This is a genomic window from Mesorhizobium sp. M1409, assembly GCF_040317535.1.
Classification (GTDB): Bacteria; Pseudomonadota; Alphaproteobacteria; order Rhizobiales; family Rhizobiaceae; genus Mesorhizobium.
In genome coordinates this window covers 1-110,015 of record NZ_JAMYKV010000014.1, presented here as the reverse complement: position 1 = coordinate 110,015, position 110,015 = coordinate 1, and the positions used below count along the sequence as shown (strand labels likewise).

Genomic DNA, 110,015 nt, shown 5'->3' with positions numbered 1-110,015 from the left:
CATTTGCCGACCAGGGGTGCCGCGGCGTTGATGGCGAGATAGCCGATGTCCTGATGCAGGAGATAGAGCGGGTAGGTCAGGCCGCCCAGCGCCAGGGTGAGTGCCGACGGCCTGACACGATTGCGCAACAGCAGCGCGCCGATCAAGCCCGCGTGCATGACGACATTGGCGACGACGAGATTTGCCGAAGAAACCGCGATGCCGTAGTGGCCCTGCATCCAGAGCTGCGTCACGGATAGCGTGCCGCAGGAGATCAGGAACGATGCGGCAAGCAGCAGCAAAGCCGGTAGTGAACGGCCGTGTGCATGGATGTGGTGGAGCGCCACGCCGGCGGCGAAGAATGGTCCGAACTCGGTTATGAACAGCAGCCTTGCCGCGCCGCTGCCGAAGAAGAACTCGTTCAAGGCCGAGATGGCCAGCCATATGAAGATCAGCTCCAGCTTGCGTTTCTGGAACAGCCCGGTGAGGAGGGCCAGCGTCACCCAACCGTAGAAAACCAGCTCAAGCACGATCGACCAATAGACGCCGTCCATGAAGGGTTGGCCGAAGGCCGGTGCGAACATCGACAGATTGGCGGCATACTGGCTGAAAGAGGCTGGAAGCAGCGGTGAGCCAGCCAGAAAGACGATCGCGAAGGTGATCGTCATACAGAACAGGAAGCCGGGATAGAGGCGAACGAAACGTGCGATCGCGAACTGGTCCCAGCTGCGATTTTCCGCCGACCAGGCAATGACGAACCCGCTGATCAGAAAGAACAGATTGACGCCGAGATAGCCGTAGAGGGCGAGCGGCGCGGCGAGCGGATAACCCTCGGCGAGAAAGCCTTCGGCGGCCGCGCCGCGGAAGAAATAGTGAAAGAACACAACGGCAAGTGCTGCCGCCAGCCTGAGCAGATCCAGCGTCGCGATGTAGTCTTGCCTGGGAGGTCTGATGTCCATCCGGATTCCCGCATCCACGATCCGGAAACCATAGAGCGGATCGCGGCTGAGCGGGTTAAGCGGCCTGAATTATCGCCAGATGTAGTAAATAGACGGCGTACCGATCCCGTCAGACCGCCGAACCGTAGAGGTCATAGGCATCGGCGCGGTCGATCTTGACGGTGACAATGTCACCTTGACGCAGCGGGCGCCGCGACTGGATGTGGACCGCGCCATCGATCTCGGGCGCGTCGTATTTGGTGCGGCCCTTTGCCGATGTGCCGTGCGCCTCGTCGATCAGCACCGGCAAGCGCTTGCCGACTTTCTTGGCCAGCTGCGTCGCCGAAATCTTCTGCTGGCGCTGCATGAAGCGGTGCCAGCGCGCCTCCTTGATCTCCTGCGGAACCTGGTCGAGACCGAGATCGTTGGAGCGGGCGCCCCGGACCGGCTCGTATTTGAAGCAGCCGGCGCGGTCGATCCTGGCCTCATCGAGCCAGTCGAGCAGCATCTCGAAATCGTCGTCCGTCTCGCCGGGGAAACCGACGATGAAGGTGGAGCGGATGGCGAGATCCGGGCAAATCTCGCGCCAGCCGCGAATGCGCTCGAGGGTCTTTTCGCCATGTGCCGGGCGCCGCATGTTCTTCAGCACTTGGGGGGAGGCGTGCTGGAACGGGATATCGAGATAGGGAAGGATCTTGCCCTCGGCCATCAGCGGGATGACGTCGGCGACATGCGGGTAGGGGTAGACATAGTGCATGCGCACCCAGATGCCGAGCTTGCCCAGTTCCTCGGAAAGGTCGAGGAACTTCGCCCGCACTTCGCGGTCGCCGAACATGCTGGTCTGGTACTTGATGTCGATGCCGTAGGCGCTGGTGTCCTGCGAGATGACCAGGAGTTCCTTGACGCCGGCCTTGGCCAATTTCTCGGCTTCGCGCAGCACATCGGCCGCCGGCCGCGAGACGAGGTCGCCACGCAGCGCGGGAATGATGCAGAAGGTGCAGCGGTTATTGCAGCCTTCGGAAATCTTGAGATAGGCGTAGTGGCGCGGCGTCAGCTTGACGCCTTGCGGCGGCAAGAGATCGATATAGGGGTCGTGCGAAGGCGGTGCGGCCTCATGCACGGCTGCCATCACGCTCTCATAGGCCTGCGGTCCGGTGATCGCCAGAACATTGGGATGCCTCTCGCGAATGACATCCGGCTCGGCGCCGAGGCAGCCGGTAACAATGACCCGGCCATTCTCCGAAAGCGCGGAGCCGATGGCATTGAGCGACTCGTCGCGGGCGGAATCGAGGAAGCCGCAGGTGTTGACGACGACAAGGTCGGCACCGTCATGCTTGCGTGCGATCTCGTAGCCTTCGGCGCGCAGGCGCGTGATGATGCGCTCCGAATCCACAAGGGCCTTCGGGCATCCAAGACTGACAAAACTCACGCGGGGAGCGGACATATAAGGTTTTCCGGGCTTTTCAGGATTGCCGGGCCAGTACCACACTTATTACGGCATTGGTATGGGCACGCCTGCGATGCGGCAAAACGCATGACGATTGCACTGCGAGCTTTCGGTCGAAGACGCGGCGGACAGCCGCCTCAGCTGACCGCGCCGTTTACATGCGGCCAGACTTCCACCGCACCGCGATAGACCATGTCCACCGCGACATAGAGAATGATCAACAGACCGACATAGGCGATCCAGCGGTGGCGCTGCAGCAGTTTTGCGATGAAAGTCGCGGCGAGGCCCATCAGCGCGATCGACAGCACGAGGCCGATGACCAGCACCGGAAAATGATCGCGCGCGGCACCCGCGACCGCCAGCACGTTGTCGAGCGACATCGACACGTCGGCGACGACGATCTGCAAGGCCGCCTGGCCGAGCGTCTTGCGCTTCGCCTTGCCGGCCACCTTTTTGTCGCCGTTGAGATCGGAGTTCGACAGCGCCTCGGTCGCTTCCAGCTCATCGGCATGCGACGTGCGCAGCTCGCGGTACATCTTCCAGCAGACCCACAGCAGCAAGATGCCGCCGGCCAGCAGCAGGCCGACGATCGCCAGCAGCTTGACGGTGACCGCGGCAAAACCGATGCGCAGCACCGTTGCCGCCAGCACGCCGATGAGGATCGCCTTCTTGCGTTGTTCGGCCGGCAGGCCGGCAGCGGCAAGACCGATGACGATCGCATTGTCGCCGGCCAGCACGAGGTCGATGGCGATGACCTGGAGCAGGGCGGTCAGACTGGCAGCGCTGAAAATGTCCATCGACCGGAAGCCCTTGCTGATTTGCCGAGTGGTCCTCGATTATCCAGAGGGCCTAACTTGGTGGTCCCTTGGCGTCAAGGGACCGCTCGTGGCGACATCACCGCAGCACCGTTACGTCAAATCTGGATCAGAGGCCCTGCGGCGCTCATCGACAGCAGGGCAAAACCATGGCCGATCGAAGATCAATCGTAGAGATTATACTTTGCCCAATCGGCTTCCGGAATCTCGTCGCCGATCCGGTAGCGGAACTGCAAAACTTCCATATGGTCGGGCGCCGTCTGGCACTTGAATTTCAGCCGGTACCATTGCCCCTTGCTGCGAAACGCAGCGCCCGGGCTTTTGATTGCATCAGCGCCCATCTCTGGCGTCGCGAAGGCGTAGGCGACGACGCGATCGGCCTTGAACTTGCGATCGTCGTGAGTGATCCGGTCGAGCACTTCGGCGTCACAACGCTGTTCAAGGCGGGTTTGGGGATCGAGTTTCATCAGGCCGGCGCGCAATGCACTGTCCATTGCGCTGGCTGGAAAACTCAGTGTCACAGACGCCAAGGCGGTCATGCAGAGCTTCTTCATGGGCGGGACAAGCACCATATTTTGTCGGAGAAATCAACCAAGGGGACCGCCTCGGACCCCGCAGGCATCATCAATCAAATGGTCGATACGTTCAAAATTGCGTGTCGGGATTCATCGTGCGATGCCTGCGGCCAACGGACCAGCGAAGCACGGCCGGCATCCGTGAGATCGTAGAGGCCTCGGTCGACACGCGCGAACCATCCATAGACATTGTGCTGCAGGATTTTCGGCGCGATCGGCGTCACCGCCTTCAGATCGCGCGGCCGCCTGGGTCCGTCCACCATCGCGGCGGCGCAGGCGAGGGCGCTTTGCCGATAGGCCGTCATGATCGGATTGCGCGATCCTCCTCCCGCAACAGGATCGCCGCGCCGGCGCTGGTGCTCGTCGACCAGGCGGGAGCGCCGGCGCGCATTCTTGCGCGGCGCCAGTGCGATCGGGCTGAGAAGCACCTCGACCCGGTCGGTCGCGGTCACGCCAAGCAGGCCGAAGCCAAGGCGGCGGCAGAGATTGCGAAACCGTGCATCGCTTTCGCGGCCCTTGCCCCGGGCCGACATGCGCGCGGCCAGCCAAACCTCGTCGCAGGCCGCGGCGCGATCGACACCTTGCAGCACCAGTTCGAGATTGAACTGCAGCTTCAGTTCGCAGATGACGACGACGGGCGGCTCACCTTCGCGCAGCGCGACGATGTCGCAGCCGCCGATCTCGCCTTTGACGACGAAGTCGAGGCTTTCGAGGAACCGCTTCACCGGCGCATAGAGTGAGGTCTCGTTCATGCTTCGAAGGTTTAGCCGATTCGACGCGAAAAGCCTCCCGCGGGCGCGGCCTCTTACGGCACGCCCGAAACCCGTCGATGTCAGGCTTCGGTGCTCGGCGCGGCTCGATTCAATGGCTTCCCGCGGGGCAGGAGCGGATAGGCGATCTGACCGAAGTAGGTGGAGGGGATCGGATCGTCGACGCCGTACTTCTCCGGCACCTTGTCAGCGGTGATATTGTAGGTACCGAACATGACATCGAGGAAAGGCAACTGCCCGGCGAAGTTCTTGTCGTAGGCTTCGCGCTGGTTGGCATGGTGCCAGCGATGGAACTGCGGGCTGGCGATCAGCCATTTCAAAGGGCCGAACGGAATCCGCACGTTTGAATGAACAAGCAGCGTGTGCCCGAGGTAAATGATCGAAAAGACAGCGATCGAGGCTTCGGAGAAGCCAAGGAAAAAGATCGGCGTCAGCGATATTGCCTTCGTGACGATGGCGTCGACAGGATGATTGTGGAAAGCCCCGAGCCAGTCCAGTTCCTCGATACCGTGGTGGATCGCATGAAACTTCCAAAGCGCGGGGATTTTATGGAAGGCCCGATGCGCCCAATAGACGCCGATGTCGGAGATCAGGATGATTTCCGCAACCTGCAGCCAGACGGGCTGACCGCTGACGGCTTGCGTTATCGATTGCGGGACCAAAATTGCAGCGGCGCCGAGGGCACCGGCCGCCATGATGGCGATGGCCACCTTTATGATGAAGCCGTTGAACAGCAGATAGATCAGATCGACAGCCAGACCCTTGCGGAAAATCTTCTGCGGCCGCTCGGCAAACAGATGTTCGAACGGAATGAAGATCAGCCCGCAGATCAACAGTGCCTTGATACCAAGGATATCCATTCATTCGCCCCGGCGCGCAGTCTGCGCCTCCGAAAAGAACCACATTTCCCCTTTCCAAAGGCTAAAGGTTCTGCTTTCGCACAGACGCCGCCAGCATGAATCGTGAATAGGGCGCCAGGACAGAAACTATCAAACTATTGATTTTATTAAATTTTCTTCGGGTTTGGCGGAGGAAGTGGGATTCGAACCCACGGTGAGCTTGCACCCACGCCGGTTTTCAAGACCGGTGCCTTAAACCGCTCGGCCATTCCTCCAAGGCTTGATTTCGTTAGCTTTTCTGGCTTTCCAGTGGCCTCCAATCTGACCGCTGCTACCATTTTGCTACCGAATGGCCTTTTGCGCCTTCGCCTTTACCGCGCGCTGGATCACGGCGTCAACCTGCTCCGCGGCATCGGCCTGCATTCCTGGCACGAAGGTGCGTTCACGCGGGAAGACCGGCCTTTCTGAAACCTGACGTGAAAAGCTCGAGGGCGACTTGATCGGCGAACGGGAGACCTGAAATCAACCGGACAGTCAGGTCGTGTTTCCTCGTCAGTGCTTCCTCGACTTCAGCGCGCGCCTTCTGCGTCTCGCCCAAATGTGCGTACGCCGCCGCGAGGAAGGCATGAATGAAGAATTGGTCACCGGCTTTCTTATACGAACCGACGGCTTCCGAGTACCTTCCAAGCAGGAAGAGGGAGCTGCCCTTCACCTCCCAGAACCATATCGGAGGTAACGGGTCGCGCAGGAGCGCAGTTTCGAGCACGTTCAGCGCCGTCTCTGCCCGACCGCCATAGTTGAGCCAGCTTGCGTAGTCCCCCGCTATGTTCACGTCTAGCGGGTTCAATGAGCTCGCTAGCTCGAAATGCACTCCCGCGTCGCTGTGCTGCCGCATGTGCGTAAGCACCAGCCCCATGCTCTGGTGACAGACGCCATCGCTCCTATCGAGAGCAAGCGCCGTTCGTGCCGAGTCCCAGGCCTTCTGTAGCGTCCGCGGATCGTTGTCGTACCAAAATCTGCCGACGAGGGCCTGCGCGAGGAAGGCGTGGCCTTGAGCGAACGTTGAATCGAGTTCGACACACCGGACGAATAGGGGCTCGGACTTGTCCAATTCATATCGGTAGAAGTGCGCGCGCCCCTGCAGGTAGTAGTCATATGCATCCCAATCGGCCGGAGGTTTGCGGCTGGTCCGGCTCGCCGAATCGGCCTCCGCCTGGCCTTCGACTATCGAGGCGATAAGAGCCGCAACCTCGTCTTGCAATGCGAAGATATCGTCGAGGGCCCGGTCGTACCGTTGGGCCCACAGGTGGGTGCCGGTGGCGGCGTCAATCAACTGTGTGGTGATCCGAATGCGATCACCGAGCTTTCGTATGCTGCCTTCGACGAGGTAGCGAACTCCGAGTTTGCGATGGACTTCGGCCATGTCCAATGCCGGATGGCGAAACTGAAAAGATGAATTGCGCGCGATGACGAGGAGGGAGCGGAACCTGGCCAGCTCCGTAATTATGTCCTCGGTTATGCCGTCGCTGAGATACTGCTGGTCCTGATCGCCGCTCAAGTTGGCAAAAGGCAGCACCGCAATCGACGGCTTGCCGGACAGTGGTATAGGTCTGGGGGATGCGCTCGCCACCGGCTCGACAGTCCCGGTGAAGCGGTAGCCAACGCGAGGCACCGTGGCGATCCACTCGCCGCCGTTGTCAGCTGGACCGAGTGCCTTTCTTAGCGTCGCTATTTGGACGGTAAGGTTGCCTTCCTCAACGGCGGTACCCGGCCAGGCAGCGTCCATCAGCTCGGCCTTGGTCAGGATTTCACCGGGCCGTGCCGTAAGCGCAGCAAGCAGCGTCAGCCCACGATGTCCAATAGCGATCGGGATCTGCTCTTTAAGGAGCGTCCCGATGTCGGCATCGAGTACGAACGGACCAAAAGCGATGCGAGTCCCCTGCATGTCGGCATATTAGACGTTTCGGAAGTTTTCGGCACCGCTTAAATCCCGGCCGAGCACAATCGCGACTGGAAGCTGACATTCGATCGGACCAAATCGCCTTGACGGAACATTAGCGATCTCTAACTGTTGTGGTTGCGGCAGGCGATGCTCACCCCATCGCCGCTGATCGGGATACGCACCGCCCCGATCGGCCCGCGCCTCCGCAAGTGGCGCGGGCCTCGGGCCCTGGGGAGGGATAGGATGACGGATATCCCGGCGACAACCTACGTCGTGAGCGTATTCGAGAAGCCGCATTGGCGGACCATACTGACCACCAAGGACAAGACCAAAGCCCTGGCGATGGCCAAAGAGATCGGCGACAAGGTGCGGGTTGAAGAAATTACGCCGAAGCCGAAGAAGCGTTAGGGCCGGCCCGTTAGGCGATGCAAGAGGAAGCCCGAAACCCCAGCCGATGAAAAACCCGCCACGAGAGCGACCCGCGGCGGGCTTTTGGAGTGGCTACATCCCTAAGGAATCGACCGCTTGTAGTTGTATTGTGAACCGCGTGATCGCGTTAGCCTATGGTGTGATCGCGGAAGCGGAGCCCGAGCACCGGTGCGGTTAGTGACCCGTAATGGGTCAATCAATTTGGCACTGGAATTGCGTTGAGACGATTGTGGGTAGGGGAAGGGCCTGTCGCTTCGCAAATGAGGCGGCGGGCCTTCACTTAAGCGGTCTCGTCGATATGGCGCATACGTGCCGACCATATCGCGTGCATGAAACGCCAGACCGCGCCGGCCACGGATAAACGCAAGCCGGCTCCCCGAAGGGAGCGGCTTGACGACTTCAGCAAGAGGAGAATGGCCGGCAACCTACTCGGGTTGCAGAGTTTCCCGAAGGCGCCGGCCCAGCGAATCGACCCGAGTCGTGATCGCGGAAGGCTAGCGCGCCGATTGTTTCTTGGCGTGTGCGGCGACCGCACAGAGGAAAGCCAATGCGGCGGCATCGCAGGCCGTCCGAGATGGGCCTTTGGCGAAAAGAACGGCGTCCGCGGCTCGTATAGTTAAGCCATGTTTTTTGGCGAAAGAGGTGACTTCGTAAGGCTGATTGTCTTCAGATAGATGGCCGAGGCCGAAATCGTAATTCATGCGACTACATCCTCCCAGTTCGGTACCTTTTCCCTCCTCGCCCTGAGGCAAAATTAACAGCCGGCGTGTCGCGCGAGTCTAGCAACTAGGGATTGTGTAAAACGATATAACTCCGAACCGACTGCATTTTGTTGTCGTCGATAATGCCGGCCTCGCCGTCGGGCCAGGAGGTGGTCACTTTGGGCGACTTCCGCAACCTGGCGCCGGTGCCTTCGCCATTCGTTATGTCGACATTGTGGGCTGCGTAGGCAGCGAGGCAAAGGCCGTGACCTTTCACGGTGCTCGGCACGGTGATGGCGTCACAATCTTGCCCGGTTCCGGCCACAATCGGTTAATATCGTGATAAACAATTCCTGCGCACAAAGGACCGGGGTTCAAGGCGTCGTCGGTATTTGTCGAGTGAGTGTTTTGGCTCCTCTGATGCTTGAACGCGGCGTCTTAGGTCGAGACTGAAGGGGACATCAGGAAAATGCAGGCTGTGACGCACCCGCGTCTTCGTCGCGCTGCCACGGTCGCGTTGTTTGCCATGTCGGCCGCCTTGCTGGCGGCTTGCGCGTCGCAGCCTGAGTCCAAAGCGATGGTCTACAAGAAGACCCGCTCCAAGGAATATTTCTCCGAATCCGAATATGGCGTGAAGGCAAGCCCGCGTGTGTTCTCCCAGAACGGGCGCATGCAACGCGGCGGCGGCAGGGATCAGCTCGGCAAGCCCTACCAGGTCCGCGGCAAATGGTATTACCCGAAGGAAGACAAGCGCTACGCCAAGGTCGGCCTGGCCTCCTGGTATGGCGATGCCTTCCATGGCCGGCTTACCGCCAATGGCGAAGTCTACGACATGACCCACCTGACGGCGGCGCATCCGACCATGCCGCTACCAAGCTACGCCCGCGTCACCAATCTCAAGACCGGCAGTTCGGTCATCGTTCGCGTCAACGATCGCGGCCCGTATCACGAAGGGCGCATCATCGATGTGTCGGAGCGCGCCGCCCAGATGCTTGATTATGCCAATATTGGCACCGCTCAAGTGAAGGTCGAGTATGTCGGCCGTGCACCGCTCGACGGCGATGACGACCAGTATCTGATGGCCTCCTATCACCCCGGCAACAGGGCGCCGGATCCGTCGGACGGACTGCCGAGCGGCGTCATGGTGGCCATGAACGGGCCGTCGCCAAGCCTGTCTGCCGGCACTGCCGCCGTGCCGTTTCCGGGTCAGTTGACCGATTCCGGCCAGCCGGTCATGTCGGCGCGGTCACCGGCCTTTGGCGATCTGGCGCTGCCCGATTTCGGACCGATCGTGCCGGAGCGCCCGGAGATCAGCCTGCCGCGGCAATCACCGTTTGCGGTGGCCTCGCTGTCCTACGCGGACGAGCGGGTGGAACGCGCCTCCAATGCCTTCGCCGCGCTGGGTGGCGAGGGCATGTCGCCGGCCGACGTCCTTCAATCATGGAAGCGACAGCCGCCAGGTTCGGCTACCGACTACGTCGCTGCCGGCTCGTTCGAGGATGCAGCGCAGGCCAGGCGCATTGCCGCTCAGCTTGCCGCATTCGGCAAGATCGAGATCCAGCGCTCGGAACTCGATGGCGAGGACTGGTATTCGGTCAATCTCTATCCCGATGGCCAACGCAATCTGGACGATTTGCTGCAGGCAGCATGGTCGCATGGCGCGCCGGATGCGCTGGCTGTGCGCAACTGAGCGCAAGCCAGGCCGGATTTCCGCTGCGCGGTTGATCCGCCGCGCAAAAAGCCTGATAGTTTTCGCGGGCTTGCCGGCCGTGCCGGCCAATGGGTCGAACATCATGCAATTGCGCTTGCTCCAGCCTCTCGCCGGGCTTCTGGTTTTTGGCCTGCTGCTGTTTTCCCAGGCTCCAGCCCGTGCGCAGCTGTTCGAGACCAAGGCTACGCAGGTCTTCATGATCGATGCCGAGACCGGGACGGTGCTGTTTTCGAAGGATGCCGACAAGCCGATACCGCCGGCTTCGTTGGCCAAGCTGATGACCATGGAAGTGGTGTTCAACGCCATCAAGTCCGGCCGCCTGAAGCTCGACGATACGTTCGTGGTCAGCGAAAACGCCTGGCGCAAGGGTGGCGCGCCTTCGGGGACATCGACGATGTTTGCCAAGCTCAAGTCGGCGATCCGGCTCGAGGACCTGATTCAGGGCGTGATCGTGCAGGCGGCCAATGATGGCTGCATCGTCATCGCCGAAGGCATGTCCGGGTCCGAGGACAATTTTGCCGCGCAGATGACCGAACGCGCCCGCCAGATCGGCCTCAAGACATCGACTTTCGTCAATTCGACCGGCCTGCCGGCGGATGGCCAGCAGACGACTGTGCGTGAACTGGCGCAGCTGGCCGTGCACCTGTGGCGCGACTATCCGGATTTCTATCGCTACTACGGCCAGAAGGATTTCACCTGGAACAAGATCTCACAGAGGAACCGCAATCCGCTGCTGGCGATGGATATCGGCGCCGATGGCCTGGCGGTTGGTGCGAGCGAGGCGTCTGGCTTCGGCATCGTCGGTTCAGTCAGCCATAATGGCACGCGGGTGATCGCGGCGATGAGCGGCCTGGCCTCCGACAAGGAGCGCGCCGAGGAGGCGCGAAAGCTGCTCGACTGGTCCGTTCGCTCCTTCGAGAAGACCGAAATCTTCGCCAAGGACGAAGTGGTTGGAGAAGCCCAGGTTTTCGGCGGCGCGAAATCCGGGGTGGCGCTGAAGGCCAAGGGCCCGATCGACATCTTCCTGCCGATCACCAACCGCGACAAGCTGACGGCCAGGATCGTCTACAACGGCCCGGTCGCGGCGCCGGTGGAGGAGGGGCAGCCGGTGGGCGCGCTGCGTGTCTGGATCGGCGATACGCTGAGCCAGGAGACACCACTTTTCGCCGCCGAGTCGATCGGCGTCGGCACACTGCCGCAGCGCGCGCTCGACGCTGTCAAGGAACTGGCGGTCGGCTGGCTGCGCTAATACATGTCGCTCAAAAGTAGTCCCGGTTTTTGGGGAAACGACATGCATAAAAGCAAAGATTGACGGCATGGACGTTTCGTCGAACGCGGACTATCTAGAGCGCTACAATCCCATTCAGGCATGGACAAGAAGGCCTCTCGGTTGGCACGCGGATTTTTCATCACCTTCGAAGGCGGCGAAGGAGCAGGCAAGTCGACGCAGATCGAGCGGCTGGCCAGGAAGATGCGCGCCAAGAAATACGATGTCCTCCTTACCCGTGAACCGGGCGGCTCGCCGGGCGCCGAAGCGGTCAGGCATGTGCTGCTTTCGGGCGCCGCCGAACCGTTCGGGCCGAAGATGGAAGCGCTGCTTTTCGCCGCCGCGCGTTCCGACCATGTCGAGCAGGTCATCCGGCCGGCGGTCGAGCGTGGCTCCATCGTGCTTTGCGACCGCTTCCTGGATTCCTCGCGCGTCTACCAGGGGGTCACCGGTGGCATCGATCCGGCGTTCATGGATGCGCTGGAGCAGGTCGCCGTCAACGGCATGATGCCCGACATGACCCTGATCTTCGACATCGATCCGGCGGAAGGCCTCAGGCGCGCAACGCTGCGGCGCGGTACCGACGCAGACGCCGACCGCTTCGAAAAGGAGACGCTGGCGATCCATCAGGCTCGCCGCGAGGCATTTCTGGCGATCGCCGCGGCCGAGCCGGAGCGCTGTATCGTGGTCGACGCGGCCGCCGAGCCGGATGCGGTCGAGAATGTCGTCACCGCCGCCGTGTTCGCGGCGCTCGAAGCGAGAACGCCGGCGCGCAGCAGGCAGGCGACACCGGCATGATCTTCGAACGCATCGCACCCGAGCAGCACGACACGCTGGACGGCGTGCCCGAGCCATCCGAAACGCCGCGCCTAGTCGGACACCGGCAGGCCGCTGATATGCTCACCGCCGCTTACCGTGCGGGAAAGCTGCCGCATGCGCTGATCTTCTCCGGACCGGTCGGCATCGGCAAGGCGACGCTCGCCTTCCACCTTGCGCATCATCTCTTGAAGCACCCGGATTTCGCGCAGGCGCCGGAAAGCCTTGCCATTCCCGATCCGGCCTCGTCGCTGTTTCGCCAGATCGCCACCGGGGCGCATCCTGGCGTGCTGCATCTGACCCGGCCGCTGAACGACAAGACCAAGAGCTTCAAGACCGTCGTCACCGTCGATGAAATCCGCAAGGTCAACCGCTTCCTGTCGCTGACCTCGCATGACGGTAGCTACCGGGTCGTCATCGTCGACCCGGCCGATGACATGAACACCAATGCCGCCAATGCCTTACTGAAGAATCTTGAGGAGCCGCCGGCACGAACGCTGTTCATCCTGGTTGTCCATGCTCCGGGCAGCCTGTTGCCGACGATCCGGTCGCGCTGCCAGATGGTGCGATTGACGCCGCTCGACGCCGACGAGCTGATGGCGGTGCTGGAAACGGCGGAACCGCCGCCGCCGGATGATCCGGCGGCGCGGGCGGCCCTGGTCGGCCGGGCAGGCGGCAGCGCGCGCAACGCGATCCTGTTGACGCAGTATGGTGGGCTGGAGATCGCCTCGACGCTCGATGCCCTGGTCACGGGCAGAAAGAGCGATGTCGGCGGCGCGTTTCGCCTTGCCGAGGCTGTGGCCGGCCGCGACCAGGCGATCCAGTTCGATATTTTCAACCGCCGGGCGCTCGACCTTTTGTCGGACGCGGCAAGCCAGGCGGCGCTGGCGGGCGATCTCGCACGGGCCAAAACCCTGTCGGACACTTGGCATGAGGCGCTGGACGCTATATCTGAGACCGACACCTACAATCTCGACAAGAAGCAGCACGCCTTGACCATGATCGACCGGCTGAATTCTGCAATGCGAATGTGACGGCCTTTTCGATGCATTGCCGCTGCCCCTAGAACCGGGGCCACTTTTGGGCGGCATGCATTGGCCTCGGGATGGCAATCGCCGTCTCGATGCGATATCCACCGCCACGCCTTTCCATTCAGACATTCATGACGGTTCATTCATGTCACGCGACAAATTCTACATCACCACACCGATCTTTTACCCAAACGGCAAGCCGCATATCGGTCATGCCTATACGGTCATTGCAACCGACGCGCTGGCTCGCTTCCAGCGGCTGGACGGCAAGGACGTCTTTTTCCTGACCGGCACCGACGAACACGGCCTCAAGATGCAGCAGACGGCCGAGAAGGAAGGCATAACGCCCTTGGTGCTCGCCGACCGCAATTCGGCGATTTTCCGCGAGATGACCGAGGCGATGGGCGGCTCGAATGACGAGTACATTCGCACGACAGAGCCGCGCCACTATGAATCCTGTCAGGCGATCTGGAAGGCGATGGCCGCCAATGGCGACATCTATCTCGACCGCTATAGCGGCTGGTATTCGGTCCGCCAGGAAGCCTATTTCGACGAGGCCGAGACGACGCTCGGCGAAGACGGCGTGCGGCGCGAACCGCTCGGCTCGCCCGTCGAATGGAACGAGGAAGAAAGCTACTTCTTCAGGCTTTCCGCCTATCAGGACAAATTGCTGGCCCTTTATGACAGCCAGCCTGACTTCGTGGGACCTGCCGAACGCCGCAACGAGGTGCTGAGCTTCGTCAAATCCGGGCTGAAGGATCTGTCGATCTCGCGCACGACCTTCAAATGGGGCGTGCCGGTGCCAGGCGACGACAAGCATGTGATGTATGTGTGGGTCGATGCCTTGACCAACTACATCACCGCCGCCGGCTACCCCGACACGAAGGCCGAGCAATGGCGCTATTGGCCGGCCACGCACATCATCGGCAAGGACATTGTCCGCTTTCATGCGGTCTACTGGCCGGCCTTTCTGATGTCGGCCGGCATCGAGTTGCCAAGCCGCGTCTTCGCGCATGGCTTCCTGTTCAACCGCGGCGAGAAAATGTCGAAATCGGTTGGCAACGTCGTCGATCCATTCGCGATGGTCGAGCACTACGGTCTCGACCAGGTGCGTTATTTCTTCCTGCGCGAGGTGCCGTTCGGCCAGGATGGCAGCTACAGCCACGACGCGATCGTCAACCGCACAAACGCCGACCTTGCCAACGGCCTCGGCAATCTGGCGCAGCGCTCGCTGTCGATGATCGCCAAGAACTGCGACGGCGTGGTGCCGCAGCGCGGCGACCTGACGGAAGCCGACAAGGCGATCCTCGACCAGGCGGCGGCGGCTCTTGCCACGGCGCGCAAGGCGATGGCTGGGCAAAGTATCCACCTGGCACTGGCGGCGATCTTCGACGTGGTGGCGGAAGCCGACCGATATTTCGCCGGTGAGGCACCATGGGCGTTGAAGAAGACCAACCCGGCGCGCATGGAAACCGTGCTGTGGACGACCGCCGAGGTCGTGCGTCGCGTGGCGCTGCTGTGTCAGCCCTTCGTCCCGGGATCGGCCAACAAACTGCTCGACCTGCTGGCGATACCGGCGGAGAGCCGCGACTTCGTCCATGTCCACGCGGACCATGCGCTGGTGCCTGGCACTGCGTTGCCCGTGCCGGAAGGCGTGTTTCCGCGTTATGTCGAACAGCCGGACGCGAGCATCTGATGCTTGTCGACAGCCACTGCCATCTGGATTTTCCAGATTTTGCCGAGGAGCGGGCGGCTATTGTCGCCCGCGCCAAGGCGGCTGGAATCGGCCGTATGGTGACGATCTCAACCCGCGTGAAGCGGTTTCAGCAAATCCTTGAAATCGCGGAAACTTTCGACGAAGTATACTGTTCGGTCGGCACCCATCCACACAACGCCGCGGAAGAGCTGGACGTGACGTCGGCCGATCTCGTGCGGCTGGCCGCTCACCCGAAGGTGGTGGCGATCGGCGAGGCCGGTCTCGATTATTTCTACGACAAGGCGCCACGCGATGCACAGGCGCAAGGCTTTCGCAATCACATCGCCGCGGCGCGTGAGACAGGATTGCCGCTGGTCATCCATTCGCGCGATGCCGACGACGACATGGCTGGTATTCTCGAGGACGAAACAGGGAAGGGCGCCTTCCCCTTCATCCTGCATTGCTTTTCCTCGGGGCGTCGGCTTGCCGAAATCGGTGTCGCGCTCGGTGGTTACGTGTCGTTCTCAGGCATCCTGACATTCAAGAATTCGGCTGAGTTGCGCGCCATTGCCGCCGACGTGCCGCATGACCGACTGCTGGTCGAAACCGACGCGCCCTATCTGGCGCCTATCCCATTTCGCGGCAAGCGCAATGAGCCGGCCTATGTCGCGCACACGGCCAAGGTGCTGGCCGACACAATCGGCGTCGGCGAGGCCGAAATCGCCGCGCTGACAACGAACAATTTCTTCCGCCTGTTCGGCAAAATGCCGCGACCTCCCGAGCAAAGTGCTTGGCCGAGCAAAGTGCCTGAACGATGACCGACCGGCTGCGCCTCACCATTCTCGGCTGCGGCTCGTCGCCAGGCACGCCGCGCATCACCGGCGACTGGGGTAAATGCGATCCGGACAATCCGAAGAACCGGCGCATGCGCACCGCCGCGCTGGTCGAGCGGATCGCGGCCAACGGCGGCCGCACGACCGTCGTCATCGACACCGGGCCTGATTTCCGCCAGCAGATGCTGTTGGCCCGCGTCAAACGCATCGATGCGGTCGTCTATACGCACCCGCATGCCGACCATATCCACGGCATCGACGATCTGCGCGGTTTCGTCCTCGATCAGCGCCAGCTGATCGATATCCACGCCGACATGGTGACCATGCTTCGGCTGCGGGAAGCATTCGGATACTGTTTCGAGACGCCGCAGGGCAGTTCCTATCCGCCGATCGTCAAGCCGCATCTCATCGACCACGCCAGGCCGGTGGTCATCGAAGGAGAGGGGGGTGCCCTCACCCTCGAGCCGTTGCCGCAGATCCATGGCGACATCATATCGCTCGGCTTCCGCATCGGCGCGCTCGCTTATTGCCCTGATATCAGCGGCTTTCCGCAGGCCACCGCCGAACGGCTGCGGGGCCTCGACGTGCTGGTCATCGACGCGCTGCAGTACCGGATGCACCCAAGTCACCTGTCACTTGGAGAAGCGCTTGAATGGATCGAGCGATTGGCGCCAGGACACGCCGTGCTGACTCATATGCATGTGCCGCTCGACTACGCCACGGTGATGGCCGAGACACCAGCCAACGTCGAGCCGGCCTATGATGGAATGATGATCGAAATCCCTTATGAGTCAGCATGATAGCAAGGGGTCTTCACGCCCCGCTCCTTGACCCGAACATGAACAGCGTCCAATCCACTCATAGCCGACGCGAGGATACGGAAGCGCCCCTGTGTGATCGTCCCACAACATTTCTAGGAGCGGCGCCTGGCCGATACCCGATGCCGGTGCGCGGGATCGACATACGAACAGCTCGATCGCAAACTTAATCGCTCGGTTTGACCTCTTCATCAGCAGCCTAGCGTTGCCGGCCGGATCAAGGCAATACGCGGCTTGGCAGCAAGCCGATGAAAAATATCGACAATTTCCGGCATCGCCCCAACGCATTAGTTCCATAATCTATCTTATGCGACTTTCGGATGTGGGTTGCGGTCACGCGGCCCCGCGCGCCGCTGTCACCGCTTCACTTGGACGTTGCGGGCCGACAAGCTGAACCCGAGCGGGCGCTCACGGCGGCGAGAGGAAGAGGGTCTTCGATCATGGCGTCTTGCCGACGAAGCGGCTAGCGTGTCTCAGGCCGCCCTGTCGCGCCTGTCTGGGATTCACCATCAGGACCATCAAGAAATGACCGCCTCGTCTCTCTTTCTCGGCTTACCCGACCGCCTCGCCGATGGGCGGGTACCCCATGCGGTGATCTTCGGGGCCGGTCACGGCAGCACCTATTCCGGCCAGGACAGCAGCGGCCATGCCCTGGCCGCCGACGCCATCCGCGCCGCGAGCCAGGACGATGCCGCGCTGGTCGAGCACTGGGATTTCGATCTCGGCGGCCCGCTGTTCGACGGCAAGCCGGTCTGCTGCATCGACGCCGGCGATATCCCGACCACCATGCATGACAATGCCGGCAACCGGGCCCGGATCGAGGCAAAGACACGCGAGGCACTGGTATTGCTGGCTGTACCGATTCTTGTTGGCGGCGACTGCTCCGTGACCATTCCGTTCCTCGCCGGCTTTACGGATCACGGGCCGGTCTGGATCCTGCAGATCGACGCCCATATCGACTGGCGCGACGAGGTGGATGGCGAACGCAACGGCTATTCGAGCCCGATGCGCCGGGCGAGCGAGATGCCGCATGTCGCCGGCATCGTGCAGGTCGGCCTGCGTAGTGTCGGCAGCGCGCGCCTCACCGACATCGAAGCGGCACGGCGCTATGGCAGCCGCTTCGTGACCGCCCGCGAGGTCCACGCCCAGGGCGTCGAAGCTGCACTCCGGCATATTCCGGAAGGCGCGCGGGTCGTCGTAACCCTAGACTGCGACAGCCTCGATCCAAGCATCATGCCGGGCGTGGCGGCGCGGACGCTCGGCGGCCTCACCTACACGCAGGTGATCGACTTGATCGCGGGGCTCGGCAGGCGGGCCAGGATCGGGGGATTCGACCTTGTCGAGTTCTATCCTCCGGCCGATATTGACGGCCTGTCGGCCCTGACCGCCGCGCGCCTTCTCGTCAATGTGATCGGCACCATCGTGCGGCAGGTTTGAAGCCGGCTTCCTCTGGTGCACAAATGGCGTAGCATACCGGTGCCATTTGTTGACAGGTGGTTTGCCCGGTGCCGCCCCAAGCCTCAGCGCAAGCCCTCCCGGTCGACCAGGATGCGATGAATCTGGATCCGCTCCGGCAGTTCGATCAGGAACTCCGGCTCACGATCCTCGCGGAAGAGCTGGACACCCAGCGCGGTCCTCTCGAGCGGTGGGATACCCTCGGCCTTCAGATAGATCTCGTAAGCGTCGGCGACCATTGGCCGGCACCATCGAAGAGCTCAGCTTGCGCGCAGATAGGCGTGGGAACCAGTCGAGGTTCGCCTCCAGCTTCTCCATCAGGCCGACCGCGAGCCGACGACGGGTCGGCGTATCCATCAGAGGCCAGTGGAGTTTCCACAGATCCGGCGGCAGGCGCTCGGCGACATCGTCGCTCACCTCTCCAATGAACTCGTGCCGAAACCCCTCCTCGCTCACCGCCTCCTCCAGCTGGCGATGCTTCTCGGGGGATGGGCGATGGCGTGGCGTAGTCCGATCTGCGAGCCGTAATCATGGTCAAACCCACGCTTCTCGTTCGTTGAAAGTGGCCGGCTCCGCTAATCCGCCACCGCTCGCGGGACCGGCGGCAATTCGGGCGCATTCAGTCCCCTGAAGGGGTCGCGCCAGGCATCGATCTCTTCAAGCCGACGATACCAGCGGCTGACAGACGAATAGTCTTCAAGCGGCAGTCTGGCGGCATCGTTGAATGGCAGAAAGGTTGCCATTCGAAAGTCCGCGTAGGAAACCGAATTTCCGACCAGCCATTGCCGCTCGGCAAGCACGGCGTCGAGTATTGCGGCGGCGGTGCGGAAATGTCCTAGCCCCTCGTCCACGCGTTCCTGATCGATCGGGCCTATGCCATAGCGCTGTTTGGTGCCACGTTCGAAATGCACCGTGTCGCAAGCGAATGCGAAGTGCTCCTTGCCCCAACTGAGCCACCGAATCATCTCGGGTTCGTCATCGCCGGTGTGCCAGAAATCCGAATGTGCGCCGCGCGAAAGCCGGCAGGCGATGGCGTCTGCCTCCCAGAGGCTTTTTCCCTCGTCTTCCACAAGGATGGGCAGTGAGAGATTGGGATTTAACGGGCGATACTTCTCTGCTTGTCCCGGAGCGAATGGCGAGGCGAATTCGAACTCGACTTTCGCATCGAGATAGCGTGCAACCGCAACGGCAAGCCGAGGATTGGGATTGCGGCTGAAGTACAGCTTCATCGGGCACCGCCGGTGTGGCCGGGTCTATCGAACAAGGGCGTCACAGCAGCCGCATCTGATAGCTCAGCACGCGCTTCGCACCAGGCGCGATGAGCATCAGGCCCGGCTTGTCAATAAAATCGCCATCGAAGTCCACCGGACTTGCGATGCCGTGCCAGGGTTCGATGCAAAGGAACGGCGCGCCACCCGGCTTTGACCAGACGCCCAACTCCTGAACCCCTTGCCACAACATCTCGATCGCCGGACCACGGTCGGCGGCGTAGCGCACGCTGGTGCTGGCAGGCCGATCCAGAATCACCGCGTCCTCGTCAAACAGCCGTTCGGAGAGCTTGAGGATATTGCCTTCGACTGGCGTCGGCTGCGGCGTCGGCAACAGCAGGCCGTCCTTCAGCCGGCGGATCGGCGCAGCCTCGTCCTCTGCAAAGATCAGCCGGTAATCCGTCTTGGCCAGATCCGGCAGCAAGGGCCAATTGAACGCCGGGTGCGCCCCTATCGATGCCGGCAGCGGCTTGTTGCCGGTGTTGGTGATGTCGAAGCTCACACCAAGTTGCTTGCGGTCCAGCGCGTAGGTCACTTCAAGCCGAAAGGCGAAGGGGTAATGCGCACGGGTATCGGCGTCGTCGGTGAGGACCAATGTGCAGGACCCCGGCCCCCTCTCCGCCCAGGCAAACGGCTTGTCGCGCGCGAAGCCGTGCTGGGTCATCGGATAAGTCTGGCCTTGATGGTGCAACCGGTCGCCCTTCAGCCGCCCGACGATCGGGAACAGCACCGGCGAGTGACGCCGCCATTCCGGGCCGGCCTGCCACAGAAACTCCGTGCCGTCGGCATCGCGCAGAGAGACCAGTTCGGCGCCCTGCCCGACGACGGTCGCTGAGATGCCGTCGCCGCGAAGCATCAGGCTGTCTTGTTCCATATGTCCTCGCGGTTTGCTGGCGGGACAGCCAGGTTAGCAAAAGCCTTCGCGGACTCAAAGGGCGAGCATGTTGGCGCCTTCGTCCCGGTGCTTGCCGGATCAGATGGCGGTCAAGGGCAAGCCAGGCAGCACCTTGTCAAGGGTTATCGGAAATTCGCGCACCCTGACGCCGGTGGCGTTGTAGACGGCGTTGGCGACAGCAGCCCCCGCCCCGCAGACGCCGAGTTCGCCGAGTCCCTTGGCGCCGAGTGGATTGGCCTTGTCATCATGGACTACCTCCATCCCGGCGATGTCGGCATTGACCGGAACGTGATACTCGGCAAGGTCGTGGTTGACGAAGTGGCCGTAGCGCCGATCGAGCACCGTCTCCTCCATCAGCGCCGCGCCGATGCCCCAGCTCATGCCGCCGATGATTTGCGAGCGCGCGGTCTTCGGGTTGAGGATGCGGCCGGCGCCAATCACTGCCAGAAAGCGACGCATCCGGATCTCGCCGGTATCGCAATCGACCGCGACCTCGGCGAAATGCGCGCCGTGGGAGTGCTGGGAATAGGCCTTGTAGGTTTCGGTAGCATTGGCGGCGGCAACCGAGCCTTCGGCCTCGAACCCGTCGGGGGCAATGCCGCGAATGAGATCGCTCAGCCTTGCCGAACGCTCGCCGACCCTGACTTCACCGTGGGCGAAGTTCGCCTCGCTGACATTGACGCCACGGAACGGCGAAGCTTCGCTCGACCGCGCCACTTCCAGGATCCGCTGCTTGAGGATGCTGCACGCCTGATGCAGCGCGGAACCCGAACTCGTCGCGCCCCAGGAGCCGCCGGAGCCGGCGGTGCGTGGGAAAAGGCTGTCGCCGAGCTCCACCTTGACAGATGAGAGCGGCAGGCCAAGGCTTTGCGCGGCGATCTGGGTCAAGATCGTATAGGTGCCGGTGCCGATATCGGTCATGTCGAGCCGTGCCGTTACCTGGCCGTCCCGGTCGATCGCGACCCGCGCCGTCGTCGCGCCGATATAGTTCGGACGGATCGCTGCCGCCATGCCGTAGCCAATGAGCTTGCGGCCCTCCCGGGTACGGCCGGGCACCGGATCCCGCCCCTGCCAGCCGAAACGACGCGCCCCCTCCTCCATGCAGGCCACGAGGTTGCGGGTCGAAAACGGCACACCGCGCTCAGGATCCTGTGTCGGCTCGTTGCGGATCCTGAGCTCGATCGGATCCAGCCCGAGACGCTCCGCAAGTTCGTCCATGGCGCATTCGAAGGCTAGCATGCCCGGCGCTTCGCCGGGCGAGCGCATCCATTCGCCGCGATTGATATCGAGTCGAACCAAGCGATGGCGCGTGAGGCGGTTCGGCGCCGCGTAGAGCGAGCGGGCAAAGGCTGCCGTCTGCTCGCAATACTCCTCGAAGCTCGACGTCGCCGACCAGACGTCATGCGAGATCCCGGTGAGCCGTCCGTCGGTATCCGCACTGAAGCGCAGCTGATGGATCATCTCGGCGCGATGGCCGGTGTTGGCGAACATCTGCTGGCGCGTAAGCGCGATCTTTACCGGACGCTGCAAGACCCGCGCCGCAAGCGCTGCCAGCACCGTGTCGGCATGGATAATCAACTTGGAACCGAAGCCTCCGCCGACGAAGGGGCTGACGATGCGCACGCGCTCCGGCGGCATGCCGAGCGTGCTGGCAACGCCTGCCCTATAATTCGCAAGCGTTTGCGCCGATGTATGGATCGTCAACTCGTCTCCTGACCAGACGGCGATCGTCGCATGCGGTTCCATGGGGTTGTGGTGCTCGAAGGGCGTCCGATAAGTGGCATCGATCTTGACCGGAGCTTGCGAGAAGGCGCCCTCGAAGTCGCCGACAACGCTGTCCGTCTCCAGGCCGGCATTTGTCCGCCTGGGTGCATAGGCATCGTCAAGATGCGCTTGTAGATCGTAGGCGCCCACCTCCTCTTCGTAGCGCACTCTGATGAGCCCCGCAGCCGCACGCGCCGCCTCGAACGTCTCCGCGACGACCAGCGCCACCGGCTCGTCATAGTAGCGTACGCTGTCACTGTTGAGCGCCGGTCGGGCGCGCGTGAAAACCTCCGGCACGGTCGGTGTCACCGTCGGGCCAAAATCCGGCTGTGGCGGAGCATTCCGGTGCGTCATGACGCCGACTACGCCCGGTGCCTTTTCAGCGTCCGAGATATCGATCTCTGCGATGCGCCCCTTGGCGATGGCGGCGCCGAGGACATAGCCATAAGCGACGCCGTCGACTGCATGCTCATAGGCGTAAGTCGCGCGGCCGGTCACCTTCAACGGCCCGTCGATGCGGTCAACCGGACGACCAATGAATTCAGCATGTGGGGAAGATTTCACCGTTGAACGGGAATCAAAGCCGGTTGGATCGGCAGACTGTCCGCGAGGCGTTATGGTCTTGTGCATGGGCTCACCTGGCATGTTTAGTTCGCGGCGGCGGCGAGCGTGTGCCGCACCGTCCGTTTCGCCAGCGGGATCTTGAAGTCATTGTCGCCATGCCCGACCGCCTCGGCCAGCGCGGCTTCAGCGGCTTCGGTAAAAGCGCCATCGGACACCAAAGCGCCGGCGAGCGTTTGCTCAGCCGCGGTCGCGCGCCAGGGCTTGGGTGCGACGCCGCCCATGGCGATGCGGGCGCTGCGTATGCGGTCGCCACTTTTCTCGACGATCGCCGCCACCGACACCAGTGCGAAGGCATAGGAGGCTCGGTCGCGCACCTTGCGGTAAAGCTGCCGACCGGGTGGAGGAGCCGGCAAGGTGATCGCGGTGATCATCTCACCATGGCCGAGCGCGGTCTCCACGTCGGGCGTTGTCCCGGGCAGGCGATGGAGGTCGCCGATCGGAATGGTGCGGGCTTCGCCACCTGGCGACAAGGTCTCGATCCTGGCGTCGAGCCCGGCCATGGCAACCGCCATGTCGGAGGGATGAACCGCAATGCAGGCTTCGCTTGCACCGAGGACCGCATGCATGCGGTTGAAGCCTTGCAGCGCGGCACAACCGGAACCCGGCTCGCGTTTGTTGCACGGCATGTTGCGGTCGTAGAAATAGAAGCAGCGCGTGCGCTGCAGGAGATTGCCGGCGGTCGAGGCCTTGTTGCGGATCTGGCCGGAAGCTCCCGCCAGCAGCGCTTGCGAGAGCATCGGGTATTGCGACCTCACCCGCGGCTCGGCGGCAAGATCGCTGTTGCGGACCTGTGCGCCGATGCGCAGGCCGCCTTCCACGGTTTCCTCGATCCGGTCGAGCGGCAGGCGGCTGATGTCGACGAGATGCGCCGGCCGCTCGATATCGAGCTTCATCAGGTCGAGGAGATTGGTGCCGCCGCTGATGAATTTGGCGTCCGGCCGATTGGCAACCGCGGCGGCCGCCTCTTCCGCCCTCCCGGCGCGCTCATAGGTGAAAGCCCGCATCGCTCACGCCTCCCCTGCCGCGTCGCGGATGGCGGCGACGATGTTCGGATAGGCAGCGCAACGGCAGATATTGCCGCTCATCCGTTCGCGGATCTCGGCATCGTTGAGCGCGACCGAAGCTGCCGCCACTTCGTCGCTGGCATGGCTCGGCCAACCCTCCCTGGCCTCGCCCAGCATGCCAACCGCGGAGCAGATCTGGCCGGGCGTGCAATATCCGCACTGGAAGCCGTCGCGGGCGATGAAGGCGGCCTGAACGGGATGAAGCCGGTTGCCGTCGGCGAGCCCTTCGATAGTGGTGATCTCGTCGCCCTCATGCATGACCGCGAGCGTCAGGCAGGAATTGATCCGACGGCCATTGACGAGGATGGTGCAGGCGCCGCACTGGCCGTGATCACAGCCTTTCTTCGAACCGGTAAGGCCGAGATGATTGCGGAACGTGTCGAGCAGCGTCGTCCGCGGATCGAGCTCGACGGCAAAGTCCCTGGCGTTGATGCGCAGCGACACCGGCATCTTTGGTCCCGGCGTGGTGGACGCGGCTGGGACTGCGGGCTCCAATTGCTGGGCTTCAACCGGAACCCCGGTTGCCAGCAGCAGACCGGTCGCGGCCCCTCCTTCCAGCACCGCTCGACGCGTCGGTCCGTTCCTGTTGTCCGTCTCAGCCATGCGTAATCTCCCGGTCACAAAGATTAGGGCTCGACAGCGACCCGACAGCTGGTGCGCCGGACACTCATCGACACCTATGGACGTGGTCCGGCAGGCTCGGCTTTTCTTTCAGGAAATCGGCGGCACTATCAGGATTCCGGAGAAAACTGCACCCGGTAGGCCCGAGGAGTCATGCCTCTGAGGCGCCGGAACGTCGCGGTGAAGTGGCTCTGGCTCGAAAAGCCGAAGCGAAAGGCAATGGTGCCGATGGACGCCCCGGTTTCACGCAGCACGACTTCCGCCCGCCGCACCCGTTCCTCGATCACATAGGCGTAAGGTGCGAGACCGGTCGTCGCCTTGAAGCGGCGCGCAAACGTGTCGACTCCCATCTCTGCGACAGCCGCCAGTTCGCTCAGCGAAATGTCGGAGTTGATGCGTGCCTCGATGTATTCCCGGATCCGGGCAAACGTGCGGCGGCTGAGACGACCGTAGTGCACGGCCGGGAGCTGCTTGCCGGCCAGCATCGCCACGCGCAAGCTGACGAGCGCCGCCAGATGCTCGACATAGGCAGTGTCCGGCTTGTGGCCGAGCGCCACCTCGACCCGGAGCGAACTCAAAAGCGTTGCGATGACATTGTCGCTCCTGTTCACCAGGATCGGCGTATCCGCCAGGCTTTCGCTTCCTGGAAATTCGGGATCGATCCACAGGGCCGAATAGGAAAGATTGACGTCCCGGTAGGTTCCGAGCCGCTCCGCGCCGGCGGGGACGAAGGTGAGGTCTCCCGGACGATCCATCCCGTCGTAGACAGACTTTTCCCCGGAGCGGATCGATGTATGCGACGTCCCGCCTTCCTCGGTCAGTACGACCAGATGGTGGGGAGCTGTCCAGCGGAGCTCAGCGTCCCGACACACCCAGCGCCGATTGTCGAAAACGACCGAAGAGTCGACCCAGGCTGCCGTTTGCAGGGCTTCCGACTTCTCCTCCCGGCTCCGAATCCGTCCATGACCAAGCAAGGGTCTGAATGACATCGCGATATTTTAATGATCCACTTTTGAGCAACAGAACGCTCGGGTTGGAATTATTCGCCTGGCCTCCGATGGCGAGATGATCAGCACGGGAGCCGGGCTTGCCCGATCTGGTTGATCGGGCAGGTCGGCAGGAAGGCGTTACTCGCGTTCGCCGGTGAAATTCAGCAGCAGCTGGAAGATGTTGATGAAGTTCAGATAGAGCGAGAAGGCGCCGAAAACGGCGAGCTTCTGGCGCGATTCAGCGTCGAAGTTCTCGGCATACTGTTCCTTGATCGTCTGTGTGTCCCAGGCGGTCAGGCCGATGAACACGGCAATGCCGATCACAGAGATGGCGAACTGCAGCGCGGTCGAGCCGAGGAAGATGTTGACGATGCTGGCGATCACCACGCCGATCAGGCCCATGATGAGGAACGACGAGAACTGGGTCAGGTCGCGCCTGGTCGTGTAGCCGTAGAGGCTGGTGGCGCCGAACATGGTGGCGGCGATGAAGAAGGTGCGCGCGATGCTGGTTCCGGTGAAGACCAGGAATACCGAAGCGAGCGACAGGCCCATGACCGCGCAGAAGGCCCAGAACATCGCCTGGGCGCTGGCCGCCGACATGGTCTGCATCTTGAACGAGAACAGCACGACGAAGGCGAGCGGCGCCAGCATCACCACCCATTTCAGCGGGCTAGAGAAAATCGGAACGTAGAGCGCCGGCGTCGACGAGATCATGAAGGCGACGAGGCCGGTGACCACCAGGCCGACGCCCATGTAGTTGTAGACGCGCAGCATGTGCCGGCGCAGGCCCTCGTCGAAGATGGCGCCGGTTTGGGCGGCGGCGCCGGTGCGGTATCCCAGATTGGGCGTGTTCATTTGCATTCTCCTTTGTGGATCGGTCAGTAAAGCGTGGATCGATCAGTAAAGCGTCTTGGCGAGCGTCTCGGCGGCACGGTCGAGGTCGCGGACCTCACTTCGTCCGACCACCGCATAGGCAACCTCGCCGATCTGGAAATAGGCCGATGAAATGTCGCCCGAAGGCGCCACCGTCGGCTTGACGACGTCGAAGGTTCCCGGTCGGATCGCGAACAGCGACACCAGCCCCATGTCTTTGGTCTCGACCGCCATCTCGACGCTCGGGCCAAAGCGCGACGGATAGATCTGCACGTCGCGGACCTTCCAGTCCTCAGGCAGCGACGGCATGACGATGGCGGTCGCGGCGCGGATCTCGCCGGCGTTGTAATTGGGCGCTTCCGGCTGCGACGGCATGCTCTCGCGCACCAGCGTCGTCCTGTGGGCCCGCACCGCCTCGTCGACATAGGAGGGCGGCTGCGGCGAGGCGACGACCTGGGTCACCGACATCGGCCCGATGATGCCGTTCGCCAGCCAGCCGGCGGCGACGAAGGCAGTGACCGCCGCCGCGCGCTGCAACACGCCGAAGATACGGCCGCGGGCAAGTCCCCTCTCCAGCCGCCGCGCGGCGTCGGCGGTCGCGGGCCGCGCCATGCCCCAGGAGCCGGCCAAACCTGAGGAACTGGCAAGCGCCACGCGCAGTTCATCGCGGGTTCGGAGATCCGACATCACGCGCGCCGCTGCCTCCGGCCGGGCGGACAGAAATGCCTCGACCTCGATGCGGCGGGCGACGTCGATCTGGTCGTCGACATAGGCGTCGAGATCGATATCGGTCACGGGATCGACAGCTGCTGTCATGACTGGCCTCCAACGATCCTGAGGTGGTTTTTCGCCTTCGCGGGTGCCGCCGCCTCCATCTCTCGCAATGCGGCACGCGCCCTGCCGATGCGTGACATCAGCGTTCCCAGGGGCACGCCGCTGGCATCGGCGGCTTGGCTGTAGGAAAGGCCTTCGATGGCGACGAGATGCAGCGCCGAACGCTGTTCTTCCGGCAGGCTGAAAAAGGCTTCTCGCACTTGAGCCAGGCGCACCGAATGCTCCTGCGGCGCCGGCGTGCTGCCATCGGCAAGATATCCGGCCTGTTGGAGGCGCGAGGCTTCCGACCCGCGGGATCGCATCTTGTCGATGAAGGTGTTGTGGACGATCGACAGCAGCCAGGCGCGCAGGTTTCCACCGGAGCGGAAGGTGCCACGCCGTTCATAGGCGCGCACCAGCGCGTCGTGCACGAGATCCTCGGCATCCGCGCTGTCGCGCGTCAGCGAGCGCGCGTAGCGGCGCAGCGAACCGAGCTGTCCTATGATGTCAAAGCGTGGCATCGACGGTTTCATGTCCAGTTTACGGAGCATGTGGGGATTTTAATCCCTGCCCTGCCAATTTTCTTCGCCGGGTTCGCTGGAGGACATCGTTCGCTGCTGCCCCCAGAAAGCTTTGTGCAGGCTGAGACGGCAGGAAAAGCGCTGGCGAAACGCGACCGATTTGCGTATCACTCCGCCGCCATTGGAGCCGTATCGATGTTTGAAGCCCTGCAGCCCGCCCCCGCCGACAAGATCCTTGCGCTGATCGGCCTTTATCGCGCCGACCCGCGGCCCGACAAGGTCGACCTCGGTGTTGGCGTCTACAAGGATCGCGACGGCAAGACGCCGGTCATGCGCGCCGTGCGCGAAGCCGAAAAGCGCCTGCTGCAGGGTCAGGACACCAAGACCTATCTCGGCCTTGCCGGCGATACCGGTTTCAACATTGTGATGGCTAAGCTCGCCTTCGGTCCAGGCGCCGACATGACACGCATCCGCGCGGCACAGGCGCCCGGCGGCTCCGGCGCGCTGCGGCTGGTGGCGGAATTGCTGAAGCGGACACGCTCGGACGCAACCATCTGGCTGTCGGACCCGACCTGGCCGAACCACATGCCGGTGATGCGCGCCGCCGGTCTGCAGATCCGCGAATACCCTTATTTCGATGCCGCATCGGGCACTGTGCGTTTCGACGACATGCTGGCGGCGCTGCGGACGGCAAAGAGCGGCGACGTCGTGCTGCTGCATGGCTGCTGCCACAACCCGACCGGCGCCAATCTGGATGCGGCACAGTGGGCGGCCGTAACCGAGCTGGTCGTCGAGCGCGAACTGCTGCCGTTTGTCGACATCGCCTATCAAGGCTTTGGCGATGGCCTCGAGGCCGACGCCCTCGGTTTGCGCCTGCTGGCCGCGAAGGTTCCGGAAATGGTGGTCGCCTCGAGCTGCTCGAAGAATTTCGCCGTCTACCGCGACCGTGTCGGCGCGGCAATGGTCCTGGCCAGGGACGGCGCACAGGCTAATGTGGCGATGAGCCAGATGTTGTCGGCGGCGCGCGCCATGTATTCGATGCCGCCGGATCACGGTGCGGCAGCCGTGCGCATCGTGCTGGAAGACGCCGCCTTGCGTGCGGACTGGGAGGCGGAACTCGAAGAGATGCGGCTGCGCATGCTCAGGCTCCGGATCCAGTTCGCCGAAGCGCTGCGGCGTCAGTCCAATTCCGATCGTTTCGATTTTGTCGCCAGCCATCGCGGCATGTTCTCTCGCCTTGGCCTCACGGAAGCGCAAGTCGAGCGGTTGCGTTCCGAGCACGGCATCTACATGGTCGGCGACAGCCGCATCAATGTGGCAGGCCTGCCCGAGGACGGCATGGACGAACTCGCCAAGGCGATCGTCTCTGTACTCGACTGAAGCGGCTCACCTGTGGACAAGGCTTCCGAGCCGGCTGACAGCGTTGCCCGCGCGGCCGGCCGCGGGATAGCATCCGATAGACTGTTTTGACGCAATTCCGGACAAAAACCGTTTCACACTTTTCCTGGAATAGCTCTAGATGACGCCATCGAAAGACATTTCGCGCCTGATCGAGATCATGGCGGCGTTGCGAGCCCCAAAGACCGGTTGTCCCTGGGACATCGAACAGGATTTTCCGACCATCGCGCCCTATACGATCGAGGAAGCCTATGAGGTGGCGGATGCCATCGCGCGCGGCGACCTCGACGATCTGCGCGACGAGCTCGGCGATCTTCTGCTGCAGGTCGTCTACCACGCGCAAATGGCTGAAGAGGCGGGTGAATTCGCCTTCGGCGACGTGGTCCAGGCGATCACCACCAAGATGATCCGCCGCCACCCGCATGTCTTCGGCGACGAAAAGGCCCGCAGCGCCGGCATGGCCAAGGGCATGTGGGAAAAGATCAAGGCCGAGGAGAAGGCGGAGAAACGACAAGCACGCCTCGCCCGGGGCCTCGACCCCGAGGACAACGGCAAGGGGTTTCTCGACAGCGTGCCGGTCGCCCTGCCCGCTCTGACGCGAGCCCTGAAACTTCAGGAGAAGGCCGCTCGCGTCGGCTTCGACTGGAGCGAGGCAGCCCCCATCCTCGACAAGATCGAGGAAGAGATCGGCGAATTGCGCGAGGCTCTGGCGAAAGGCGAGACGGCCTCGATCAAGGACGAGTTCGGCGACATGCTGTTTGCCGTCGTCAATCTCGGCCGGCACCTTAAGCTCGATTCGGAAGCAGCGCTGAGTGGCACCAACGAGAAATTTCGCTCACGCTTCCATTATGTCGAACAGGCCCTGGAAAAATCCGGCAGCACGCTGGAAAAGGCTGATCTGGCCGAGATGGAAGCGCTGTGGCAGGAAGCCAAAGGCGTGAAATAACCCCGTTAGCCGTTGTTTTTCCGACGCAATCTGCTTTCGATCTCTTCGCGGGCGCTTTGCGTGGCCTTGAGCGAGATCGTGGCGCTGCCGTCGTCATTGTCGCTTCGCGAAACGACATCGCCATTGCGATAGAGCCAGTCGACAAGGCCGAACTGCGCCGGCTCGATCGTCACCGTCAGGTCTTCGAGTTCGCCCGCCATCCGTGTCTCGATGATCGCCTTCAGCGCATCGATTCCCTCGCCGGTCACCGCCGACACCGCAATCGGCGGCGCCTTGCTGGCATCGGCGCCATCGGCGAGCAGCCGGCCTCTGTTGCCTTCGTCGAGCCGGTCGATCTTGTTCCAGACTTCGATGACCCGTTTGGCGTCACCGGCGTCGACACCGAGGTCGGCGAGGATGCGCTCGACATCCTCGGCCTGAGCCGCGGTGTCCGGATCGGAAATGTCGCGCAGGTGGATGACGAGATCGGCCTCGACCACCTCTTCCAGGGTGGCGCGGAAAGCCGCGATCAGATGCGTCGGCAGGTCCGAAATGAAGCCGACCGTGTCCGAAAGGATGATCGGCGTACCATGCGGCAGGCGCACGCGGCGAAGCGTCGGATCTAGCGTGGCGAACAGCATGTCCTGCGCCAGTACATCCGCTCCGGTCAGCCGGTTGAACAGCGTCGACTTGCCGGCGTTGGTGTAGCCGACGATCGCCACCACCGGGAACGGCACTTTCTTGCGCTTGGCGCGGTGCAGGTCGCGGGTGCGGCGCACCGTTTCCAGCTCCTGCTTCAGCTTGATGATCTTTTCCTGCAGCTGCCGCCGGTCGGATTCGATCTGCGTTTCGCCGGGACCACCGAGGAAGCCGGCGCCGCCGCGCTGACGTTCGAGGTGGGTCCAGCTGCGCACGAGACGGCCCTTCTGGTAGTTGAGATGGGCGAGCTCGACCTGCAGCGTGCCTTCCTTGGTGCGCGCCCGCTCGCCGAATATCTCGAGGATCAGCCCGGTGCGGTCCAGCACCTTGGCGTCCAGCTCTTTCTCGAGATTGCGCTGCTGCACCGGGGTCAGCGGATGGTCGACAATGACCACTTCGGCATGCCCCTCTTTGACGATTTCCGCGAATTCCGCGACCTTGCCGCTGCCGAGCAGCGTCGCCGGGCGCGGATCGTTGACGGTCACCACCGCGGTATGGATCAGATCAAGGTTGATGGCGCGGGCAAGGCCGACGGCCTCATCGTGACGAGCATCAGCCGAACGCATCAGCCGTGGACGGTTGGTCTCGTCGTCGTTGCGCTGGTGGCGGGTAAGGACGGGCACAATGACAACGGCCCGGGTCGGACCCTTGGCTTCCGTCCCGGGATGATGCGCTGGTTTTCCGCGAACGGTAGCGTCCGCGTCTTTCTCACGTGCCAATCAGGCGCCCTGACTTTCCTCGCCATCGAACATCTGAACCGGCTGGCTCGGCATGATCGTGGAAATGGCATGCTTGTAGACGAGCTGGGAGTGACCGTCACGGCGCAGCAGGACACAGAAATTGTCGAACGAAGTGACCACGCCGGTCAGCTTGACGCCGTTGATGAGGAAGATGGTGAGCGGGTTCTTGCTCTTGCGAACTGAATTCAGGAACAGGTCCTGAAGGTTTTGCGATCGTTCCGCCATTGTTCTTGTCTTTCGCCGATCCCCTTCGGTTTGCAAGCCAATGCGCCAAATTAACGGGCGCATGTCAAGCTCGCAAACACCGTCTTGTCGTCAGTAACGACAAGCAGAACGAGATATATTGATGTTCATTCCACCTGTGCGGTTATCAGGCTGGACTTTTTTCCGCAATGTCAAAAAAGGCTTGCCGCAACGAAAGTGTTACTGAGCCGGGGTGCCCATTGGCGACCGGATCGCCGTCGATGGCCACGACCGGCATGGCGATTGTCGTTGCGGAGCTGATGAACGCCTCGCGTGCCGCCTTGGCCTCGGCGACGGAAAAGCCACGCTCCTCGATCTTCAGGCCGAGCTTGGCCGCCACTTCAAACATGGTCGTGCGGGTGATTCCGCGCAGGATGCCATGCTCGGCCGGCCTGGTGACAAGGACACCATCCCGGGTGACGATCCAGGCGTTGGACGACCCGCCTTCCTTGACGTTACCATCGGTGTCGACGAACCACGCCTCCTGCGCGCCAGCTTCCTTGGCCTTCTGCTTGGCCAGTACATTGGGCAGCAGCCCGACACTCTTGATGTCGACGCGGTCCCAGCGGTTCTCCGGCACCGTGATCACCGAGATGCCGGTCTCGGCGCGCTTTGCTCCAGCGGCAGGATCGGCCTTCCTGGCGGTCACCACCAGGGATGGCTTGGTGTCCGCGGACGGGAAGACAAAGTCGCGGCTGGCAACGCCGCGCGTCACCTGGACATAGACCAGGCCGTTGGCGACATGATTGCGGTTGACCACCTCGCGCAGGATCAGCGGCAGCACGCCTGCAGTGACCGGCCAGGCGATCGACAATTCGGTCAGCGAGCGGTTCAGCCGGGCCAGATGGCGCGGCATGTCGACGATGAAGCCACGCGCCACCTCGCAGACCTCATAGACGCCGTCGGCGAACTGATAGCCGCGATCCTCGATATGCACGGCAGCGTCCGCGTGAGCGACGTAGCGCCCGTTGACATAGGCAATGCGCGGCATTGGCGACCCCTCGGAAATTCTCGGGCTTTCTTATGCGATTCCGCCGCCGCCGTAACCGGCAAATGGTTGGCCCAAGTGCGGATGGCTGGACGCCGTGCTCAGACGCCCAGGGACTTCAGCTTGCGATGCAAGGCGGAGCGCTCCATGCCGATGAACTCGGCGGTTTTCGAGATGTTACCGCCGAAGCGATTGATCTGGGCGATCAGGTAGTCCTTCTCGAACTGTTCGCGCGCCTCGCGCAGCGGCAGCGCCATGATGTGCTGGTCGGATTGATTCGGCGTGCGCGGCATGACATCGCCGATCTCGGCCGGCAAAAGGTCGGCGGTGATCGGCGCATCGACGTCGTCGCCGCGGGCCAGGATCATGAGACGCTCGACATTGTTACGCAGCTGACGAACGTTGCCCGGCCAATTGTGCGCCTGCAGTACGGCCAGCGCGTCATCGCCGATGCGGCGCGGCTTGATGCCGGCCTGGCGGGCGATCTGCTTCATGAAATTGTCGACGAGGTATGGAATGTCCTCGCGCCGCTCGGCCAGTCCCGGCACCATGACCGGAACCACCGCCAGGCGGTGGTAGAGATCCTCGCGGAAACGGCCGTCGGCGATCATCGCTTCGAGGTTCTGCGAGGTCGACGAGATGATGCGGACATCGACCTTGACCCGCTTGGTGCCCCCTACCCGCTCGAACTGCTGCTCGACCAGCACGCGCAGGATCTTGTTCTGCGTCTCGCGCGGCATGTCGGCGACTTCATCGATGTAGAGGATGCCGCGATGCGCCTCCTCCAGCGCGCCGACCTTGCGCTCGACACCGTTCGATTCGGTGCCGAACAGCTCGATCTCCATGCGCTCGGGCGTAATGTTGGCGGCGCTCAGCGTCACGAACGGCGCGGTTTTACGCGCCGACAGCGTGTGGATGGCACGCGCGGCCAGTTCCTTGCCCGAACCTGACGGGCCGATGATCATCACGCGGCTGTTGGTCGGGGCGACGCGTTCGATGGTCTGGCGCAACTGGCTCATCGCCGACGACATGCCGATCAGATCGAAGGTTTCGCCGCTGCGCAGCTTGAGGTCGGAAACCTCGCGCCGCAGTTTCGAGGTCTCGAGCGCACGCTCGGCAATGAGGATCAGCCTGTCGGCCTTGAACGGCTTTTCGATGAAGTCATAGGCGCCGCGACGGATGGCGGAGACCGCCGTTTCGATGTTGCCGTGGCCCGAGATCATCACCACCGGCAAGGTTGGGTGCATCGTCTTGATCTCGTCGAGCAGCGCCAGCCCGTCCAGACGCGAGCCCTGCAGCCAGATGTCGAGGAAAATCAGCCGCGGCGCCCGATCGGCGATCGCCGCCAGCGCGCTGTCGGCATCGAATGCCGTGCGGGTTTCGTGACCTTCGTCGCTCAGGATGCCCGCGACGAGTTCACGGATGTCTTCCTCGTCATCGACGATGAGAATATCAGACGCCATTACCGACCTTTTCAGTTTCTCGTTCGTTTTCCGTCCTGCTCTCGCCGCGCGGAGACGCGGCAGCCGCGGGCGGCAGGATGATGCTGATCATCGCGCCGCGTCCGTCGTGGAAATCCGGGGGCGCATCGTGAAGTTCCAGCCTGCCACCATGGTCCTCCACGATCTTCTTGACGATAGCGAGGCCAAGCCCGGTACCCTTCTCGCGCGTCGTCATATAGGGCTCGAGCAACCGCTGGCGATTTTCGCGCGGCAGGCCTTTGCCATTGTCGATGACGTCGATGCGAATCGCACCATTCTGGCGCCCGGCTTGAATCCGGATTATGCCGTGCGAACCATCCTTTTGTTCCAATCCGTCAATCGCCTCGGCGGCGTTCTTGATCACATTGCCGAAAGCCTGCGCCATCAGACGGCTGTCGAAGGTGCCCTTGAGCGGCTCGTTGCCGAAGACGCGTTCGAAGGCAATGTCGGCCCGGCTGACTTCAACCAGGAACGAGGCCTCGCGCAACGATTCGCGCAGGTCGATAGCCTTCATCTCGGGCTTTGGCATACGGGCGAAAGCCGAGAATTCGTCGACCATGCGGCCAATGTCCTCGACTTGCCGGATGATGGTCTCGGTGCATTGATCGAAAATCTCGCGATCCTCGGTGATGACCTTGCCGAAGCGTCGCTTGATGCGCTCGGCCGAAAGCTGGATCGGCGTCAGCGGATTCTTGATCTCGTGGGCGATGCGCCGCGCCACGTCGGCCCAGGCGGAGGAGCGCTGCGCCTGCACCAGATCGGTGATGTCGTCGACCGTCACGACATAGGATTTTTCCTCCGAACCGTCATCGCCGGCCTCGATGGTGATCTGCACGTTGAAGGTCCGCTCGGCACCCGCACGGTAGAAGGTCACCTGCTCGCGGTAGACAGGCTTGCCGGACTTGCGGCCGATCTCGAAGACGCGACCGACATGTGGCAGCACGGCTGAGAGGTTCTGCCCAAGGGCGGCGTTGGCTGAAATGGCCAGCATCGCCTCGGCCGAACGGTTGACGATGGTGACGATGCCGTAGGGGTCGACGCCGATGACGCCGGCGGTAACACCGGCAAGCACGGCTTCCGAAAAGCGGCGCCGTTCGTCGATCAGATCCTTGGCCGACAGGATCTCGTTGCGCTGTGATTTCAGCTCCAGAAGCATCTTATTGAACGTGTCGCCGAGCGAGGCGACATCGCCATCCGATGGCCTGACGGGAACTGCAACGTCGAGATTGCCGGTCGCGACCTCGTCGGCGGCACCGATAAGCTGGCGAATGGGCCGGACCAGACGGTCAGCGACGGCGATGCCGGTCCAGATCGCGGACAGGATGATGATCAGCGTCAGCGACAGATAGGGCAGCGCGAACGCCACCTGCGAGGTGCGGCGGTTGTCTTCCAGCCCGCGATATTCATCGGTGTTGGACCTGACGATCTGCCTTGCCTTGATCACCTCGGGGTCGACGAGGCGAATGGTGTAGAGATAGAGCCCTTCGATCTCGCGCAGCTTGACGATGGCGCCCATGATGTTGCGCGTTTTCGGTTCGATCAGCACCGGCTTGCCGTCGGCAGCGCTCGCCACGGCGCCTTCCGGCGGCTCGGGCATGGCGAAATTCGTATCGGTCTTGGCGCTCATCACGAAAGAGCCGTCAGGCTTGATCAACGCCGCATGCGCCAGCGACCGGCCCACCGCTTCCTTGTTCATGAGGTCGAGGAAACCGGTTCGATCGAGACCGTAGAGCGTGCGCGACGCATCGAGATCATAGGCCATCGACAGTGTCGTGCCCTGCAGGTTGCGGGCATTTTCCTGGACATAGGCGTCGGCGATCGACAGCGACGAATTGACGATCGTCTTGGTGCGGATCTCGAACCAGCGGTCGAGGCCGATATCGAGTGTGATCGAGGCGATGATGGCCACCATGATCGCGGGAATGGCGGCAACCAGAGCGAACATGGCGACGATGCGCACATGCAGCCGCGAGGCCGCCTTGCCGTGCCGGCGCGCCATCAGGATGCGGTGCACTTCACGCCCGACCAGCGCGATGAGGAACAGGACGAAAGCGGCGTTGAGGGCAATCAGCGCCAGCGTCGTCGACTCGTTCGGCGTGATCGGCGTGGCGCCGACAAGGATGGTGAACGAGATCGCCGCCGTCATCAGCGCGCCGACGACCGCGACCACGCCGGGCAGCGCCAGCAGCCGGCGCCCGTCACGCGCGCCGGGTTCGCTGAAAAGCGGTTGGTTTGTTGTCGGTGCCTGCGGAGCCATGTCGCCGTCTAGAGCCATGATTGCGTCGGATGTATGCAACGCATTGTGGCGATTATGCAACAAGTGTGACCGAGACGGAAATCTTTCGCGAGCCGTCCCCCGAAAAGAGAGCGAGGCCCGGATTGGGCTCAGCCCTGCCGCGACGATTTGTAGACGTTGACGCCGAGTTCGCGAATCTTCTTGCGCAGCGTGTTGCGGTTCAAGCCCAGCAATTCGGCGGCCTTGATCTGGTTGCCGCGGGTGGCCGTCATCGAGGCCAGGACCAACGGATATTCGACCTCGGCCAGAATGCGCTGATAGAGGCCGGCGGGCGGCAATTCGCCGGCAAAGGAGGCGAAATAGCGCTGCAGGAAATGCTCGGCCGCCTGGCCGATCGACAGGTCGTCGGGAATGAGGTTGCCGCCGCCCGGCACTACCGGACGTTCGCCGGTCTTGAGCTCGGCTTCGATGATCTCGGCGGAAATCTCGTCCTGCGAATAGAGCGCGGCGAGCCTGCGAACCAGGTTTTCCAGTTCGCGCACATTGCCCGGCCACGGATAGCGCTTCATCAGTTCGATGCCGCCCGACGAGATGCGCTTGGTCTGCAGGCCTTCCATCTCGCCGAGCTTGAAGAAGTGGCGGACGAGGTCCGGCACGTCCTCGGAGCGCTCGCGCAGCGCCGGCAGCCTGAGCGGCACGACGTTGAGGCGATAGAAAAGATCCTCGCGGAAAAGCCCCTGGTTGATCAGCGTGCGCAGATCCTTGTTGGTGGCGGCGACGATGCGCACGTCGGTCTTGATCGGCGTGCGTCCGCCAACGGTCGTGTACTCGCCCTGCTGCAGGACGCGCAGCAGGCGCGTCTGCGCCTCCATCGGCATGTCGCCGATCTCGTCGAGGAACAGCGTGCCGCCCTCGGCCTGCTCGAAGCGGCCGGTCGAGCGGTTCTGCGCGCCGGTGAAGGCGCCCTTCTCGTGGCCGAACAGTTCCGATTCGATCAGATCGCGCGGGATTGCCGCCATGTTGATGGCAACGAACGGGCCGCCGCGACGGCGGCCATATTCATGCAGCGCGCGTGCCACCAGCTCCTTGCCGGTGCCGGATTCGCCCGAAATCATCACCGTCAGGTCGGTCTGCATCATGCGCGCCAGCATGCGGTAGATGTCCTGCATGGCTGCCGAGCGGCCGACCAGGGGCATTGCGTCGGGCTGTTCTTCCGGCCGCGCATCGATCTTCGGCCGCCGCGGTTCGGAAAGCGCCCGGTTGACGATGTTAAGCAGCTCGGTAAGGTCGAACGGCTTCGGCAGGTATTCGTAGGCACCGGTTTCGGAGGCGCGGATCGCCGTCATGAAGGTGTTCTGGGCGCTCATGACGATAACCGGCAGTTCCGGCCGCGCCTTCTTGATGCGCGGCAGCATGTCGAAGGCATTCTCGTCCGGCATCACCACATCGGTGATGACCAGATCGCCCTCGCCCGCCGCCACCCAGCGCCATAGCGTCGAAGCGTTGGAGGTGACACGCACCTCGTGGCCGACGCGCGATAGGGCCTGGTTTAGGACGGTGCGGATCGCCGCATCGTCGTCGGCGACGAGAATATTGCCGCGAACGGTCATTTGCGGTCTCCTTCACCGTCTTCATCGGCGCCGTGTGGCGTCTCTTTCCAGGCCGGCATCAGGATGCGGAATGTGGTCCCGCGCGGCGTCGATTCGCATTCGATGATGCCGCCATGCTCGCCGACGATCTTGGCGACCAGCGCCAACCCCAGCCCCGAGCCGTTTGGCTTGGTGGTGATGAACGGGTCGAACAGGATCGGCAAAATATCTTCCGAGACGCCCGAGCCGTTGTCGCGCACGCAGAATTCCAGCGGCAGCGAGACGCGGTCCTGCGTGCCCGGAACGGAAACGCGGATGCCCGGCCGGAAGGCGGTCGACAGAACGATCTCGCCCTGTGGGTCGCTGCCGATCGCCTCGGCGGCGTTCTTGACGAGGTTGAGGAACACCTGGATGAGCTGGTCACGGTTGGCAAACACCGGAGGCAATGAAGGATCATAATCCTCCAATATCTTGATTCTCTTGGCAAAACCGTTCTTGGCAATTGCCTTCACATGGTCGAGCACGACATGGATGTTGACGGGGTAGCGATCGATCGGCCGCTCATCGGAAAATACCTCCATGCGGTCGACCAGCGACACGATGCGGTCGGTCTCGTCGGTGATCAGCCGCGTCAGCGCACGGTCCTCGTCGGAAGCCGACAGTTCGAGGAGCTGGGCAGCACCCCGGATGCCGGAGAGCGGGTTCTTGATCTCATGGGCAAGCATCGCCGCCAGACCGGTCACCGAGCGCGCCGCGCCCCGATGCGTCATCTGCCGGTCGATCTTGTCGGCCATCGACCGTTCCTGGAACATCACCACCACGCAACCCGGAAATTCCGGCACCGGCGCGACATAGAGATCGACGACCTTCTCGATGCCGAGGCGCGGCGACGAAACGTCGACCCGGTATTCGTTGACCGGAGCCCGGCGCTCGCGCACCTGATCGACCAAGGTCAGTAAAGGGCTGCCGAACGGAATGAGCTTTGACAGGGTGTTGCGCGCCAGCATCGTCGCGCTCGAGCGAAAGAAATCCTCGGCATCGGCGTTGGCGTAGGTGATGAACCCGTCCGTATCGACCATGATTACCGGGCGGCGGATGGTGTTGAGCACGATATGGGCGGCGTCCGCCATCTCGCTGCCCTGTGTGACGTTGGCGTTCATGCCGCGCTCCGCAGGTTCAATGGTTGCGGATCGCGCGAAAACACGTCGCGCAGCAAGCCAATGACGCGCGCGGGCTTGAATGCGGTCAGTATGGCCTTTCGGCTGTCGTCGGCGACACCGCCGGCATGGCGGTCGAGATACCAGCCGAGGTGCTTGCGCGCCTGGCGTAGGCCGCTCTCGACGCCGTAGAGTGCCAGCATGTCCTCATAGTGGGACACGATGTAGTCAGCCAGCGCCATCGGGGCCCGTGGAAGCTTTGGCGTCGTCTCGCCTGTCGCTTCCGCCGCAATGCCGCCGGCGATCCAGGGAGCACCATAATGCGCACGGCCGACCATCACGGCATCGGCGCCGGATTGGTCGAGAATGTCGGCAGCTTCCGCTGGCGAAGAAACATCGCCATTGGCGACGACCGGGATGGACACGGCTTCCTTGACGCGGGCGATGGCGCGCCAGTCGGCCTTGCCTTGATAGAATTGGCAGCGCGTGCGGCCGTGCACGGTCACCATCCTGACGCCGGCCTGCTCGGCGCGGCGCGCCAGCATAGGCGCGTTGAGCGCGCCTTCGTCCCAGCCGAGCCGCATCTTGACAGTCACCGGCACCTCGACCGCGCCGACAACGGCGTCGATCAGCGACAGCGCATGGTCGAGATCCAGCATCAATGCCGAGCCGGCATAGCCGCCAGTAACCTTCTTGGCCGGGCAACCCATGTTGATGTCGATGATGTCGGCGCCCTCGCCGGCGGCTATCCTGGCGCCTTCCGCCATGTGCGCAGCCTCGCGGCCGGCAAGCTGGACCATATGGACCGGCAGACCGGAGTGGCGTATGCGCAGGTTGAAACCGGCCCTTCCCTTGGCCAACTCGCCGCTGGCCACCATTTCGGACACGACCAGGCCCGCGCCATGCGCGTGGGCGCGTTGCCGGAACGGCTCGTCTGTAATCCCCGACATCGGCGCGAGGAACACGCGATTGCGGATTTTCACACCACCGACATCGAGCGGCGCGGCCAATTTGGTCAAGTTAACCATGCACAAAAACCAAGCACGTTCATTCGCTGCACATTCTCTAGCCAGAACCGCCGCAATGTGCAACGCGGAATGACGCCACATTAAGGCGCAATTGGAAAAATGCCGGCCTTCGGGATTGGCGGCGACCAAAGCGCCGCGCGTCACTCAGGACGGGCTTTGACACTTTGGAATTTCACACTTAGCGCATGATCTTTCCGAAAACCGATTACACTTTTCGGGATCGTACGTTAGGACCAGTCAACATGACTGACGCAAGTGAAAATCGCGTTTCAAGTGAGGATGGCAAGGTCGCCGTGGTGATCGTTGCGGCCGGCCGCGGCGCGCGTGCCGGACAGGCCAATGGGCCGAAGCAATATCAACACATTGGCGGCTATGCCGTCATCGCGCACACAATGGAAATTTTTCTGACCCACTCGCGAATCGGCGAGGTTGTTGTCGCCATCCATGCCGACGACCACGAACTGTTCCTGCAGGCGGTGGGCGCCAACGCCGAACGGGTCATCCTCATCATGGGCGGGGCGACCAGGCAGGCATCGGTCCGGCTGGGACTGCTTGCGCTGAGAAGCCACGCGCCAGGGCGGGTTCTGATCCACGACGCCGTCCGTCCGTTCGTCGACGCGGACCTTATCGACCGCACGATCGCTGCCATCGGCGAGCGCGAGGGGGCGTTGCCTGCCCTGCCCGTCGCCGACACGCTGAAACGTGAGTCGGCCTCTGGCGTGGTCGGAGAAACCGTTTCCCGCAGCGGGCTTCACGCGGCGCAAACGCCACAGGGCTTTCCGTTCTGGCCCATTCTTGCCGCGCACGAGAAAGCCCATCATCTGAGAAAAATGGATTTCACCGACGACGCCGCGATCGCCGAATGGGCGCATATTCCGGTCAGGATCGTTCCGGGCTCGCCGGATAATGTGAAACTCACCTGGGCACGGGATATTGCGATGGCGGATCAGAGACTTTCCGGCGAACGCGTGCGCTTTCCCGACATCCGGACCGGCAATGGTTACGACGTCCATGCCTTCGAGCCCGGCGACCATGTCACCCTGTGCGGCGTCGCCATTGCGCATGACAAGAAACTGTCCGGCCATTCCGACGCCGATGTCGGCCTGCACGCCCTGACCGATGCGCTGCTGGCGACTTGCGGCGCCGGCGACATCGGCACGCATTTCCCGCCGTCCGACCCGCAGTGGAAAGGCGCTGCGTCCCGGATATTCGTCGAGCATGCGGCAAGGCTGGTGCGCGAGCGCGGCGGACGCATCGCCAATGCCGATATCACGCTGATCTGCGAAGCGCCGCGTGTCGGCCCGCATCGTGACGCGATGACCGCGGCTCTGTCGCGGATGCTGGCAATTTCACCGGACCGCATCTCGATCAAGGCGACAACCAACGAGAAGCTCGGCTTTGTCGGGCGCGAGGAAGGCATAGCGGCGATCGCAACCGCCAGCGTGGTGTTTCCCGGCGAGGTGCCGGAATGAGCAACAACGAGTTGGCAAATGCCTTGCTGCAAGCCTGCCAGAAGCGCGGCATCATGCTGGCGACGGCGGAAAGCTGCACCGGCGGCATGATCATCGCCGCGTTGACCGACATCGCCGGCTCCTCCGCCGTGGTCGATCGCGGCTTCATCACCTATTCCAACGAAGCCAAGATGGACATGCTCGGTGTTTCCGCCGCCACGATTGAGGCATACGGCGCGGTTTCGCGCGAGACGGCGATTGAGATGGCGAAAGGCGCGCTTGCCCGTTCGCGCGCCGGGCTCGCCCTTGCGGTCACCGGCATCGCCGGGCCCGGCGGCGGTTCGGCGGAAAAACCTGTCGGCCTGGTCTGGTTCGGCTTCGGCCTGGACGGCCAGACCGTGACCGCCGAACACAAGATCTTTGCCGACAAAGGTCGCGATTTCATCCGCCGTGAAACGGTCCGGCACGCGTTGGAACTGGGTTTGCGTGTGCTTGGCCAACGTCAGGCCGAGGGTGCTGCACCATAAATGACGTCGGCGCGCTTCTCGAAAGCCTCGGCGAACATGCGGAAGGCGCGATCGAACATGGTTCCCATCACCGCGCCCAGAATGCGGCTCTTGAACTCGTAGTCGATGAAGAAGCGGACCGTGCAGCCGGCGTTGCCGTCGGGCTCGAAACGCCAGACATTGCTCAGATATTTGAACGGGCCATCGATGTATTTCACGTCGATGGTGTTCTCGTCGGGTTTCAGCAGCACCTGCGTGGTGAAGGTTTCGCGGATCGCCTTGTAGCCGATGCTCATGTCGGCGAGGAGAACGGTACGTCCGTCACGCTCCTTGCGCGAGCGAACCGTCAGCGCCTCGCAAAGCGGCAGGAATTGCGGATAGGATTCTACATCGGCGACCAGCGCGAACATCTGGTCCGGCGTGTGGGATACGCGGCGGGTGGCTTCGAATTTCGGCATGCAACCAGCGCTAGACCGATTTCTGAAGTTGCGCTTCCCGTGCCGCGCGCAGCCTGGCGAAATCGTCGCCGGCATGATGCGACGAGCGCGTCAGCGGGCTCGACGCCACCAGCAGGAAACCCTTGGTCCGGCCGATCGTCTCGAAGGATTTGAACTCCTCCGGCGTGACGAAGCGGATCACCGGATGGTGCTTCTTCGACGGCTGCAGATACTGACCGATGGTCATGAAGTCGACATTGGCCGAACGCAGATCGTCCATCAGCTGCAGGATTTCGTTCCGCTCTTCGCCGAGACCCACCATGATGCCGGACTTGGTGAAGATCGACGGGTCGAGTTCCTTGACCCGCTGCAGCAGCCGGATCGAATGGAAATAGCGGGCGCCCGGACGAACCGTCAGATAGTTCGACGGCACGGTCTCCAGATTGTGGTTGAAGACGTCGGGCTTGGCCGCCACGACGACCTCCAGCGCGCCTTCCTTGCGCAGGAAGTCGGGCGTCAGGATTTCGATCGTCGTCAACGGCGTTGCCGCCCTGATGGCGCGGATAACTTCGGCGAAATGCTGTGCGCCGCCATCGGCGAGATCGTCGCGGTCGACCGAGGTAATGACGACATGGGTCAAACCCATCTGCTTGACAGCGTGCGCTACGCGAGCCGGTTCATCGGGGTCCAGTGCGGTCGGAATGCCGGTGGCGACGTTGCAGAACGCGCAGGCGCGCGTGCAGATCTCGCCCATGATCATGAAGGTGGCGTGCTTCTTCTCCCAGCACTCGCCGATGTTGGGACAGCCGGCTTCTTCGCAGACCGTCACCAGCCTGTTCGACTTCACGATTTCGCGCGTTTCGGCATAACCCTTCGACATCGGCGCCTTGACGCGGATCCAGTCGGGCTTGCGCAGCACGTCCTGGTCAGGCTTGTGCGCCTTTTCCGGATGCCGCAAGCGCGGTGCGTTGGCAATCGTATCGAGGACAGTGACCATCGGGAAACCTGGTTCGTTCGCGATCGCCAGTCGGGCGTTCGCTGTCATAACGTCATCTAAGGCTTTTCAGCGCAAAGAAAAAGGCCGCGGCGGCGCATGCCGCAACAGCCTTTTTCGCATAGCGGATATTCAGCGGTGTTAACGGCGCACCAGACGCCCAGCCCAGATCAGCAGGCAGGCGCCGATAAAGCCGGTGATTAGATAGGCAGTCCAGCCGACGCCGAACGGGCCGAAATTGAGTGCCTGCAGAATGGCGTTCAGCACGACCGCGCCGACGATGCCCATAACAATATTCATAAGGATGCCGGTGTTGCTCTTCATGACCATCTCGGCAAACCAACCCGCCAGCCCGCCGATGATGATGGCTGCGATCCAGCCCACGCCATTCACGTCCATATGTCCTCTCCTTGCACGAGTGAAAATGCATCCGGAAGCGAACTGCCTTGCCGCCGAGATCCCGCAGTTTGCGCGATTGAGTCTCGTGCGGCCAATCTATCATGCGTTCAGCGCGCGACCATAGGCGTCGAGCACGCTTTCCTTCATCATTTCCGACAGCGTCGGGTGCGGGAAGATGGTGTGCATCAGCTCTTCCTCGGTCGTTTCGAGGTTCATCGCCACGACAAACCCCTGTATCAGTTCGGTCACTTCGGCGCCGACCATGTGCGCGCCGAGCAGCTGACCAGTCTTCTTGTCGAAGATGGTCTTGATGAAGCCCTGGTCTTCGCCCAGCGCGATGGCCTTGCCATTGGCGACGAACTGGAAGCGCCCGACCCGGATATCCTTGCCCTCCGCCTTGGCCTTCGCTTCCGTCAGGCCGACGGAGGCGACCTGCGGATTGCAGTAGGTGCAGCCTGGAATCTTGAGCTTGTCGGTGGCATGCACGCCGGGGAAATTGGCGATCTTTTCGACGCACACCACACCCTCATGCTCGGCCTTGTGGGCAAGCATTGGCGGGCCGGCGACATCGCCGATGGCGTAGATGCCCGGCACATTGGTCTTGCCGTAGCCGTCGACGACGACGCAGCCGCGCTCGGTCTTCACGCCGAGTGCCTCAAGCCCGAGATTCTCGATGTTTCCCTGCACGCCGACGGCCGAGATCATGCGGTCGGCGGTGATCTTCTCGACCTTGCCATCCTTCATCTCGACATGGGCAGTGACCGAGTTGGCACCCTTCTCGACCTTGCTCACCTTGGCTTCGAGGATGATCTTCATGCCTTGCTTCTCGAACTGCTTCTGCGCGAATTTCGAGACTTCGGCGTCCTCGACCGGCATCACCGCCGGTAGCAGTTCGACCACCGTCACGTCGGCGCCCATGGTGCGGTAGAAGGAGGCGAATTCGATCCCGATGGCGCCTGATCCCATGACCAGCAGCGACTTCGGCATCTCCTTCGGCACCATGGCCTCGAAATAGGTCCAGATCAGTCTGCCGTCCGGCTCGATGCCTGGCAGCGCGCGCGGCCGCGCACCGGTCGCCAGGATGATGTGTTTGGCGGTATAGGTGCCCTCGCCCTTGACGCCTTTCGGCACCGGCGGCTGCGGCTCCATCGGCTTCTTGGCGGTCCTCGACACGACAACCTCGCCGGGTTTCGAGAGCTTGGCCTCGCCCCAGATGACGTCGACCTTGTTCTTCTTCATCAGGAAGGCAACGCCGCCATTGAGCCGCAGCGAGACTTTTCGCGAGCGGTCGACCACGGCAGCCGTGTCGACGCTGACCTTTCCGTCGAGCTTCAGCCCGTAATCCTTCAGATGATCCGAATAATGCATGATCTCGGCCGAGCGCAGCAGCGCCTTGGTCGGGATGCAGCCCCAGTTGAGGCAGATGCCGCCGAGATGCTCGCGCTCGATGATCGCCGTCTTGAAACCGAGCTGGGCGGAACGCACCGCCGTGACATAGCCGCCGGGGCCGGAGCCGATGATGATGACGTCGTAGTTCTCAGCCACGATTTTTCTCCTTGATTCACAGTTCCAGCATGACGCGCACGAGCGGCGTCAGCGCCTTGCCGATGTTTCGTGTGTTTTCGGCATCGAGGTGGACGCCGTCGAGCGGGGTGGTTTGCGCCACCGTGCATGCATCGAAGAAACCGCAACCAACCTCGTCGGCAAGGGCAGCGTAGAGCGGCGCCAGACGGGTCGAAGCATCGTCACCGCCGGCAAACATTTCCTTGAATTCGGCATTGTCGGTGCGGCTGACCACGGGCGGTGACACGATCAGGACCTGCGGCGCCGGCCAGTCGAACGGGTAGTCGTGACCACGCACGATGTCGATCAGACGCTGGATGCCTTGCTTGGCCGCGACTGGATTGCCGTGGATCCACGGCTTCATATCGTTGGCGCCGAGCATGAAGACGATCAGATCGATCGGCGCATGCGTTGTCAGGATCGTCGGCAGCAGCCTGGCGCCGTTACGATCGGCGCCGGCCAGATGATCATCGAACGCCGTGGTGCGGCCATTGAGGCCTTCGGCAATGACTTCGGCGGCACCGCCGAGCCCCGCCTGCAGCACGCTTGGCCAGCGGTCTTCAAGCGGGTGGCGGCCACCTTCGGCGTTGTAGCCCCAGGTCAGCGAGTCGCCGTAGCAAAGAACCGTCTTCATGCGCCCACCTGTGCGTTAATCAAACCGCGTCTCAACCGCCAGCGCACGAACAGCCAATCATGAAGGCAAAAAGGCTGGTGAAGACTATCCGCACCGCCCTCTCCCTTCCTAGACCAGCATGCCCATCGGGTTCTCAATCAGCCGCTTGAAGGCGACCAGCAGTTCGGCACCGAGCGCACCGTCGACGGCGCGATGGTCGGTCGACAATGTCACCGACATCACGGTGGCGATTTTGATCTCGCCGTTCTTGACCACTGCCCGCTCTTCGCCGGCGCCGACCGCCAGGATCGTCGCATGCGGCGGGTTGATGACCGCGGCAAAATCCTTGATGCCGAACATGCCGAGATTGGACACCGCCGTGGTGCCGCCCTGGTACTCTTCCGGCTTCAGCTTGCGGCTGCGCGCGCGGCTGGCCAGGTCCTTCATCTCGTTGGAGATGGTGGACAGCGTCTTTTCGTCCGCCTTGCGGATGATCGGCGTGATCAGGCCACCCGGGATCGACACCGCAACGCCGACATCGGCATGCTTGTGCTTGACCATGGCGCTTTCCGTCCACGACGCATTGGCATCCGGCACCGCCTTCAGCGCCATCGCCATCGCCTTGATCACCATGTCGTTGACCGACAGCTTGTAAGTGGGTGCGTCGCCCTTTTCCGTTTTCTTCACCGGGGCCGCCGCATTGATCTGCGTGCGCAGCGCCAAGAGCGCATCGAGTTCGCAGTCGAGCGTCAGGTAGAAATGCGGGATCGTGGTCTTGGCCTCGACCAGACGGCGCGCGATGGTCTTGCGCATATTGTCATGCGGGACCAGGTCGTAGGAGCCTTGCTCGAATAGTTTGAGCACCTGATCGTCCGACATCGCCTTCACGGCAGGGGCAGCCGCCGGAGCGCCGGCGGGAGCCTTGGCGGCAGGCGCCGCCTTGGCGCCGCCACCGGCAATCGCCGCGTCGACATCGGCCTTGACCACGCGGCCATGTGGGCCGGTGCCGGTCACGGCGGAGACGTCGACGCCGGCTTCCTTGGCGATACGGCGCGCCAGGGGTGAGGCAAAGGTGCGGTCGCCCGACGATTGGCCAATCTCCCCCCTTGTGGGGGAGATGCCCGGCAGGGCAGAGGCGGGCGTGACAGAATGAGACGTTTGCGGGACAGCGCCCCCCTCTGTCGACTTGGTCGACATCTCCCCCACGGGTGGGGAGATTGGCGCTTTATCCTGCTTGGCCTCGGCTTTCGCTGGTTCGGCAGCCCCACCGCTTTTCGCGGCAGCGCCCGCATCTTCACCCTCGGCAGCCAGCACGGCGATCAGCGCGTTGACCTTGACGCCCTCGGTGCCGGCGGGAACGACAAGCTTGGCAACCGTGCCCTCATCGACTGCCTCGACTTCCATCGTAGCCTTGTCGGTCTCGATCTCGGCAATGACATCGCCCGGCGAAACCTTGTCGCCTTCCTTGACCAGCCACTTGGACAGATTGCCCTCTTCCATCGTGGGCGACAGGGCCGGCATGGTGATGTTGATTGGCATTTTGTCCTCCCGCCCGGTTCAGCGATACGTGACGGCTTTGACCGCCTCGATGACCTCGCCGATATTGGGCAAGGCCAGCTTTTCGAGGTTGGCCGCATAGGGCATCGGCACATCCTTGCCGGCAATGGTGATCACCGGAGCGTCGAGGAAGTCGAAGGCGCGCTGCGACACCTGGTTGGCGATATGGTCGCCGACCGAACTCTGCGGGTAGCCTTCCTCCACCACGACCAACCGGTTGGTCTTCTTGACCGAGGCGATGATGGTGTCGAGGTCGAGCGGCCGGATGGTCCTGAGATCGATGATCTCGACGTCGATGCCCAGGCCGCGCAGTTCGGCCTCGGCCTTGACCGCATAGGTCATGCCGATGCCGAAGGAGACGATGGTGACGTCCTTGCCGGTCTTGTGGATGCGCGCCTTGCCGATCGGCAGCACGAAATCATCCAGCTTCGGCACGTCGAAGGACTGGCCGTAGAGGATTTCGTTCTCGAGGAAGATAATCGGATTGGGATCGCGGATCGCAGCCTTCAGCAAGCCCTTGGCGTCGGCGGCGGTGTAAGGCATCACCACTTTCAGGCCCGGAATGTGGCTGTACCAGGCGGCATAGCACTGCGAGTGCTGGGCGGCGACCCGGGCGGCGGCACCGTTCGGTCCGCGGAACACGATCGGAGCGCCCATCTGGCCGCCCGACATATAGAGCGTCTTGGCGGCCGAGTTGATGATCTGGTCGATCGCCTGCATGGCGAAGTTGAAGGTCATGAACTCGACGATCGGCTTCAGGCCGGCCATCGCGGCACCCACGCCGACGCCGGCAAAGCCGTGCTCGGTGATCGGCGTGTCGACGACGCGGCGCGGTCCGAATTCCTGCAGCAGGCCTTGCGTGATCTTGTAGGCGCCCTGGTATTCGGCGACCTCCTCGCCCATGACGAAGACATCGCCATCGCGGCGCATTTCCTCGGCCATGGCATCGCGCAGCGCCTCGCGCACCGTGGTCGAGACCATTTCCGTGCCGGCCGGAATATCCGGATCGGCGGCGATTTCCGTCTTGGGGGCGGCGGCGACCGGCGTGGCCGCGGGCTTTGCGGCCTCAGCCTTGTCCTCGGCTGCTGGAGCCTCCGCCTTATCAGGCGCTTCCGCCTTGGCGGGAGCCGCGGACTTGCCGATGTCTCCGGCACTTTCGCCGTCCTGCAATAAAACAGCGATCGGCGTGTTGACCTTGACGCCTTCGGTGCCGGCGGCGATCAGGATCTTGCCCAGCGTGCCTTCGTCAACGGCTTCGACTTCCATCGTCGCCTTGTCGGTCTCGATCTCGGCGATGACATCGCCGGCGACGACCTTGTCGCCCTCGTTCTTCAACCACTTGGAAAGATTGCCCTCTTCCATGGTCGGCGAGAGAGCGGGCATGAGAATTTCGATCGGCATGTCCTTGCCCTCCCGTTACAATACGATATCGGTCCAGAGCTCGGACGGATCCGGCTCCGCGTCGTTCTGGGCAAATTCGGCGGCGTCCGCAACGACGTCACGAACCTCCTTGTCGATGGCCTTGAGCTCGTCCTCGGTCGCCCACTTCTTCCCGGTCAGCCGCGCCTTGACCTGCTCGATCGGGTCATGGTCCGAGCGCATCTTCTGCACTTCTTCCTTCGAGCGGTATTTCGCCGGGTCGGACATCGAGTGACCGCGATAGCGGTAGGTCTGCATTTCGAGAATGATCGGTCCGTTGCCGGCGCGGCACCATTCGGTCGCCTGGTCGCCGGCGGCCTTCACGGCGCGCACGTCCATGCCATCGACCTGGATGCCAGGGATCTTGAACGAGGCGCCGCGATGCGAAAAGTTGGTTTCCGCCGAAGAGCGCGAAACCGAGGTGCCCATGGCATAGCGGTTGTTCTCGATGATGTAGATCACCGGCAGCTTCCACAGCGAGGCCATGTTGAAGCTTTCATAGACTTGGCCTTGGTTGGCCGCACCGTCGCCGAAATAGGTCAGCGAGACATTGTTGTTGTCGCGGTAGCGGTTGGCGAAGGCCAGCCCGGTGCCGAGCGAAACCTGCGCGCCGACGATGCCGTGGCCGCCATAAAAATGCTTTTCCTTGGAGAACATGTGCATGGAGCCGCCCTTACCCCGCGACAGGCCGCCACGACGCCCGGTCAGCTCGGCCATGACGCCACGCGGCGACAGCTCCATCGCCAGCATGTGGCCGTGGTCGCGATAGGCGGTGATCATCTGATCGCCGTCGATCAGCGCCATCTTCATGCCCGTGACGACCGCTTCCTGGCCGATATAGAGGTGGCAGAAGCCACCGATGAAGCCCATGCCATAAAGTTGGCCGGCCTTTTCCTCAAAACGGCGGATGAGCAGCATGTGCCGGTAGGCGGCAAGCTCTTCGTCCTTGGTGAATTCGGCAGGCTTGGGGGCCGAAAGCCCCGATTTACCGTCGGATTTGGATTTGGCAGGCGCTTTTCTGGCGGCGGTAGCCATGCATCACTCCCTGTTGGCGTCTCTTTGTGGACATTAGAGCAGATGAAATCTGCTCTGGGGAGATGAGCTCCTCCCCATCGATTTATGGGAAGCTAACACGCGTAAGAGCGTTGCGCCATGCCGAATTTGCATAGCTGGCATGCACCTAAGCGATTAAAATCATTGAAAATATTGCCGATTAACTGGATATCAGTTATTTCTCGACGGACGGCAACATGATGGTGATTTCGTCTGCCTGGGACAGATTGAGCGCCTTGCGCGCCTGCTCGTCGAGCATGTCCTTCTCAAGCGTGCCTTCATGCATGAGCCGAACGCGGCGCTCGAGTTCCATGCGGCGTGCCTTGATCGCATCGAGCTGGCCTTGCAGCGCTACCGTCTGGGCTTCCAGCTGGTATTTCGAGTAGATGCCGAATTCGCCGTGATAGGCATGAAAGCCGAAATAAGCCAAAAACGCCGCGCAGAGCGAGGGGATGATCAGCCGGCCGGTGTTTCTCTGCTTGTGCTGACGCGTCCACATCGCCCGATTCCTCTCGGCCGCGAACTCAGGCGGCTCACGATCTTTTTCGCTCGATTGTGCTTAACGGACGGTTACGGATGACCGGCGGGGCCCTGTCGAAATGAAAAAGGGCGGGAATGCTCCCGCCCTTTCATCCGATATTCGACGTTAGCGTGCTTACGGATCAGCCCTTGACCACCGACTTGCCGGCGTAGCTTGCTTGCTTGCCGAGCTCTTCCTCGATGCGGATCAACTGGTTGTACTTGGCCATGCGGTCGGAGCGCGACAGCGAGCCGGTCTTGATCTGTCCGCAATTGGTGGCGACCGCGAGATCGGCAATGGTCGAATCCTCGGTTTCGCCCGAGCGGTGCGACATGACGGCGGTGTAGCCGGCCTTGTGCGCGGTTTCGACGGCGTCGAGCGTTTCCGTCAGCGAGCCGATCTGGTTGACCTTGACCAGAATCGAATTGGCAACGCCCATGCGAATGCCGTCGCGCAGCCGTGCGGTGTTGGTGACGAACAAATCGTCGCCGACCAGCTGGGTCTTCTTGCCGATCAGATCGGTCAGGTACTTCCAGCCTTCCCAATCGTCCTCGGCCAGGCCGTCCTCGATCGAGATGATCGGATAGTCGGCGGCAAGCTTGGCCAGGTACTTGGCCTGCGCCTTGGGGTCGCGCGTCTTCTTCTCGCCCTCATAGACGTAGTTGCCGTCCTTGAAGAACTCGGTCGCGGCGCAATCGAGGCCGAGCGCAATCTCCTCGCCCGGCTTGAAGCCGGCCTGCTCGATCGATTCCATGATGAAATCGAGCGCCACAGGCGCACTTTTCAAATTCGGGGCAAAGCCGCCCTCGTCGCCGACATTGGTGTTGTGGCCGGCATCCTTCAGCTTCTTCCTCAGCGTGTGGAAGATTTCCGAACCCCAGCGGACACCTTCACGCAGCGTCGGCGCGCCGATCGGCAGGATCATGAATTCCTGGAAGTCGATCGGGTTGTCGGCATGCGCGCCGCCATTGATGATGTTCATCATCGGCACCGGCAGGAGATGCGCCTTGGTGCCGCCGACATAACGGTAGAGCGGCAGGCCGGCTGCTTCGGCGGCGGCCTTGGCCACCGCCAGCGACACGCCGAGAATGGCGTTGGCGCCGAGCCGGCTCTTGTTGGGTGTGCCGTCGAGCTCGATCATGGTCTGGTCGATGTGGATCTGATTTTCGGCTTCCATGCCGCCGATCGCCTCGAACAGCTCGCCATTCACCGCCTCAACAGCCTTGAGCACGCCCTTGCCGAGATAGCGGGCGCCGCCGTCGCGCAGTTCGACGGCCTCGTGGGCGCCGGTCGAAGCGCCCGACGGCACCGCCGCGCGGCCCATCGAGCCGTCTTCGAGAATGACGTCGACCTCGACGGTCGGATTTCCACGGCTGTCCAGGATTTCACGCCCGACAATGTCGATGATGGCGGTCATTGCGATGTCCTCGATTGATCTTAAGAAGCGTCGCGCACGTCTTAGCCAAAGTGCCGTAAAAGGCAATCGGCCGGCTCGCAATTATTGCCGTGGCGTCAGCCTAAAGCGCGTCGCGTTTGAACGGATTCAAACGGATTCAGGCGCCGCGCTTTAGATGTTTGTTTTTATGCATGTCGTTCTCCCAAAACCGGGGCCACTTTTTGGGCGACATGCATCACGATTCACGAAGCGCAAATCGCTGTCATCATAAGTCATGTGCGGCAGAGCGGCTTCCGGCTATGGTGCGGATGCGCGGGGCGAAACAGGAGGAGTTTCGCCATGTCCCAGTTGAGTGGTATCGTGAGTCTGTTCCTGATCGCGGCGGCCTTTCTGACGTCGTGCGACAATCAGCAGTCGCCGCCCAAGGCTGCGGCGCCCTTGTCGGCGCCGCATATAAGCGGATAGGTGTGCCTCGAATCCAAAAGGCCCCGTCGATCTCTCGACGGGGCCTTTTGCTTGCAGGCATCAATGCCAGTAAGGCGTGACCTTGTAGTAGTCATAGGACGCGTCGCGTGCCACCTCACCATCCGCGCCGGCCAGTTCGTTGATCGAATAGGCGGGTGCGGCCTTCAGCTGTTCCTTGGAGAACGGCACGACATAGCCGCCCTTGTCCTCGTCGTAGTCCAGGCTTGCCCACGGTATCGCGTGATACTTCTCGCCGATGCCGAGGAAGCCGCCAAAACCGATCACTGCGAACATGATGCCGTTCGACGTCTTGTCGAGCATGACGTCCTGGATGCTGCCGATGCTCTTGCCCTCGGTGTTGTAGACCGACGTGCCAATGACTCGCGAAGCCGCGATGGCCTCGGTGTGGCCAGTCTGGGTTGTCATGATCTTGCTCCTCATTGTCGTTAACTCTGCTTGGACAATGAGGGGCGCGGGCGAAAGTTCCCGACTTTTTTCGGCTGCGGGCCGGTCACTCCGCGAGGATGAAAGTCACCTTCATGTTGACGCGATAGGCGGTAATCTTGCCGTCCTCGACGACGATCTTCTGATCCTGGATCCAGGCGCCTTCGACGTTCTTCAGGGTTTTCGATGCGCGCGCAATCCCCTGTTCGATGGCGTCCTGAAAGCTCTTGTTCGACGACGAGGTGATTTCGGTGACGCGGGCGACGGACATGGCTTCCTCCTGCCAAAACGCTCATTTGCCGGGCAAGCGTACAGTCGGCTTATGCCGATCACAAGCGCCGACAGTCGGCGAAGGATGTGCCTGGCTTAGTGACCCTTGGCGATGCGATCGAATGCCATCAGCCGCTCGAGCAGGGCCGGCATGTCCTTCAGCGGCAGCATGTTCGGGCCATCGGAAGAGGTCGAATTATCCGGATCCTGATGGGTCTCGATGAACACGCCGGCAACGCCGACGGCGACGGCGGCGCGTGCCAGAGTCTCGACAAAGCGGCGCTCACCACCCGAGGAGCCGCCCTGCCCGCCCGGCTGCTGCACCGAATGGGTGGCGTCGAAGATCACCGGCGCGCCGATCTCGGCCATGACAGGCAAAGCGCGCATGTCGGAGACCAGCGTGTTGTAGCCGAAGGAGACACCGCGCTCGGTGGTCAGCACATTGGCGTTGCCGGAGCCGGTGATCTTGGCGACGACGTTCTTCATGTCCCAGGGGGCAAGGAACTGCCCCTTCTTCACGTTGATCACCTTGCCCGTTTTGGCGGCGGCGACCAGCATGTCGGTCTGGCGCGACAGGAAAGCCGGAATCTGCAGGACGTCGACATGCGGCGCGACGATGGCGCACTGCTCCTCGGTGTGGACATCGGTCAGCACGGGGAGCGAAAATGCCTTGCGCAGTTCGTCGAAGACGGGAAGTGCCGCATCCATGCCGGCACCCCGCGTCGCCGACAGCGAAGTGCGGTTGGCCTTGTCGTAGCTGGTCTTGTAGACGAGGCCTATGCCGAGCTTGCCGGTCAGTTCCTTCAGCGCGCCGGCCATATCGAAGGCATGCTGGCGCGATTCAAACTGGCAAGGGCCGGCGATCAGCGCCAAGGCTGCATTGTTGTCGAAGACGACATTGCCGACGGTTACCGATGAATTGGGCGCCAGGGGTATGCTCATGGGATCTCCCGGAAGATGAAGGCCGCGCCCTGTCCGGGTGCAGGCCGCACGACAATATCATTGCCCGCTATATCGTGTTGGATGGAATTGGCTGCAAGCAGCCGCGATGTGACATCGGCGCTCCGGACCGAAAAGACCACCGCGGCGAAGCGAAGGTCCGTCGGCGCACCGGCCGGCAGGCCAAAGCGCGCGGTGAAAGAGGCTGGGTCGAGCACGCTCAGATCCGCATTCGGCAAGTGAAATGTGCCGCCCCGGCTGTCGGTGGTCGGATTGTCCACCGCCACCGAAATCAATCCATGCTGTTCGGCAGGTTGGTCGCTGACAGCTACGATCTCGACAATTCCAGTGGCGCCGTTGGCGTGCGCCTGCAAAGCCGCACGGTCCACGTCAGGCGCGTTGACCCGCTCGCAGGCAAACAGGAAAGCGTCCGTGGCCTTGGCTCCCGCCGCAAAGGCGAGCTTGAACGATGCGACGTCGCTTTTGCCCGCCGGGTCCGTGAAGGCGCGCGAAAAGCTAAGCGTGTCCCCCGCCGAGATGCCGGCCTCGAGGTAGCGCGCATGATCGGCATCGGCATTGCCGGTAGAGAGAACCATGGCGGAGAATCCCTCGTCACCACGGTTGTCGCGATAGATGCGGTCGCGCGCGACGAAGACATTGCCTTCGGCAATGGCCGTCGTCGCGGCCTGCGAATCGCCGACAGCCAGTGGTTCGAGATAGGTGCCGTCGGCGAGGAACACACAACAGTTTTCGGTCCCGAAGGGATGGACCCCGGTCGGTGCAACGACGAAGCCGAGCGTGGTGAGCCGGGCTCGCGCCACATCGAGGCTCTGCGTCGGCAGCACCAGATGATCGAGCGGATGGGCGCCGGTGGCTGTGGTTCGGGTCATGCAGGCGCGATGTGCATCATTCCGCAAACCGGTTCAAGACTTGATCGCAATCCGGGCCGGTCCACCCGGCTATTTCATGGGACGTCGAAAGGCCGGAGCGTGGTCTCGATCAGCTCCCCGCGACGACATCGGCGGAGTAGCGCAGCTCGCGCAGTGGTTTGACCTTGCTGGTGGTCCGCGCATAGAGCGGGTGCGCCTTGTAGGCGGCCAGCGCGGCGTCATCGGCGAATTCCGCATAGACGACCACATCGACCTCATCCGACAGCGGGTCCACCTTGGTGTTCAAGGTGACCTCGAAAAGGCTGGAATGAGGAATGTTGCCGAGCGCCAGCAGGCCGGTGCGCACCGCCTCCACGTCCTCCTTACGCCGCGCGCTGAAGAAAACGATATGCCGGATCAAAGCCGCCTCCTCGATCTAAATGCCGGAGGTCTTTTGTGACGGCAGCACGGCGGCGTCAATCGACAAGGATGTCGCGGCCGCCGGTCGTTCGAGCAGACGTTAGATATTGTTGGTGACGGACCGCGCGAAGTGCGTGGCGCCCCTCACCGTTGAGTCGAGATACCGGCCCTGATTGTATATGCCATCCCAGATCAGGAAAAACGCGATGGCGGCAATGACGACTACATAACGCATGGCTAAATCTATCGCACACGCAATGCCGCAGCCATAGGCGTTTTTGGCGCGTTCGGCCTTTGCTGTGCAAAAGGCAGATCCACACCGGCGAGAGCACCCACTTGGCACAGCCCAGCTTGCAGCCTGCCTCTTGAAGTTCCCCCTCATGACGTGGAAGATTGTCGCAAGGATTCACTGGGAAGCGCTGAAGCTCAGGCGAAAAAGGGCGCGCGCTTCGTTCGAGACCGCCGATCGCCGAACCGGTCAGCTGCCGGAACCACGCAACGGTGTTCGAACCTGGCGAATGAACCGCGAGAACCGGGGCTCGGCAATTTGCGCCGACACCGCGGAAGTCAGGGGCGCGTGAGATGGCACACAAGGAACATCATGGCATGGCGTTGAGCGACGCGATCAGGCTCGACGAATTCAATTTCGCCGAGATCGTCAAAGGTCTGCCGGCCAAGGCACGCATGGTGCTGTCGGCGGCGATGAACCTGCCGCGCGGTTCGCTCAAGGTCAGGATGCCGGACGGCCGCGCCGTCCTCGTCGGCGGCAAGGGACCCGGCCCGGACGCCGAACTGGTGCTCAAGAACTGGCGCTTGCCCGGCCGCGCCTTTTCCGGCGGCACGATCGGCGTTGCCGAATCCTACATGGATGGCGATTGGGATAGCCCTGACGTGACCAGCTTCCTGGAGCTGTTCGTGATCAATTCGGCCATCGGCGAGCGTATCGCGGGCGGCACCAGCTGGCTCATCAACACCGTCCAGCGCATCCGCCACTGGTTCAACCAGAACACACGCACCGGCTCGAGGCGCAACATCTCGGCGCATTACGACCTTGGCAACGCCTTCTACAAGGAATGGCTCGATCCGAGCATGACCTACTCCTCGGCGCTCTATACGACCGGTGCCAACGACCTGGAAAGCGGCCAGGCCGCCAAATATCGCGCGCTGGCGAAGGATATCGGGATCGATCCGAAGGACCATGTGCTGGAAATCGGCTGCGGCTGGGGTGGCTTCGCCGAATTCGCGGCGCGCGAGATCGGCTGCCGGGTGACAGGGCTGACAATCAGCCGCGAGCAGCACGATTTCGCCACGGCGCGCATCGCCAAGGCCGGACTTGCCGACAAGGTTGACATCAAGCTGCAGGATTATCGCGACGAAACCGGCACCTATGACCGCATCGCCTCGATCGAGATGTTCGAGGCGGTCGGCGAGAAATACTGGCCACTATTCTTCAGCAAAATGAAGGCCTGCCTGAAGCCCGGCGGCACTGCTGGCCTGCAGATCATCACCATCAACGAAGCTTCTTACGACACCTATCGCGCAAGGCCGGATTTCATCCAGCGCTACGTGTTCCCCGGTGGCATGCTGCCGACGCCGTCTATCCTCAAGGCGCTCGGCAGGGATCATGGCCTCGCCCATCTGCGCGAACACGTGTTTCCCGACGACTATGCCCGCACGCTCGCCGAATGGCGCCACCGGTTCTGGGCGTCATGGGAGAAGATCGTCCCGCTCGGCTTCGACGACCGCTTCAAGAAGCTCTGGGAGTTCTACCTGCACTATTGCGAGGCCGGATTCCGCGCCAGCTACATCGACGTGCGCCAGGTGGTCTACAAGGCTTATTAGATCGACGCCGCGGTGACGGCATGGAACCGAGCTTCGAACGGAAGTGGTCAGAGCAGGATGCGGTATTTCGCGAATCCTGCCTCGCCCTCACCCGCCGGTTCGATCTTCAGCGATTTCACCCGCCCAATAAAATCCTTCGCCTTGGCGCCGGTTTCGAACACGGCGCTGATTCCGGGCAGCGGCATGAACGACCAATTGTCGTCCGGCGCGGATGAACATACGCAGCCGGGGAAGATCAGCCCTTGTCGTCGTCGCCCTGGGTGATCAGTCGCGCGCTGCGCTGACCCGTCGCGTAGATCCATAGCCAGCTCAACGAAACGGCGAGCCGGTTACGAAAGCCGATCAGGAAATAGATGTGTGCAATCCCCCACAGCCACCAGGCCGCCCAGCCGGTGAGCTTGATCCAGCCGAAGTCGATCACGGCGGCACGCTTGCCGATCGTGGCGAGATCGCCGTCATGCCTATAGTGGAACGGGCGCGAGGTGGTGTCGCCGGCAAGCCGCGCCTTCAGCGTGGCGGCAACATGCCGGCCCTGCTGCTTGGCGGCGGGCGCCACTCCAGGAACGGGCCGCCCGTCAGGCCGCAGGACATGAGCGGCATCGCCGATGACGAAAATCTCCGGGCTGCCAGGGACGGTCAGGTCTGGCTCGACGAGCACCCTGCCCGCCCGGTCCGCCGCCGCGCCGAGCCACTCGGCGGCCGGTGAAGCGGCAACGCCCGCCGCCCACAGGATCGTCTTCGCCGCCAGGTGCTTGTCGCCGAAGACGACGCCCTCGGCGTCGCAACGCGTAACAGCCCGGCCGAGTTCGACCGTCACGCCGAGCCGCTCGAGCGCCTTCGAGGCATAGTCGGAAAGCTTCGGTGCGAAATTGGCCAGAATACGGTCACCGGCCTCGATCAGCACCACGCGCGTGTCGCGTGTATCGATGTTGCGGAACTCGCCATGCAGCGTGTCATGTGCCAGCTCGACGATGGTGCCGGCCAGTTCCACGCCGGTCGGCCCGCCACCGACGATCGCAATGGTCAGCAGCGCCTGGCGTTTGGCGGGATCGGTCTCCCGCTCGGCCTGCTCGAAAGCCAGAAGTATGCGCCGCCGAACCGTGGTGGCGTCCTCCAGCGTCTTCAGGCCAGGCGCGAAAGGCTCCCACTCGTCATGGCCGAAATAGGCATGGCGGGCACCGGTGGCGAGCAGCAGCGTGTCGTAGGCGACCGCGCTGCCGTCTTCGAGCAGCACGCGTTTGCCGGCGCGATCGACGCCGACGACATTGGCGAGCAATGTCGTCACGTCCTTACGCTTGTGCAGCAGATGGCGGACCGGCCAGGCAATCTCGGATGTCGCCAGCGCCGTGGTCGCCACCTGGTAGAGCAGCGGCTGGAAGAGGTGATGGTTACGCTTGTCGATCATGGTGATGCGCACCGGCGCACCGCCAAGCGCACGTGTGAATTCGAGACCGCCGAAACCCGCGCCGACGACGACGACATGATGGCTGGCTTGGTTCATCTCAATTCACCCCAATGCATCTGACCTGATGTAGGTATTTTTGTGCACTGCAACAACGCTCCATCCTTTGATGATTGCCCGGGAGTCGCCTTCGAATGTCGTGAATGCACATGTCGGGCACCGTGGCCCGGTATAGCGTTCTTCAAACGGCACCACGAGGTGAGGCATGGCCAACGATCGAGACGACGCCGCTCCGGCGCGGTATTCTTCGCCGCCCTGTTTCATGCATGAACTCGATCCGGAATTCAGAGCGCCTCTGAGCGACTGGACCGATGTGAGACGCTGGCGCAAGCCCGAGCGCGAACGCCTGATCACGGCCCGCCTTGCCGTTTCGGCCGACGCGAGAACGGTCATGTCGCAACGGATCGCCGATGGCCTCGACGCGATCATTGGCAAGATCGCCGGCCGCATGGTCAGTCTTTACTGGCCGTTTCGCGGCGAGCCGGACTTGCGGCCATGGATGGCGTCCGTCAATGCACGCGGCGGCCGCACCGCCCTGCCCATCGTTGTCGAGAAAGGGCACCCGCTGACCTTTCGCACCTACGCGCCGGGCGACAGGCTGGAGAAAGGCGTCTGGAACATCCCGATTCCAGCCGAGGGCGATCCGGTGCTGCCGGACATCGTCATCTCACCGATCGTCGGCATCGATCCCCAGAACTACCGCCTGGGTTATGGCGGCGGCTTCTTCGACCGCACGCTGGCCGCGATGCCGTTCAAGCCCCTGGTCATCGGCGTCGGCTACGAGCTGCAGCGCATCGCCACCATCTACCCGCAGCCGCACGATATCCCGATGGATCGGGTGGTGACCGAGGCATTCAGGATCGGTTAGCGGTGTTGAGATTCAGGTTAGGCCGAGTCGAGAATGGCGGGTTCCGAGAACCGGAACGGAGCGGACGTTAGAGTCCGTGAGTGCCGGAAGCACAGGAAACCGCCGTTCGCAGGCCGGCATCACCTGAATCGATATAGCTCAGGCCATTTCCGGCTTCATGCCCATGGCCGTGCGGTCGACGATTTCGCGTAGCGCAAAAGATGAGTTGATCTTGGTCACATGCGGCATCGCCGACAGCCATTCCTTGTGGATGCGCTCATAGTCGACGAGATCCTTTGCCGCGATCCTGAGAATATAGTCGTACTCGCCCGACATCAGATGGCAGGACAGCACGTTCGGACAGCGCTTGATCGCCGCCTCGAAATCCGACAGCGTCTTCTCGAATTGTCCCGACAAGGATATGTGCACGATCGCCGTCATCTGGTGGCCAAGCGCAGCATTGGAGAGCCGGGCATGGTAGCCGCGGATGGTTCCGGATTTCTCCAGATTGTCGAGCCGGCGCGAACAGGCCGACTGCGATAGACCGACCTTCTCGGCGAGTGCCGCATTGGGTATCCGGCCATCCTTCTGCAAAGTCTCGAGAATGGCGATATCAATCCTGTCGAGCGGCATTTTTCGTGAATCCTGCGAAAATCTGACTGTTTTGCGCAACGATTATCGAAACACTGCCGCTGGCGCAAGCGCATTCGCAAACACTTGCACACCGATTCGTGGTTCACTCCTGCAATACAGGGAACGAGCCCAAAAGGGCCGGATCAGGAGAAGAAAAATGCGCGTCGGCTGCCCCAAGGAAATCAAGAACCACGAATATCGCGTCGGCCTCACGCCCGGCTCGGTCCGCGAATATGTCGCCCATGGCCACGAAGTGCTGGTCGAGACGGGAGCCGGAGCCGGCATCGGGGCCGATGACAACGCCTATCGCGCCGCCGGCGCGACGATTGCCAAGACGGCTGCCGACGTGTTCGCCAAGTCGGACATGATCGTCAAGGTCAAGGAGCCGCAGCCCACCGAATGGGCGCAGCTTCGCGAAGGCCAGATCCTGTACACCTATCTTCATCTTGCTCCGGATCCGGAGCAGACCAAGGGCCTGCTCGCTTCCGGCGTGACGGCAATCGCCTACGAGACCGTGACCGATGATCGTGGCGGCCTGCCGCTGCTGGCGCCGATGTCCGAGGTCGCCGGACGCTTGTCGATCCAGGCCGGCGCCACGGCGCTGCAGAAGGCCAATGGCGGCCGCGGCGTGCTGCTCGGCGGCGTGCCCGGCGTGCTGCCCGGCAAGGTCACCGTGCTTGGCGGCGGCGTTGTCGGCCTGCACGCTGCCAGGATGGCGGCGGGGCTTGGCGCCGATGTCACCATCATCGACCGCTCGATCCCGCGCCTGCGTCAGCTCGATGACCTCTTCGCCGGCCGCGTCCACACCCGTTACTCGACGGTCGAGGCCCTGGAAGAAGAGTGTTTTTCGGCCGATATCGTCGTTGGCGCCGTGCTGATCCCCGGTGCCGCGGCGCCGAAGCTGGTTTCGCGCGAAATGCTCTCAGGCATGAAGAAGGGCTCGGTGCTGGTCGACGTCGCCATCGACCAGGGCGGCTGCTTCGAGACCTCGCACGCCACAACCCATGCCGATCCGACCTATGAGGTCGATGGCGTCATCCACTATTGCGTCGCCAACATGCCGGGCGCGGTGCCGGTCACCTCGGCCCATGCGCTCAACAACGCAACGCTTCACTATGGCCTGCAGCTTGCCGACAAGGGCCTGAAGGCGCTGATCGACGACCACCATTTGCGCAACGGCCTCAATGTCCACAAGGGCAAGATCACCAACCGGGCTGTCGCCGAGGCACTCGGCTACGAACTGGTCGAGCCGAAAGCCGTTCTGGCCGCCTGATTTCACAAAAAGACTGCTTCTTCCCGTCTCACCCGCCGGTTTCATGCCGGCGGGTTTTTCTTTGGGATCGAAGCAGGCAACAAAAAAGCGGAGCCAAAGCCCCGCTTCCTCGATGTCGAGATTTGCCGCCGGTTCATCCGCGGTCGGCCAATCGATCGACAATCGCGTTCTATCGCGATTATGCGACGGGAGTACGACAGCGTCTCCTGTCGGCGATCCCAGCGCCTCATGCGCGCTCGATGCGACACTGGTAGCAATTGTTGCGAGCCGAACGGACATGGACGTAGGCGATATCGTCGCGCTCGAACAGCGCCTCTGCCCGTGCGGCGATTGCTCCGGTCGGGATGACACCGCCACTGCCATAGACGATGCGATCATCCCTGCCATAGCCGCGCACGATGTAGTCGGGACTTTCGAGGATCTCGGGAAGCGCCTCGCTTCCGGCGGCGCGTTCGCATTCCTCGGCATGCAGGAAGATCGGCCCGGTTTCGGCGTAGGGCTGGAGCTCCGGAAATGGCCGGTAGGCCAGGATGAGGTAAGCGTCGCCGGCGGCGATGTTCTTCAGGCAGTGCCGGCAAGGCATGCCGTCACCGTCGGAGATCTTTCGCTCGGGCGTGTCACCGTAAGCATCGGGACCGCCCCGCTGCAGGTTCCTGACATCGTCGGTCGGCAACGCTTTGAACTGGATGGTCATGGTGAATTTCTCCGGTGTCGTTGACCGGAAATTATGTCGCCAGGTCCGCGCCTCCCACCCGATTCCTGCCAAGGTGCAGGACCGATCGATTCTCGGCAATCGGTCCTGCGACCAGTTCTGTTCGGATCGGGTTTTGTCCGTCCGGCATATTGCGCCGGCTAAAGAATACTGTCCCGCTCAGCGGATAAAATCGTCGAAGCGGCGGAGCGTCACGCGCCGGTTCTGCCAATTCTCGTTCTGCGTTTGCACGAGCAAAAACTCCTCACCGTAACCAACCGTTTCCAGTGCATAGCCGGGCACACGGAATTGGCGCACCAGTGTGCGCTTGAGCGAAGCGGCGCGCTGTTCCGACAGGGCCTGGTTCGACTGGAAGGAGCCGACGGCGTCGGTATGGCCCTCGATCAGCACGCGGGCACCCGGATCGCGGCGCAGGATGCGCCGCAGCGCGTCAGCAATGTTCTCGATCTTGTCGTATTGCGAGTTGGAAATGGCCGCCGAACCGAAGGCGAAATTGATCGACTGGATATCGATCGAGCGGGCCATGCGGCGCAAATCCGGGCGCCGCTTGAATTCGCGGATGGTGACGCGTTCATTCGGCCGCAGCTTCACACGCGGTGCCGCCTCGAGGTTCCTCTCGATCGTCGCGGCCGAAGGCGTTGTCGCCTGGGCGGCGGCAAGGCTCGGCATGGCAATGGCCGCGATCAGCGCGGCGGCAAGTGTACGGCGGGTCAACATGTCTTCGTTTCCTTCGGCCTTGGCCGCATTGATGGTGCGGGCAACATGCCAAAGGCAGCCTGAAGCGCCGATGAACGACGGGGGCAGATTCCGGCTGGCATCACGGCCGCATGACGCTGGCCGAGCGTTCGGCGAAAGGCAGCGGATGCACGGTCTCTTTCTTTTGCGCCACAGGTGCAAAGCCGAGCTTCTGATAGAGCGGCAGAGCCGCCGGATGATCGAGCGTGCAGGTCTGCACCGTCACCCGCTTCGGACCATACGACCACGCGGCGGCGATCGCGGAGCCCAGGAACCAGCGGCCGATGCCCTGTCCGGTGGCATGTTCCATCATGCCGAAATAGGCAAGTTCGACTTCTTCCGGCAGATGCGGCTTGAGATCGAAGAAGCCGGCCGGTGCCCCGTCGAGATAGAGCACCCTGATGTCGCGATCCTCGCGGTGGATGCCGGCGGAAAGCTCGTCATCATCCAGTCTCAGCACATTGACCCAGTGCCATTTGCGCCCCACCCGGTCCATCAAATACCGGTAGAAATGCAGCGGAATGTCCTTGGTCTTCAGCAGCGCGACCTGACGGTTATAGGGCACAGGCGGCAAATAGGCCGGCGGCACGTGCATCTCGAGAAATGTCACAGTGACTTCGATGTCTTCCAGCGCGCCGTTTTCCATTGCCGTCATTCCTTGCCGGTCACGACAGGCGTGTCGGAAAGCCCACCCCACTCCGTCCATGAGCCGTCGTAAAGCCTGTTGTCGGTATGGCCAAGCGTTTCCAGCGCCAGCGTTGCCACCGCCGCGGTAATGCCGGAGCCACATGAGGTGACGACGGGTTTCGACAGATCGATACCGGCCTCCTCGATCACCTTGCGCAGGCGGTCCTTCGACAACAGCTCGCCATTTTCCGACAGCGCCGAATAGGGCAGATTGCGTGCGCCAGGCATATGGCCGGAGCGGATACCCGCGCGCGGTTCTGGCTCGGTGCCGGTGAAGCGGCCCGGCCCACGGGCGTCGGCGATCTGGCTTTCCCCGGTGTCGACGATCCGGCGCATGTCGGCGAGGCTGGCGACGCGACCAGCGTCGAAATCGGCATGAAATACGCTTGGCGCGATCTTCGTCGGTTCGGCCGTTACCGGCCGGCCGGCGGCTTTCCAGCCATCAAAGCCGCCGTCCAGAATATAGGTCTGGAAGACGCCCATCACCCGGAACATCCACCATGCCCGAGGCGCGGAGAAGAAACCCGGGCCGTCATAGACGACGATGGTGTCATCGGCCGAAACGCCCATGGCGCCCACATACTGGGCGAAGTGCTGCGGCGACGGCAACATGTGCGGCAGCGGCGAGTCCGGGTCGGAAACGGCATCCTGATCCAGGAACCGCGCGCCCGGAATGTGCGCCGCCTCGTATTCGCCGCGCGCATCGCGCTTTTGCGCCGGGAGATACCAGGACGCATCGATGATCGTCAGACCCGGCTCGCCGAGACGCTGCTGCAGCCAGTCCGCATCGACGGTGAAAGGGCTGTCCTCTGCCATTCTTGTTCTCCTGCTTCGTCTTCGGCCAACATTGAGCCTGCCTTCTTGGCCGACCGCAATCCTTTGGCTGACCTTCGGTTCGGGATCATGTTCGGCTCGACAATCCGGATGTATTGTGAGCGCACGACATGTCTGCCGTGGCAGTGCGTTGATTCCGATTGTTTTCGTGTTTCGTGGCGAGTACGGAGTGATGGTTATGATCTGGGGTGGGCGGGGTCAATAAAATCTCGACATGAGCAATCTCCTGTTTTCCCGTGTTCCCAGCAATCCGGTTTCGCTCGGGCTTGTTTGCAATTTTATTGCGCACTATCCGCCTTTTGACGGTTACGAGTTCGGCTTGATGGTGAAGACGCTGCGCTATCAACTGGACCAGCAGACACACATGATCGGCTCGATTGACGACGCCATCGTCGCTTATGTCGGTTGGATACAGACCAGCCGCGAGATAGCAGAAGCCTGGGCGACGAACGGCGGACCACTCAATCCCCTTCCCGGGGGCGACGCCACCGCGGTGACGGTTCTGGCGACGCGGTCCTCGTCCCACATCCTGCCGATGATCAAGAAGGCCAAGCTCATCAACCTCGACAAGTCGGTATTCTGGAAACGCGACTTCATCGACAACCGCGGCTCGGTCAAGCGTGCCGTCCGCAAGCGCGACGTCTGATGGATTCGGCCGACTCCGCCGAGGCGCTGACGCAAGAAATCCTCATCCGGCTGGATGATCGCTACGCCGCGATGTTCGTGCGCATCTGGCGGCCGGCCGGCACGTCGCGCGCAACGGTCTTCTGCCTGCACGGCTTCACCGGCAATGGTGCCGACTTTGACTACCTTGCCACATTCCTGTGCCGCAATGGCTTCCTGGTGATCTGCCCAGACCTGTTGGGACGCGGGCGCAGCGCCTATCTGGGTTCAGGATACGATATCAACGTCTACTCCAAATGCCTGCGTGCGCTTGGCGAGTTCGCCGGGACGGAGAACCACTTCATCGGCACTTCGTGGGGTGGCACGATCTTGCTGTTGTTCCTGTATATGACTCGTTCCAAGGCCGCGAAAATCGTTCTCAACGACGTGCCAATGCTCGGCGGGCCGAAGGTCGACGCGATGAGAAGCGGAGTCACGAAGGAAAGTGCGCTCAAGTTCGAGACCCGCGCAGCGGCGAAGGAGTATCTGGGCGCCTCCAGAGCCGTCATGGGGTCGGTCGAGGAAACGGTCTTCAACCGCTATGTCGAGAACAGAATCGCCGCCAGCCCGGATGGCTTCCGACTTGCCTATGACCCGGCCACGACCGGAAACTTCGACGCCATGACCGGGCGCGATTACGATCTGTTCCCAATCGCAGCCAAGATCGATGCCCGCATCCTCATGATGTACGGCCGCGGCAGCCAAGTCATCGACCGGCAGGCCATCGACCGCACGCGAAAGGCACGGCCCGATCTGTGGCTTGCCGACAATATCGATGCGGGCGATCCGCCGTCGCTGATGACGCTGGACCAGGCCCTGCTCATCCTGGGTTTCCTGTCTGCTGTCTGAAACTGGATTTGTCGTGGCGGGGTTGGTTTCGGAAAATGCATTTCGACGATTTATACAGTGAATATATCGCCGCGACTTATGATCGCCAAAGCTCGGCTGAAAATCCCGCCAAGATCCTGATTTGCACGACTCCGCGAACCGCCGGGCATTCCTATTGCCAGGTCTTGCAGCAGTTCGGCCTTGGAATACCCACCGAATATTTTCAGTGGCAATATGCCTTGCCGTTGATGAGACGATGGTCGGCCGACGACACCATTGACCTCGAAAAACTCAATGAGCAGGCGCCGGTCTTCGGTCGGCATCTCCTGAAGAAGAGGACTGAAAACGGCGTATTCGGCGCCAAGATCTTTTTTGAAAACCTGCCATTCGCGCGCAGTTCGATCGGCGATGACGACGGTAACTCGTTCTACGTGTTCCTCTCCAGGAGAAACAAGGTAGAGCAGACCATAAGCCTGCTCTCGATGCTCCATACAGGCCAGCCCTTCGACAGTCAGGAGACACTGCCTGGGATTCCCACGGTGACAATTTTGAGCGAGAGGGTTGTCCGAGATACCGCGCAGTACATTTTCGACAGCGAGATCAGGTGGAAAAATTACCTGAACAGCATTGATCGCCAGAGAGTGGCTGATGTTTGCTACGAAGACTTTGTCGCGAACCAGCAGGAAAACGTATCCGTCACAATGAGCAATTGGTTCCCGGACTTCGAGCTGAAGTCAAAGGCCATATCGACAAGCAAGCGCTATGCGCATGATGTCGAGTTCAAGACCATGGTCGGAAGGCAATTCGGGGACTACATCCGGCGGTTTTGGCGAGAACGCGCCTGACGTTGCGCTTCATCGACGCGAAACACTGACCGAAGACCCCTCCGCCGGGCGTAATGCCAGCGCATAGTCGAACCGGATCACATCGTCGGCCCGACTGAAGGCGAACTGGCGTACCACGGCGAGAATAGCCTCCTTTACTTCCAGCCGGCCAAGACGGGCGCCACCGCACATGCGCGGTCCGGTGAGGAACGGAATAAAAGCCCGTCGGTCGAAGCTGTTCTCGATGAATTCCTTCCTGCTTGCGTCGAACGTGCGCGGGTTTTCCCAGAAGGCTGGATGCTGGTGCACGCCGATGATCGATACCATGATCAGCTGCCCGGCGCGCAGGTCGCGGCCGTCAAGAACGGTATCGGCGCCGACTTCTCGGGTCAGAAACGGTATCGGAGGGAAATAACGCATCGTCTCATTGATGATGCAATCGGTATACGGCGTGAGCACCTCGCCCGAGAGTATCTCGGCATGGATGCGCTCCTGCACCTGCTGATTGGCCCCCAGCCGGTCGATGACCCAAAGTGCCGTCGTCACTGTTGTCTCGACGCCGGCGAAGAAATTCATGACGAACTCCTCGACCGGCGAAAAGCCTTCAACGTCGTGGGCCTCGCTTCTGAAGCGGTCCATCTCGGCCGCCGCCCGTGGGTCCGCCATCAGCCGCGATCCGAAATCGGCGATCACTGCACGGGCGTCCTTGATCGCATTCGCGCGTTCGGCGGTCGTCGGCGACACCCAGGAATAAAATTGGAGACGCCTCAGCACCTCGCGCACCCTGTCGAGCAACACGAGTGTCGCCGCCATATCGGGAACAAGGCCGAAAGCCCGGTAAAATATCGTCATTGACGCAGCAAACAGGGCTTGCTGAATCGCGGGCAGCGTCGCCTCGCTCCCGGAAAGACTGGTGGCATAGATTTCCGCCACGGGATGCTGCTGCGCCGACCTGGCGGCTGCCAAATAGATATCCTGGGTAATGGCGCGCCGGACGGACCAGTCTTCATCATTGGTGTTGAAGCGGCTGAATCCGAGCGCCGAGATCAGAGAGAAGTTCTTTCGGAAAAGCTCCGGCGCCTTGACGATTACGTCGACGGCCTCGGGATTGTCGAAGACAGTCACATTGCCGAGGTCACGGGCCTTTCCATTAGGCCCCACCTGCCCGCTTTGGGCAAAAAGCGCGTAGACGAGATTGTTTAGAACGCTTTCGATTTGCGCCTGATTGTCCATCAATGCCCCCAAGCAGCCATGAACGCCACAGGCATCGCGCTGACGTCTCGACCAGAAAACCCAGCTCTATCATATTTGATTCGCAGGGATAAAAAGCCCTCTGTGGCAAACGCGTAACACTGCCCGACCTAATTATTTGACCAGCTATGACGCCAGATGCCGCTACGGTAATGTGCGGGTGGGCTAAAGCGAATTTATTTTGATTCCAGGCGGGGAAAAAATGCGAAATCATGTTTCAGGCAAGCTTCTTGCCACGGTTGCGGCGTCTGCCGCCTCGGTGACCTCGATCGGCGTGGTTGCAGCCCATGCGGCTGATGCACAGGTTACCGACCAGGCCGTGGTCGATTCCCGCATCAAGATCGCGTTTGAAGGCGCGGTCTATCAGTCCAATGTCGACAAGGTCGGCGACACCAGCGACAAGCTGGGCAGCGGCAGTGACTTTGGCGATCTCTATGGGTCGGTAGCGCTGACCAAACAGATTTCTCCGGATGTCGACTGGCGCATCGCCGGCGCTTTTCACGCCGGACAGGATAATGACTTCAATGTGGACGCGACGGTACCCGGTGGTGTTGTCGGTCTATCGTTCGGCAACAGCTACAATTTTCAAACGCTGGATTTTGATGTCGGCAAACACGTCCAAGTGCAGAGCGCCGACATTCGCTTCTTCGGCGGCGTGCGCTTGCTGCACTCCAAGGAGGAATTGAATTTCAACGTGAGCGCAACGCCGGATGATCCAACCGACAAGGGCGGCAATGTCGACAAGCTCGGCTCATCGGAATTCTATGGCATTGGTCCGCGCCTCGGCGCCGAAGTCTATTATCCGCTCAGCGAGACATGGGGGCTCACCGGAGCGGTTTCCGGCTCGGCCATGTGGGGCCGCCGGACGGACAAGATCAGCTTCCACGTACATGAGGACGATCCGAGCGATCCTACGCCCGATCCAGATGTCGACGTCAGCGAAAGCGAGCATTCCAGCGAGGTCGTGACGAATGTCGACCTTTCCGGCGGCGTGACCTTCAAGCCGTGGGAGAACACCACGTTCACCGCTGGTTATCGAGTTGAGCAGTGGCACAATCTTCTTCTTCTCTCCGACAAGAGCACCCAGACGTTCCACGGGCCGTTCCTGCGCCTCGAAGTCAAGATGTAGCCCAGCGGTTCGGGCTATCGAACTCGGACTGCAGCGTCGAATGGATTGCAATTGACTGAACTGGACGTGGTGTTTGAATCCAAGGTTGCGGTAAACGGCAACGTCAAACTGCACTACACGGCGGCGGGCTCTGGCCCGCCGATTGTGTTTTTGCACGGTTTTCCGGATCACGGGATGGGATGGCGACGACAGCTGCAGGCGCTTTGCGGGCGTTATCGCGTGATCGCGCCGGACCTGCGGGGCTTCGGACAAAGCGATGCGCCGCAAGGATACGGCAACTATGTGTTGGCAAACCTGGTCAACGACGTGCTGGCCGTTCTCGCAGCCGAAAAGCTAACCCAGGCCGCGATTGTCGGCCACGACTGGGGCGCCATTATCGCCTGGTGGCTGGCCATACGCGTGCCGCAGGTCGTGCGCCATCTCATTTTGTTGTCTACGCCGCACCCGCGCAATCATCTGCGCGCTATCGCCGATCCGGCCAATGCCGAGATCACGGAATATATACGTCGCTTCCAGGTGCCGGGCGCAGCCCAGATGCTGGATATCGACGAACTCACAGCCTGGGTGGCCGATCCGCAGGACAGGCAGGCCCTAGTCGACTCGCTCAGGCGATCCGATCCCGAGGCGATGCTCGGCTATTACAGAGCCAACATACCGCTTGGTAAGGTGACCGATGTCGGACCACTGCCTCTCGTCAAGGCGCCGACCCTTGTGCTGTTCGGCACCGACGATCCCTATGTTCCGGTAAACGCTTTCGATGGCACGTTCCGCGAGGTCGACAACGTGACCGCACTGGTGGCGTTGCCAGGCGCCGGCCACTTCATTCACCACCAGGCGGCCAGGTTCGTCACCGAGCAGATCGAAGCGTGGGTGGAGCGCCCGCCTTCCAGCTTCCGCCACTTTGGTTAGGTGCGTCGCGAGAGCACGAAACGGTCGAATGTAGCTTGCCTAGCTTGCCGGCATCGGGCCAAAACGTATGCGGAAGCGCCGGTTTTCGCGGCCTTTCTTCTCGATCTTGCCGATGTGGATTTCACCGACTTCGCCGGTGCTCTTCACATGGGTGCCGCCGCAGGGCTGGCTGTCCACCGAAGCGTTGTCGCCGATACAGACCAGGCGGATATTGCCGGTGCCGACCGGGGGCCGGACGTTCTTGGATTTCACCAGGCCGGGGTTGGCGGCCAGTTCCTCGTCGCTGATCAATCTGGTGAAGATGGGGTGGTCGGCCCGCACCAGGTCCATCAGGCTCGCCGTGACGTCATCCCTGGAGAAGCTGGCATCCGGCATGTCGAAATCGACGCGGCTGTCGTCCTCGGAAACCGCGGCACCCGTGATCGGAAATGGACAGACGACGGTGAGCAGATGGCAGGCGGCATGCATGCGCATCAACAGATGCCGCCGCTCCCAGTCGATCGCCAGCCTCACTGTCTCACCGATCCGTGGCGCCGCCTGTTCCGGCGCCGGCACATGGATGATCTCGTCCTTGGTCTCGCCGGTAATGGTGGCGGCAATGGCGATGCGGCTGCCGTCGCCGCGCTCGAGATGACCCATATCGCCCGGTTGACCGCCCGACGTGGCGTAGAAGATCGTCCGATCGAGAATGATGGCGCCGCGGTCGTTGATGGCAACGACCGTCGCGTCCGCCGTGCGCAGATAGGCGTCGTCGCGAAACAGCGCATGTGTCTTGTGCGGCATCACGCGACCTTTTCGAACGGCACCGAAATCTTGCTCTTCAGCTCCATCCAGCCTGGCACCGGCAGCTGCTTCCCGCGCAAGAATTCCGGATTGAACAGCTTCGACTGATAGCGTGTGCCGTAGTCGCAAAGAATGGTCACGATGGTGTGGCCGGGGCCCAATTCCCGAGCCAGACGGATCGCGCCGGCAATGTTGATGCCGGTCGAGCCGCCGACGCAAAGGCCTTCTTCCTGGATGAGGTCGAAGACGATCGGCAGCGCATCCTCGTCGGGGATCTGGAATGAAAAATCCGGCGTGAAGCCTTCGAGATTGGCGGTGATGCGCCCTTGCCCGATGCCTTCGGTGATCGAGCTGCCTTCGGACTTCAGCTCGCCGCTGGTGTAGAAGGAGTAGAGCGAAGCTCCCAGCGGATCGGCGAGCGCGATCTTTACATCCTTGCTTTTCGCCTTCAGCCCGAAGGCGACGCCGGCCAGCGTTCCGCCCGAACCAACCGCCGAGACAAAGCCGTCGACCTTGCCACCGGTCTGGTTCCAGATCTCCTCCGCCGTGGTACGGATATGGCCGTCGCGGTTGGCGACATTGTCGAACTGATTGGCCCAAATGGCGCCGTTCGGCTCCGTGCCCGCCATCTGCTCGGCCAGCCGGCCCGATAGTTTCACGTAATTGTTGGGGTTCTTGTAAGGCACCGCGGGCACCTCGATCAGTTCGGCGCCGAGCAGTTTGATCGTGTCCTTCTTTTCCTGGCTCTGCGTGTCCGGAATGACGATGACGGTGCGGTAGCCGAGCGCCTTGGCGACCAGCGTCAATCCGATGCCGGTGTTGCCTGCCGTTCCCTCGACGATCACACCGCCGGGCTTCAGCAGCCCGCGCTGCTCGGCGTCACGGATGATGAACAGGCCCGCGCGATCCTTGACCGATTGGCCCGGATTCATGAATTCGGCCTTGCCCAGGATCTCGCAGCCGGTTTGCTCAGAAGCTTTGTTGAGGCGGATCAGAGGCGTGTTGCCGATCGCGTCGATCACAGAACGGGGCATTCAGGATTCCTTGTGTAGGTGCGCCGAACCCTAGAAACCCGAAGCTTCGGTTTCAAGGCAAGAATTTGTCTGGTCCAGTCGCATTTGCGGTACTGTTGTTGCACCAACGCTTCCCGAGACCGCTCTCTTACGCCACTGTTCATTTTCCAGCTGAGGTTGAAAAGCAGCTTTTCATTCGATTTCTTCATCGCTAGAGCAAAGCACCAACAAGTCGACAGGGCGCAGCATGACACTCTACCGGGCCAACCCGAAGCACGGCGTCGCCTGGATCACGGGCGGCAGCAGCGGCATCGGCCGTTCGCTGGCCAGAGATCTTGCATCCCAGGGCTATGCCGTGGCGGTGACGGCGCTTGACGACGATCCGATCGACACGCTTGTCGTCGAGACCGCGCAGATGCCGGGCAGTGTCACGGCCTTTCCCTGCGACGTCACCGACGAACCGCGCATGACAAGAACCGTCGCCGCGATCGAGAAGGAACTCGGTCCCATCGTGCTCGCCATCTTCAATGCTGGAAACTACATTTCGACGCCGGGTGAAAATCTCGTCGTCAACGACTTTCGCCGGTCCTTCGAGGTCAACTATTTCGGCATCATCAATGGCCTGGTGCCCGTCATGGAACGCATGCGCGTGCGGGCGCGCGGCCATGTCGTGCTGGTCGGCTCCGTCACGTCCTATTTCGGCTGGCCGACAACGGCCGCCTATGGCGGCACCAAGGCGGCAATCAATATCCTGGCCGAGTCGCTGAAGTATGATTTCGACAAGATGAACGTGCGCATCCAGGTGTTCAATCCGGGCTTCATCGACACCCCGCTGACCGAGAAGAACATGCTGCCGATGCCGGGACTGATGCCGGTCAGCCGCGCGTCGCGCCGCATGGCGCGGGGCATCAAGTCCGGCGGTTTCGAAGTCACCTTCCCGCGCCGAACAAGCTGGCCCCTGAAACTGCTCAGCGTCCTGCCGAGGCCGCTGTGCAGAGGATTTATCAGCCTGATGACCAACTGGAAGGCGCGGCCGCTGCATTACGACCGCAAGCCGCCAATCGAATAGGGTCGCTGGCGAAGTTGGCGGGCGCCCCGCTTCGGGCCGCCGTTTGCCTGCGGTGGCCGCCGCCATAGGTTGAGAGATTGTTTGCGTGGAGTCTGCGATGGGGCGACGGATCGTGCTTGCTGTGCTAGGTTTTGTCGCCATCCTCGCACTGGCCATCGTGCTCGGCCCACGCGTCCCCGTCGACACCACGATCCGCTTCGATCCCTCGGTCATCGGCGACGATCCGCAGGCCTATGTGGCAAAGGTCGAAGCCGCCATTCCCGGAATCCGCGACGGGCTGGAGAAGGAGATCGTCTGGGCCAACCCGATGCTGCATGCCAGGACGCCGCTGGCGATCGTCTACATCCACGGCTTTTCCGCATCGAAAGGCGAGGTCCGCCCGCTGCCGGACGAAGTGGCCGACCAACTCGATGCCAATCTCTTCTACACCCGTCTTACCGGTCACGGGCAGGACGGCGCGGCGATGACGCAAGGCAGCATCAATGCCTGGATCAACGACTATTTGGAGGCGCTCGCCATTGGCCGGGCGATCGGCGACAAGGTGATCGTCATCTCGACTTCGACCGGCGGCTCGCTGGTCACATGGGCGGCAACGCAGCCGGGCGCATCGGACGGGGTGGCGGCGATCGCGTTCATCTCGCCGAATTTCGGCGTGAAGGCTTCGGGTGCCGAAATCCTGACCGTGCCATGGGGAAAACAGATCGCCAGGCTGGTTGCGGGCAAGGAACACATCTTCGTGCCGCGCAACGCGCTGCATGAAAAATTCTGGACCTACCGCTACCCGATCGAAGCGACCTTGCCGATGCAGGCGCTGACCGACCTTGCCTATGGCGCCCCGGTGGAGAAGGCGACCATCCCTGCTTTGTTCATCTTCTCGGATTCGGACAAAGTGGTGCGGCCCGACCGCACCCGCGAGATCGCCGGGCGCTGGGGCGCGCCGCATGAACTGGTTCCTGTCGACGACACCGGCGACCCGGACAACCACGTCATCGCCGGCGACGCGCTGTCGCCATCGACCACGGCCTTTCTGGCGCAAAGGATTGCCGTCTGGGTCGAGGCGGTGGTCAAGTAAGCGGATGAAAAAAGGGGCGACCGAAGCTTTGCTTCAGCCGCCCTTTTTGTCGGTCCCGGCAATCAGCCAGCCTGAGCCTGACTGATTGCGATACGGTCTGGCTTACGCAGCCCGCGCCGCCGGACGCTTGCCGCCGAAGCGGCGCTTATTGTTGCCTTTAAAGGCTGGCTTGGCGCCTTCCGGCTTGCGCTCGCCGGCGAAGGCCGGCTTGTCGCCGAAGCGCTTCTTGCCAAAACCGTTGCCTTTGTTCTCGCCACCGGGCCGCCTGCCGTCGCGACGACCATTGCGGTCATTGGCCGGTTCGAAGCGCTCGTTCTTTTCAGCCGGATTGCGCTGCGGATCGGGGCTGCCGAGATGGTCGGCAACGATCGGCAGCTTGGTGCGGATGATGCGCTCGACCTGGCGCAGCTTGCTGTTCTCAGAGGGATCGCAAAGCGTAATGGCGATGCCGTCCATGCCATTGCGGCCGGTGCGGCCGATGCGGTGGACATAGCTCTCCGCTTCGTCCGGCAGGTCGAAATTCACGACATGGCTGATGCCGGGGACGTCGATGCCACGCGCGGCAATGTCGGTCGCCACCAGAATGCGCACCGAACCCTCGCGGAAATCGTTCAGCGCCTTCTGGCGGGCGTTCTGCGACTTGTTGCCGTGGATGACGGCGGCCTTGAAGCCGTCGCGCTCGAGGTCCTTGGTCACCCTGTCGGCACCATGCTTGGTGCGCGAAAAGATGATGACGGACTTCATCGCTTCGTCGGCGAGCATCGTCGACAGCACCTGGCGCTTCTGCTTGGTGCGGGCAAAGACGACGCCTTGCACGATCTCGGCCGCTGCCGTGCTTTGCGGCGCGACTTCGACGCGAATCGGGTTCTTCAGCAGGCCCTTCGCCAGTTCGGCGATCTCATTGGGCATGGTCGCCGAGAACAGCACCGTCTGACGATCGGGCGCGGTCGCCTTGGCGATGCGCTTGACGTCATTGATGAAGCCCATGTCGAGCATGCGGTCGCCCTCGTCGAGCACCAGCCATTTGGTGTCGGCAAGCACGAGGTCGCCTTCACGCACAAGATCGGTCAATCGGCCGGGCGTTGCGATCAGGATGTCGACGCCGGGCGCAACCTTCTTCACCTGGCTGAAGCGCGAGACGCCGCCGAGCACGAGCGCGGTCGAGACATGCGCGCCCTTGGCGAGGATCTTGATGGTGTCCTCGATCTGCACGGCGAGTTCGCGCGTCGGCGCCAGAATCAGCGCACGCGCCGTCTTGGCGCGCCGCTTGGTGCCGAGAGCGATGATCTTCGACAGGATCGGCAGCGCGAAGGCCGCGGTCTTGCCGGACCCCGTCTGGGCGATGCCGAAAATGTCACGGCCTTCCATCTGCGGCGGGATCGCCTGTGCCTGGATAGGCTTCGGTTCGGTGAAACCGGCGTTATGGGTGGCCTTGAGCAGCGCGCCCGTAATACCCAGTGCGGCGAAACCGGTAAGTTCCGCGGTGTTGCTACCGGGCAAAGTGTTTTCGTTTGTCAAAATAATCTTCTTTCACGCGGCTTCGGCCGCAAACATCGATGGCGGCAGGGCGCAACCTGCCGTCGAACAAATTGTCATGGAACGACAAGGCGGCGGACGTTTCCGTCCGCGCGGCTGCGCTGTCGTGCCCGCGGGCATCATGCCACGGGGCTTTTTCGCCGCTTTGTGATGTACCGGAAAGAGGGGCCGATATACCGGAAAGAGGGAAAACAGACGCAACCAGTCTCATTCGTCGAGAAGGCCGGAGTGTCCCGGCCCAAGCGCCTATGTCGCCGCATATGGCCCAGTTCGCCGCCAAATGCAAGGGGCGTCATGCTGCAGCGCAACAAAGACGGGCGTAAGCGGCGCTTGCGCTCGCCTGCAGGCACGATTACCACGAAATGCCGCTGGCCTGGGAGGTAATCGATGAAGGACGTGCTGAAGGAACTCGAGCGCCGGCGCGAGATCGCCCGCATGGGTGGTGGCCAGGCGCGCATCGATGCGCAGCACAAGAAGGGCAAGCTTACCGCGCGCGAACGCATCGAAGTGTTTCTCGACGAGGGCTCGTTCGAGGAATTCGACATGTATGTCGAGCACCGCTCGACCGATTTCGGCATGGAGAAGACCAAGATCGCCGGCGACGGCGTGGTCACCGGCTGGGGCACGGTCAACGGCCGTCCGGTCTACCTCTTCGCCAAGGATTTCACCGTGTTCGGCGGCTCGCTGTCGGAGGCTCACGCCGAGAAAGTCATCAAGGTGCAGGAGATGGCGCTGCGCAATCGTGCGCCGATCGTCGGGCTTTATGATGCCGGCGGCGCGCGCATCCAGGAAGGCGTGGCCGCGCTCGGCGGTTATGCCGAGATCTTTCAGCGCAACGTGCTGGCGTCCGGCGTCATTCCGCAGATCTCGGTGATCATGGGGCCTTGCGCCGGCGGCGACGTCTATTCGCCTGCCATGACCGACTTCATCTTCATGGTGCGCGACACCTCCTACATGTTCGTCACCGGGCCGGATGTGGTGAAAACCGTCACCAACGAGACCGTGACCGCCGAGAGCCTCGGCGGCGCTTCCGTCCATACGACGAAATCCTCCATCGCAGACGGCGCCTATGATAATGACGTCGAAGCGCTGCTGCAGATGCGCCGGCTGGTCGACCTGCTGCCGGCTTCCAACACTTCAGAGCTTCCCGAGATCGAATGCTACCAGTCGGTCACCGACCATGATTTGTCGCTCGACCGGCTCATCCCCGACAACGCCAACAAGCCCTATGACATCAAGGAGTTGATCCTGAAAGTCGCCGACGAAGGCGACTTCTTCGAGATCCAGCAGAATTTTGCGAAAAACATCGTCACCGGGTTCGGGCGCGTCGAGGGCCGGACGGTCGGCTTCGTCGCCAACCAGCCGATGGTGCTGGCCGGCGTGCTCGATTCCGACGCCAGCCGTAAGGCGGCGCGTTTCGTGCGCTTCTGCGACTGCTTTTCGATCCCGATCGTCACCTTCGTCGATGTTCCCGGCTTCCTGCCCGGCACGGCGCAGGAATATGGCGGGCTGATCAAGCATGGCGCCAAACTGCTGTTTGCCTATGCCGAGGCCACCGTGCCGAAGATCACCGTCATCACCCGCAAGGCCTATGGCGGCGCCTATGACGTGATGGCGTCAAAGCATCTGCGCGGCGACATGAACTATGCCTGGCCGACGGCGCAGATCGCGGTGATGGGCGCACGGGGCGCGGTCGAGATCATCTACCGCAAGGACATTGGCGACGCCGAAAAGATCGCAGCCCATACAAAGGCTTACGAGGATCGCTTCCTGTCGCCCTTCGTCGCCGCCGAGCGTGGCTATGTCGACGAGGTGATCATGCCGCACTCGACCCGCCGCCGTATTGCGCGGGCGCTCAGGATGCTGCGCAACAAGGACATGCAGAACCCCTGGAAGAAGCACGACAACATCCCGCTGTGAGGCGCGCGCACCTGTTTTCAGCGTGGAATAATCGAGCGATGCGAATTCCGCGGCTTGGAATAGTTGGGTAATCGGATGATTGGCTTGCGCTACCGCGCGTCGAAGAGTTCGCGCAGCACCGGCACCAGCGCCAGCGGCAGATCCTCGGCGATCAGACCGGGTCCGAACCGGCTGCCGGCTTCGGCGTGCAGCCACACCGCCGCGCAGGTTCCCGCGAAGGGCGGCATGCCTTGTGCGAGCAGGCCGGCAATGATGCCCGACAACACGTCGCCCGACCCGGCTGTGGCCAGCCACGGCGCGCCGTTGGAATTGATCGCCGCCTTGCCATCGGGAGCAGCGATCACCGTGTCGGCGCCCTTGTAGACGATGACGGCATTGGCGCGCTCGGCTGCCGCGCGCGCCTTGGCCAGCTTCGGCAGGGTCTCATTCCCCGCGATATCAGGGAACAGTCGGCCGAATTCACCCTCATGCGGCGTTATCACCAACGCTGGAGCGTTCGGCTGACGGGCGGCTTCGAACAATGCCTCGGATTGGTGAGCCAGCGATGTGATGGCGTCGGCGTCCAGGACAATCGCATTTGCGTGGCTTGCGGTCGCCGACGCGCGCGCACCATCCTCCAAAGCCTTGATCAGTTGCAGGGCAAAATCGCCGACCTTGGGTTTGGGGCCGAGCCCCGGTCCGAACACCAGCGCTTCGGGATGGCGCGCCGTCAGGAATTCCTGCACCTCCTCGAGCGAACCCGCCTCTCGCAGCATGATCGAGGTCAGATGTGTCGCGTTCACCTGCATGGCATTGGGCGGCGACAGCACGGTGACCGCCCCTGCCCCGCTTCTCGCGGCGGCCATCGCCGACAGCCGCGCCGCGCCCGTCGCGCTGGGGCCGCCGGAAAAGACGCCGACATGGCCGCGCTTGTATTTGTGCGCGTCGACCGCCGGCGCGGGAAAATCCCGCAACCACAGGTCCGGCCCATTCTCGAAAGTCGAGACGGCGAGCTGGGCGATGATGCCGTCGCCGATGCCGATATCGGCGAGCACGATTTCACCGCATTGTCCGCGTCCCGGCAGCAGCAGGTGGCCAGGCTTTTTCCGTGCGAAGGTGACGGTGACCTCGGCGCGAAACGCCCGGCCCAATATTTCGCCGCTGGCACCCGAGACGCCCGACGGCAGGTCGACCGCGACCACCGGCAGGCGCAAGGCTGTCACGCTTTCGACAGCTTTCGCGGCATCGCCGGACAGCGGCTTGGACAGTCCGGCCCCATAGAGCGCGTCGACCACGATCGAGCCGGCCTCGGCATCAAATCCAGACAGCGGCCGCGGCTTGATCGGGCATTCCGAGGCCGCGAGCGCCGCATCGCTTTCCGGCCTCGGCGGTCCGGATGCCCAGATTGTGGTGCCGACGCCGCTGTCGGCCAGGATACGGGCGACGACGTAGCCATCACCGCCGTTATTGCCGGGTCCGCACAGCACATGGACGTGCATCGCCGAGGGATATCGCATGAGAACCTCGGCCGCGACCGCCTCGCCAGCTCGGCGCATCAGGCCGATACCGTCGACTGGACCGGCGGCAATCGTCAGCCGATCCGCCTCGCTCATTTCGGCGGGGACAAGAAGTTCGTTGCTCATGGATTGCCGATCCGCATTCGATCAAGCATTGTCCAATTTTCGATCCGAAGCAAACGGGGGAGTTGCCGAGATCAGGAGTCATATCGTAGGCATGAGGGCATCGCAGGCACAAGATTGCCTGAGGGATAGGCGATACGCCTAATCTTTGTGCGAACGCAGGTGCCGGCGCTGTGTAGGCTCCAACAGCCCATGCCGCTTCCGGTGCAGCGTATGACGTGAATTTGCATCCAGGTGCGGTGCGACTTTGAAATCGTATGAGAACGCTTCGAATCCGTCTAATTGGCATAGTTCGTGCTTGATGGAAGCGCAAGCGGGGGTTCACAACCCGTTTTTTTGGCAGTGGAGGCCACTTTTTACATGAAAAAGATCGAAGCGATCATCAAGCCATTCAAGCTGGACGAAGTGAAGGAAGCGCTTCAGGAGGCCGGACTGCAGGGCATTACTGTCACCGAGGCAAAGGGCTTCGGTCGTCAGAAGGGCCATACCGAGCTCTACCGCGGCGCCGAATATGTCGTCGATTTCCTGCCCAAGGTGAAAATCGAGGTCGTTCTTGGCGACGATGCGGTCGAAGGCGCGATCGAGGCCATCCGCAAGGCGGCGCAGACCGGCCGTATTGGCGACGGCAAAATCTTCGTTTCCAATATCGAGGAAGTCGTGCGAATCCGTACCGGCGAAACAGGCATGGACGCGGTCTGACCCGACCCCGCATTCTCCTAGAACGTCATCATAAAAAAACGTCATCACACAGGGATACATGACATGACGACAGCCAAAGACATCATGAAGCAGATCAAGGACAACGACGTGAAATTCGTCGACCTGCGCTTCACGGACCCGAAGGGCAAGCTGCAGCACGTGACGATGGATGTCATCGAGGTCGAGGAAGACATGTTCGCCGACGGCGTGATGTTCGACGGATCGTCGATTGCCGGTTGGAAGGCCATCAACGAGTCCGACATGGTGCTGATGCCTGATCCGGACACCGTCCACATGGACCCGTTCTTCGCCCAGTCGACCATGGTCATCCTGTGTGACATCCTCGATCCGGTTTCGGGTGAGTCCTACAATCGCGATCCGCGCGGTACGGCCAAGAAGGCCGAGGCCTACATGAAGTCGGAAGGCATCGGCGACACCGTCTTTGTCGGCCCGGAAGCCGAGTTCTTCGTCTTCGACGATGTGAAGTACAAGGCCGACCCCTACAACACCGGCTTCAAACTCGACTCAACCGAACTGCCGTCGAACGACGACACCGACTATGAGACCGGCAATCTCGGCCACCGTCCGCGCATCAAGGGCGGCTACTTTCCGGTACCGCCGATCGACAGTGCGCAGGACATGCGCTCGGAAATGCTGACCGTGCTCGCCGAGATGGGCGTGCGCGTCGAAAAGCACCACCATGAGGTGGCGGCTGCCCAGCACGAACTCGGCATCAAGTTCGACGCGCTGGTGCGCAACGCCGACAAGATGCTGATCTACAAATACGTCGTGCATCAGGTTGCCAATGCCTACGGCAAGACGGCGACCTTCATGCCGAAGCCGATCTTCGGCGACAACGGCTCGGGCATGCACGTCCACATGTCGATCTGGAAGAACGGCAAGCCGACCTTCGCCGGCAATGAATATGCCGGGCTGTCGGAAACCTGCCTGTTCTACATCGGCGGCATCATCAAGCACGCCAAGGCGATCAACGCCTTCACCAATCCGCTGACCAATTCCTACAAGCGTCTGGTTCCGGGTTATGAAGCGCCGGTGCTGCTCGCCTATTCGGCGCGCAACCGCTCGGCCTCCTGCCGCATCCCGTTCGGCTCGTCGCCGAAGGCCAAGCGGGTCGAGATCCGCTTCCCCGATCCGGGCGCGAACCCCTATCTCGGCTTCGCGGCGCTGCTGATGGCCGGCCTCGACGGCATCAAGAACAAGATCCACCCCGGCCAGCCGATGGACAAGGATCTCTACGATCTGCCGCCGAAGGAACTGAAAAAGATCCCGACCGTCTGCGGGTCGCTGCGTGAAGCGCTGCAGAGCCTCGACAAGGACCGCGGCTTCCTGAAGGCCGGCGGCGTGTTCGACGACGACCAGATCGACAGCTACATCGAGCTGAAGATGGCCGAAGTGATGCGCTTCGAAATGACCCCGCATCCGGTCGAGTACGACATGTACTACTCCGTCTGAGATCCAATCTCGGACTAAGATTCAATATGATATTCAAGCCCTTGAAAGATTTTCCTCTTTCAAGGGCTTTTTGCTGCGCTCCAATACGCCGTGCCTACTGATCGGCCCGCTCTCGCGCGCGCCGACTGGGCGGCGTATCCACGCTGACTTTTCGACGATCGCGCGTGCCCGGATTCATGAGCGCGGTCCATTGGCGCGCACGGCACGTCAATCCGGTGACGTTGGCCTCAGGCACAGTAAGGTCCGATGGATGACAAGAGGATCACTGTTCGATCGCGAACATGAAGCCAGGAGCGAGCGGCGCACTGTCTCAGGCTACAGTGACCGCTCGTCCGGCGCCCCCGCCAATGCCGCCGTTCAAGAAAACCCCGCCCGTCCGAACAGCATTGCGTGACGTAACTCCAAGGTCTGCGAATACGCATGCTGCACCGCGACCTGTCAACGCCACCAAGCGGACTGTGGTTAGCCGATTTCGCAACGTGAACAGATGCTTATGGAAGGATCTTTGCCACGGATAAGGGGCTGAAAAAGGCGATTTTTCGGGCTTTTCCGACAAATGATCACTGGAAACGCACACGGCCACGGCCGGGAATCCAGTAGGATTCTGACCGGCTGAATTGCCTGACTTTTTCTGGGTATATTCCGACGGGGATGCGATCTGCCGGCTAACGGGAAAAAGAACCCGGGCCCTTGGCCGGAGTTCTTGCGAGCGGGCTTGAGGGACCGTACATCGCCGCCACCACCATGATCAGCCCCGTTGCCATCGGGCTCAGACGGCGGAGGGCGACGTCCAAAGAGACTTGATCGCTCTCTATAAGGAAGCAGGCCTACAGGGTGATGGTTTGCTTGTAAGGGACCAACGAAAGCGCCGGCAACCCTGAGCAAGGCAATACTACCTGCGTCGATTGGAAATGGCGTCGACCGCTCCAAAGCTCAAACAGCGCGCCAAACTTGCATCACAGAAAAGACCCCGGCTTTCGCCGGGGTCTTGGGCAGATAGCTAGTTGGATGGACTTCAGACGGTCACGGCATAAACCCTTGGTCCGCGCCGTGACGAAGGCTTAAGCCGCGGCCGAAACCTGGGCGCTTTCCGAGACCGAAGCGATCGTCTTCAGGATCTGCGAGGCGATCTGGTAGGGGTCGCCCTGCGAGTTCGGACGGCGGTCTTCCAGATAGCCCTTGTAGTCGTTGTTGATGAAGGAATGCGGCACGCGGATCGAGGCGCCGCGATCGGCGATGCCATAGCTGAACCTGTTCCACGGCGCGGTCTCGTGCTTGCCGGTCAAACGCTTGTCGTTGTCCGGTCCGTAGACGGCGATGTGATCCATCAGGTTCTTGTCGAAAGCCGCCATGAGCGCCTCGAAATAAGCCTTGCCGCCGACTTCGCGCATATAGGCCGTCGAGAAGTTGGCGTGCATGCCCGAGCCATTCCAATCGGTGTCGCCGAGCGGCTTGCAGTGGTATTCGATGTCGATGCCGTATTTCTCGGTCAGGCGCTGCATCAAATAGCGTGCCATCCACATCTGGTCGGCGGCTTTCTTGGAGCCCTTGCCGAAAATCTGGAATTCCCACTGGCCCTTGGCCACTTCGGCGTTGATGCCTTCATGGTTGATGCCGGCGGCGAGGCAGAGGTCGAGATGTTCCTCGACGATCTGGCGCGCGACGGAGCCGACATTGGAATAACCGACGCCGGTGTAATACGGGCCCTGCGGTGCGGGATAGCCGCTCTCGGGGAAGCCGAGCGGGCGGCCATCCTTGTAGAAGAAATACTCCTGCTCGAAGCCGAACCAGGCGCCCTCGTCGTCGAGGATGGTGGCGCGCTTGTTGGAGGCATGCGGCGTCACGCCATCGGGCATCATGACTTCGCACATGACCAGCACGCCGTTGGTGCGGGCGGGATCGGGATAGACGGCGACCGGCTTCAGCACGCAATCGGAGCTGTGCCCCTCGGCCTGCTGGGTCGACGAACCGTCGAAGCCCCACAGCGGCAGCTGCTCGAGCGTCGGGAATTCGGCGAATTCCTTGATCTGCGTCTTGCCGCGAAGGTTGGGGACCGGAGTGTATCCATCGAGCCAAATGTACTCGAGCTTGTATTTCGTCATTCTAGCCTCTCGTTGCTTGATCACCGAACCTGGATGACGCCGGCGCGCCGAGCCATCCAGCAGCCCAGCTGCCAAGTCGATAAAATGCAATTCGTGTGCCATTTCCGCTGCGCCGGGTGCGTCAAAAATGCCCGTTCATCCCGGCGATGCAGCCGAGCCGCCTAAGCAATGCGCCACGATCGACCAGAAGCAGAATCTGCTTAAATAGCATGCAAATACTGATCTTTCTTTAGGCATCTTGCCTAAATGGTTCGCAGGACTTACTTTCATGAAAAGATGAATCGGCAAGGGTCCGCAGAAGAAAGGAGACAGCCCATGGAGATCACCTCAGCCCGTCCGTCGGCAAAAATCCTGATGTTCCCGATGGCAGCGCGCATGGCTGCCTCAAATTTAGGCGTGAAGGCTAAGTTCGCGGCAGAGCTTGCCTCTTTGCGCGATCATCCGCTTGATCATGGCGAGGCCTGGTACCACGAGGCTGCCATCGCGGAAGCCGAACCGCCTCGCAAAAGCTAGTCCTACAACAAGAAAAACCCGGCGCGATTGCTCGCGCCGGGTTTTCCTTTGGGCGCTTGAATTCGCCTACTCCTTGGAGTGCAGATTGGTGCCGAGCGTATCCTTCACGAAGATCATGCCGATGACCAGCGACATCGCCGCGATCACCACCGGATACCAGAGGCCATAATATATGTCGCCCTTGTAGGCACTCAGGGCAAACACCGTTGCCGGCAGCAGGCCTCCGAACCAGCCATTGCCGATGTGGTAGGGCAGCGACATGCCGGTGTAGCGAATGCGGGTCGGGAACATCTCGACCAAGATCGCCGCGATCGGCCCGTAGACCATGGTCACGAACAGGACCAGGATGAACAGGATAGCGATGGTCATTGGCCAGTTGACGGCCGCCGGGTCGGCAAACATAGCGAACGCGCCGCCAGCCGGGATATTGTAGACGGTGACTTCGGGCGCACCCGCTGCTTCATCGGTGGTCAGCAGCTTGTCCTTCACCGCCTGGTCGATCGGCACAGTAGCCTTTTCACCGGCGCGGATCGCGGCAGCGTCCAGCTTCAGTTCCGGGTTGGCGGCGACAAACGCGTCGAGCTTCTGGTCCGCAACCTTGATCGCCGCACGCTTCAGCGGATAGCCTCCGTCTTTCAGAGCCATGTTGACGGCTTTCACGAAGGCTGCGTCCTTGGCCTTGGCCTGATCGCCAGCGGCGACGGCGTCATAGGAAGCCACCGTCTCGTTGCCGATCTTGACTGATGCGGCTGTTCCGGCCGCAGCCGTCGACACCACGTCATAAGGAACCGAGTTCTTGGTCAGGAACGACGTTGCGATGTCACAGGACGTCGTGAACTTCGCCGTGCCGACCGGATTGAACTGGAACCTGCAGTCGCCGGGTGCAGCCGTCACCGTGGCGCGGGTGTTCTGCTGCGCCGTCGCAAGCGCCGGATTTGCAGCCCAGGTCAGCGCCTTGAACAGCGGGAAGGTGCAGACAATCGCCAGAGCAAGACCCGCCATGATGATCGGCTTGCGGCCGATCTTGTCGGAGAGCCAGCCGAAGACGACGAAGAAGATCGATCCGATCGCCAGTGCGATGGCGATCATGATGTTTACCGACTGCGCGTCGACCTTGAGCACGTTGGTCAGGAAGAACAGTGCGTAGAACTGGCCGTTGTACCAGACCACGGCTTGGCCGGCGGTGAGGCCGAGCAGCGCCAGCAGGGCAATCCTGGCATTCTTCCATTGGCCGAAGGCTTCCGTTAGCGGCGCCTTGGAGCCCTTGCCCTCATCCTTCATGCGCTGGAAGGTCGGCGATTCGGAGAGCGAAAGCCGGATCCAGATCGAGACGCCGAGCAGCAGGAAGGAGACGATGAACGGAATACGCCAGCCCCAGGCAGCATAGCTTTCCTTGCTCAGTGAAGCCTGTACGATCAGGATCACAATCAGCGACAGGAACAGGCCGAGCGTCGCCGTCGTCTGGATCCATGAGGTGTAGTAGCCCCGCCGGTTGTCCGGGGCGTGCTCGGCGACGTAAGTGGCCGCGCCGCCATATTCGCCACCCAGCGCCAGGCCCTGCAGCATGCGCAGGATGATCAGGATCACGGGGGCGGCGATGCCTAAGGTCGCATAACCAGGCAGCAGACCGACCAGGAAGGTCGACAGGCCCATGATCGTCATGGTGACAAGGAACGTATATTTGCGGCCGACGAGGTCACCGATGCGGCCGAACAGCAGTGCACCGAACGGGCGCACCAGAAACCCGGCGGCGAAAGCCAGCAGCGCGAAGATATTGCGCGTCGCTTCCGGAATGGTCGGACTGAAAAACGTCGAGCCGATGAACACCGCGAGCGAGCCGTAGAGATAGAAATCGTACCATTCGAAAACGGTGCCGAGCGAGGAAGCGAAGATGACCTTCTTCTCTTCCCGTGTCATGCCGCGGCTCGTTCTGCCGGCGGTCGATGCGATTGCCATTGTGTTTTCCTCCCGTGAGACCCGTTGTCCTCGAAGCTGCGCGTCAACATCCGTGTTCTCCTCCGAACGCGGACTCAGGGCAGCCATCAACGGGAAAAATGACAGAAAGTGCTGCCCAAAGGCAGCGCGTCTTTGGGATTATGACTTTGGTATTAGGTGCGTTGCGGGATGAAGCAGAGCGAGCGGCGGAGCCGTCATCCCTTGAGCGCCTCGAGCAAGCCGGCGGCAGCCATCATGTCGCGCTTGCGGGCCGAGCGGCGCGCGACGGCCTCCGCATCCTGCCCCCAATGCTCGATCTGCCAGTCCTCGTCGACATGCCCGGCAGCCCAGGCACCCTCTGCGTCGAGCGCGCCGAAATCGACAGCCAGCGCCAGCAGCGCCGAGCCGGTCAGCGAGGTCATCACATGGATGGCTGCGAGCCGCAGCGGTTCGGCCCGTTGGGCAAGATGGCTGCCCAGCACGGCGATGGTTTCGCGCGGCTGCTCGACGTGGATGATGCCCTCGGCGAGATTGAAGCGAGCCCCGAGCGTCCCCCTCGCCCAATCGAGGACCGGATCCCAATGTTCGTTCTGCCGCTCCACCAGCCCTTGCGGCACGTCGGCACGGTAGCAGAGCAGATCGGACGAGGCAAAGCGCAGAATGTCTTCCAGCACCGCCTGCGGATCGCTGGCGACGCCATCGATGGCGGTGTTCACAAGCCGCATAACCGGCATTGTCACCGGATCGATGGTCTCGCCCTGGGCGGCGAACTCATCGGCGACGAGCGCTGCCGCCGCCTCGGTCGGCAGCACCAGCAGCGCCTTACCCGGCGTGCGCACCGGCTTGCCGTCGAGATGCACGGCAAAGCCGTTCTCCACCGGCGCGACCGAGACGGTCTTGTAGAAGCGCTTAGGCAGATGCGTCTTCATCTGGATCTGGGCGCGACGCACCGGATCGGGATCGGAAAGATATTTGCCCGCTTCGAGGTCGTTGAGGATATCACGCATAAAAGTCTCTCTCACACCGGCGTCAGCTTGCGCACCGGTCGGTTGACGATGATCAGGCCGGCGGCAATCAGGCCAAGTGCCAGGAAAATGCGCATGGTCAGCGGCTCATTCAAGAACATGGCACCGCACAAAACGCCGAAAACCGGCGACAGGAAGGTGAAACTGGACAGGCCTGACGCCGGATAGCGCCGCAGCAGCCAGAACCACAACACATAGGTGAAGGCGACGATGTAAACCGCCTGGAAAAACAAAGCCAAAGTCGGCAGCGCGGTCGGGTCGCGAACGGGCGGACCGGCCAGAGGCAGCACCAATATGCCAACGATTGCAGCACCGGCGAGTTGATAAAGCAAAAGCTTTTCGGCGCTCGCCTCGACCAGTTTCGACCGCTTGATGAGGATGTTGGTCAAGGCCCAGAAAAACCCGGAGCCGAGGCTCAGGAGATCGCCGAACAGCATGTCCCCGTCACCGCCAAGCTTGTCGGAAAACACGGCGGCAAGGCCGGCAAAGGCCAGCAGCAGACCGAGGAATTTCCTCAACGTGATCTGCTCGCCGAGCAGGAAGTGGCCGCCGAGCAGCATCCAGAACGGCATCGTGTTGACCAGCAGCGTGTTGCGGGCGACGGTGGTGTGCTCCAGACCTACATAAAGGCAAAGGAACTCGATGCCGAAAAGCGCGCCGACGGCGATGCCGGCGAGCAATGTCCCGTCGCGCGTGAACAGCGCTATGCCGCGCCACCGACACCAGGCGAAGACACACAAACCGCCGATGATCGAACGCGCGATCGACAGGAAGACGGGGTCGTAGCCGGCATAGGAGATCTTGGCAGCGACGTAGTTCAGCCCCCAGGAAAAAGTCAGGCCGACCATGATGGCGGCGGCGGCCATGTCGACCGTATCGCGGCGATCAAGCTTATCGGTGGCGAGCGCGTCGGTGGCGCCGCTCACGATCAGTCCTCCGCGCTGGCGTCGTCGAAGCCGATCAGGTTCCAGCTCTGGCGCATATGCGGCGGCATCGGCGCGGTGACATCGATGACGCCCTTGTCCGGATGCGGAATGATAATGCGGCGCGCATGCAGATGCAGGCGGTTTTGAATGCCGCCGGGAAAATCCCAGTTGGTGTCGGCCTCGAAATATTTCGGATCGCCAAGGATCGGGCAGCCGATGTAGGCGGCATGAACGCGAAGCTGGTGGGTGCGGCCGGTATAAGGCTCCATCTCCAGCCAGGTCATCGTCTGTGCCGCCTGCTCGATGATGCGGTAGTAGGACACGGCGTGGTCGGCGCCCTTTTCGCCGTGCGCGGCGACACGGACGCGGTCGCCGTCCGGCGTCGGCTCCTTGATCAGCCAGGTCGAGATCTTGTCCTCGCGCTTCGGTGGCACGCCCTTGACCAGCGCCCAGTAGGTCTTCTTGGTCTCGCGGGCGCGAAACGCTTCAGCGAGCTTCATGGCGGCAAGGCGGGTGCGGGCTACGACCAGCACGCCCGATGTATCGCGGTCCAGCCGGTGCACCAGGCGCGGCTTCTCGCCCTTCTGGTTGCGCCAGGCCTCCAGCATGTCGTCGACATTGCGGGTGACGCCGGAGCCACCCTGCACGGCAAGGCCCGCCGGCTTGTTGAAGACGAAAACCTTGGGGTCCTCATGGATCAGCATCTTTGCGAGAACATCGGCATCGCCCTGGTTGCGGATCGAGTGGCCGGTCAGCGCGCTCTCGCCCTTCTTGTCCACCTCGAGCGGCGGGACACGCACCATCTGGCCGGGCTCGACGCGAGTGTCGGCCTTGACCCGTCCGCCATCGACACGGATCTGGCCGGAGCGCAGAAGCTTCTGCAGATGGCCGAAACCAAGGCCCGGGAAATGGGTCTTGAACCAGCGATCGAGCCGCATGCCCGCCTCGCCGGCCTCCACCGTGATCTGTTCAACGCCTGCCATATTCTTTTCGCTTATCCGTTTTCCGGCAGGGCTCGGCCCTGCTCTCGGCGCGGCAATAGCATTATGAAACGGTTCTTGCGAGCCAAAGTCCCAGAAACAGGGCGATAATGGCGCCAATGACGCTGGCAAGCGCATATCCGAACGCCGGCAGCGTGACTCCCCGCTCCCACAGCGTCGCGAAATCGAGCGAAAAGGCGGAGAAAGTGGTGAAGCCGCCGAGGATGCCGGTGGCAACGAACAACCTAAGTTCGTTCGATCCGCCGCGACGCGCCAGGATGGCGATGAACAGGCCCATGGCGAAGGAGCCGACGATGTTGATGACGATCGTGCCCCAGGGATAGTTGGGGCCGACAAGGCGCAGCGCGCCCATGCTGGTGAGATGACGAATGCCGGCGCCGATGCCGCCACCGACCACGACGAGAAGCAGATTGAACATGACCGCTTACTGCCCCCCCGGGGCGGCCTGGTCAATCCCTTGTGTTTGTTGTGGGCGGAACCGCACAGACCAGTCGAACTGGTCACCACTCAGGTGTTGTCCAGCCTGGATATTTCTTCCTGAACTCGGCGTAGAGGGCATCTATTTCCGTTGTGCTGACCGGGCGCACCTGTTCGTAGAGATAGCCCTTGACGTCGCCGGACAACTGATATGCCGCGATGCGCCTATATGCGGCGCCGATGCCTTTGCCCTCGACAATATATTGGTCCGGTATCGTGACACAAATCTGTGCACCCGATTGCAAATGAGTGACGGGCGGGTCGGTTACGACAACATATCTGGATTTCAACGTTCCCGGCCTGAATTGATCGCGACTATCAACCTGACAAGCCCACTCGATGCGGGGGTAGAGGTCTTTATCCATTTCATACAACAGCGAGTCGCTCATGACCGAGCTGGAGGCAAATACCGAAAAACGGTCCTCGGGTTCCATTTTTTCAAGAAGGTCATCAACAAGGCGTCTGTATTCAGGAAGATTGTCGAGGTGAAGAGGGAGCGTGGCTTCCCTGGCAAAAACGTAGCTGATCGGCGACAGCAACTGCCGGCCAAGCGGAAAAAAGGTACCAAAAAACGCCAACCCAGCGGCAATGGCTATCGCGATGGCTGACCATCGCGATCTCAGCGCCGGCGTCGAAACGATCGCAACGATTGCCTGGGCATATGCAGGGAAGAGCCAGAGAAACATTGGCATTGAATGATGGCGGTCCGGATCCTGCATCCGGGTAAAGAGAAAAAAGGTGAGTGCCGAAGCGACGGCACAGAACAAGGGAAATCCGTTTCGGCGTACAACAGAGATATAAAGGCCCAGTACGATCAACAGCCAGTTCACATAGCTGAGCCGGGACCCTACCTCGTCAATCTGCGAAACGAAGTTCGTCTTGTACCCGCTGTAAAGATCGCCGTAGCTGGTTCCCAGAATCTTGAGGATCAGAAGTTGCTGGAAGGCCAATGCGGCTCCGGCAACAACGAGAACCGCACACAAGCCCCCTATGACGGCATTCCTGAGTGCCGGAAAATTCCGGTCTTTTGCGACCTGCAACAAGCAGAAGAAGGCAGCGGAAATTCCGAGCCCTATAACCGAATAGGCATACCAGCGGCGTAGCACGAACGCCAACCACAGGCAGATGCCAACGCGTATTCCGCTGGTCACCGGTTCATGGGTCAGGAACTTCGATTTCCAAAGAAAATAGGTTGCCGCAGAAAGCGCGAGGCAGCCGGCAATGTCAGGCAACCCACGAAACGTCGCCGCCCAAAACGGCGTGTAGAGAAAGGCCGCAATCCAGACAGTGAGCCAGCTTCGCGATGAAGAGGTCTCGGTGGCCGCCTCCAGATAGCTCATTTTGCCTATGAAAAGAGCGGTCGGAACCAAGTAAGCCGCGACTATCCCGGCGATGTATGAAAGCCTCGAACCGCCGAAAACCATGTGAAACGGCATCAGCGGCACCAAAATTGCCGCGCTGTAATCATCCGTTGCGATTGAGGTCCGCAATTGGCTGAGCCACTGGAGAGGGCTGTCGGCCAAGAGCGCGCCCTGCCGATTAAACGTGTCGAAATAGGCAGTGAAGTCCCAATAATAGACAGGCTCTTCAAGACTTACATAAATGGCTGCAAGGGCAATTCCCAGCAGAACGGTGCATAGATACGTTCTTGCCAAAACTCCGAGAGAGCTGTTCTTCGTCACTTGAGGCCGCCAGGAGGAGAAGAGGGAGAACTGTCGAAGCCAAAGGCCCGGGACTATCGTTTACGCAGCCAAGAGCCGTTCCGGCGCATCAGTGGCCCGCAAGATGGCCAGGTCTCACACATGCAGGGCGATCCGATGCTGCCGACAGAGCCGGCAGCATCGATGATCTCAAGCTCAGGTCGTCTCGGTCTTCTTCGGCTTGGTCGAACCGATCATCTTCCAGTTCTTGTAGAACATGGAATTGATGCGCTCGACGCTCACCGAGACGATGGCGAGCATGGCCGCGATCAGGCCGGGAACCGGGGATGGACGGATGATGTCCATGAACACGCAGTAGCGGCGGCCGTCATACTCGTTGACCGAGCGATGCAGCAGCGTGTCGTCGAAGATGAACAGCGGATTGTCGTACCAGTAGTTCTTGACGTTGCCGCACTCGATGAAAATCTCGGATTCCACCGGAATCAGATTGTAAAGGATGCGCAGGCTGAGCCGCAGCGGGCCGAAGTGCCAGGAGGTCGACTCGCGCTTGCTGAAGACGGAAACGGCGATGGTCTTGATGTATTTGAAATCCTTGTTGAACTCGGCGACGTTGTCGATCTTGTGCTTGCCGTACCACTGATAAACATACATGCCGCGCCGGCCGGCGCCGAAATTGGCGTCGATATCGGCGATGATCTCGTCCTTGCGTGCCTTGAAAATGTCCAGGACCTCATTGACCTCGCGCTGATAGTCGGCGGGAAACTGCTCCAGCTTCCAGACGCCTGGATTTCTGTAGCACAGCAGGTCCACCAGCAGATTGAACGGCGAAAGCAGCCAGGTGAACAAGCCGTTGCCGAGGAAGTAGCCGCTGAAAAGCGACAGATCCTTGCGATCGTTACGCAGCACGTCGATCAGGCCGCAAACGATGAAGATCGTCGTCAGGATGGGAATGAAATAGAAGCCAAGGGCGAGAAGCGGGATGGCAATTGCGAATTTGCGTAGGGATTTGCGAAGGGTTTTTGTCATTTTTCCACGCGCGACGCGCGATCCTGTTGCGAATGAGGTGCCCAAATCACGGCAACGACCACCGCCCGGTCGTGCGCCTTGATAAGGTTTTTTGGGTTACCACACAACGGCCCCTGCTATCGCGGCCGGCTGGCTGCCTTGTGAAGCCTGCCACTATCGGTCAACGCACCGCCGGCAGGCCAAGCTCGTCCCATTTTTCCCCGGGGACCAGATCGCCAACCAGGAATTCGAAGCCGACGGCGAAACCTCGTTTCGACGCGTGACGACGACCGGTTCACGCAAGCCAGCTATTCCCGTTCTTTGCGCAGCTTCGCCCAATAATCGAGCCGCTTCCTGATGTCGCGCTCGAAGCCGCGCTCGGGCGGATCATAAAAGGTCTGGCGGCCCATCTTCTCCGGAAAATAGTCCTGGCCCGAAAAGGCATCCGGCTCGTCATGATCATACCGGTAGCCGGCGCCGTAGTCCTCCGCTTTCATCAGCTTCGTCGGTGCGTTGAGGATGTGCTTGGGCGGCAGCAGCGAGCCGTGTTCCTTCGCGGCTCGCGTGGCTGCCTTGAACGCGTTGTAGACGGCGTTTGATTTGGGCGCGGTTGCGAGATAGACGGTGGCCTCGGCAAAAGCCAGTTCGCCCTCGGGCGAGCCTAGATAATCGTAGGCATCCTTGGCGGCGTTGGCGACGACCAGCGCCTGCGGATCGGCAAGCCCGATATCCTCCATCGCCATGCGCACCAGCCGGCGGCCAAGATAGAGCGGATCCTCGCCGGCATCGAACATGCGCGCAAGATAATAGAGAGCCGCGTCGGGGTCGGAGCCACGCACCGATTTGTGCAGCGCCGAGATCAGATTGTAATGGCCGTCCTGCCCTTTGTCGTAGATCGGCGCGCGGCGCTGGACGATGCGCTGCAGTCCTTCGGGATCGAAGACCTCGCCGGGCTTTGCCGCCCGCCAGACCTCTTCGGCAAGCGTCAGCGACGCGCGGCCGTCGCCATCGCTCATGCGGATGAGCATCGTTCGTGCCTCGTCGTCGAGCGGCAGCGCCCTGCCCTCGGCCTCCTCGGCCCGCGCTATCAGCTTGGCGATGCTCTCCTCGCCCAACGAATGGAAGACCAGGACGCGCGCGCGCGACAGCAGAGCGGCATTCAACTCGAAGGACGGATTCTCGGTCGTGGCGCCGACCAGCACGACGGTCCCGTCCTCCATGACAGGGAGAAAACTGTCCTGCTGGGCGCGGTTGAAGCGATGGATCTCGTCGACGAACAGCAAGGTCTGGCGGCCGTTCGTACGGCGCAGCTTGGCCGCTTCAAACACTTTTTTCAGATCGGCGACGCCGGAAAACACCGCCGATATCTGCTCGAAGGCGAGACTGGTTTCGCCGGCCAGCAACCGCGCCACCGTGGTCTTGCCGGTGCCGGGCGGCCCCCAGAAGATCATCGAGCCGAGCGAGCCGGAACCGATCAGCCTGGTCAGCGCGCCGTCAGGGCCGGTCAGATGTTCCTGGCCGACGACCTCGCCAAGGTTTCTCGGCCGCAGCCTGTCGGCCAGCGGCCGCCCGGGCGACGCTTTTTCCGGTTCATCGACGCTGAACAGATCGGCCATGCATTTCTTTTTGGTTGGAGCATGAGCCCAAAGGGACCTGCTCTAATAACGCAACACTTGACGCAGTATCTGCCCGCCGCGCTCGACGGTAAAGCGCCACCAGCGTGTATCCGTCTTGGCCGCCAGTTCCAGGGTCGCCGCGGTATCGATGATGGTGCCGTTCACCTCGCGCACGATGTCGCCCGGCTGGAAGCCGAAATCGGCGGCCGGCGAGTCGCGGTTGATGTCGACCACGGTCACGCCCTTGATGTCCGTGCGCAGGCCAAGCCGCTGAGCGAGCCGGGGCGACAGTTCCGCGACCTTTGCGCCCGAGAAGGGGCTGCGGCCATGCAACGTCAGTTCAGCAGCCTTCATGCCTTCTGGAGCGCGCTCCAGCGCGATGTCCATCGCCGCCTGCTGGCCTTTGGTCAGAACCGCGAAATTTGCAGTGGTGCCGATCGACAGCGTCGCCATCCGGTAGTCCAGCGCCTCGATGCTCTCGACCGGCTTGCCGTTGAGCTGCAGCACGACGTCGCCGGGTTTGAGCCCAGCCTTGGCGGCCGGTCCGGTCGCTTCGACCGACGAGACCAGTGCACCGGTCGGCTTCTCCATGCCGAGCGATTCGGCAATCTGCGGCGTCACCGCTTCGAACTCGGCGCCGATATAGGGCCGCTCGAAGAAGTCGAGCCCGGCCTTGGCGGCGTCGGCAAAGGCGCGAACCATGTTCGAGGGAATGGCGAAGCCGATGCCGATCGAACCACCGCCGCGGCTGTAGATGGCCGTGTTGATGCCGACCAGCTGGCCGCCCATGTTGATCAGCGCGCCGCCGGAATTGCCGGGGTTGATGGCAGCGTCGGTCTGGATGAAGAAGCTGGAATCCGACACGCCGATATGGCTGCGGGCAAGTGCCGAGACGATGCCGCTGGTCGTGGTCTGGCCGACGCCGAAGGGGTTGCCGATGGCCAGCAGCAGATCGCCGACCTCAAGCGCGTCGGAATCGCCGATGGCAATCACCGGAAACGGCTTGTCCGAGGAGATCTTAAGCACGGCAAGATCGAACGTCTCGTCCTTGAGCAGCACCTTGCTGTCGAATTCACGCCCGTCCGCGGTCGCCACCTTGACCTGATCGGCATCCTTGATGACGTGGTAATTGGTGACCACGACGCCGGTCGGGTCGACCAGCACGCCGGACCCGAGCGACGACTGAGCGCGCGGCTGCGAGCGGCCGAAGAATTCCTCGAAGAACGGATCTCCGTCGAAGGGCGACGTCACCTTGGCGGTCTGCGAGGCATAGACATTGACCACGGCCGGCGCCGTCTGCTTGACCAGCGGCGCAAACGAGAGCTGCACCTCCTCACGACCGAACGGAACGCGTTTGTCGGGACCGGACGTCGCGTTCTCGCCTTCAACGCCATGCAGCAGGTCCGTCAGCACGTCCGACAGGCCGGGATCGGTCTTTGTCTCCTCGGCCAATGCCTGCCTGGCCACCGGTGCGGCCGCAAACGCCATCATGGCGAAGAGCAGAACAAGGGGCAGTCGGTTGGCGCGCATTCACGAATCCTCCAGGGCGAGTTCGGGGGCATTGTCCCGACGATTGTGCGAAATGAAAGGCTAAGCTGCTGAAATCCGATTATTTTGAGGCCAAAGACCCTCGTTTCGCGCCAGGAGATCGGCTCTGATCTCCATCCATCGCTTTCAGAAAACCAAAAAGGGGCCCGCGGGCCCCTTTGAATTCAATACGGAAAACCGAGCCTTATGCGGCCGCGGCGTCCGCTTCGGTACCTTCGGCCTCGATACGGGCGCGGTCGCCGGCGCCCTTGGCCGAGGTATCGCGATCGACGAATTCGATGACCGCCATGGCAGCGTTATCACCGTGGCGGAAGCCCGCCTTCATGATGCGCAGGTAGCCGCCGTTGCGGGTGGCGTAGCGCGGGGCGATGGTGTCGAACAGGCGCTTGACGACGCCTTCATTGCCGATCTGCGCGATCACCTGGCGGCGGGCGTGCAGGTCGCCGCGCTTGCCGAGCGTCACCAGCTTCTCGACGATCGGACGCAAATCCTTCGCCTTCGGCAGGGTGGTGACGATCTGCTCGTGCTCGAGCAGCGACACGGCGAGGTTGGCGAACATCGACTTGCGATGGCTAATGCTTCGGGCGAAGCGGCGGCCTTTGAAACCGTGGCGCATGGCTCTTTTCCTTCTTCAGTTGCTCAAGAGGCCGCAGCCTCTGATGGTTTTCCGCATGACCGTCGGATCGAGCGGCCCACGCCGCCGATCCTTGGAATTCATGCTCAATATTGGTCTTCGTAACGCTTGGCGAGGTCTTCGATGTTTTCCGGCGGCCAGTCCGGCACTTCCATACCGAGGTGCAGGCCCATCGCCGCGAGGACTTCCTTGATCTCGTTCAGCGACTTGCGGCCGAAGTTCGGGGTGCGCAGCATCTCGGCTTCGGTCTTCTGGATCAGGTCGCCGATATAGACGATGTTGTCGTTCTTCAGGCAGTTGGCCGAACGCACCGAAAGCTCGAGCTCGTCGACCTTCTTGAGCAGCGCCGGGTTGAAGGCGAGCTCGGTGACGGCCTCGGTGGCGACTTCCTTCTGCGGCTCGTCGAAGTTGACGAACAGGCCGAGCTGGTCCTGCAGGATGCGGGCGGCGAAAGCCACCGCGTCCTCGCCGGTGATCGAACCGTCGGTCTCGATCGTCATGGTCAGCTTGTCATAGTCGAGAACCTGGCCCTCGCGGGTGTTCTCGACCTTGTAGGAAACCTTCTTGACCGGCGAATAGAGGCTGTCGACCGGGATGAGCCCGATCGGCGCGTCTTCGGCGCGGTTGCGGTCGGCCGGCACGTAACCCTTGCCGGTGTCGACGGTGAATTCCATGCGGATTTCCGCGCCCTCGTCCAGCGTGCAGATGACGTGGTCGGGGTTGAGGATCTCGACGTCGCCAACCGTCTGGATGTCGCCGGCAAGAACCGCACCGGGTCCCTGCTTGCGAACGACCATGCGCTTGGGGCCATCGCCTTCCATTCGGATGGCGATTTCCTTGATGTTCAAGACGATATCGGTGACGTCCTCGCGCACGCCGGCGATGGACGAGAATTCATGCAGAACGCCGTCGATCTGCACGGCGGTAACAGCCGCACCGCGCAGCGAAGACAGAAGCACGCGGCGCAGCGCGTTGCCCAGCGTCAGGCCAAAGCCACGCTCGAGCGGCTCGGCGACCAGCGTGGTCAGCGTCTTCTTCTTCGACGAGAACTCGATCTTGTTCGGCTTGATCAGTTCCTGCCAATTTTTCTGGATCATGATGCTTTCCTTCCGTTGACCCGCCACCATCCAATCGTGGCGGGCGACCTGGAATGCCGTGGAGGAGCGCCCCAAAGGGCGCTCGCGCGACGTTCGGTAAATTGCTTAGACGCGGCGCTTCTTGCGCGGGCGGCAGCCATTGTGCGGGATCGGCGTCACATCACGGATCGAGGTGATGGTGAAGCCAGCCGCCTGCAGGGCGCGCAGTGCCGATTCACGACCGGAGCCGGGTCCGCAGACCTCGACTTCGAGCATGCGCATGCCGTGTTCCTGGGCCTTCTTGGCAACATCCTCGGCAGCCATCTGGGCAGCGAACGGGGTCGACTTGCGCGAACCCTTGAAGCCCTGGGCACCGGCCGACGACCAGGCAATCGAATTGCCCTGCGCATCGGTGATGGTGATCATCGTGTTGTTGAAGGTCGAATTGACGTGGGCAACGCCCGACGAAATGTTCTTGCGTTCGCGACGGCGAACACGGGCGGCTTCCTTGGCCATGATGGTCCTTTCAGTTGATCTCTACACCGCCGTAATGCCAGCGGCTCCACCTGGAGAGCGAGTAGTGAGTAGGGAATAGCGAATAGGGATTCCTACCCGCTATTGGCTACTCGCTATTCGCTTAATTACTTCTTCTTGCCGGCGATCGACTTGGCCGGGCCCTTGCGGGTGCGCGCATTGGTATGCGTGCGCTGGCCGCGGACCGGCAGCGAGCGGCGGTGACGCAGGCCACGGTAGCAGCCGAGGTCCATGAGCCGCTTGATGTTCATCGAGACTTCGCGACGCAGGTCGCCCTCGACCTGATAATCGCGGTCGATCGCCTCGCGGATCTGCAGCACTTCCGCGTCGGTGAGCTGGTTGACGCGACGTTCGGCCGGGATGCCGACCTTGTCGACGATCTCCTGGGCGAACTTCTTGCCAATGCCGTGAATGTATTGAAGCGCAATGACGACGCGCTTGTTGGTCGGAATGTTGACGCCGGCTATACGAGCCATGTTCTTCTCTTCTCCATGTGGGCCGGCCAACCTTCAGAAAGGCGGGGTCCAGCGCTATCTTCAGTTGCCCCGCGTCCGGTGGAGGCCGGCCCATGCGGGAGTTTCCAGTTCAAAGCGGCTGCCTTGCCCTTGCGGACAAGCAAAGCCCATGCCTGATAGGAAGACGGGCCGCCATACCGCAGCGAACCGCTTCCGTCAAGTGCAATCGTTAATTCCCCCGCGCTGCGTCCTTGAGCACCGCTTCGATCTGCCCCGTCACCGCATCGATATCGGCCATGCCGTCGACGCTCCGGAGCTTGCCCTTGGCATAGTAGTAGCCAATCAGCGGCGACGTCTTCTTGTAGTACTCTCGCAGACGCTCCTCGAACACCGACGGATTGTCGTCCTTGCGAACAGGCAGACCGGCGGCCTGCGCCTCGTCGGCGCGCTTGACGATTCGACCGATCAGCGCCTTGTCGTCGACGACAAGCTCAATGACGGCGTCGAGGCCCTGGGAGCGATCCGAAAGCATCCGCTCGACCGCGTCGGCCTGCACCAGCGTCCGCGGATATCCGTCGAGGATGAACCCATTGGCGCAGTCGGCCTGATCGATACGCTCGGCGACGATCGCGTTGACGATGGCGTCGGACACCAGCTCACCGGCATCCATCACCGCCTTGGCGCGCTTGCCGACTTCGGTGCCAGCCTGGACGGCAGCACGCAGCATGTCGCCCGTCGAGAGCTGGGGTATGCCGTGTTTTTCTACCAGTCTTTGTGCTTGTGTCCCCTTGCCCGCTCCTGGCGGCCCAAGCAATATCAACCTCATCTGGCTTTCTTCCCCCCGCGCAGCTTCGACTTCTTGATCAGGCCTTCATACTGGTGCGCAATCAGGTGACCCTGAATCTGCGCAACCGTATCGAGCGTGACACTGACCACGATCAGAAGCGATGTGCCACCAAGGTAGAATGGTACGCCAGTCGCCGAGATCAGGAACTCCGGCAGCAGGCACACCAGCACCAGGTAGATGGCGCCGACGACGGTGATGCGGGTGAGAACGTAGTCGATATAATCGGCGGTGCGCTCGCCCGGACGATAGCCCGGGATGAAGCCGGAATGCTTCTTGAGCTGGTCGGCGGTGTCCTTCGGGTTGAAGACAATCGCTGTGTAGAAGAAGGCGAAGAACACGATCATCGCCGCGTAGAACGCCATGTAGAGCGGCTGGCCGTGGCCAAGCGAGGCCAGAACCGTGCTTGCCCAGGCCGGCATATTGGTCGTCTGCGAGAAGCCGGCGACGGTGGCCGGCAGCAGCAGCAGCGACGAGGCGAAGATCGGCGGAATGACGCCCGACGTGTTGAGCTTCAGCGGCAAATGCGAGGTATCGCCCTGGAACATGCGGTTGCCGACCTGGCGCTTCGGATACTGGATCAGCAAGCGGCGCTGGGCGCGCTCGAAGAACACGATCAAGGCGATGACGACGATGGCGAGCACGATGATCGCCAGGATCAGGCCGGTCGACAGGGCGCCGGTGCGGCCAAGCTCAAGCGTGCCTGAGATGGCATGCGGCAGGCCGGCGACGATGCCGGAGAAGATGATCAGCGAAATGCCGTTACCGATGCCGCGAGCGGTGATCTGCTCGCCGAGCCACATCAGGAACATCGTGCCGCCGACCAGCGTGACGACGGTCGAGATGCGGAAGAACATGCCGGGGTCGCTGACGATGCCGTTGCCGTTCTCCAGGCCCACCGAAATGCCATAGGCCTGAACCAGCGCAAGCAGCACCGTGCCGTAGCGCGTGTATTGGTTGATGACCTTGCGGCCCTGTTCGCCTTCCTTCTTCAGCGATTCCAGCGAAGGGATGACCGAGGTCATCAGCTGCATGATGATGGAGGCGGAGATGTAAGGCATGATGCCGAGCGCAAAGATCGCCATGCGCTGTACGGCGCCGCCGGCGAACATGTTGAACATGCCCAGCACGCCCTTGCTCTGCGAGGAGAAGGCCTGGGCGAAGGCTTCGGGATTGATGCCGGGAAGCGGAATATAGGTGCCGAGGCGATAGACCAGCAGCGCGCCGATCGTGAACCAGATGCGTTTCTTCAGATCCTCCGCCTTGGCGAAGGCCGAGAAATTCAGATTCGAGGCTAATTGTTCTGCAGCCGAAGCCATGCCTGATTCTCCGCTTGGTAACGCTTGATGGCCCTTGAGGTCAGGCGGTGCGTTTCACCGAAGCTCACGAGATAAGCTCCGGGCTCTAAACATGCAAGCGGCCGCGTCGACGCGGCCGCCTAAATTGCGCAGATCAAAGCGCAATCATGAGCAAAAAATGGATCCCACTCTTGCCGATCGCGCTTCAAATTGCCGTTACTCGGCAGCTGCCTTTTCCGGCAGTTTGACCGAGCCGCCAGCCTTCTCGATCTTCTCGATCGCGGCCTTGGAGGCGCCGGCAACGTCAAAGGCGAGCTTCGCCTTGATCTCGCCGTCCGAGAGGATGCGCACGCCGTCCTTGACGCGGCGGATAACGCCGGCGGCAACCAGCGATTCAGCCGTCACGGTCGCCTTGGCGTCGAGCTTCTTGGCGTCGATGGCCACCTGGATGCGGGCCAGCGACACGACGGTGAAGCTCTTGGCGAAGATGTTGTTGAAGCCACGCTTCGGCAGGCGCCGGTAGAGCGGCATCTGGCCACCCTCGAAGCCGTTGATGGCGACGCCGGAGCGCGCCTTCTGGCCCTTGACGCCGCGACCGCCGGTCTTGCCCGAGCCGGAGCCGATACCACGGCCGAGACGCTTCTTGGAGTGCGTCGCGCCGTCCTTGTCACGCAGATCGTTGAGTTTCATCTGAGTTCTCCTGCGCTCTGGCTCAGCCCTCGTCCACGACGCGGACGAGATGCTGGACGGCAGCGATCATGCCGCGCACGGAGGGCGTATCTTCCAGCGTGCGCTGCTTGTGCATCTTGTTGAGGCCGAGGCCGACCAGCGTCGCGCGCTGCTCCTTCGGGCGGCGGATCGGCGAACCGATCTGCTCAACGGTGATGGTCTTGGTTGCTTTCTTGGCCATGGTCAAAATCCCTGGTCAGATCGACTATTCTTCAGCCGCGACGGCGGTGCCGCGGCGGGCCTGAAGGGTCGAATACTTGATGCCGCGAGCAGCAGCCACATCCTTGGGATGCATCTGGCTCTTCAGCGCGTCGAAAGTGGCGCGAACCATGTTGTAGGGGTTCGACGAACCCATCGACTTGGCGACCACGTCATGCATGCCGAGCGTCTCGAAGACAGCGCGCATCGGGCCGCCGGCGATGATGCCGGTACCTTGCTTGGCAGCGCGCAGCAGCACGCGTCCGGCACCCCAGCGTCCTTCGACGTCGTGATGCAGCGTACGGCCCGAGCGCAGCGGCACGAAGATCATGTCGCGCTTGGCCGATTCAGTTGCCTTGCGGATGGCTTCCGGCACTTCGCGCGCCTTGCCGTGACCAAAGCCGACGCGGCCCTTCTGGTCGCCGACGACGACGAGTGCCGCAAAACCGAAGCGACGGCCGCCCTTGACGACCTTGGCGACGCGGTTGATGTGGACGAGCTTGTCCACCATGCCGTCGTCACGTTCTTCACGATCGCGGCCGCGGCCGCCATCCCTACGTTCCTGTGCCATATCCTGTTCCTTGTTTTTTTCCGGAAGCACGGTTGCTGATAAGATCCGGCGCCTCTGTGGGTCACCGGGGGCGAAAGTCATTCCCTTCGCATAATCTTTATCCGAAAAGTCTGCAACTTCTCGGGATCATGCTTAGAAGCTAAGACCGCCTTCGCGGGCAGCCTCGGCGAGCGCCTTGACGCGGCCGTGATAGATGTAGGCGCCGCGGTCGAAGACGACTTCCTTGACGCCGGCCTTGGTGGCGCGCTCGGCGATCAGCTTGCCGATCGCGGCGGCGGCGGCGGTATCGGCGCCGGTCTTGAGCGAACCCTTGAAGTCCTTCTCAAGCGTCGAAGCGGCAGCGATGGTGTGGCCCTTGGCGTCGTCGATGACCTGCACGTAGATGTTCTTCGACGTGCGGTGGACCGACAGACGAGGACGCTCACCGGCGACCTTCTTGATCTGGCGGCGGACGCGCTGCGCACGGCGCTGTGTGGATTCCTTGGTACCCATGATGGTCTTCCTTGCCTTCAAAAAACGGGGGCCGCCATATGCGGTAGGCGAAAGCGCCCCCCGCGACCGCTCCCCGCGGCGTTGATTTGCAGTGAATAGTGAATGGAAAAATGGTGAACGGTAGAAGCGGAGTGCCACCTGGCCCCTGCTCTATCCTACTGCCATTTCACCATTCACCATTCACCATTCACGACTACTTCTTCTTGCCTTCCTTGCGGACGATCTTCTCACCAGCATAGCGGACGCCCTTGCCCTTGTAGGGCTCGGGGCCACGATACTCGCGGATCTCGGCCGCAACCTGGCCGACCTGCTGCTTGTCGATGCCGGCCACGGTGATTTCAGTCGGCTTCGGCACGGTGATGGTGATGCCCTGCGGCGTCTCGTAGACGACGTCATGGCTGAAGCCAAGTGCCAGCTGCAGGTTCTTGCCCTGAAGTGCCGCGCGATAGCCGACGCCGGTGATCTCGAGCTTCTTTTCGAAACCGTCCTTGACGCCTTGCAGGATGTTGACGATCTGCGTGCGCGACATGCCCCACTTGGAGCGGGCGGTCTTGGTCTGGTCGCGCGGCTGAACAGCGATCTCGCTGCCTTCCATCTTGACCAGCACTTCGTCGTTCACCACGAACTTCAGCTCACCCTTGGGGCCCTTCGCCGTCACGGTCTGGCCGTTGACGGTCGCGGTCACGCCCTGCGGCAGCGAAACGGGTTTCTTACCAATACGAGACATTTTGTTGTCCTCGTCACTTCTCTTGTTTCAGGTCTCTGTCTTCGGGAACGATCCGAAGACCGGATTCCACTTTGCGGTCAGCTGCCAGATCAGAAGATCTGGCAGAGGATTTCACCGCCGACGTTCTGTTCACGTGCTTCGTGGTCGGCCATCACGCCCTTCGGTGTCGAAAGGATGGCGATGCCGAGGCCGTTGGCGACCTGCGGAATCGACTTGGCCGAAACATAGACGCGGCGGCCTGGCTTCGAGACGCGTGCGATTTCGCGCACGACCGGCGCGCCGTCGAAATACTTCAGCTCGATCTCGATTTCGGACTTGCCGTTGTCGAAGTCGGTCTGGCTGTAATCGCGGATATAGCCTTCAGCCTTCAGCACGTCGAGGACGCGGGTGCGCAGACGCGAGGCCGGCGTCGAAACGCTCGACTTCTTGCGGCCATACGCGTTGCGGATGCGGGTCAGCATATCGCCGAGAGGATCGCTCAATGACATGTTATGTCCTCCTTACCAGCTCGACTTGACCAGGCCCGGGATCTGGCCGTTGTTGCCGAGATCACGAAGCGCGATGCGCGATACTTTGAGCTTGCGATAGTAGGCACGCGGACGGCCGGTGACTTCGCAGCGGTTGCGGATGCGGATCTTGGCCGAGTTGCGCGGCATGGCGGCAAGCTTGAGCTGAGCGCGGAAGCGCTCTTCCATCGGCTTGGACTGATCCATGATGATCGCCTTGAGCGCAGCGCGCTTGGGACCGTACTGGTCGGCAAGTTTGCGGCGCCTGTTGTTCTTCTCGACTGAGCTGGTCTTTGCCATTTCAGATTTTTCCTTTTCTCGCTGCCGTTACTGGCGGAAGGGGAAGTTGAAGGCCTTGAGCAATGCCCTGGCTTCGTCGTCCGTCTTCGCAGTCGTACAAACGATGACGTCCATGCCCCAGATCTGATCAACCTTGTCGTAGTTGATCTCCGGGAACACGATGTGTTCCTTGATGCCCATGGCGTAGTTGCCACGGCCATCGAAGCTCTTCGGATTCAGTCCGCGGAAGTCGCGGACGCGCGGCAGTGCGATGTTCACGAGGCGGTCGAGGAACTCGTACATGCGTTCCTTGCGCAACGTGACCTTGGCGCCGATCGGCATCTTCTCGCGGACCTTGAAGCCGGCGATCGAATTGCGGGCGCGGGTGACGACGGCCTTCTGGCCGGCGATCATCGCCAGGTCTTCGGCCGCGATCGAAGGCTTCTTCGAATCGGCGGTCGCTTCGCCAACGCCCATGTTCAGCACGATCTTGTCGATGCGCGGAACCTGCATCTCGTTGTCGTAGCCGAACTGTTCCTGCAGCGCCTTGCGGATGGTCTCGTTGTAGACCTGCTTGAGGCGCGGCGTGTTCTGGGCCTTGGACTGTTTGCTTTCAGCCTTGGGCTTCGTGGTTTGAGCCTTAGCCATTGATGACTTCTCCCGAGCGCTTGGCGACGCGCACCTTCTTGCCGTCCTTCTGGAAGATGAAACCGACACGGGTCGGCTTGCCATCCTTGGGGTCGGCCAGCGCGATGTTCGACAGCTGGATCGGCGCTTCCTTGGTGATGATCCCGCCCTCTTGGGACTGGGACTGCTTCTGGTGACGACGGATCATGTTGACGCCGCGCACCAGCGCGGTGTCTTCCTTCGGCTGTACCGAGAGGACTTCGCCCGAACGGCCCTTGTCCTTGCCGGCCAGCACGACGACCTTGTCGCCTTTTCTAATCTTTTGCATTGGTCCGGCTCCTTACAGCACTTCAGGCGCGAGCGAGATGATCTTCATGTGGTTCTTGGCGCGGAGTTCGCGCGGAACCGGTCCGAAGATACGCGTGCCGATCGGCTCTTTCTTGTTGTCGACGAGAACGGCCGCGTTCTTGTCGAAACGGATCACGCTGCCGTCCGGGCGGCGGATGTCCTTGGCCGTGCGAACCACGACCGCCTTCATCACATCGCCCTTCTTCACGCGGCCGCGCGGGATGGCTTCCTTGATAGACACCACGATGATGTCGCCCACGGAAGCGTATTTCCGCTTCGAGCCGCCCAGCACCTTGATGCACATGACACGACGGGCGCCGGAATTATCCGCGACGTCGAGGTTTGTTTGCATCTGAATCATGACTGGCCGCCTTCTTCTTTTCTAACGGGATGGGCTCAAAGCCCCTCCCCGGTCTGTCCAAAATTCGTTGTTTACGCCCGAGGTCAGGCTTGGTCCGAAGACACGACGATCCAGCGCTTATCCTTGGAAATCGGCTTCGATTCCTGGATGAACACCTGATCGCCAACCTTGTGGGCGTTGTTCTCGTCGTGCGCCTTGTACTTCTTGGTCATGCGCACGGTCTTCTTCATCACGGGATGCGTGAAGCGCCGTTCGACCTTGACGACAACCGTCTTCTCGTTCTTGTCGCTGACGACGGTGCCCTGCAGAATGCGCTTTGGCATGGTTTTCGTCCTTAAGCCTTCTTAGCCGCGGACTTTTCCGCAGCGATGGTCTTGATACGCGCAATGTCCTTACGGACCTGTCTCACGCGCGCGGTCTTTTCAAGCTGGCCAGTGGCCTTCTGGAAGCGCAGGTTGAACTGCTCCTTCTTCAGGCTGGCCAGGTCGTCGGTCAGCTGGTCCTGGGTCTTGGTCCGGATGTCTTCGGCTTTCATGATCAGCCCGTCCTTATTCTGCGATGCGCTGCACGAAGCGCGTCTTGACCGAGAGCTTGGCCGCGCCGAGACGCAGTGCCTCACGGGCGATTTCTTCATTGACGCCGTCGATCTCGAACATGATGCGGCCCGGCTTGACGCGCGCCGCCCAGTAATCGACCGCGCCCTTGCCCTTGCCCATGCGGACTTCGGTCGGCTTCGAAGTGACCGGCACGTCCGGGAAAATACGGATCCAGACGCGACCAGCGCGCTTCATTTCACGCGTGATCGCGCGGCGGGCCGCCTCGATTTCACGCGCGGTAACGCGGTTCGGCTCAAGCGCCTTCAGCCCGAAACCACCGAAATCCAGATTGGTGCCGCCCTTTGCGGTACCATGGATACGGCCCTTGAACTGCTTGCGGAACTTTGTGCGCTTTGGCTGCAGCATCGTTCTAACTCCAAATTCCTAAATGTCTCAGGCGTTTTCGCGACGACGACCGCGTTCGCGATCACCACCACCGCCATGCGCAGCGTCACCCTCGGTCGCACGGCGCTCCGAAGCCATCGGGTCGTGCTCGAGGATCTCGCCCTTGAACACCCAGACCTTGACGCCGCAGATGCCATAAGCGGTGTGCGCTTCGGCAGTGCCGTAGTCGACGTCAGCACGAAGCGTATGCAGCGGCACGCGGCCTTCGCGATACCATTCCATGCGCGCAATCTCGGCGCCGCCGAGACGGCCGGCACAGTTGATGCGAATGCCTTCGGCACCGAGGCGCATGGCCGACTGAACGGCACGCTTCATGGCGCGGCGGAACGCGATACGACGCTCGAGCTGCTGGGCGATCGACTGGGCGACCAGGGTCGCGTCGATTTCCGGCTTGCGCACTTCAACGATGTTGAGGTGCGTCTCAGACTTCGTCATCTCCATCAGCTTCTTGCGAAGCTTCTCGATGTCGGCGCCCTTCTTGCCGATGATCAGACCCGGGCGCGCGGCATGGATGGTGACGCGGCACTTCTTGTGCGGACGCTCGATCACGACCTTCGAGATGGCAGCCTGCTTGAGCTCCTTCTCGAGATACTTGCGGATCTTGATGTCCTCATGCAGCAGCTTGCCGTACTCGCCGGTGTTCGCGAACCAGCGCGAATCCCAGGTGCGGTTGATGCCGAGGCGAAGACCGATCGGATTGACTTTCTGGCCCATTATGCGGCCTCCCCTTTTTCTTCGACTTCACGAACGACGATCGTGAGGTGCGAGAACGGCTTCTCGATACGGCTGGCGCGACCACGGCCACGGGCATGGAACCGCTTCATGACGATCGACTTGCCGACATAGGCTTCCGCCACGATCAGTGCATCGACATCCAGGTCGTGGTTGTTTTCCGCGTTGGCGATTGCCGATTCCAGCGTCTTCTTGACCGTGCCGGAAATCCGCTTGGCCGAGAATTCGAGATCGGAAAGCGCTGTCGCGACCTTCTTGCCGCGGATCAGCGCGGCAACCAGGTTCAGCTTCTGCGGGCTGATACGGATCGTGCGCAACACGGCGCGCGCTTCGTTATCAGCAAGCCTGCGCGGAGCTTTGGCCTTGCCCATGATTATTTCCTCTTCGCCTTCTTATCCGCGCCGTGACCGTAATAGGTCCGGGTCGGAGCGAATTCACCGAACTTGTGACCGACCATGTCCTCGTTCACCGAGACGGGAACATGCTTCTGGCCGTTGTAGACACCGAAGGTGAAGCCGACGAACTGCGGCAGGATGGTGGAGCGACGGCTCCACATCTTGATCACCTCATTGCGACCACCTTCACGAACCTTGTCCACCTTCTTGAGAAGGTAGCCGTCAATGAAGGGGCCTTTCCAAATCGAACGAGTCACTTGGCGTTACCTCTTCTTAGCTCTTGCGCTGATGGCGCGAGCGCAGGATGAACTTGTCGGTCGCCTTGTTGGACCGCGTCTTCTTGCCCTTGGTCGGCTTGCCCCAAGGCGAAACCGGATGGCGGCCACCCGATGTGCGGCCTTCGCCGCCGCCGTGCGGATGGTCGACCGGGTTCATGGTCACGCCGCGATTGTGCGGACGCTTGCCACGCCAGACCGTGCGACCGGCCTTGCCGTCATTGATGTTACCATGATCCGGATTGGACACGGCGCCGACAGTGGCCATGCAGGAGCCGTGAACGACACGCTGCTCGCCCGAGTTGAGGCGCAGGATCGCCATGCCCTGGTCACGACCGACCAGCTGGCCATAACCACCCGCCGAACGCGCGACCTGAGCGCCCTTACCCGGCTTCAGCTCGATGTTGTGGACGATGGTGCCGACCGGCATCGAAGCCAGCGGCATCGCATTGCCCGGCTTCACGTCGACCGCTTCGCCGGACACGATCTTGTCGCCGGGAGCCAGACGCTGCGGAGCGATGATGTAGGACAGCTCGCCATCGTCATACTTGATCAGCGCGATGAAGGCGGTGCGGTTCGGATCGTATTCGATGCGCTCGACCGTGCCGACGACGTCGAACTTACGGCGCTTGAAGTCGATGATGCGGTACGAACGCTTGTGACCACCGCCGATGAAGCGGGCGGTGATGCGGCCGTGGTTGTTGCGGCCGCCCGACTTGGTCAGGCCTTCGGTCAGACCCTTGACGGGCTTGCCCTTGTAGAGGCCCGAGCGGTCGACGATAACCAGCTGACGGGTGCTGGGCGTTACCGGGTTGAATTTTTTCAGTGCCATGTTTCTGTCCTCGCGGCCTTGCTCAGAGACCCGTCGCGACGTCGATCGACTGGCCATCTGCCAGCGTCACAATCGCCTTCTTGACGTCGCTCTGGCGGCCAACCGTGCCACGGAAGCGCTTGATCTTGCCCTTGCGGACAAGCGTGTTCACGGCCATCACCTTGACGCCGAACAGCGCTTCGACGGCGGCCTTGATTTCCGGCTTCGACGCCTTCTTGGCGACGTTGAAGACGACCTGGTTCTGCTCGGAGGCCATGGTCGACTTTTCAGTGATCGCCGGCGAGACGATCACGTCGTAGTGACGAAGGTCGGTCATTTGAAGCGCTCCTCGAGAGCCTCGACGGCGGCCTTCGAAAGGACCAGCGTGCCGCGGCGCAGAATGTCGTAGACGTTGATGCCCTGGATGGGCAGCACGTCGATGTTGGGGATGTTCGTCGCCGCCAGCTTGAAATTCTTGTCAAGCTCGGCACCGCCGATCAGCAGGGCGTTGGTCAGGCCCAGCGTCGCGAAATTCGCGATCAGCGCCTTCGTCTTGGCCTCGGTCAGCTTCAGCTCGTCGATGATGATGATCGACGCGCTCTTGGCTTTGGCCGAGAGAGCATGCTTGAGGCCGAGAGCGCGAACCTTCTTCGGCAGTTCGTGCTCGTGGCTGCGAACGACCGGGCCGTGGGCCTTGCCGCCGCCGCGGAACTGCGGAGCGCGTGCCGAATGGTGGCGGGCGCGGCCCGTACCCTTCTGCTTGTACATCTTGGCGCCGGTGCGCGCGATCTCGGCGCGGCCCTTGGCCTTGTGCGTGCCCTGCTGCTTCTTGGCGAGCTGCCAGCGCACGACGCGCTGCAGGATGTCCTCGCGCGGATCAAGGCCGAAAATCTCCTCGGAGAGTTTCACCTTGCCGGCGTCCTTGCCGCCAAGCGTTGTGATCTTGAGATCCATTATTCCGCTCCCTCTGTGGCCGGAGCCTCGTTCTTAGCAGCCGCCGCAACGGCGCGGATCGCGGCGGGCTTCGGCGCATTGGCCGGCAGTGCCACCTTGGCCGCATCGCGGACCAGGATCCAGGCGCCCTTCGATCCGGGAACCGCACCGCGGATCAGGATAAGGCCGCGGTCGGCGTCGGTCGAGACGATCTCGACATTCTGCGTGGTGACGCGGGTGTCGCCCATGTGGCCAGCCATATGCTTGCCCTTGAACACCTTGCCCGGGTCCTGGCGCTGGCCGGTCGAACCGTGCGTACGGTGCGAGACCGAGTTACCGTGCGTCGCACGGCCACCGCCCATGTGGTGGCGCTTGATGACGCCCTGGAAACCCTTGCCGATCGTCGTGCCCGTAACATCGACCTTCTGGCCGGCGACGAAGTGCTCGACGGTGATCTCGGCGCCGACATCGATCATGTTGTCGGCGGAGACGCGGAATTCGGCGACCTTCGCCTTCGGCTCGACGGAAGCGGTCGCGAAATGGCCGCGCATCGCCTTCGACGTGTTCTTCACCTTGGCAAGGCCAACGCCGAGCTGAACGGCGGTGTAGCCATTCTTCTCTTGCGTGCGCTGGGCCACGACCTGGCAGTTCTCCATCTGGAGAACGGTGACGGGAACATGTTCCCCGGCATCGTTGTAGATGCGGGTCATTCCCACCTTCTTTGCAATCACACCTGAACGCATCGGTTCAATTCCTTTAGAGTTCCGGGCCAGGGGCACCGCCCCTTACCGCGCTCTCATTCCCTTAGAGCTTGATCTCGACGTCGACGCCGGCGGCCAGATCGAGCTTCATCAAAGCATCGACCGTCTGCGGGGTCGGATCGACGATGTCGAGCAGACGCTTGTGCGTGCGCATCTCGAACTGCTCGCGGCTCTTCTTGTCGACGTGAGGCGACCGGTTGACCGTGAACTTTTCGATCCGCGTCGGCAGCGGAATGGGGCCGCGGACGTTGGCACCGGTGCGCTTGGCCGTCGACACGATTTCCTTCGTCGACGCGTCGAGCACGCGGTGGTCAAACGCCTTCAGGCGGATGCGGATATTCTGTCCGTTCATGCGTCACTTCCTTGTTCTGGCGCGGCGCGGGCAACTCCTGCGCCCGCGACAGATCGGTTTAAGTCCAAATTACTCTTTGATGGTGACGACGATGCCGGCACCGACGGTGCGGCCGCCTTCACGGATGGCGAAGCGCAGCTTCTCTTCCATGGCGATCGGCA

Annotated in this window: 120 protein-coding genes and 1 tRNA gene (1 of these 121 running past the window's edge); 28 read left to right on the top strand and 93 right to left on the bottom strand. The window is 62.0% G+C overall.

Annotation, left to right across the window (positions count from 1 at the left end; translation table 11 throughout):
* From NKG99_RS14185 to NKG99_RS14150, 8 genes are all read right to left on the bottom strand, one after another.
* Window positions 1–938: the 5' portion of an acyltransferase family protein gene (locus NKG99_RS14185; protein WP_352868509.1), read on the bottom strand. 169 nt of this gene lie to the left of the window's left edge; 938 of the gene's 1,107 nt are visible here — the first part of the coding sequence; the start codon lies at window positions 936–938; its stop codon lies off the left edge, out of view.
* 109 nt (window positions 939–1,047) lie between these two features.
* Complete coding sequence (gene rimO / locus NKG99_RS14180; RefSeq protein WP_352868507.1) at window positions 1,048–2,361, bottom strand: 30S ribosomal protein S12 methylthiotransferase RimO; 1,314 nt, start codon at window positions 2,359–2,361, stop codon at window positions 1,048–1,050.
* 140 nt (window positions 2,362–2,501) lie between these two features.
* Window positions 2,502–3,161, bottom strand: coding sequence for a TerC family protein (locus NKG99_RS14175; protein WP_352868505.1), 660 nt, complete (start codon window positions 3,159–3,161; stop codon window positions 2,502–2,504).
* Window positions 3,162–3,343: 182 nt separating this feature from the next.
* Window positions 3,344–3,751 carry a DUF930 domain-containing protein gene (locus NKG99_RS14170; protein ID WP_352868502.1) on the bottom strand — a complete coding sequence of 136 codons (408 nt, stop codon included), beginning with the start codon at window positions 3,749–3,751 and terminating at the stop codon, window positions 3,344–3,346.
* Between the two features lie 56 nt (window positions 3,752–3,807).
* On the bottom strand, window positions 3,808–4,506 hold the full coding sequence (locus tag NKG99_RS14165; RefSeq protein WP_352868499.1) for a DUF2161 domain-containing phosphodiesterase: 699 nt from the start codon (window positions 4,504–4,506) through the stop codon (window positions 3,808–3,810).
* Window positions 4,507–4,586: 80 nt separating this feature from the next.
* The gene (locus NKG99_RS14160) at window positions 4,587–5,384 is read right to left on the bottom strand and encodes a sterol desaturase family protein (RefSeq protein WP_352868496.1); all 798 of its coding nucleotides are present in this window, start codon (window positions 5,382–5,384) and stop codon (window positions 4,587–4,589) included.
* Window positions 5,385–5,548: 164 nt separating this feature from the next.
* A tRNA-Ser gene (locus NKG99_RS14155) sits at window positions 5,549–5,638 on the bottom strand.
* 167 nt (window positions 5,639–5,805) lie between these two features.
* Complete coding sequence (locus NKG99_RS14150) at window positions 5,806–7,308, bottom strand: winged helix-turn-helix domain-containing tetratricopeptide repeat protein (protein ID WP_352868495.1); 1,503 nt, start codon at window positions 7,306–7,308, stop codon at window positions 5,806–5,808.
* 240 nt (window positions 7,309–7,548) lie between these two features.
* Here NKG99_RS14150 and NKG99_RS14145 point away from each other — a divergent pair, with 240 nt between their 5' ends.
* On the top strand, window positions 7,549–7,713 hold the full coding sequence (locus NKG99_RS14145) for a hypothetical protein (protein ID WP_352868493.1): 165 nt from the start codon (window positions 7,549–7,551) through the stop codon (window positions 7,711–7,713).
* Window positions 7,714–8,228: 515 nt separating this feature from the next.
* Here NKG99_RS14145 and NKG99_RS14140 read toward each other — a convergent pair.
* Window positions 8,229–8,435: a hypothetical protein gene (locus NKG99_RS14140; protein WP_352868490.1), complete on the bottom strand. Its 207-nt coding sequence runs from the start codon at window positions 8,433–8,435 to the stop codon at window positions 8,229–8,231.
* Window positions 8,436–8,904: 469 nt separating this feature from the next.
* Here NKG99_RS14140 and NKG99_RS14135 point away from each other — a divergent pair, with 469 nt between their 5' ends.
* The 8 genes from NKG99_RS14135 to NKG99_RS14100 all read left to right on the top strand — a co-directional run bounded on the left by NKG99_RS14135 (window position 8,905) and on the right by NKG99_RS14100 (window position 18,044).
* Complete coding sequence (locus tag NKG99_RS14135; RefSeq protein ID WP_352868489.1) at window positions 8,905–10,125, top strand: septal ring lytic transglycosylase RlpA family protein; 1,221 nt, start codon at window positions 8,905–8,907, stop codon at window positions 10,123–10,125.
* 103 nt (window positions 10,126–10,228) lie between these two features.
* Window positions 10,229–11,395 carry a D-alanyl-D-alanine carboxypeptidase family protein gene (locus NKG99_RS14130; RefSeq protein ID WP_352868565.1) on the top strand — a complete coding sequence of 389 codons (1,167 nt, stop codon included), beginning with the start codon at window positions 10,229–10,231 and terminating at the stop codon, window positions 11,393–11,395.
* Window positions 11,396–11,536: 141 nt separating this feature from the next.
* Window positions 11,537–12,211 carry a dTMP kinase gene (tmk, locus tag NKG99_RS14125; RefSeq protein WP_352868486.1) on the top strand — a complete coding sequence of 225 codons (675 nt, stop codon included), beginning with the start codon at window positions 11,537–11,539 and terminating at the stop codon, window positions 12,209–12,211.
* Window positions 12,208–13,263 (top strand): DNA polymerase III subunit delta', encoded by a 1,056-nt coding sequence (locus NKG99_RS14120; protein ID WP_352868483.1) that lies wholly within the window; start codon window positions 12,208–12,210, stop codon window positions 13,261–13,263. The genes tmk and NKG99_RS14120 overlap by 4 nt, the downstream gene beginning before the upstream one ends.
* Window positions 13,264–13,405: 142 nt before the next feature.
* Window positions 13,406–14,956 carry a methionine--tRNA ligase gene (gene metG / locus NKG99_RS14115; RefSeq protein ID WP_352868481.1) on the top strand — a complete coding sequence of 517 codons (1,551 nt, stop codon included), beginning with the start codon at window positions 13,406–13,408 and terminating at the stop codon, window positions 14,954–14,956.
* Entirely contained in the window at window positions 14,956–15,774 is an 819-nt protein-coding gene (locus NKG99_RS14110; RefSeq protein WP_352868478.1) for a TatD family hydrolase, read from the top strand. The genes metG and NKG99_RS14110 overlap by 1 nt, the downstream gene beginning before the upstream one ends.
* Window positions 15,771–16,589 (top strand): MBL fold metallo-hydrolase, encoded by an 819-nt coding sequence (locus NKG99_RS14105; RefSeq protein ID WP_352868475.1) that lies wholly within the window; start codon window positions 15,771–15,773, stop codon window positions 16,587–16,589. The genes NKG99_RS14110 and NKG99_RS14105 overlap by 4 nt, the downstream gene beginning before the upstream one ends.
* A gap of 543 nt (window positions 16,590–17,132) precedes the next feature.
* On the top strand, window positions 17,133–18,044 hold the full coding sequence (locus NKG99_RS14100; RefSeq protein ID WP_352868472.1) for an agmatinase: 912 nt from the start codon (window positions 17,133–17,135) through the stop codon (window positions 18,042–18,044).
* Between the two features lie 83 nt (window positions 18,045–18,127).
* Here NKG99_RS14100 and NKG99_RS14095 read toward each other — a convergent pair whose 3' ends face one another.
* From NKG99_RS14095 to NKG99_RS14050, 10 genes are all read right to left on the bottom strand, one after another.
* Window positions 18,128–18,301, bottom strand: a complete 174-nt coding sequence (locus NKG99_RS14095; RefSeq protein ID WP_352868469.1) for a hypothetical protein — start codon at window positions 18,299–18,301, stop codon at window positions 18,128–18,130.
* A gap of 336 nt (window positions 18,302–18,637) precedes the next feature.
* Complete coding sequence (locus NKG99_RS14090; RefSeq protein WP_352868466.1) at window positions 18,638–19,291, bottom strand: glutathione S-transferase family protein; 654 nt, start codon at window positions 19,289–19,291, stop codon at window positions 18,638–18,640.
* A 40-nt stretch (window positions 19,292–19,331) separates the two neighbouring features.
* The gene (locus NKG99_RS14085; protein WP_352868463.1) at window positions 19,332–20,204 is read right to left on the bottom strand and encodes an aldose 1-epimerase family protein; all 873 of its coding nucleotides are present in this window, start codon (window positions 20,202–20,204) and stop codon (window positions 19,332–19,334) included.
* 99 nt (window positions 20,205–20,303) lie between these two features.
* The gene (locus tag NKG99_RS14080) at window positions 20,304–22,619 is read right to left on the bottom strand and encodes a xanthine dehydrogenase family protein molybdopterin-binding subunit (protein ID WP_352868460.1); all 2,316 of its coding nucleotides are present in this window, start codon (window positions 22,617–22,619) and stop codon (window positions 20,304–20,306) included.
* Window positions 22,620–22,636: 17 nt separating this feature from the next.
* Entirely contained in the window at window positions 22,637–23,617 is a 981-nt protein-coding gene (locus tag NKG99_RS14075; RefSeq protein WP_352868457.1) for an FAD binding domain-containing protein, read from the bottom strand.
* 3 nt (window positions 23,618–23,620) lie between these two features.
* Window positions 23,621–24,280, bottom strand: a complete 660-nt coding sequence (locus tag NKG99_RS14070; RefSeq protein ID WP_352868454.1) for a 2Fe-2S iron-sulfur cluster-binding protein — start codon at window positions 24,278–24,280, stop codon at window positions 23,621–23,623.
* Between the two features lie 128 nt (window positions 24,281–24,408).
* Window positions 24,409–25,053 (bottom strand): helix-turn-helix domain-containing protein, encoded by a 645-nt coding sequence (locus NKG99_RS14065; protein WP_352868452.1) that lies wholly within the window; start codon window positions 25,051–25,053, stop codon window positions 24,409–24,411.
* 372 nt (window positions 25,054–25,425) lie between these two features.
* Window positions 25,426–26,142, bottom strand: coding sequence for a Bax inhibitor-1/YccA family protein (locus tag NKG99_RS14060; RefSeq protein ID WP_352868450.1), 717 nt, complete (start codon window positions 26,140–26,142; stop codon window positions 25,426–25,428).
* A gap of 42 nt (window positions 26,143–26,184) precedes the next feature.
* Window positions 26,185–26,976 carry an anti-sigma factor family protein gene (locus NKG99_RS14055; protein ID WP_352868448.1) on the bottom strand — a complete coding sequence of 264 codons (792 nt, stop codon included), beginning with the start codon at window positions 26,974–26,976 and terminating at the stop codon, window positions 26,185–26,187.
* Entirely contained in the window at window positions 26,973–27,494 is a 522-nt protein-coding gene (locus tag NKG99_RS14050; RefSeq protein ID WP_352868446.1) for a sigma-70 family RNA polymerase sigma factor, read from the bottom strand. Before NKG99_RS14050 ends, NKG99_RS14055 begins: the two co-directional genes overlap by 4 nt.
* Window positions 27,495–27,689: 195 nt before the next feature.
* Between NKG99_RS14050 and NKG99_RS14045 the strand changes: the two genes are divergently transcribed.
* Window positions 27,690–28,874, top strand: coding sequence for an amino acid aminotransferase (locus NKG99_RS14045; protein WP_352868443.1), 1,185 nt, complete (start codon window positions 27,690–27,692; stop codon window positions 28,872–28,874).
* A 139-nt stretch (window positions 28,875–29,013) separates the two neighbouring features.
* Window positions 29,014–29,838: a nucleoside triphosphate pyrophosphohydrolase gene (mazG, locus tag NKG99_RS14040; RefSeq protein WP_352868441.1), complete on the top strand. Its 825-nt coding sequence runs from the start codon at window positions 29,014–29,016 to the stop codon at window positions 29,836–29,838.
* A 5-nt stretch (window positions 29,839–29,843) separates the two neighbouring features.
* Here the strand turns inward: mazG and hflX are convergent, their stop codons facing one another.
* The 8 genes from hflX to dusB all read right to left on the bottom strand — a co-directional run bounded on the left by hflX (window position 29,844) and on the right by dusB (window position 39,978).
* Window positions 29,844–31,235 (bottom strand): GTPase HflX, encoded by a 1,392-nt coding sequence (gene hflX, locus NKG99_RS14035; RefSeq protein WP_352868439.1) that lies wholly within the window; start codon window positions 31,233–31,235, stop codon window positions 29,844–29,846.
* On the bottom strand, window positions 31,236–31,481 hold the full coding sequence (gene hfq / locus NKG99_RS14030; protein WP_006202172.1) for an RNA chaperone Hfq: 246 nt from the start codon (window positions 31,479–31,481) through the stop codon (window positions 31,236–31,238).
* A gap of 145 nt (window positions 31,482–31,626) precedes the next feature.
* The gene (locus NKG99_RS14025; protein ID WP_352868437.1) at window positions 31,627–32,490 is read right to left on the bottom strand and encodes a D-amino-acid transaminase; all 864 of its coding nucleotides are present in this window, start codon (window positions 32,488–32,490) and stop codon (window positions 31,627–31,629) included.
* A gap of 98 nt (window positions 32,491–32,588) precedes the next feature.
* A complete protein-coding gene (gene ntrX / locus NKG99_RS14020) occupies window positions 32,589–33,950 on the bottom strand; it encodes a nitrogen assimilation response regulator NtrX (RefSeq protein ID WP_056588733.1) in 1,362 nt (453 codons plus the stop codon).
* Window positions 33,940–36,225, bottom strand: coding sequence for a sensor histidine kinase NtrY-like (locus tag NKG99_RS14015; protein ID WP_352868434.1), 2,286 nt, complete (start codon window positions 36,223–36,225; stop codon window positions 33,940–33,942). Before NKG99_RS14015 ends, ntrX begins: the two co-directional genes overlap by 11 nt.
* Before the next feature lie 128 nt (window positions 36,226–36,353).
* Window positions 36,354–37,814, bottom strand: a complete 1,461-nt coding sequence (gene ntrC, locus NKG99_RS14010) for a nitrogen regulation protein NR(I) (RefSeq protein ID WP_352634499.1) — start codon at window positions 37,812–37,814, stop codon at window positions 36,354–36,356.
* Complete coding sequence (locus NKG99_RS14005; protein ID WP_352868432.1) at window positions 37,811–38,953, bottom strand: two-component system sensor histidine kinase NtrB; 1,143 nt, start codon at window positions 38,951–38,953, stop codon at window positions 37,811–37,813. Before NKG99_RS14005 ends, ntrC begins: the two co-directional genes overlap by 4 nt.
* A complete protein-coding gene (gene dusB / locus NKG99_RS14000) occupies window positions 38,950–39,978 on the bottom strand; it encodes a tRNA dihydrouridine synthase DusB (RefSeq protein ID WP_352868429.1) in 1,029 nt (342 codons plus the stop codon). The genes NKG99_RS14005 and dusB overlap by 4 nt, the downstream gene beginning before the upstream one ends.
* 242 nt (window positions 39,979–40,220) lie before the next feature.
* Here dusB and NKG99_RS13995 point away from each other — a divergent pair, with 242 nt between their 5' ends.
* On the top strand, window positions 40,221–41,450 hold the full coding sequence (locus NKG99_RS13995; RefSeq protein WP_352868427.1) for a bifunctional 2-C-methyl-D-erythritol 4-phosphate cytidylyltransferase/2-C-methyl-D-erythritol 2,4-cyclodiphosphate synthase: 1,230 nt from the start codon (window positions 40,221–40,223) through the stop codon (window positions 41,448–41,450).
* Window positions 41,447–41,956 (top strand): CinA family protein, encoded by a 510-nt coding sequence (locus NKG99_RS13990; protein ID WP_352868425.1) that lies wholly within the window; start codon window positions 41,447–41,449, stop codon window positions 41,954–41,956. Before NKG99_RS13995 ends, NKG99_RS13990 begins: the two co-directional genes overlap by 4 nt.
* Here the strand turns inward: NKG99_RS13990 and NKG99_RS13985 are convergent.
* The 16 genes from NKG99_RS13985 to NKG99_RS13910 all read right to left on the bottom strand — a co-directional run bounded on the left by NKG99_RS13985 (window position 41,932) and on the right by NKG99_RS13910 (window position 55,528).
* Window positions 41,932–42,393 (bottom strand): type II toxin-antitoxin system RatA family toxin, encoded by a 462-nt coding sequence (locus tag NKG99_RS13985; RefSeq protein WP_352868423.1) that lies wholly within the window; start codon window positions 42,391–42,393, stop codon window positions 41,932–41,934. The genes NKG99_RS13990 and NKG99_RS13985 overlap by 25 nt on opposite strands.
* Before the next feature lie 10 nt (window positions 42,394–42,403).
* Window positions 42,404–43,369, bottom strand: coding sequence for a lipoyl synthase (lipA, locus tag NKG99_RS13980; protein WP_352868562.1), 966 nt, complete (start codon window positions 43,367–43,369; stop codon window positions 42,404–42,406).
* A gap of 138 nt (window positions 43,370–43,507) precedes the next feature.
* Entirely contained in the window at window positions 43,508–43,765 is a 258-nt protein-coding gene (locus NKG99_RS13975; protein ID WP_352868420.1) for a GlsB/YeaQ/YmgE family stress response membrane protein, read from the bottom strand.
* A 99-nt stretch (window positions 43,766–43,864) separates the two neighbouring features.
* Entirely contained in the window at window positions 43,865–45,310 is a 1,446-nt protein-coding gene (lpdA, locus tag NKG99_RS13970) for a dihydrolipoyl dehydrogenase (RefSeq protein ID WP_352868418.1), read from the bottom strand.
* 16 nt (window positions 45,311–45,326) lie between these two features.
* Entirely contained in the window at window positions 45,327–45,962 is a 636-nt protein-coding gene (locus NKG99_RS13965; protein ID WP_352868415.1) for an SGNH/GDSL hydrolase family protein, read from the bottom strand.
* Between the two features lie 108 nt (window positions 45,963–46,070).
* The gene (locus NKG99_RS13960; RefSeq protein ID WP_352868412.1) at window positions 46,071–47,480 is read right to left on the bottom strand and encodes a pyruvate dehydrogenase complex dihydrolipoamide acetyltransferase; all 1,410 of its coding nucleotides are present in this window, start codon (window positions 47,478–47,480) and stop codon (window positions 46,071–46,073) included.
* Between the two features lie 18 nt (window positions 47,481–47,498).
* The gene (locus tag NKG99_RS13955; protein WP_352868409.1) at window positions 47,499–48,899 is read right to left on the bottom strand and encodes a pyruvate dehydrogenase complex E1 component subunit beta; all 1,401 of its coding nucleotides are present in this window, start codon (window positions 48,897–48,899) and stop codon (window positions 47,499–47,501) included.
* A 15-nt stretch (window positions 48,900–48,914) separates the two neighbouring features.
* Window positions 48,915–49,952 (bottom strand): pyruvate dehydrogenase (acetyl-transferring) E1 component subunit alpha, encoded by a 1,038-nt coding sequence (pdhA, locus tag NKG99_RS13950; RefSeq protein WP_352868406.1) that lies wholly within the window; start codon window positions 49,950–49,952, stop codon window positions 48,915–48,917.
* Between the two features lie 193 nt (window positions 49,953–50,145).
* Window positions 50,146–50,469, bottom strand: a complete 324-nt coding sequence (locus NKG99_RS13945) for an FtsB family cell division protein (protein WP_352868403.1) — start codon at window positions 50,467–50,469, stop codon at window positions 50,146–50,148.
* Between the two features lie 163 nt (window positions 50,470–50,632).
* Entirely contained in the window at window positions 50,633–51,907 is a 1,275-nt protein-coding gene (eno, locus tag NKG99_RS13940; RefSeq protein ID WP_352657940.1) for a phosphopyruvate hydratase, read from the bottom strand.
* 504 nt (window positions 51,908–52,411) lie between these two features.
* Window positions 52,412–52,777 carry a PRC-barrel domain-containing protein gene (locus tag NKG99_RS13935; RefSeq protein ID WP_352868401.1) on the bottom strand — a complete coding sequence of 122 codons (366 nt, stop codon included), beginning with the start codon at window positions 52,775–52,777 and terminating at the stop codon, window positions 52,412–52,414.
* 85 nt (window positions 52,778–52,862) lie between these two features.
* Window positions 52,863–53,066: a dodecin family protein gene (locus NKG99_RS13930; protein ID WP_352868399.1), complete on the bottom strand. Its 204-nt coding sequence runs from the start codon at window positions 53,064–53,066 to the stop codon at window positions 52,863–52,865.
* 95 nt (window positions 53,067–53,161) lie between these two features.
* Complete coding sequence (gene kdsA, locus NKG99_RS13925; RefSeq protein WP_352868397.1) at window positions 53,162–54,007, bottom strand: 3-deoxy-8-phosphooctulonate synthase; 846 nt, start codon at window positions 54,005–54,007, stop codon at window positions 53,162–53,164.
* A complete protein-coding gene (locus NKG99_RS13920) occupies window positions 54,004–54,894 on the bottom strand; it encodes a VOC family protein (RefSeq protein ID WP_352868395.1) in 891 nt (296 codons plus the stop codon). Before NKG99_RS13920 ends, kdsA begins: the two co-directional genes overlap by 4 nt.
* Window positions 54,895–55,003: 109 nt before the next feature.
* Window positions 55,004–55,294: a Dabb family protein gene (locus NKG99_RS13915; protein ID WP_352868392.1), complete on the bottom strand. Its 291-nt coding sequence runs from the start codon at window positions 55,292–55,294 to the stop codon at window positions 55,004–55,006.
* 99 nt (window positions 55,295–55,393) lie between these two features.
* A complete protein-coding gene (locus NKG99_RS13910) occupies window positions 55,394–55,528 on the bottom strand; it encodes a hypothetical protein (RefSeq protein ID WP_352868389.1) in 135 nt (44 codons plus the stop codon).
* Between the two features lie 64 nt (window positions 55,529–55,592).
* Between NKG99_RS13910 and NKG99_RS13905 the strand changes: the two genes are divergently transcribed.
* A complete protein-coding gene (locus NKG99_RS13905; RefSeq protein ID WP_352868560.1) occupies window positions 55,593–55,874 on the top strand; it encodes a DUF1365 family protein in 282 nt (93 codons plus the stop codon).
* Between the two features lies 1 nt (window position 55,875).
* On the top strand, window positions 55,876–57,135 hold the full coding sequence (locus tag NKG99_RS13900) for a class I SAM-dependent methyltransferase (protein ID WP_352868386.1): 1,260 nt from the start codon (window positions 55,876–55,878) through the stop codon (window positions 57,133–57,135).
* A gap of 47 nt (window positions 57,136–57,182) precedes the next feature.
* Here NKG99_RS13900 and NKG99_RS13895 read toward each other — a convergent pair whose 3' ends face one another.
* Window positions 57,183–57,320, bottom strand: coding sequence for a hypothetical protein (locus NKG99_RS13895; protein ID WP_352868568.1), 138 nt, complete (start codon window positions 57,318–57,320; stop codon window positions 57,183–57,185).
* A gap of 50 nt (window positions 57,321–57,370) precedes the next feature.
* Window positions 57,371–58,636 (bottom strand): NAD(P)/FAD-dependent oxidoreductase, encoded by a 1,266-nt coding sequence (locus tag NKG99_RS13890; protein ID WP_352868383.1) that lies wholly within the window; start codon window positions 58,634–58,636, stop codon window positions 57,371–57,373.
* 166 nt (window positions 58,637–58,802) lie between these two features.
* Between NKG99_RS13890 and NKG99_RS13885 the strand changes: the two genes are divergently transcribed.
* Complete coding sequence (locus NKG99_RS13885; RefSeq protein WP_352868381.1) at window positions 58,803–59,465, top strand: 5-formyltetrahydrofolate cyclo-ligase; 663 nt, start codon at window positions 58,803–58,805, stop codon at window positions 59,463–59,465.
* Between the two features lie 138 nt (window positions 59,466–59,603).
* Here NKG99_RS13885 and NKG99_RS13880 read toward each other — a convergent pair whose 3' ends face one another.
* Window positions 59,604–60,077: an Lrp/AsnC family transcriptional regulator gene (locus tag NKG99_RS13880; RefSeq protein WP_010909317.1), complete on the bottom strand. Its 474-nt coding sequence runs from the start codon at window positions 60,075–60,077 to the stop codon at window positions 59,604–59,606.
* 157 nt (window positions 60,078–60,234) lie between these two features.
* On the opposite strand from NKG99_RS13880, the gene ald reads away from it, so the two are divergent.
* Window positions 60,235–61,350, top strand: a complete 1,116-nt coding sequence (gene ald, locus NKG99_RS13875; RefSeq protein WP_352868377.1) for an alanine dehydrogenase — start codon at window positions 60,235–60,237, stop codon at window positions 61,348–61,350.
* A gap of 226 nt (window positions 61,351–61,576) precedes the next feature.
* Here ald and NKG99_RS13870 read toward each other — a convergent pair whose 3' ends face one another.
* From NKG99_RS13870 to sseA, 4 genes are all read right to left on the bottom strand, one after another.
* Window positions 61,577–62,044 (bottom strand): DUF1203 domain-containing protein, encoded by a 468-nt coding sequence (locus tag NKG99_RS13870; protein WP_352868374.1) that lies wholly within the window; start codon window positions 62,042–62,044, stop codon window positions 61,577–61,579.
* 177 nt (window positions 62,045–62,221) lie between these two features.
* Window positions 62,222–62,779, bottom strand: a complete 558-nt coding sequence (locus NKG99_RS13865) for an OmpA family protein (protein ID WP_352868371.1) — start codon at window positions 62,777–62,779, stop codon at window positions 62,222–62,224.
* Window positions 62,780–62,879: 100 nt separating this feature from the next.
* Complete coding sequence (locus NKG99_RS13860; protein WP_352657912.1) at window positions 62,880–63,443, bottom strand: GNAT family N-acetyltransferase; 564 nt, start codon at window positions 63,441–63,443, stop codon at window positions 62,880–62,882.
* Window positions 63,444–63,448: 5 nt separating this feature from the next.
* The gene (sseA, locus tag NKG99_RS13855; RefSeq protein WP_352868367.1) at window positions 63,449–64,300 is read right to left on the bottom strand and encodes a 3-mercaptopyruvate sulfurtransferase; all 852 of its coding nucleotides are present in this window, start codon (window positions 64,298–64,300) and stop codon (window positions 63,449–63,451) included.
* A gap of 232 nt (window positions 64,301–64,532) precedes the next feature.
* Here sseA and NKG99_RS13850 point away from each other — a divergent pair, with 232 nt between their 5' ends.
* From NKG99_RS13850 to NKG99_RS13840, 3 genes are read left to right on the top strand one after another with little or no spacing between them, the layout of a single operon-like run.
* Window positions 64,533–64,964, top strand: a complete 432-nt coding sequence (locus tag NKG99_RS13850) for a hypothetical protein (RefSeq protein WP_352868365.1) — start codon at window positions 64,533–64,535, stop codon at window positions 64,962–64,964.
* On the top strand, window positions 64,964–65,830 hold the full coding sequence (locus NKG99_RS13845) for an alpha/beta fold hydrolase (protein ID WP_352868362.1): 867 nt from the start codon (window positions 64,964–64,966) through the stop codon (window positions 65,828–65,830). The genes NKG99_RS13850 and NKG99_RS13845 overlap by 1 nt, the downstream gene beginning before the upstream one ends.
* 35 nt (window positions 65,831–65,865) lie before the next feature.
* On the top strand, window positions 65,866–66,654 hold the full coding sequence (locus NKG99_RS13840) for a Stf0 family sulfotransferase (RefSeq protein ID WP_352868359.1): 789 nt from the start codon (window positions 65,866–65,868) through the stop codon (window positions 66,652–66,654).
* A gap of 9 nt (window positions 66,655–66,663) precedes the next feature.
* Here the strand turns inward: NKG99_RS13840 and NKG99_RS13835 are convergent, their stop codons facing one another.
* Window positions 66,664–67,866: a cytochrome P450 gene (locus tag NKG99_RS13835; protein ID WP_352868356.1), complete on the bottom strand. Its 1,203-nt coding sequence runs from the start codon at window positions 67,864–67,866 to the stop codon at window positions 66,664–66,666.
* A 220-nt stretch (window positions 67,867–68,086) separates the two neighbouring features.
* Here NKG99_RS13835 and NKG99_RS13830 point away from each other — a divergent pair, with 220 nt between their 5' ends.
* Together NKG99_RS13830 and NKG99_RS13825 are read left to right on the top strand one after the other, a co-directional pair.
* Window positions 68,087–69,013 carry an Lpg1974 family pore-forming outer membrane protein gene (locus NKG99_RS13830; protein WP_352868354.1) on the top strand — a complete coding sequence of 309 codons (927 nt, stop codon included), beginning with the start codon at window positions 68,087–68,089 and terminating at the stop codon, window positions 69,011–69,013.
* 51 nt (window positions 69,014–69,064) lie between these two features.
* On the top strand, window positions 69,065–69,922 hold the full coding sequence (locus tag NKG99_RS13825; RefSeq protein ID WP_352868352.1) for an alpha/beta fold hydrolase: 858 nt from the start codon (window positions 69,065–69,067) through the stop codon (window positions 69,920–69,922).
* A gap of 39 nt (window positions 69,923–69,961) precedes the next feature.
* On the opposite strand, the gene NKG99_RS13820 is transcribed toward NKG99_RS13825, so the two are convergent.
* Window positions 69,962–70,705, bottom strand: a complete 744-nt coding sequence (locus tag NKG99_RS13820) for an alanyl-tRNA editing protein (RefSeq protein WP_352868349.1) — start codon at window positions 70,703–70,705, stop codon at window positions 69,962–69,964.
* Window positions 70,705–71,739, bottom strand: a complete 1,035-nt coding sequence (locus tag NKG99_RS13815; RefSeq protein WP_352868347.1) for a cysteine synthase A — start codon at window positions 71,737–71,739, stop codon at window positions 70,705–70,707. The genes NKG99_RS13820 and NKG99_RS13815 overlap by 1 nt, the downstream gene beginning before the upstream one ends.
* A gap of 226 nt (window positions 71,740–71,965) precedes the next feature.
* On the opposite strand from NKG99_RS13815, the gene NKG99_RS13810 reads away from it, so the two are divergent.
* On the top strand, window positions 71,966–72,787 hold the full coding sequence (locus NKG99_RS13810) for an SDR family oxidoreductase (protein WP_352868344.1): 822 nt from the start codon (window positions 71,966–71,968) through the stop codon (window positions 72,785–72,787).
* A 97-nt stretch (window positions 72,788–72,884) separates the two neighbouring features.
* On the top strand, window positions 72,885–73,859 hold the full coding sequence (locus NKG99_RS13805) for an alpha/beta hydrolase (RefSeq protein WP_352868342.1): 975 nt from the start codon (window positions 72,885–72,887) through the stop codon (window positions 73,857–73,859).
* Between the two features lie 102 nt (window positions 73,860–73,961).
* Here the strand turns inward: NKG99_RS13805 and NKG99_RS13800 are convergent, their stop codons facing one another.
* Window positions 73,962–75,377 (bottom strand): DEAD/DEAH box helicase, encoded by a 1,416-nt coding sequence (locus NKG99_RS13800; protein WP_352868339.1) that lies wholly within the window; start codon window positions 75,375–75,377, stop codon window positions 73,962–73,964.
* 405 nt (window positions 75,378–75,782) lie between these two features.
* On the opposite strand from NKG99_RS13800, the gene NKG99_RS13795 reads away from it, so the two are divergent.
* A complete protein-coding gene (locus tag NKG99_RS13795; protein WP_352868337.1) occupies window positions 75,783–77,315 on the top strand; it encodes an acyl-CoA carboxylase subunit beta in 1,533 nt (510 codons plus the stop codon).
* Between the two features lie 89 nt (window positions 77,316–77,404).
* On the opposite strand, the gene NKG99_RS13790 is transcribed toward NKG99_RS13795, so the two are convergent.
* The gene (locus tag NKG99_RS13790; RefSeq protein ID WP_352868334.1) at window positions 77,405–78,937 is read right to left on the bottom strand and encodes an NAD(P)H-hydrate dehydratase; all 1,533 of its coding nucleotides are present in this window, start codon (window positions 78,935–78,937) and stop codon (window positions 77,405–77,407) included.
* 357 nt (window positions 78,938–79,294) lie between these two features.
* Between NKG99_RS13790 and NKG99_RS13785 the strand changes: the two genes are divergently transcribed.
* Complete coding sequence (locus NKG99_RS13785) at window positions 79,295–79,633, top strand: P-II family nitrogen regulator (protein WP_006205430.1); 339 nt, start codon at window positions 79,295–79,297, stop codon at window positions 79,631–79,633.
* Window positions 79,634–79,696: 63 nt separating this feature from the next.
* Complete coding sequence (glnA, locus tag NKG99_RS13780) at window positions 79,697–81,106, top strand: type I glutamate--ammonia ligase (RefSeq protein ID WP_352868332.1); 1,410 nt, start codon at window positions 79,697–79,699, stop codon at window positions 81,104–81,106.
* A gap of 1,061 nt (window positions 81,107–82,167) precedes the next feature.
* Here glnA and NKG99_RS13775 read toward each other — a convergent pair.
* Window positions 82,168–83,208, bottom strand: a complete 1,041-nt coding sequence (locus NKG99_RS13775) for a glutamine synthetase beta-grasp domain-containing protein (protein WP_352868330.1) — start codon at window positions 83,206–83,208, stop codon at window positions 82,168–82,170.
* Between the two features lie 315 nt (window positions 83,209–83,523).
* Here NKG99_RS13775 and NKG99_RS13770 point away from each other — a divergent pair, with 315 nt between their 5' ends.
* Window positions 83,524–83,721 carry a DUF2735 domain-containing protein gene (locus NKG99_RS13770; protein WP_352868329.1) on the top strand — a complete coding sequence of 66 codons (198 nt, stop codon included), beginning with the start codon at window positions 83,524–83,526 and terminating at the stop codon, window positions 83,719–83,721.
* A gap of 66 nt (window positions 83,722–83,787) precedes the next feature.
* Here the strand turns inward: NKG99_RS13770 and NKG99_RS13765 are convergent, their stop codons facing one another.
* The 37 genes from NKG99_RS13765 to NKG99_RS13585 form a co-directional block, all read right to left on the bottom strand.
* Complete coding sequence (locus tag NKG99_RS13765; protein WP_352868327.1) at window positions 83,788–85,677, bottom strand: MFS transporter; 1,890 nt, start codon at window positions 85,675–85,677, stop codon at window positions 83,788–83,790.
* Between the two features lie 194 nt (window positions 85,678–85,871).
* A complete protein-coding gene (locus NKG99_RS13760) occupies window positions 85,872–86,663 on the bottom strand; it encodes an ATP12 family chaperone protein (protein WP_352868325.1) in 792 nt (263 codons plus the stop codon).
* 11 nt (window positions 86,664–86,674) lie between these two features.
* Window positions 86,675–87,547 (bottom strand): DMT family transporter, encoded by an 873-nt coding sequence (locus NKG99_RS13755; protein WP_352868556.1) that lies wholly within the window; start codon window positions 87,545–87,547, stop codon window positions 86,675–86,677.
* Window positions 87,548–87,609: 62 nt separating this feature from the next.
* Window positions 87,610–88,590: an RluA family pseudouridine synthase gene (locus NKG99_RS13750; RefSeq protein WP_023757961.1), complete on the bottom strand. Its 981-nt coding sequence runs from the start codon at window positions 88,588–88,590 to the stop codon at window positions 87,610–87,612.
* A 61-nt stretch (window positions 88,591–88,651) separates the two neighbouring features.
* On the bottom strand, window positions 88,652–89,026 hold the full coding sequence (crcB, locus tag NKG99_RS13745; RefSeq protein ID WP_352868323.1) for a fluoride efflux transporter CrcB: 375 nt from the start codon (window positions 89,024–89,026) through the stop codon (window positions 88,652–88,654).
* Between the two features lie 82 nt (window positions 89,027–89,108).
* Window positions 89,109–90,767 (bottom strand): hypothetical protein, encoded by a 1,659-nt coding sequence (locus NKG99_RS13740; protein ID WP_352868321.1) that lies wholly within the window; start codon window positions 90,765–90,767, stop codon window positions 89,109–89,111.
* Window positions 90,768–90,941: 174 nt separating this feature from the next.
* On the bottom strand, window positions 90,942–91,772 hold the full coding sequence (locus NKG99_RS13735; RefSeq protein ID WP_352868319.1) for an aspartyl/asparaginyl beta-hydroxylase domain-containing protein: 831 nt from the start codon (window positions 91,770–91,772) through the stop codon (window positions 90,942–90,944).
* A 287-nt stretch (window positions 91,773–92,059) separates the two neighbouring features.
* Window positions 92,060–93,367, bottom strand: a complete 1,308-nt coding sequence (locus NKG99_RS13730; protein ID WP_352868317.1) for a replication-associated recombination protein A — start codon at window positions 93,365–93,367, stop codon at window positions 92,060–92,062.
* A gap of 42 nt (window positions 93,368–93,409) precedes the next feature.
* On the bottom strand, window positions 93,410–94,897 hold the full coding sequence (locus NKG99_RS13725; protein ID WP_352868314.1) for a Do family serine endopeptidase: 1,488 nt from the start codon (window positions 94,895–94,897) through the stop codon (window positions 93,410–93,412).
* 202 nt (window positions 94,898–95,099) lie between these two features.
* Window positions 95,100–95,531, bottom strand: a complete 432-nt coding sequence (rplQ, locus tag NKG99_RS13720) for a 50S ribosomal protein L17 (RefSeq protein WP_027044984.1) — start codon at window positions 95,529–95,531, stop codon at window positions 95,100–95,102.
* A 104-nt stretch (window positions 95,532–95,635) separates the two neighbouring features.
* Window positions 95,636–96,646: a DNA-directed RNA polymerase subunit alpha gene (locus NKG99_RS13715; RefSeq protein WP_352487615.1), complete on the bottom strand. Its 1,011-nt coding sequence runs from the start codon at window positions 96,644–96,646 to the stop codon at window positions 95,636–95,638.
* Window positions 96,647–96,751: 105 nt separating this feature from the next.
* A complete protein-coding gene (gene rpsK, locus NKG99_RS13710; protein ID WP_006205444.1) occupies window positions 96,752–97,141 on the bottom strand; it encodes a 30S ribosomal protein S11 in 390 nt (129 codons plus the stop codon).
* A 125-nt stretch (window positions 97,142–97,266) separates the two neighbouring features.
* Window positions 97,267–97,635, bottom strand: a complete 369-nt coding sequence (rpsM, locus tag NKG99_RS13705) for a 30S ribosomal protein S13 (protein ID WP_023757968.1) — start codon at window positions 97,633–97,635, stop codon at window positions 97,267–97,269.
* A gap of 208 nt (window positions 97,636–97,843) precedes the next feature.
* On the bottom strand, window positions 97,844–98,440 hold the full coding sequence (locus tag NKG99_RS13700; protein WP_352868309.1) for an adenylate kinase: 597 nt from the start codon (window positions 98,438–98,440) through the stop codon (window positions 97,844–97,846).
* Window positions 98,437–99,777: a preprotein translocase subunit SecY gene (secY, locus tag NKG99_RS13695; RefSeq protein ID WP_352868307.1), complete on the bottom strand. Its 1,341-nt coding sequence runs from the start codon at window positions 99,775–99,777 to the stop codon at window positions 98,437–98,439. Before secY ends, NKG99_RS13700 begins: the two co-directional genes overlap by 4 nt.
* Window positions 99,778–99,972: 195 nt before the next feature.
* Complete coding sequence (gene rplO / locus NKG99_RS13690; RefSeq protein ID WP_027028844.1) at window positions 99,973–100,446, bottom strand: 50S ribosomal protein L15; 474 nt, start codon at window positions 100,444–100,446, stop codon at window positions 99,973–99,975.
* A gap of 22 nt (window positions 100,447–100,468) precedes the next feature.
* Window positions 100,469–100,666: a 50S ribosomal protein L30 gene (gene rpmD / locus NKG99_RS13685; protein ID WP_006205449.1), complete on the bottom strand. Its 198-nt coding sequence runs from the start codon at window positions 100,664–100,666 to the stop codon at window positions 100,469–100,471.
* 24 nt (window positions 100,667–100,690) lie between these two features.
* Entirely contained in the window at window positions 100,691–101,254 is a 564-nt protein-coding gene (rpsE, locus tag NKG99_RS13680; protein WP_006333394.1) for a 30S ribosomal protein S5, read from the bottom strand.
* A gap of 132 nt (window positions 101,255–101,386) precedes the next feature.
* The gene (rplR, locus tag NKG99_RS13675) at window positions 101,387–101,746 is read right to left on the bottom strand and encodes a 50S ribosomal protein L18 (RefSeq protein WP_352633700.1); all 360 of its coding nucleotides are present in this window, start codon (window positions 101,744–101,746) and stop codon (window positions 101,387–101,389) included.
* Window positions 101,747–101,939: 193 nt separating this feature from the next.
* Window positions 101,940–102,473, bottom strand: a complete 534-nt coding sequence (gene rplF, locus NKG99_RS13670; protein WP_013531432.1) for a 50S ribosomal protein L6 — start codon at window positions 102,471–102,473, stop codon at window positions 101,940–101,942.
* An 89-nt stretch (window positions 102,474–102,562) separates the two neighbouring features.
* Window positions 102,563–102,961 carry a 30S ribosomal protein S8 gene (rpsH, locus tag NKG99_RS13665; protein WP_013531431.1) on the bottom strand — a complete coding sequence of 133 codons (399 nt, stop codon included), beginning with the start codon at window positions 102,959–102,961 and terminating at the stop codon, window positions 102,563–102,565.
* 12 nt (window positions 102,962–102,973) lie between these two features.
* A complete protein-coding gene (gene rpsN / locus NKG99_RS13660) occupies window positions 102,974–103,279 on the bottom strand; it encodes a 30S ribosomal protein S14 (RefSeq protein WP_013895695.1) in 306 nt (101 codons plus the stop codon).
* Between the two features lie 27 nt (window positions 103,280–103,306).
* Window positions 103,307–103,906, bottom strand: a complete 600-nt coding sequence (gene rplE / locus NKG99_RS13655; protein ID WP_013531429.1) for a 50S ribosomal protein L5 — start codon at window positions 103,904–103,906, stop codon at window positions 103,307–103,309.
* A complete protein-coding gene (gene rplX / locus NKG99_RS13650; protein ID WP_013531428.1) occupies window positions 103,899–104,213 on the bottom strand; it encodes a 50S ribosomal protein L24 in 315 nt (104 codons plus the stop codon). Before rplX ends, rplE begins: the two co-directional genes overlap by 8 nt.
* Window positions 104,214–104,225: 12 nt before the next feature.
* Window positions 104,226–104,594 (bottom strand): 50S ribosomal protein L14, encoded by a 369-nt coding sequence (rplN, locus tag NKG99_RS13645; protein ID WP_006205457.1) that lies wholly within the window; start codon window positions 104,592–104,594, stop codon window positions 104,226–104,228.
* An 83-nt stretch (window positions 104,595–104,677) separates the two neighbouring features.
* Complete coding sequence (rpsQ, locus tag NKG99_RS13640) at window positions 104,678–104,917, bottom strand: 30S ribosomal protein S17 (protein WP_010909280.1); 240 nt, start codon at window positions 104,915–104,917, stop codon at window positions 104,678–104,680.
* A gap of 11 nt (window positions 104,918–104,928) precedes the next feature.
* Window positions 104,929–105,129, bottom strand: coding sequence for a 50S ribosomal protein L29 (gene rpmC / locus NKG99_RS13635; RefSeq protein ID WP_006205459.1), 201 nt, complete (start codon window positions 105,127–105,129; stop codon window positions 104,929–104,931).
* A gap of 13 nt (window positions 105,130–105,142) precedes the next feature.
* A complete protein-coding gene (gene rplP, locus NKG99_RS13630; protein WP_352868298.1) occupies window positions 105,143–105,556 on the bottom strand; it encodes a 50S ribosomal protein L16 in 414 nt (137 codons plus the stop codon).
* A gap of 27 nt (window positions 105,557–105,583) precedes the next feature.
* Window positions 105,584–106,309, bottom strand: coding sequence for a 30S ribosomal protein S3 (rpsC, locus tag NKG99_RS13625; RefSeq protein WP_023672753.1), 726 nt, complete (start codon window positions 106,307–106,309; stop codon window positions 105,584–105,586).
* On the bottom strand, window positions 106,309–106,698 hold the full coding sequence (gene rplV / locus NKG99_RS13620; RefSeq protein WP_006205462.1) for a 50S ribosomal protein L22: 390 nt from the start codon (window positions 106,696–106,698) through the stop codon (window positions 106,309–106,311). Before rplV ends, rpsC begins: the two co-directional genes overlap by 1 nt.
* Before the next feature lie 2 nt (window positions 106,699–106,700).
* Window positions 106,701–106,979: a 30S ribosomal protein S19 gene (gene rpsS / locus NKG99_RS13615; protein WP_006205463.1), complete on the bottom strand. Its 279-nt coding sequence runs from the start codon at window positions 106,977–106,979 to the stop codon at window positions 106,701–106,703.
* Window positions 106,980–106,995: 16 nt separating this feature from the next.
* Window positions 106,996–107,829, bottom strand: coding sequence for a 50S ribosomal protein L2 (gene rplB, locus NKG99_RS13610; RefSeq protein WP_027026960.1), 834 nt, complete (start codon window positions 107,827–107,829; stop codon window positions 106,996–106,998).
* A gap of 22 nt (window positions 107,830–107,851) precedes the next feature.
* Window positions 107,852–108,145, bottom strand: a complete 294-nt coding sequence (locus tag NKG99_RS13605; RefSeq protein WP_023757976.1) for a 50S ribosomal protein L23 — start codon at window positions 108,143–108,145, stop codon at window positions 107,852–107,854.
* Window positions 108,142–108,762: a 50S ribosomal protein L4 gene (gene rplD, locus NKG99_RS13600; RefSeq protein WP_023757977.1), complete on the bottom strand. Its 621-nt coding sequence runs from the start codon at window positions 108,760–108,762 to the stop codon at window positions 108,142–108,144. Before rplD ends, NKG99_RS13605 begins: the two co-directional genes overlap by 4 nt.
* Complete coding sequence (rplC, locus tag NKG99_RS13595) at window positions 108,762–109,484, bottom strand: 50S ribosomal protein L3 (protein ID WP_023757978.1); 723 nt, start codon at window positions 109,482–109,484, stop codon at window positions 108,762–108,764. The genes rplD and rplC overlap by 1 nt, the downstream gene beginning before the upstream one ends.
* A 61-nt stretch (window positions 109,485–109,545) precedes the next feature.
* On the bottom strand, window positions 109,546–109,854 hold the full coding sequence (gene rpsJ, locus NKG99_RS13590; protein ID WP_010909272.1) for a 30S ribosomal protein S10: 309 nt from the start codon (window positions 109,852–109,854) through the stop codon (window positions 109,546–109,548).
* Between the two features lie 69 nt (window positions 109,855–109,923).
* The coding region (locus NKG99_RS13585) for an EF-Tu C-terminal domain-related protein (RefSeq protein WP_023785181.1) at window positions 109,924–110,015 on the bottom strand (92 nt) is incomplete at its 5' end.

Excerpts from the sequence above, each read along its gene's own strand:
- rimO (WP_352868507.1), bottom strand. The coding sequence starts at position 2,361 with ATGTCCGCTCCCCGCGTGAGTTTTGTCAGTCTTGGATGCCCGAAGGCC.
- NKG99_RS14175 (WP_352868505.1), bottom strand. The coding sequence starts at position 3,161 with ATGGACATTTTCAGCGCTGCCAGTCTGACCGCCCTGCTCCAGGTCATC.
- NKG99_RS14170 (WP_352868502.1), bottom strand. The coding sequence starts at position 3,751 with ATGGTGCTTGTCCCGCCCATGAAGAAGCTCTGCATGACCGCCTTGGCG.
- NKG99_RS14165 (WP_352868499.1), bottom strand. The coding sequence starts at position 4,506 with ATGAACGAGACCTCACTCTATGCGCCGGTGAAGCGGTTCCTCGAAAGC.
- NKG99_RS14160 (WP_352868496.1), bottom strand. The coding sequence starts at position 5,384 with ATGGATATCCTTGGTATCAAGGCACTGTTGATCTGCGGGCTGATCTTC.
- NKG99_RS14150 (WP_352868495.1), bottom strand. The coding sequence starts at position 7,308 with ATGCAGGGGACTCGCATCGCTTTTGGTCCGTTCGTACTCGATGCCGAC.
- NKG99_RS14145 (WP_352868493.1), top strand. The coding sequence starts at position 7,549 with ATGACGGATATCCCGGCGACAACCTACGTCGTGAGCGTATTCGAGAAG.
- NKG99_RS14140 (WP_352868490.1), bottom strand. The coding sequence starts at position 8,435 with ATGAATTACGATTTCGGCCTCGGCCATCTATCTGAAGACAATCAGCCT.
- NKG99_RS14135 (WP_352868489.1), top strand. The coding sequence starts at position 8,905 with ATGCAGGCTGTGACGCACCCGCGTCTTCGTCGCGCTGCCACGGTCGCG.
- NKG99_RS14130 (WP_352868565.1), top strand. The coding sequence starts at position 10,229 with ATGCAATTGCGCTTGCTCCAGCCTCTCGCCGGGCTTCTGGTTTTTGGC.
- NKG99_RS14120 (WP_352868483.1), top strand. The coding sequence starts at position 12,208 with ATGATCTTCGAACGCATCGCACCCGAGCAGCACGACACGCTGGACGGC.
- metG (WP_352868481.1), top strand. The coding sequence starts at position 13,406 with ATGTCACGCGACAAATTCTACATCACCACACCGATCTTTTACCCAAAC.
- NKG99_RS14110 (WP_352868478.1), top strand. The coding sequence starts at position 14,956 with ATGCTTGTCGACAGCCACTGCCATCTGGATTTTCCAGATTTTGCCGAG.
- NKG99_RS14105 (WP_352868475.1), top strand. The coding sequence starts at position 15,771 with ATGACCGACCGGCTGCGCCTCACCATTCTCGGCTGCGGCTCGTCGCCA.
- NKG99_RS14100 (WP_352868472.1), top strand. The coding sequence starts at position 17,133 with ATGACCGCCTCGTCTCTCTTTCTCGGCTTACCCGACCGCCTCGCCGAT.
- NKG99_RS14095 (WP_352868469.1), bottom strand. The coding sequence starts at position 18,301 with ATGGTCGCCGACGCTTACGAGATCTATCTGAAGGCCGAGGGTATCCCA.
- NKG99_RS14090 (WP_352868466.1), bottom strand. The coding sequence starts at position 19,291 with ATGAAGCTGTACTTCAGCCGCAATCCCAATCCTCGGCTTGCCGTTGCG.
- NKG99_RS14085 (WP_352868463.1), bottom strand. The coding sequence starts at position 20,204 with ATGGAACAAGACAGCCTGATGCTTCGCGGCGACGGCATCTCAGCGACC.
- NKG99_RS14080 (WP_352868460.1), bottom strand. The coding sequence starts at position 22,619 with ATGCACAAGACCATAACGCCTCGCGGACAGTCTGCCGATCCAACCGGC.
- NKG99_RS14075 (WP_352868457.1), bottom strand. The coding sequence starts at position 23,617 with ATGCGGGCTTTCACCTATGAGCGCGCCGGGAGGGCGGAAGAGGCGGCC.
- NKG99_RS14070 (WP_352868454.1), bottom strand. The coding sequence starts at position 24,280 with ATGGCTGAGACGGACAACAGGAACGGACCGACGCGTCGAGCGGTGCTG.
- NKG99_RS14065 (WP_352868452.1), bottom strand. The coding sequence starts at position 25,053 with ATGGATCGTCCGGGAGACCTCACCTTCGTCCCCGCCGGCGCGGAGCGG.
- NKG99_RS14060 (WP_352868450.1), bottom strand. The coding sequence starts at position 26,142 with ATGAACACGCCCAATCTGGGATACCGCACCGGCGCCGCCGCCCAAACC.
- NKG99_RS14055 (WP_352868448.1), bottom strand. The coding sequence starts at position 26,976 with ATGACAGCAGCTGTCGATCCCGTGACCGATATCGATCTCGACGCCTAT.
- NKG99_RS14050 (WP_352868446.1), bottom strand. The coding sequence starts at position 27,494 with ATGCCACGCTTTGACATCATAGGACAGCTCGGTTCGCTGCGCCGCTAC.
- NKG99_RS14045 (WP_352868443.1), top strand. The coding sequence starts at position 27,690 with ATGTTTGAAGCCCTGCAGCCCGCCCCCGCCGACAAGATCCTTGCGCTG.
- mazG (WP_352868441.1), top strand. The coding sequence starts at position 29,014 with ATGACGCCATCGAAAGACATTTCGCGCCTGATCGAGATCATGGCGGCG.
- hfq (WP_006202172.1), bottom strand. The coding sequence starts at position 31,481 with ATGGCGGAACGATCGCAAAACCTTCAGGACCTGTTCCTGAATTCAGTT.
- NKG99_RS14025 (WP_352868437.1), bottom strand. The coding sequence starts at position 32,490 with ATGCCGCGCATTGCCTATGTCAACGGGCGCTACGTCGCTCACGCGGAC.
- ntrX (WP_056588733.1), bottom strand. The coding sequence starts at position 33,950 with ATGGCGTCTGATATTCTCATCGTCGATGACGAGGAAGACATCCGTGAA.
- NKG99_RS14015 (WP_352868434.1), bottom strand. The coding sequence starts at position 36,225 with ATGGCTCCGCAGGCACCGACAACAAACCAACCGCTTTTCAGCGAACCC.
- ntrC (WP_352634499.1), bottom strand. The coding sequence starts at position 37,814 with ATGACCGTTCGCGGCAATATTCTCGTCGCCGACGACGATGCGGCGATC.
- NKG99_RS14005 (WP_352868432.1), bottom strand. The coding sequence starts at position 38,953 with ATGAACGCCAACGTCACACAGGGCAGCGAGATGGCGGACGCCGCCCAT.
- dusB (WP_352868429.1), bottom strand. The coding sequence starts at position 39,978 with ATGGTTAACTTGACCAAATTGGCCGCGCCGCTCGATGTCGGTGGTGTG.
- NKG99_RS13995 (WP_352868427.1), top strand. The coding sequence starts at position 40,221 with ATGACTGACGCAAGTGAAAATCGCGTTTCAAGTGAGGATGGCAAGGTC.
- NKG99_RS13990 (WP_352868425.1), top strand. The coding sequence starts at position 41,447 with ATGAGCAACAACGAGTTGGCAAATGCCTTGCTGCAAGCCTGCCAGAAG.
- NKG99_RS13985 (WP_352868423.1), bottom strand. The coding sequence starts at position 42,393 with ATGCCGAAATTCGAAGCCACCCGCCGCGTATCCCACACGCCGGACCAG.
- lipA (WP_352868562.1), bottom strand. The coding sequence starts at position 43,369 with ATGGTCACTGTCCTCGATACGATTGCCAACGCACCGCGCTTGCGGCAT.
- NKG99_RS13975 (WP_352868420.1), bottom strand. The coding sequence starts at position 43,765 with ATGGACGTGAATGGCGTGGGCTGGATCGCAGCCATCATCATCGGCGGG.
- NKG99_RS13965 (WP_352868415.1), bottom strand. The coding sequence starts at position 45,962 with ATGAAGACGGTTCTTTGCTACGGCGACTCGCTGACCTGGGGCTACAAC.
- NKG99_RS13960 (WP_352868412.1), bottom strand. The coding sequence starts at position 47,480 with ATGCCAATCAACATCACCATGCCGGCCCTGTCGCCCACGATGGAAGAG.
- NKG99_RS13955 (WP_352868409.1), bottom strand. The coding sequence starts at position 48,899 with ATGCCGATCGAAATTCTCATGCCCGCTCTCTCGCCGACCATGGAAGAG.
- pdhA (WP_352868406.1), bottom strand. The coding sequence starts at position 49,952 with ATGGCTACCGCCGCCAGAAAAGCGCCTGCCAAATCCAAATCCGACGGT.
- NKG99_RS13945 (WP_352868403.1), bottom strand. The coding sequence starts at position 50,469 with ATGTGGACGCGTCAGCACAAGCAGAGAAACACCGGCCGGCTGATCATC.
- eno (WP_352657940.1), bottom strand. The coding sequence starts at position 51,907 with ATGACCGCCATCATCGACATTGTCGGGCGTGAAATCCTGGACAGCCGT.
- NKG99_RS13935 (WP_352868401.1), bottom strand. The coding sequence starts at position 52,777 with ATGACAACCCAGACTGGCCACACCGAGGCCATCGCGGCTTCGCGAGTC.
- NKG99_RS13930 (WP_352868399.1), bottom strand. The coding sequence starts at position 53,066 with ATGTCCGTCGCCCGCGTCACCGAAATCACCTCGTCGTCGAACAAGAGC.
- kdsA (WP_352868397.1), bottom strand. The coding sequence starts at position 54,007 with ATGAGCATACCCCTGGCGCCCAATTCATCGGTAACCGTCGGCAATGTC.
- NKG99_RS13920 (WP_352868395.1), bottom strand. The coding sequence starts at position 54,894 with ATGACCCGAACCACAGCCACCGGCGCCCATCCGCTCGATCATCTGGTG.
- NKG99_RS13910 (WP_352868389.1), bottom strand. The coding sequence starts at position 55,528 with ATGCGTTATGTAGTCGTCATTGCCGCCATCGCGTTTTTCCTGATCTGG.
- NKG99_RS13900 (WP_352868386.1), top strand. The coding sequence starts at position 55,876 with ATGGCACACAAGGAACATCATGGCATGGCGTTGAGCGACGCGATCAGG.
- NKG99_RS13895 (WP_352868568.1), bottom strand. The coding sequence starts at position 57,320 with ATGCCGCTGCCCGGAATCAGCGCCGTGTTCGAAACCGGCGCCAAGGCG.
- NKG99_RS13890 (WP_352868383.1), bottom strand. The coding sequence starts at position 58,636 with ATGAACCAAGCCAGCCATCATGTCGTCGTCGTCGGCGCGGGTTTCGGC.
- NKG99_RS13885 (WP_352868381.1), top strand. The coding sequence starts at position 58,803 with ATGGCCAACGATCGAGACGACGCCGCTCCGGCGCGGTATTCTTCGCCG.
- NKG99_RS13880 (WP_010909317.1), bottom strand. The coding sequence starts at position 60,077 with ATGCCGCTCGACAGGATTGATATCGCCATTCTCGAGACTTTGCAGAAG.
- ald (WP_352868377.1), top strand. The coding sequence starts at position 60,235 with ATGCGCGTCGGCTGCCCCAAGGAAATCAAGAACCACGAATATCGCGTC.
- NKG99_RS13870 (WP_352868374.1), bottom strand. The coding sequence starts at position 62,044 with ATGACCATCCAGTTCAAAGCGTTGCCGACCGACGATGTCAGGAACCTG.
- NKG99_RS13865 (WP_352868371.1), bottom strand. The coding sequence starts at position 62,779 with ATGTTGACCCGCCGTACACTTGCCGCCGCGCTGATCGCGGCCATTGCC.
- NKG99_RS13860 (WP_352657912.1), bottom strand. The coding sequence starts at position 63,443 with ATGGAAAACGGCGCGCTGGAAGACATCGAAGTCACTGTGACATTTCTC.
- sseA (WP_352868367.1), bottom strand. The coding sequence starts at position 64,300 with ATGGCAGAGGACAGCCCTTTCACCGTCGATGCGGACTGGCTGCAGCAG.
- NKG99_RS13850 (WP_352868365.1), top strand. The coding sequence starts at position 64,533 with ATGAGCAATCTCCTGTTTTCCCGTGTTCCCAGCAATCCGGTTTCGCTC.
- NKG99_RS13845 (WP_352868362.1), top strand. The coding sequence starts at position 64,964 with ATGGATTCGGCCGACTCCGCCGAGGCGCTGACGCAAGAAATCCTCATC.
- NKG99_RS13840 (WP_352868359.1), top strand. The coding sequence starts at position 65,866 with ATGCATTTCGACGATTTATACAGTGAATATATCGCCGCGACTTATGAT.
- NKG99_RS13835 (WP_352868356.1), bottom strand. The coding sequence starts at position 67,866 with ATGGACAATCAGGCGCAAATCGAAAGCGTTCTAAACAATCTCGTCTAC.
- NKG99_RS13830 (WP_352868354.1), top strand. The coding sequence starts at position 68,087 with ATGCGAAATCATGTTTCAGGCAAGCTTCTTGCCACGGTTGCGGCGTCT.
- NKG99_RS13820 (WP_352868349.1), bottom strand. The coding sequence starts at position 70,705 with ATGCCGCACAAGACACATGCGCTGTTTCGCGACGACGCCTATCTGCGC.
- NKG99_RS13815 (WP_352868347.1), bottom strand. The coding sequence starts at position 71,739 with ATGCCCCGTTCTGTGATCGACGCGATCGGCAACACGCCTCTGATCCGC.
- NKG99_RS13810 (WP_352868344.1), top strand. The coding sequence starts at position 71,966 with ATGACACTCTACCGGGCCAACCCGAAGCACGGCGTCGCCTGGATCACG.
- NKG99_RS13805 (WP_352868342.1), top strand. The coding sequence starts at position 72,885 with ATGGGGCGACGGATCGTGCTTGCTGTGCTAGGTTTTGTCGCCATCCTC.
- NKG99_RS13795 (WP_352868337.1), top strand. The coding sequence starts at position 75,783 with ATGAAGGACGTGCTGAAGGAACTCGAGCGCCGGCGCGAGATCGCCCGC.
- NKG99_RS13790 (WP_352868334.1), bottom strand. The coding sequence starts at position 78,937 with ATGAGCAACGAACTTCTTGTCCCCGCCGAAATGAGCGAGGCGGATCGG.
- NKG99_RS13785 (WP_006205430.1), top strand. The coding sequence starts at position 79,295 with ATGAAAAAGATCGAAGCGATCATCAAGCCATTCAAGCTGGACGAAGTG.
- glnA (WP_352868332.1), top strand. The coding sequence starts at position 79,697 with ATGACGACAGCCAAAGACATCATGAAGCAGATCAAGGACAACGACGTG.
- NKG99_RS13775 (WP_352868330.1), bottom strand. The coding sequence starts at position 83,208 with ATGACGAAATACAAGCTCGAGTACATTTGGCTCGATGGATACACTCCG.
- NKG99_RS13770 (WP_352868329.1), top strand. The coding sequence starts at position 83,524 with ATGGAGATCACCTCAGCCCGTCCGTCGGCAAAAATCCTGATGTTCCCG.
- NKG99_RS13765 (WP_352868327.1), bottom strand. The coding sequence starts at position 85,677 with ATGGCAATCGCATCGACCGCCGGCAGAACGAGCCGCGGCATGACACGG.
- NKG99_RS13760 (WP_352868325.1), bottom strand. The coding sequence starts at position 86,663 with ATGCGTGATATCCTCAACGACCTCGAAGCGGGCAAATATCTTTCCGAT.
- NKG99_RS13755 (WP_352868556.1), bottom strand. The coding sequence starts at position 87,547 with ATGGCCGCCGCCGCCATCATGGTCGGCCTGACTTTTTCCTGGGGGCTG.
- NKG99_RS13750 (WP_023757961.1), bottom strand. The coding sequence starts at position 88,590 with ATGGCAGGCGTTGAACAGATCACGGTGGAGGCCGGCGAGGCGGGCATG.
- crcB (WP_352868323.1), bottom strand. The coding sequence starts at position 89,026 with ATGTTCAATCTGCTTCTCGTCGTGGTCGGTGGCGGCATCGGCGCCGGC.
- NKG99_RS13735 (WP_352868319.1), bottom strand. The coding sequence starts at position 91,772 with ATGACAAAAACCCTTCGCAAATCCCTACGCAAATTCGCAATTGCCATC.
- NKG99_RS13730 (WP_352868317.1), bottom strand. The coding sequence starts at position 93,367 with ATGGCCGATCTGTTCAGCGTCGATGAACCGGAAAAAGCGTCGCCCGGG.
- NKG99_RS13725 (WP_352868314.1), bottom strand. The coding sequence starts at position 94,897 with ATGCGCGCCAACCGACTGCCCCTTGTTCTGCTCTTCGCCATGATGGCG.
- rplQ (WP_027044984.1), bottom strand. The coding sequence starts at position 95,531 with ATGCGCCACGGTTTCAAAGGCCGCCGCTTCGCCCGAAGCATTAGCCAT.
- NKG99_RS13715 (WP_352487615.1), bottom strand. The coding sequence starts at position 96,646 with ATGATCCAGAAAAATTGGCAGGAACTGATCAAGCCGAACAAGATCGAG.
- rpsK (WP_006205444.1), bottom strand. The coding sequence starts at position 97,141 with ATGGCCAAGGAAGCCGCCCGTGTTCGCCGTCGCGAACGCAAGAACATT.
- rpsM (WP_023757968.1), bottom strand. The coding sequence starts at position 97,635 with ATGGCTCGTATAGCCGGCGTCAACATTCCGACCAACAAGCGCGTCGTC.
- NKG99_RS13700 (WP_352868309.1), bottom strand. The coding sequence starts at position 98,440 with ATGAGGTTGATATTGCTTGGGCCGCCAGGAGCGGGCAAGGGGACACAA.
- secY (WP_352868307.1), bottom strand. The coding sequence starts at position 99,777 with ATGGCTTCGGCTGCAGAACAATTAGCCTCGAATCTGAATTTCTCGGCC.
- rplO (WP_027028844.1), bottom strand. The coding sequence starts at position 100,446 with ATGAAACTCAACGATCTGCGTGACAAGGACGGCGCGACGCACTCCAAG.
- rpmD (WP_006205449.1), bottom strand. The coding sequence starts at position 100,666 with ATGGCCAAGAAAGCAACCAAGACCATCACCGTTGAGCAGATCGGTTCG.
- rpsE (WP_006333394.1), bottom strand. The coding sequence starts at position 101,254 with ATGGCACAGGAACGTAGGGATGGCGGCCGCGGCCGCGATCGTGAAGAA.
- rplR (WP_352633700.1), bottom strand. The coding sequence starts at position 101,746 with ATGGGTACCAAGGAATCCACACAGCGCCGTGCGCAGCGCGTCCGCCGC.
- rplF (WP_013531432.1), bottom strand. The coding sequence starts at position 102,473 with ATGTCTCGTATTGGTAAGAAACCCGTTTCGCTGCCGCAGGGCGTGACC.
- rpsH (WP_013531431.1), bottom strand. The coding sequence starts at position 102,961 with ATGTCATTGAGCGATCCTCTCGGCGATATGCTGACCCGCATCCGCAAC.
- rpsN (WP_013895695.1), bottom strand. The coding sequence starts at position 103,279 with ATGGCAAAGACCAGCTCAGTCGAGAAGAACAACAGGCGCCGCAAACTT.
- rplE (WP_013531429.1), bottom strand. The coding sequence starts at position 103,906 with ATGGCTAAGGCTCAAACCACGAAGCCCAAGGCTGAAAGCAAACAGTCC.
- rplX (WP_013531428.1), bottom strand. The coding sequence starts at position 104,213 with ATGCAAAAGATTAGAAAAGGCGACAAGGTCGTCGTGCTGGCCGGCAAG.
- rplN (WP_006205457.1), bottom strand. The coding sequence starts at position 104,594 with ATGATTCAGATGCAAACAAACCTCGACGTCGCGGATAATTCCGGCGCC.
- rpsQ (WP_010909280.1), bottom strand. The coding sequence starts at position 104,917 with ATGCCAAAGCGCATTCTGCAGGGCACCGTCGTCAGCGACAAGAACGAG.
- rpmC (WP_006205459.1), bottom strand. The coding sequence starts at position 105,129 with ATGAAAGCCGAAGACATCCGGACCAAGACCCAGGACCAGCTGACCGAC.
- rplP (WP_352868298.1), bottom strand. The coding sequence starts at position 105,556 with ATGCTGCAGCCAAAGCGCACAAAGTTCCGCAAGCAGTTCAAGGGCCGT.
- rpsC (WP_023672753.1), bottom strand. The coding sequence starts at position 106,309 with ATGGGCCAGAAAGTCAATCCGATCGGTCTTCGCCTCGGCATCAACCGC.
- rplV (WP_006205462.1), bottom strand. The coding sequence starts at position 106,698 with ATGGGCAAGGCCAAAGCTCCGCGCAGGCTTGCTGATAACGAAGCGCGC.
- rplB (WP_027026960.1), bottom strand. The coding sequence starts at position 107,829 with ATGGCACTGAAAAAATTCAACCCGGTAACGCCCAGCACCCGTCAGCTG.
- NKG99_RS13605 (WP_023757976.1), bottom strand. The coding sequence starts at position 108,145 with ATGACCGACCTTCGTCACTACGACGTGATCGTCTCGCCGGCGATCACT.
- rplD (WP_023757977.1), bottom strand. The coding sequence starts at position 108,762 with ATGGATCTCAAGATCACAACGCTTGGCGGCAAGGACGCCGGCAAGGTG.
- rplC (WP_023757978.1), bottom strand. The coding sequence starts at position 109,484 with ATGCGTTCAGGTGTGATTGCAAAGAAGGTGGGAATGACCCGCATCTAC.
- rpsJ (WP_010909272.1), bottom strand. The coding sequence starts at position 109,854 with ATGAACGGACAGAATATCCGCATCCGCCTGAAGGCGTTTGACCACCGC.